Source organism: Sporosarcina sp. P29, from assembly GCF_002743265.1.
GTDB lineage: Bacteria > Bacillota > Bacilli > Bacillales_A > Planococcaceae > Sporosarcina.
The window spans coordinates 115,343-230,685 of record NZ_PDYX01000002.1; the positions used below are offsets into that span (position 1 = coordinate 115,343).

A 115,343-nucleotide genomic window follows, 5' to 3' on the forward strand; every position below is an offset into this window, starting at 1 on the left:
TCTTTAAATGAGACATTAAATTTAGCAATGGACTATCCTTTTGATTTGATCACGCCTTTAATGTGGAAAGACAAGGCGGAAGTTTGGGAAATGGCGGATCAAATGGGTCGGTTGGAATATATAAGAAAGAACACGTTAACTTGCTATAACGGTGTAATGGCAGATGGTTGCCAAGAATGCCCTGCATGCAAGCTAAGAAATGATGGACTGGCGAAATACTTACAAGGACAACACGTCTCATGATCCGAATTACGATTTATTTATTATCCATCATTCTTGCTAACGTAATTACAGCTCGATTTGCACCATTTGAACTTGGTCCACTAATTATTCCTTATGGTACCTTATTCATTGGATTAACACTTGTCATGAGAGATATGGTCCAAAATCGATTCGGTAGACATCAAACATACATTTTGATTGGAGTCGCCCTCTTATTATCAGCTCTTACAAGTTATTCTTTAGGGGATCAACTATGGGTCGTCTTTGCAAGTACACTTAGTTTCATTATTTCAGAAACAGCAGATACTGAAATTTACACGCGCTTTAAATTACCTTTTGTAAAAAGAGTATTATTCTCTGGTGCTGTAGCGGGGTTTTTAGACTCTAGTTTATTTGTCATCATCGGTATCAGTCCACTGGGTCTTAACTTTGTCCCATGGGAATTAGTTCCTTATGCCATACTTGGACAATGGGTAGCGAAAGTGTTAATGCAGTTAATTGTTGCAGGCGGTATTAGACAAGTTGTCATTAAACTAAATATATATGAACCTAATATTTCAGAAGTACATTAAAAGGAGAATGGAATATGCCCGAAAACGGTGTGAACAATCTTACATTACTCGGAAATCAAGAAACAAAATATAACTATGAATATGATCCAGACGTTTTAGAAACGTTTGAGAATCAACATCAAAGCAATGATTACTTTGTTAAATTTAATATTCCTGAATTTACAAGCCTTTGTCCAATCACTGGACAACCGGACTTTGCTACCATATACATATCATATATTCCTGATGTGAAAATGGTAGAAAGTAAATCATTAAAGCTCTATATGTTCAGTTTCAGAAACCATCCAGGTTTTCATGAAGATTGTGCAAATCTTATTATGAAAGACTTAATTAAATTAATGGAGCCAAGATATATAGAAGTGTGGGCCAAATTCACCCCGCGTGGTGGTATTTCTATAGATCCGTATTGCAATTACGGAAAACCTGGAACATACTTTGAACAAATGGCTAAGGAAAGACTATTTCAACATGATATATACCCAGAGAAGATAGATAATAGATAATTTTTACTGCCAGGCCCGATGACAATCCAGAATTGTCTTCGGGCCTGGCATTTTTTAAATCACTTTTACTTCAAGTGAGCTGGATACTATACGTCAGCTCCTAGTCTTTTCATTAGAACGTATGTAGCCTATTTCGCCACACATAAACCTTTGGGCTATTTAACAAAGCTTATACATACAGTATGGATGAGGAGTATCATATTAATCATAATTTTACTAGTAATGGAGGAGATTTCGTGAAAGACAAATCCACAAATGAAGCTAGCCGCAGAATCAAGAATCGAAAAAGTCAGCAATTGGATCAATTCAAGGTAGATAATAAAGGTAAATCGTTTACGACCAATCAAGGGGTTAAAGTGTCAAATGATGAAGAATCATTAAAAGCTGGCGTTCGTGGACCAACATTAATGGAAGGAATACACCTAAAAGAAAAACTAATGCACTTTGACCGAGAACGGATTCCTGAACGAGTCGTTCATGCCAGAGGATATGCAGCACACGGTGAGTTTGAGGTATATGAATCAATGAAAGACTATACTACAGCCGACTTTCTCCAAGTGCCGGGACAGAAAACACCTGTATTCACACGTTTTTCTAATGTGGCAGGAAATTTAGGATCTGTTGATACAGCAAGAGACGTCAGAGGTTTTGCGGTAAAGTTTTACACGGAAGAAGGAAACTATGATTTGGTAGGAAACAATCTACCTGTGTTTTTCATCCAGGATAGCATGAAGTTCCCCGATCTCGTTCACGCAGTCAAACCTGAACCCGATACAGATATGCCACAAGCCGCTTCTGCTCATGATACGTTTTGGGATTTCGTAGCAAACAATCAAGAATCTGCCCATATGGTGATGTGGCAAATGTCGGATCGCACCATTCCTAGAAGTTGGCGGATGATGGAAGGCTTTGGTGTGCATACATTCCGGTTTGTTAATAGTGAAGGTAAAGCTACTTTTGTAAAGTTTCATTGGAAGCCGATATTGGGCGTGCATTCCTTAGTCTGGGATGAAGCACAGAAAATCGCCGGAAAAAATGCAGACTTCCAACGCAGAGATCTATGGGATTGTATTGATAATGGATATTTTGCTGAATATGAATTTGGTGTGCAGATGATTGCAGAAGAAGATGAATTCATGTTTGACTTTGATATTCTTGACGCGACAAAACTGTGGCCAGAAGAAATCGTCCCAGTTAAAATCATTGGGAAAATGACGTTAAATCAAAACGTCACCAACGTCTTTGCTGAAACCGAGCAAGCCGCTTTCCATCCCGGTAATGTCGTACCAGGAATAGATTTCACTAATGACCCGCTTTTACAAGGGAGGCTTTTATCTTATCTCGATACCCAACTATATCGCCTCGGTGGACCCAACTTCACAGAAATTCCGATTAACCGTGCAGTTTGTCCATTCCATAACAATCAGCGAAACGGATTCAATCGTCAACGGATTGATGTTGGCAAAGTAAGTTATCATAAAAATTCCTTAGCTAACAATACCCCCTCCACTTCTACAGCAAAAGAAGGCGGATTCGTTCATTATGCTGAAAAAGTGGAAGGTCGAATTATTCAAGCCCGAAGCGAATCATTCAATGACCACTTTTCTCAAGCCCGACTTTTCTGGAATAGTATGTCACTACCAGAAAAACAACATATTATTAACGCGTTCAGCTTTGAAGTCGGAAAAGTAAATAGTATGAGTGTCAGGCAGCAAGTTGTCGATATGTTCGCACACGTCGATCAAGAAATGGCCACTCTCATCGCAAACAATGTAGGAGTGAATAAACCGACCGGTGAACAAGTCAATGTTACCGAATCGTCCCCTGCGCTGAGCCAGGAAAACACCCCTCGCTACCCATACAGTTTAAAAGTCGGCATTCTGATTGGCGATGGATTCGCTGATGAAGAAGTGAAGACAACAATTGAACATCTAGCGAAATACGGTGTATGGGCGTACACAATCGGTGAAAAACTAGGTACGGTAACAGGTAAGAATGGACTGGAGATTCATGTGAATGAAACGTTTTTGACTACTGCTCCCGTTTTATTCGATTCTCTTTATGTAGTAGGTGGTAAGGCAGCGAATCAACCGAAGTTCAATTCGGATAGCGTCTATTTTATCAATGAGGCGTTTAGACACTATAAACCGATTAGCGTTGCCAAAACCGGAAACGCCCTTTTCACAGCGTCTGACGCAAAAAAAGGACCCGGTATTGTATTCGCTAAAAATAACGCCGCGTTTAACGACGACTTTGTACTCGCTATTACCCAACAACGATTTTGGGAACGAGATATTTACTAATTGTTCATAGCAAGAAGCGTCACTCTTCATATGAAGAGTGACGCTTCTTTATTTTCCAACTATACTCATAGTACTTTACGAAAGTCTTCGTGAAACGTTGTGAATAATCTTGCCACGCCTATAAGACTGCGCTGCGCCCTACCTTTTTTTCATTACCTGGGAAATTTAAAAACCCAACAAACCATGTTTCAGCTCGTTGGGTCTTCATTATTATAGTCCAATTGAAAACAGAATAACCGCGACTGCTGCACCGAGTATAGGTACAACCACAGACAATGCGCCAAACGCCGGATACGCGTCTTTATGCGTTTCACCAGCAATGGATCGGATCGTCGTTACAACGTATCCTCCTTGAGGAAGTGAATCCAATGAGCCTGAAGAGATGGATACCGTTCTATGCAACGCTTCAGGATCTACGCCTAGATCTAAGTAGTGTGGAGCCAATAATGGTAAGGCAATCGCTTGTCCACCTGACGATGATCCCGTCAATCCAGCAATGACCGCTACCGCAAGCGCTCCACCAATTAATGGGCTTCCCGGAATATCTGTCATGACATTTACTGCAGCATCAAAAGCCGGTGTCGCCTTAACTACTCCCCCAAAACCAACGACTGCAGCTGTATTGGCGATGGCGATCACTGCACCCATCGCACCTTCCCCTACTGCATGACCAAAGTTTTGGAAGTACTTTTTATTCAAAATAAATGTGGCCAATATACCGCCACTTAAGGAAATAATTAATGCAGAGGTTCCAAGATAGTTATGTAACAGCAATGTAATTCCAAGAACTACAACTAATGGAATCATACTCAGTATCGGGTTCGGTAGAGATCTTTGCATATCTACTTCCTTATCTGTATCCCTTGCAACAAACCTCTCCCCTTTAGCGACAGCTTTTGAAATCATTCGTTTCAGCCACCAATAGCCGAACAAGAACATGAAGAGTGCTACGAAAATACTGACTTCCCACCCTGCATACGGACTCGTTCCAAGAAACTCAATTGGAATCCAGTTTTGAATTTCAGGTGATCCTGCTGACGTCATCGTAAATGTGGTAGAACCAAATGCTAGTGCAGCCGGAATGAATCTTCTTGGCAAGTCGGCTTGTTTGAAGAGACTTAACGCCATCGGATATACCGAGAATGCTACAACAAACAAACTTACACCGCCATATGTTAACACTGCACAAGCAATGACGACCGCTAAGGCTGCTCTTTTCATACCAATTTTACTGACAATCCATTTTGAAATACTATCGGCGCCACCACTGTCTTCCATAACTTTACCGAATATCGCACCCGTTAAAAACATTAAATACCACGAGGCGATAAATCCTGTAAATCCACCCATATAGTTCGTTAAGAAGTTGACCGCGCCTTCTTCTACTAACTGTGGGAAAAGCGGGATGCCATTCATAATTGCGATAAACAATGCGGTTATTGGTGCCGCAATGAGAAGGTTCATCCCTTTCATTGTTAAAAATATTAAGATCGCAAGTCCCGCAAAAAGGCCGATCATTCCTAACATAGTCATTCCTCCTAATTACCTTGCTCCTTTAAAAACCAGTTTTATTTTTTGCCATATCGATCTACACGAAGTTGTGCTTGTCTAGCATGTCCTTCAAAGTTTTCTAATAAGCAAAGTCTTGCTGCGTATTCGCCGATATAGGCTGAAGCTTCTGGTGTTGTAATCTTCTGATAGGTAACTGTTTTGATGAATTTACCAACCCATAATCCACCTGTGTAACGAGCTGCCCCTTTAGTCGGCAATGTATGGTTTGTACCAATTACTTTATCTCCGTATGCTACATTCGTCTCTGGTCCCAAAAACAGGCAACCGTAGTTCGTCATATTCTCGAGGAAGTAATCGGGATTCTCTGTTAAAATCTCTACATGTTCAAATGCTAAGCGATCCGCTTCAATCCGTGCTTCTTCAATCGAATCCACGACTACTATTTGACCATAATCTTCCCAAGATACACTAGCTACATCTGCGGTTGGAAGAGTTTCCAACTGACGCGCAATTTCCTTAATCGTTTCGTGTGCAAGCTCTTCCGAAGTCGTAATCAACGCGCCAGGAGACGTCGGTCCATGTTCACCTTGACCAAGAAGATCAATCGCAATCATTTCTGCATCCGCTGTATGATCTGCTACAACTAATGTTTCTGTTGGCCCTGCAAATAAATCAATTCCTACACGACCGTATAATTGACGTTTCGCTTCGGCAACAAATGCATTACCAGGTCCAACAATCATATCGACAGATTCAATGGTTTCTGTTCCGATAGCCATCGCCCCCATCGCTTGAATGCCGCCAAGTAAATAAATTTCGTCTGCTCCTGCTAAATACATGGCCGCAATAGTCGCTTTTGGAATCTCCCCATTAATTGGTGGTGTACAGGCTATAACCCGTTTCACTCCCGCAACCTTTGCAGTCATCACACTCATATGTGCAGATGCAACCATCGGATACCGTCCACCCGGTATATAACAACCTACGCTGTTTACTGGAATGTTTTTATGTCCAAGAATCACACCAGGAATATCCTCTACTTCTACATCATGCAATGAAGCAAGCTGTGCTTCTGCAAACGCTTTAATATTAGTTTGGGCAAATTTAATGTCTTCGATGACACTATCGGGCACTTGCGCAACAATTTCTTTAATTTCTGATTCACTTAGTCTGAAGGACTTCGGAGTCCATTTGTCAAATTTCTCAGAAAGCTCACGTACCGCTTGATCTCCACGACTTTCTACGTCTTTTAACGCTGCAGAGACAATTTCAGAGACCTTCGTGTCGTTAGCTACTACTTCTTCTTTAGATTTACCTGCTTTAATTACTTTTACCATGATGTCGCCTCCTATTTTTAACCGCTTACATTCTGTTTTAACTAATTACTAATTTGAGCATTGTATAGAATGCCTGAGTAAAATACATTCTGCATACGTATGCATTTAACTCTACGTCAAAATAATAGTCTAATTATTCGTCAAAGTCAACAACTTTATGTCGTTTTTCTTTCAATCAACTTTCCATCAACTTCTATCGTTTGTACAAATCCTGTATAAGATGTCACTTCTTCCATCAAATACGTTACCGTTGCTTCAATCATTTCTTCAATCGGCTGCTCCCATGTCGTTAAGTCGTAAGCCGGCCAAGAAGCCATGCCGATATTATCAAATCCAACGACCCTAGTATGTTCCGGTATTTGGATTTCATGCTTGCGAAGTGCATCTAATACCCCAAGTGCCATAATATCGTTCGCAACAAAAATTGCAGACGGTAATTTATTTTCTTCAAGCAAAGAAATTGCTGTATCATATCCACCTTCATACGTATAGTCTGAATTGTATGTGCGATACGTAATACTCTGCTGATCAAGGACCTCACAAAAACCTTTTTCACGTTCAATACTTGTAGAGGTATCTTCATTACCCGTAACCAGTACTAATTGATTGGACCCTGTAGAAACCAAAAAATGTGCAATAGAGCGGCCGGCTTCTAAATTATTACAACTCACTGAATGGAACACGTCAGTACTAGGCTTTCTATTAAAGAAAACGAGAGGGATTTGATTCTTTTTGAACTCCTCCCCAACAGTTTCTGACATCGTAGCATCGGTTACAATTACACCCGCTACATGATAGTTGAGTAATGTTTCAACATCCTCATCTTGAATTTCATCGTTATTGGTGGAGACAAATAAGATGCTGTATCCTCGCTGTTTGAAGATTGAACTAAATCGTTTTAATACATGTGCATAGAATGGATTTTGAACACTTTTCATTACAAGACCAATAATTTTGGACTGATTTGTTATGAGGCTTCTCGCGTATACGTTAGGACGATAGCCGAGCTCTGCAGCTGCCTCCAGAACCCGTTTCCTAGTTTTATCGGAAACAGATGCACCTTCAAAATATACTCTTGAAACAGACGATTGTGATACGCCCGCCAACTTAGCGACATCCATCGCTGTTACCGTTTCTCTCATTTCCATTCATTCCTTTACAATGTTTTTCAATTCTATGTATGATTTTCACTAGTACGTTTTTGTTCAATCTAATGAATTATATAATATGCAGCTAAAGATTTGAAATGAAGTCTCCTTAGAAGTTTACCCACTATTATATTCCCTTTACAAACTTATAGAAATCAATTGACGTTTAATAAGGGATTTATCCGATGTATATTTTTCAGTGACCTGGATGTTTATCAATAGAACAATTGAATGAAGCAAAAAAACTGCCAGGTACCAACACAGTCATCATGTGCTCGTACCTGGCAGCTTTATGTGTAATTAACAATTTTACTAAAGCACTTCAGCCAAAGTGATTCTACTCGTTAACGTAGCGCACCTTCAGCTTCCGGAATGTTATTCATATCAATAGCATTTAATTTACAGAAATAGTTCATAAACTCTTCTGCTTCTTTAATCTGCTCTTCGTCCGTCTTTAATGCAATAATATCTTTTAAAATTTGGGCAGTCCAAATATTATCAAAGTAACGGAATGTACCAGAATTCCACGAAGTACGATCAGGATAGTTTTTATTTCTGTAGTAATTCCAGAAAAGCATTTTCTCTGCTTCTTCTTCTGAAAGTTGAATTCTGTATTCAGGGTGAGCAGGAACCAATCCATCCTCGCCTATACTACCAATAAATGTATCACCAACCATGAAGAGTCCAATAATAGTTCTTTCTGTTTCTGCTTGATCAGAAGTTCTCACTGTTAGAACACCTGCACTGTTCGGGCGTAAACGAGTTACTGGGTTGGGTAACCCTTTATTCTTACCGCTTTGAATGCTTCCAGTCGATATTTCCCAGTCGTTAAACACTTCTGACTGTCGTTCTTTCTCTAACCAGAAAACAATTTGTGAACTTTCATGAATTTTATGGTTTTTTAATATTTCTCTACGTTGCTGTTCAAGCACTTGGATAGCTTTTTCTTCCTTACGCTTCTTTTCCATTATTTTTTCTTCTGCTTTTCGTTCCACAAAGACCTTCTCTAAAGACTCTGCCATACTTCGATTGTTTAAAGTAATAAAATTCTCGAATGCATCGGGATAGACGAATCTTTTAAGATCCTTATTGAAATCAACGGTAATGAATGACTCCTCATGTTCCACAATATTTCCTTCACCAAACACGTTATGAGTAATTTCTTCATTAATTAAATTCACTAGACAATCTCCTCCTATAAATTCTTTGATAACTACTTTACAGTTAATCTGATTAAAACAATCTGTGCGTTTACATTTTATTTGATTGAAATATAACAACCCATTTATCAAATTCAAAAAAATGCGCCCTTCATTCCTTACTGGAATAAGTTGCGCAGGATTGTTAAACACCGTCCTGATTACTTGTACATATACAGTATAACACATAATCAGAAATTTCTCAAATTCATGGTTGACATTTCTTATTTGTTTATCGTATAATAGACGATTTTGATTTTACAAGACTGTGTATGTAACTAGTTTCACTCTTAATAGTATGGATATACAGCCCTCATTTACTGCATGTTTGATGAGGTGATTAGCTAACGTCGAATTTTTCTTAGTAGGACTTGCTATATTGAGAGTCTAGTCTACTGCGACTAGAGTTTCCTTATATTCCTTTTAACGTGACGGTACATATCATCAGCAGACCAGCCTAACCGCTGCTGCAATTCATTACAAAAAGCGAGCACTATAAATGGCCCGTCTGAGTTCAATTCAAATTTAATTCCTCGATCCGTCAACTCATCCATCAACGGACGTATTACATCAAAATCTTGATTTTTATATACCGTATCTGCAGCCACTTTTACTTCGTATACGAAATCTATTATTCCTAGCTTCTTAAACTCTTCTTCCTCAGTTGGCGATAAATTATATGCAACATTGAATAACCTATCGATTTCATTATCCATCAGCTTACTAGCGCCAACAAAAAGTCTTTTCACTTCCACTTCTAATATACGCGCTAGACGCATGTCTTTCATAACAGGCTTCAAAGCATTCACAATGCTCATATAATACCAGGATTGTTCACGTTTACCTCTATTGAATCTACTCCATACAGCATCTCCTACACAATCAACATCTTCTTGGATTGAGCGAAGATTATGAAGTTTATCCGCCACAATGACGGCGAGCTGATCAGTGTTTTTTCTGCCTAACTCTTTAATTGTATGACGTTTGCGCTCTTCCCATGATAAAGTTTTATCTTGCTCCGATGCAGCCAACACAAGATCAAGTACCTTGTCGCCAAATTGACTTTGCAACTCATTTTCAGTCGTGTCCGTATCTTCGAGCGTGTCATGCAGCAAACCCGCTGCGACTATATCATCACTATACTGATGGTGCTTTAAAAGCATCGAAACAGCAAAAGGATGAGTGATATATGGAATATCCGTCCCTTTGCGAAACTGTCCTCTATGTTTATATAATGCGAATTGGAAAGCTTTTTCAATAGTATTCAAACTAAGACCCCCATATCGTTTATTCCCCAGAAAATACTTTTATTTAGCTTGTTGATTGCATGCATGAACTAAGAAAATTTAGATACATTTATTTGGTACTCTATCAACTATCCATTCATCCTTACTATGGTATTCTTCAAATATACCATGTATAACGTAAGTAGTACGCAATCGCTCAATTATATACAATTCAAAAAGCACCGCTAACTTGTAGCGGTGCTCCATTCAACCTATTTTATTATTGTACGGTTTCTTCTACTGGTGATTGTTCTTTTATATAACGCAACACAGGCTTACGCGCTGCCTTCGTTTCATCTAGACGACCAATGACTGTTGTGTGCGGTGCTTCTTGAACGATTTCGGGATTTTCTTCTACTTCCTTGGCGATTTGAATCATCGCTTCAATGAAGTTATCCAATGTTTCTTTGGATTCCGTTTCTGTCGGCTCGATCATCATAGCTTCCTCGACATTCAACGGGAAGTAGATTGTAGGCGGATGATATCCGAAATCTAACAAGCGCTTTGCCATATCAAGTGTACGTGCACCAAGCTTCTTCTGACGACGGCCTGATAAGACGAATTCATGTTTACAATGCTGTGTATACGGAAGGTCGAAGTATGGCTCTAGACGACGCATCATATAGTTTGCATTGAGTACTGCATATTCTGTAACAGCTTTCAAGCCATCTGGACCCATTGAGCGGATATACGTGTATGCACGTAAGTAAATACCGAAGTTTCCGTAGTATGGCTTCACGCGACCGATAGATTGCGGTACATCATAGTTTAGTACGAAACGATCATCCACTTTTTCAATGACAGGTTTCGGCAGGAATGCAGCGAGTTCGTCTGTTACCCCAACTGGACCTGAACCTGGACCACCGCCACCGTGAGGACCTGTGAACGTCTTATGCAAGTTCAAATGAACCGCATCGAAGCCCATATCGCCTGGGCGTGCTTTAGACATAACAGCATTCAAGTTTGCTCCATCATAATACAGCTTTCCGCCAACTCCGTGAACTGTTGCCGCCATTTCCAAGATATCTTCCTCGAAAAGACCCAGCGTGTTTGGATTCGTCAACATCAATGCTGCAGTATCGGGACCCACTTTTGATTTCAAGTCTTCAAGATCAACTAAGCCTTTTTCATTCGACTTAACTGTCACTGTGTCAAAGCCTGCAACCGTTGCAGAAGCTGGATTTGTACCGTGAGCAGAGTCAGGAACAAGTACTTTCGTACGCTGTGTATCCCCGTTTGCTTCATGGAAAGCACGGATCATCATCAATGCCGTCCACTCACCATGTGCACCTGCAGCAGGTTGCAATGTGACTTGTGGCATCCCCGTGATTTCAGCTAAGTGCTCTTGCAGATCATACGCTACTTCGAGTGCACCTTGAACCGTAGACTCGTCTTGTAACGGGTGAACGCGTGCGAATCCAGGGAAGCGTGCAACCGCTTCGTTGATTTTCGGATTATACTTCATCGTACAAGAACCTAATGGATAGAATCCTGTATCGACTCCATGGTTACGATTAGACAATGCAGTGTAGTGACGCATGATGTCTAGTTCAGATACTTCCGGCAGTTCTGCGTCTTCTGTGCGAATAACACCCTGAGATAAAATAGACGCAACATCTACTTCAGGTACATCTAATTCAGGTAAGCTATAACCGATTCGTCCAGGTTTGGATACTTCAAAAATGAGTGATTGGTTTTCCTTATGCATGGATAGCCTCCAATTCTTGCACGTATGCATCGATTTCTTCTTTCGTACGTTGTTCTGTTACCGCGATCAGTGCGTGGTTTGCAAGACTTTCGTCCACAAGACTCAAATCGTATCCACCGATAATCCCTTGATCCAGCAAACGTTTGTTAACGTCTTTAATCGGTGATTTGCAATCTACGACTAGTTCATTGAAATGAGCAGCACCGAATTTCACTTCAAAGCCTGCTTTTTCAAATGCTTGTTTCGCGTAAGCTGTTTTCGCGATGTTTTGATACGCGATTTCTTTAATTCCTTCTTTACCAAGGGCTGTCATCGCAACAGATGCTGCAAGAGCATTCAGTGCTTGATTCGAACAGATATTGGATGTCGCTTTATCACGACGAATATGCTGCTCACGCGCTTGCAAAGTCAGAACGTATCCTCTACGACCTTGATCATCATTCGTTTCGCCGACTAGACGACCTGGTACTTTACGCATCAACTTTTTCGATACAGCAAAATATCCACAGTGTGGTCCACCGAATGACTCTGGAATGCCGAATGGTTGTGCGTCTCCAACAGTAATATCCGCTCCAAGCGCTCCAGGTGGTGTTAAGAGTCCTAAAGCAAGTGGATTCGCCGAAACGATCGACAATGCACCGTTTTCATGTGCAATATCACTGATTGCCTGAAGATCCTCTACTTGTCCGTAGAAGTTCGGGTATTGAACAAGCACTGCTGCAGTCTCGTCATCAATCATTTCTTTAAGCTTATCAATATCAGTTACACCGTTATTATGTGGAATCGTTACTACTTCAATGTATTGCCCGTCAGCGTACGACTTCACCACTGCGTGTGATTCGTTATGAACAGTAGCCGATACTAGCAACTTCTTGCGGCGTGTATGGCCTGCAGCAAGTGTTCCCGCTTCCGCAAGTGCTGTTCCGCCGTCATACATCGAAGAGTTCGCTAGCTCCATGCCTGTCAATTCACAGATCATCGTCTGGAATTCAAAAATCGCCTGTAACTCACCTTGTGAAATTTCGGGTTGATATGGCGTGTATGCCGTATAGAACTCAGAACGTGAAATTACATGATCTACGATGATCGGACGATAGTGATCATAGACTCCTGCCCCTAGGAACGAAGCATAGTCTTGAGCGTTGATGTTTTTCGCAGCTAAACGTCCAAGTTCTTTTAAAAGAGATGTTTCGGATTTAGCAGGTTTGATCTTATACTCACCTTTGAATCGTACTTTTTCCGGAATATCCGAAAAGAGTTCATCGATGGAAGAAATTCCGATTGTTTCAAGCATGTCTTTCTGGTCTTGCTCCGTCATAGGTAGATAACGATGCTTCATAATAGTTTACCCCTTTTCACTTATGATCTTTTATAGAAAGGTGTTGCAATAACTTTAGCCTTCAGACGCTTTGTGCGGATTTCCACTTCGACTTCAGTACCAAGCTCCGTGAACTCTGTAGATAGAAGTGCAAAACCGATGTTCTTCTTTAATGTAGGAGACTGCGTACCCGTTGTGACTTCACCGATCTCCTGGTCACCATCAAATACTTTGTAACCAGTGCGAGGTATCCCTTTATCGATCATTTCAAGTCCAACAAGCTTACGTTGCACGCCTTGTTCTTTTTGCTTCACCAGTACATCTTTACCAATGAAATCTTCTTTCTTGTTCACTTTCACGACGAAACCAAGTCCCGCTTCGAGTGGAGAAATATCTTCTCTTAGTTCTTGACCGTATAATGGCAGTCCCGCTTCAAAGCGCAGTGTGTCTCGTGCACCAAGACCTGCAGGGACGACACTACCTTCTTGCAAAATCTTTGACCACAAGTTCTGGATTGCTTCGGGGGTGCCGTAGATCTCAAATCCATCTTCTCCTGTATAACCAGTACGTGAAACAAGTACATCTTCTCCACTTACTTGAACATGTTCTTTAAAACGGAAAAACTTAATTTCTTCGAGCGACTCATCCGTCAGTTTCTGTAATACCGACTCCGCCACAGGACCTTGCAGTGCAAGTAATGCGTAATTGGAGGATTGGTTATCGATGACGACATTGTCAATTTGTTGTTTTTCCATCCAGGCAACATCTTTTTCAATGTTTGATGCATTGACTACTAATAAATAGCGCTGTTCCTCTAATTTATAAATTAAGAAGTCATCAATCGTTCCACCTTGCTCATTACACATCACAGTATACTGCGCTTGGCCGATTTTCAGTTTGGAAACATCATTCGTCACGAGCTTCTGCAAATAATCGAGTGCGCCGCTACCACTGACAAACACTTCTCCCATATGCGAGACATCAAACAAACCCGCTTTTGTACGAACAGCTTCGTGTTCTGCCTTAATACTCGAGAACTGTACAGGCAACTCCCAGCCGCCAAAGTCGATCGTCTTGCCTCCGTACTCTTTATAACTTTCAAATAACGGTGTACGTAATAATGGATTCGTCAAACTGTTTCCTCCTTTTTGTTCTGATCAAGGATCGATCAGTATGTAATTCATCAAAAAAAGGACAGGGGTCTCCTATAAAAGAGAACCCCTGTCCTTTTGCCTGAAAGCTTTACAGTTTCCATACTTTCTTCGGCCGCTGATTACTCAGCACTCTCCAGAGATGCGTCATGTATGCGTTTTGTTACCTGAGAGATTCATAACATTCGTTACTTGCTCCTTCGGCGGCGCCTAATGCGCGCTCTCCCCATACAATCATTCGCATGATTCAATTAATTTTTTCTTCACTGATATCTTAACATTTCATAGAAGTAAGCGCAATCTATTTCTTAAGAGCACATAAAAGCGAATGATAGTTTAACTACAAACTAAATCATTCGCTTTTCTAATGAGTTATTGATATCTTTCGATTTGAAAGATAATATATTCTGCAATATCCGTTAAAGATTTGCCCGTAGTCTCTACAGTGAAATGAGATGACTGTAAATACCTCGACTTGCGTTTTTTATAAAGAGCTTCTAATTCTTGCCGCGAGGATTGTTGTACGATCGGACGATTGACATCAGTTGAGATTCTTCGCCAAATATCGCGGAATGATGCATTGAGGAAAAATACGATACCTGTTTCGCGCATCAGGTGTATATTCTCTTCTCTTACCGCAACACCCCCACCCGTCGCCACAATACAATATTCTTCCGGGAATTTTTCAAGGAATTCTGTCTCCAACTGTCGGAAATATAATTCTCCATACTGATCGAATATTTCCGGAATCGTCATTTGCATTTGTTCTGAAATTTCATGGTCCATATCAAAGAACGGAATGCCTGTTAGCGTATGCAGCCGTTTACCGATTGCACTTTTTCCACATCCCATGAATCCCACTAAATAAATCCTTTTCATTTTCATCCATCCCGTTTCATTAATTCAACTGCTTTATGCTCATAATAGGTTTCGAGCCAGTCGTATATTCTGTAGATACTATCATGCCATGAAACGAGGGAGAAAAGAAAGAGACTTACGAAAAATAATAGAACAATCGCGAAAATAAATGATCCTCCCTTCTCATTTTTGATATAATCCAATGGCAAACGTCCTTTCTTTACGCATACCATCCTTCATTTCGACAACAAGCTTCAATTCGCTATCTTTCAAAGTAAATTTACTGGATTTCACATTCATCAATAATGGAACATGACCTGTTCCATTTACTACCTTACGAAGCATTTCATCGTATTGCTGAATTGTGATAATTCCTCTTTTCGTATGAAACGTCAAGCGAGTAGGTTTTACTTCCTCCACTACAGTTACTACTTCCAATAATTCCTGTAACTCTAATGAAAATAACTCCCACTCCCCTAGTAAATCGCCTTGATAAACTTTCTCCACGGGCGCTTGCCAGTAGAAAAACAGAATGGTAAATTGAATTAACATCGTGAATATAAGTAAATGAACAATACTCTCAACTAATGAATATCCTTTTTCATTCAATCGTTTCATATATTCACACATCTCTGGTTTTCTATTTGTTGAATGTCATATGCAACGCAAATCTGTCTATCACTAACTGTCCAATTATAGTGCAAATCCTCATGTGATCTATGTCCTGTTGTTTGTCCTGATGATTTATATAGAATAGCTGCTTGATAGGCAGTTTGAGTTGCAATCATCGCTTGCTTTTTTTCGGTAACAGATGACGTCAATATGTTAGCCATTGGTAATAAAGATCCAAAAATCACCAGGACTACGAGTAACGACAACATAGCTTCTGGCCACGATTGCCCTTTTTCATTCATTGACAATCATCCTTCCTCTTTCAAATTGGAATGAGACTGATATATTACCTTTACTTTGTGTGGTGATGGTTATTTTACCTGTATTAATCAAATAACCTGTATCAGCAAAATCTAATTGTCTTAGTGGAGAATGTTTCGTCCTGTACATTCCTTCAGGAAATTCTCCACTTAATACTTTAAATAAATCATCTGAAACCGCTTTGTAAGCTCTACCATCTTCTTCAAATTTCAAAGTGACTCTTTGCTGATTTGTGATCGCATATAATTGCGTTTCATGAACCGTCGTCATGAATTGCTTCAGAGCATCTTCTTCGGTTATTCTTTGCAGACGCTTTTCACTAAACGGAAGAATAACGGCTGTTAAAATCATCATAATAGATAGAACAAGCAACAGCTCCACGAAAGTGAACCCTTGCTGACCTTTGACAGCTTGCTTAGCCACCATCTTTTGGCGCCGTCACTTTTCCTTCTCCGTCAACTGATATCGCTTTACCATTAGGACACGCAGGTTCAGCCGGTAAATACCCTTCTGTTGTCAGAGATGAAATCGTCGGAATCGTTTTTTTGTCCATCTTATATGCTTGCACTTGGCCTTCCACCATTTTGACGTACGCTTCGCATCCCTTTTCATCTATCGATTTAGAATGCTTGGTAACATTTGGGATTGCGATTAAGATTAATACGGTGATAATCAGCAATACGATCATCATTTCGATTAATGTAAAACCTTTTTCATTCTTCAGCAAATCTACTCCTCCTTTAGATACTGTCAATCATTTTATAAACAGGCAATAAAATAGATAAATAGGATAATAAAATACAAACTGCCAGGACACCAAATAAGGCAGGCTGTACTATCGTTAACCATTGATTGACTTTCTCCTCCAATTGCTCACTCGTATGTTCGCTATATAGCAAAAGTTCTTTCGGTAAGTATCCGGTATCCGCTCCGTGTTTCGCAAAATCTGCGAGCCGTGGCGATAATCCATCTGTTAAACGGATTGCTTCATGTAAAGATTCACCATAAATGACGTATTCACTAAGTTCGTTAGTGATAACCGATAATATTGGATCCTCTGTCTGCTCGGTTAGAACAGCTAATGCGCGTTGCAAGGAAAGTCCAGATTGCAACAAACTTCCGAGTTCACTGGCGAAATCTCTAGTTTTCATTTCACTGTAGAATGTTTTGACCCCAGGGACTTTTAATACATAGTGTAAAACTTCAGATGGAGACAATCTTTTTAACCATATTCGAACGAAAAGAAAACCAATAGCAAATATAATGGCAACAGCGAGCAAGAGATCCGGTATAGATGAAACGAGTTTCGGTAGTAATTGAACGATCCCTCCATCGTCATTTGCCCGCATTACAGTTAACGCTTCAAAATTCGGCAAGAAAAATTGCCGGAACGCTACCAATAAAATCAATAGGAAAGAAAACAGAACACTAGGATATGCCAATAGTTTTCGTATCTGTTTCTGCTTCTCTGTCTTTCGGTTGACACGATCCGCGACCTCTTTCAACGCACGTATCAAGTTGCCGTCCACTTCTGCAATAACAATCGGCAACATTATACTTTTACCGAAACCTAAACTCTTCAATATATGCGAAACACCATATCCCATTTTCAACTCCTCTTCTACTTGTCGAAGTTTCTCCTCATACTCTTTCGTATGATAGGGCAAGATCAGAATGAGTCCTTCATGAAAGGTATAGCCTTCTTGTAGTAACACTGAAAGTCGCACTAGAAACTCTGCTGGCTTTGTTAATTTTTTATTGGAAGATGAACTGATTAATTTAATCCGATCCATATAGCACCTTTTCATACAAAGCTTGCTGCACTTCAATTTTCTTATGAATAGGTGTCGTAAAACGTATACCATTGACCATTGATTCCGTAGCTATTTGTAGATCTGACTCCTGCAATATTTCAAAAACCGCTGCCGTTTCTCCGGACTGTTGGGTAATCAGTCGCTGAGCGGAGATTGCGATAATGGTCTGTCTAAGTTCTTCTACATGAATACCGAGGTCTAGTAAACGATACAAGCACCCTACAGGATCTTTCGCATGGATTGTGCTGAGAACTAAGTGTCCTGTCAACGCTGCTTCAACTGCAATTTTAGCTGTCTCTGCATCTCGTATTTCACCAATCATGATAACATCAGGAGAATGACGCAAAATCGCTTTCAGCCCAGCAGAATATGTAATACCCGAACGTTCATTCACTTGAATTTGTAGCAGATGACTATGATTATTCTCTACAGGATCTTCAAGTGAAATGACATGACGTCTGAGTTCGGATACACAATGGGAAGTCAAAGAATACAATGTAGTCGTTTTACCAGAGCCAGTAGGTCCGGTGACAAGAAACAGTCCTTGTTTGCTAGCAGCGGCTTCCGCCAATTGTTGCGTCCATTCAGGATCCAGACATAGCTGGTTGAGCGGAACGATTTTATCGTGTTTCTGAATACGGATTGCGACACTCTCCCTCAATTGAATAGAGGGAATGGTCGAGACACGAAAAGAGAAGTTACAGTCTAAGAAAGACCGGTGGAAGGAACCACTTTGAGGGCGACGTTGTTCACTAATATCTAGAGCAGATAAAAATTTATAGAATGAAATTAAGCGACCGCCTAGTGTATGAGGATACTGACCAATTTTTGAAAAATACGAGTGCTTACGAATTGTCACGTCATATCCCTCTGTCGTAGGCACAAAATGAATATCTGTGGCTTCGGACTTAATAGCTTTCTCAAGCAGCTGCAAACAAGTTTTTTCTATAGGGTTCTGTTCAGTTTCCATAGTTCTCCCCTTTCTCCATTCGACAAAAGACCACTTTTCATCTTAGAAGGAAGTATATACGGAATATGAATTGTTTGAAAACGCACTACATTTATGTGAATTCATTTTTCAAGGTCATTATGGAGTCATAATTCATTTCTTTACGTCAATTCGATAGCAAAAATCAATTTTCATATTATTTTCACCATAGGTTCTGTTATACTGTAATCAGCTACTATCTTAATCCGTTCGTACAAGTACACTCTTTTGACACAATGTAAAATCGATTGGAGTTTACTTTTAGGCTTACGTTCTATTATAATGGATAAGAGCTTATTGTAATGTTGTGAAGGAGGGATTCTTAGATGGATAATATGTTTAAACTTTTAGGATTCTGGTCAGGTATTTTTGCGGTAATGTTCTATGTAGGAAATATGATTCCAGCTGCTTTACTTATGGTAGCAGGTACAGTCTTCTTTATTCTACTTGGATACTTGAAGCTATCAGAGCGTATGTATATTTACCTATTCGGAGCATACCTGATGATCTTCATGGTTGGTTTCAGTTACTATTCAATTTTCATTCACGTACCTGGCGGAGGACACTAATCCGTACATACAAAAAACAGCTTCCACAATGGAAAGCTGTTTTTTGTTTGCTTTATTTTTATTAAAATCCGTGTAAGTAGGGATTTTGATCTTTTTCGATTCCTGGTGTTGTCGCGGGTCCGTGCCCAGGATAAATTAACATCTCGTCATCCAGTGACAATAACTGTTCGTGAATCGCTTTGAGCAACGTTTCTGTATTACCTCCAGGCAAGTCCGTACGACCTACGCTACCTTGGAACAGTGTATCCCCTACGATTGCGAACCCTTCATCTTGAAAGATGTAGCAAACGCTTCCTGGAGAGTGTCCTGGCACATGACGCGTCTCCATCTTAAATGGACCTACTTCCAATTGCTTCTCATCATGAAGTAGCACATCTGCAGGATTACAAATGACATCAGGTAATACAGGATATTTAGCTGAACCGTTCAATTCCGGGTTCGCAAGCCATTTCTTTTCTGCCACATGCAAATACACTGGAATATCATAAGCGGTTCGAATCTTTTCCAACGCACCGATATGATCAAAGTGTGCATGTGTCAATAAAATGGCAACAGGCTTCAGCGATAACTTTCGTATTTCCGATAATAATGCCTCTGCATCTTCACCTGGATCGAATATTAAACAATTCTTCTTTTTATCTTACACTATGTAACAATTCGTTTGAATTGGACCTAGTGGATGTATATGTATCCTCATTTAATTCACCTCTTTGTCTAATATTAATGAATCTGGACACAAACTTCAAATAATCGTCATTATTTAATCTCGACAAAACGATTCATTAACAGTACAATAGAGGAGGAATATCGCTTTATGGCATTCATTTTTTCAATGTTGAAAGGAGTGTCTACTCAATGAATTTATTAGTCATCATTTTTGGATTGATTGCAATTTTAGCAGTCTTTGGAACGGTCCAAGCTTTTAAAGAGCGGAATCTGTTAAGTATAGTTTTCAATGTGGTAACGGTTGTAGTTATCGGAGGATTTACGATCGCTACTGTCATATATTCTGGATACCCGCCACAACTACACAAATAAGTTCCAAAAAATAAGGACACCCCTTCATTGGGGATGTCCTTATTTTTTTATTCTACGAATCGATATCAGGGAAGTTCGACACATTGAAGGATACGCTCCAACTAGCATCTCAGTCCCCCTAGATAGGATCTCAGTATTTATAATAGGGTTTATTCAATTGGCTCCACCTCTAACCACTTCACCATCTCGCCAGTTTTAATATCAATCCAAGTATCCAGACTATACCCTGTCAAACACTTATTACCTTTGCAAGCTAGCGATCCGCCTTCTGATAGCTCTTGACGCTTCACTTCCTTGCCTTCTTGTATCTTCACTAGAAAACTGGTTGGCATCATCTCGGTTTGATTGGTAATCGTCATCAACAATGTATGTTCATCTGGAAATACAGCACGATCCATCACGAATGAATCATCTTCAACCAACCAAGAGCTTTTCTCTTCCCCGGTAGTATTTAGAACTGCATATCGTATCTGCTCATCTTCGAATGATTCAATTAATACTTGATCTGTAGCTGAGTAGAATTGGTTGACGTTATTAGCGAGCGTAGTTTCTTCTCCTGTAGACAGTGATTGTTTCAATACATCTGTTTCTCCCATGTACACCAACTCTTCAGTACCTAGCCACCGAGGAAATGGATCAGCGAGATCCACCGCGACCAATGTATCGTCATTTGCGTCGTAGCGCATAATCTCGTAGCTCCAATCATCAGAGAATGCCGTAATTAGTATTTGGGAAGCGTCGATACCATTCCATTGAATTTCAAGTTCAGAGGATTCTACCGATATTTGATTTAGTGGCACACCCGCATGATCGACTATATGTATGATAGCTTCCGTTGAATCTTCTGCTGTTTTGACTAGCAGTTGCGAAGCAGTAGGATGTACTTGCACCTCAGAAATCGTTGCAGTAGCCGTAAATAACGTATGTATGTCTCCTGTCTTCAAATCAAAAGACAGCAGACGGTCTTCATCATCTTTGTGATCGACGAACAAAATCGCTGTTTCATTCAACCAACCTACAACAAAACGCACATCATCTTGCGAAACCGTAAGTTTTTCTAATGACTCAGTTTGATTTTCTACTGGTTGCTCTTCAGCTTCAAGATCCTTAGATTGCGTACATGCTACTAAAAAAAATGTGCATACTACTGGGATAAGTATTTTCTTCACTTTTTCACTTCCCTATCGTTAGTTTATAGTTAAAAAAAGCTGCACGGCATAGGCGCCGCGCAGCTCATCAAGTTATTTACTTTCTTTCATTTCAGGACTGCCATCTGGTCTTTCCTTGAATCGAAGCAAGTCACCATTGATGATAGTATCTGAATAATTCAATTCAGTGTTGGCACGCTCAATATACGGCTTACATTGCGCTTCATCTTGTGATGGTTCACCTGTTTCAATGTCATAGCAAACTTCCTGTGCGTAAATATTTTTGTCTGTGATAAGACGGCCGTCACGGAAAATGACGAATGGTTCATGATCAGGTGAGAATAAATCAGAACCGAATTGCATATCTGCTTTTGTATCAATGCCTAGCAGATGAAGAACGGTAGGACGGATATCTACCTGTCCGCCAAGCTCATGCATTTGCTTACCTTCACCGGATCCTGGCATATGAATGAACAATGGAACCTTTTGAAGTTCTGCATTATCGAATGGTGTAATTTCCTTATCCATATACATACCCATTGCTTTATTGTGGTTTTCGGAAATACCATAGTGGTCTCCGTACATGATGATAATCGAATCTTCATACAAACCACTTTCCTTCAAGTCATCAAAGAACTCCTTAACCGCTTCGTCCATATATCGAACTGTCTGGAAATACTTATTTAACGTGTTGGAATTTGATGTGTATTCAGGAATTAATTTATCCTGTTCATCCAAATCAAATGGGTGATGGTTTGTTAGTGTAATCATTCGTGTAGCAAATGGTTGCTTAATATCTTTCATCAAATCAACAGATTGATGGAAATAAGGAATATCTTTCATTCCCCAGTTAACAGCTTCATCTTCACCAATTGTGTAGCTATCTACGTCATAGAACTTCTGTACATCTAGTGCTTTGTACATAATATCACGGTTCCAGAAGCTCTTGCTGTTAGCATGCATAACACTTGTAGCATACCCATTCTCGCCAAGTCGTTCAGAAAGCGAGTTATATGTGTTACCGCTGTGTGTAAAGAATACTGCACTACCGTTACGTCCATATAATGAGTTCTCCACGATAAACTCGGAGTCGGACGTTTTCCCTAATCCAGTTTGTTGATAAAAATTGTCAAAGTAGAATGTATCTTTATCGTTTGTTAATTCATTTAAGAATGGAGTGATTTCATGTCCATCCATATCATTATTAATAACAAAGTTTTGTAACGATTCAAGTGAAACGAGAATGACATTTTTGCCTTTTGCAGAACCAAACATTTTTGGATCTGGTTGTGCGTGGTTGGCTTTGACGTAGTTTTCTATTTCCGTCAATTCCGTACCATCAGCAAATGTACGCTGTGCATGGGATTTCGATTGTACGAATAAATCATATAGATGATAATTATACGTACCGATATTTTTAACTAGCAATTCTCGGTCAAAACTTCTTGTCAATAACTGTGGGCGCTGAGCTTCTGCAAGCGCCAAGTTGAACATCATCAACGTAGCAGCTGCTGCGAAATATACTTTGCGTCCCATTTTACGGCTAGATTCTTGAACGGGTCCTTGCTTAAAGAATCGCATAGCCACTATAATAATCAAGACATCTGAGAAAAAGAATAGGTCAAGAAGTCGTAAGTTCTCAGTAATAGAGGAACTTAAATCTGCAAAGTTACTTGTCTGGAACAATAGAGGCAGTGTAATAAAGTCCGTAAAGAAACGATAGAACACAGCATTGGCAAACATGACAAATGATGTGATAAAACTAACCGCTAAAATATATCGGTTACGTGTTTTCGTCTTTTTAATAAATAAAGCAACCCCATAAATAAACATTAGAAATGCTAAGGGATTAATTAGTAAGATAAATTGTTGCATAGCATTATCGATCTTCATATTGAAACTGGTGAAATACCCGATATAGGTAGTCAACCAAGTTGCGATTACTGCGATAATGAGTACGGAATGCTTAGGCCATGAAAATTTTCTCATTCCATCTCTTCCTTTCGTTTCGTTTAGATACTGTTTTATAGTCATCATATATATAGACGTTTGACTGAGTGAAAAGTTTCACATAAGACGAGGAATGAGTAGTTCGTATAATATCAACTAGCTACTAGCTAGTTTGCTCTCTTCTCAAAACAAGCAATGCTTGAATATATGTTTGTTGATCAATGAATTGATGGTCATACAGTTCTTTGACCTCGGACTCCATGATCATGCTATCCTGTCTTTTATTGCCTGTATAGATGATTACACCAAAACGTTTAAGCAATTTCATCACGTCATAAAATTCATTCATTTGCTTCACGAGCTTTCTGACAATCTATAATATGTTCATCTGTGTAAATATAGGACACCGGAACATCGTGCGGCTCCCTAACTATATTATGGCTGATTTGACAGTCAAATGCCAGTGAAAATGTTTCAAATGGGAAATTTATCAAATAGCGATCGTAGTAACCGCCACCGAATCCAATACGGTAACCTGTTTCTGAATATACGACACCTGGCACAATTTGCAAATCAATTTCTTCCGGTCTTACAGGCTCTGTCAAATCTATTTTCGGTTCTTTTAAGTCCATGTACACTACTTCTGTTTGATCAAATGAATCAATCAAACGAAAATCCATTTCTCTCGTAGAAGAAATACATCGTGGAATAGCAATTCGCTTCCCGACTTGCCAGGCGGTTTCTATCAAACGATGCGTGTTCACTTCCGGAAACCTTGATAATGTGATTCCGATTGTCTCTGCATACTTAAATTCATCCGAAGCAAGAACTTTATCTGTAATAATGGATGATTTCCGTTCGTGATCAGATGGAGTTAATTGATGTAATTGCTGTATAACCTGTTTTCGAAGATGCTGCTTTTCCACTGTACTACCTCCCGTAAGAAAAAACCAAAACCGAAGCAGGTTTTGGTTTTAATGATTATTTCGTTTCACGGTGCAAAGTTTGCTTTTTTTCACGTGAGCAATATTTCATCATTTCAATACGTTCTGGATTGTTACGCTTGTTTTTCTTAGTAATATAATTACGCTCTGCACATTCTGTACAAGCGAGTGTTACGTTTACGCGCATTACTGTCCCTCCCACTCAATAGCTATAGATATAAGTAAAACATGAGCATGATCTATACGACTAATATATTATACCATAGAATCAATCGTTGTACAGCAAAAAGTTTCAAATATCATTCAGCATGTGCTTATGGTATTATGAAGGAAATTCTAGTTATTTGGGAGGGAACAGTATGGATATCCCCTTACTATTACTCAGCATCGGTGTATTGGCTGTCATTCTCTCGTTTTTCGTGGGCAATAAGGCTCGCGCAATAGATGATGAGTTGGAAAATGTATCGATCAGCTTGCATCAAGAAACGAGTAATCTAAAAAAGAGAGTACGTTTGCTGGAAGAAGAATTAATGGTCGCATCCCCAGCTCCAGAGCCCATTGCACCAGCACCTCAAAAAACAATACACGCAATTATCGTCAATCAAATCACATCACTTCACAAACAAGGCTACACAATCCCTGAGATTGCCAAACGCGCTTCACTTAGTGAAAAGGAAGTAACGGAAGTGCTACATTCTAAAGGAGTGCGGTTGTCATGATCAAGGAAATATTGCGCGCCATAGGGATTGGTTGTTTGATAGCTGGTGGTATTCTGTATTTCGTACAGCAACAAACATCAGAAGGTTCGTTGCAAAAACAATTGGCCGATTCCAAAGAAGATGTAGCTATTCTAAAAAAAGAACTTGCTATATCACAAACCCTTTCTGGAAAAGAATCTATTCGTAAACCAGAAGCTGAGCAAGAAACGATTCCAGATGAAAATGAAGCGGATGAAATCATCACAAAGAGTTTTACCGTAAAAGCAGGTATTACACCCGCCGAGCTATCGCGCGAATTAGAAAACGAGAAGTTAATAAAGAATGCTGAAGAATTTGAACTGTATATAATTGAAAATGAATATACACGAAAAATTAAAACCGGTACATATGAATTACGCTCTGATATGCGCTTCCCTGAAATCGCCAGAATCTTTTTGCGCTTATAATATAAAAGACGAAAACCAAGAGGTTTTCGTCTTTTTTGTATTGATTGATATTGTTTATTTCTGTATTCTCATATCCGGAGATGCGTCGTCAGCCTTCGAGTTTCTCTGTCTTTTTTGTTCAAAATATACATCAAGTGCTTCTTTGGCGATTTCACTAGCTGTGGCGGATGGATAGCGTTTCGTATTCGTGGAAATATACGGAATGATAACGGAATACGCAACTTCAGGTTTGTCTGCAGGGGCATACCCTACATGAGACAGGTTAATCGTCGGAATAACTGGGTTGGATTTATTACCTGTGTAATAAAAGGATTCCGCGGTACCCGTCTTTCCTGCTCCTGTATAGGGTGCACCCGCGAGTAAGCCAGAAGCTGTACCGTTCGCGCCATAGTATACATAATTCATACCTTTCTTCACTTGATCGATTTCCTCTTGAGAGTTTTTCAAGTGATTCAACACTTTCACAGGAGTTTCCTCAACCAACTCGCCAAGCACTTCCCCATCCGGAGATGGTTCACGAATTTCTTTCAAAATCTTCGGTGCTATTCGATTGCCGTCAGAAGCAATAGTTGCAACATATTGCGCCATTTGCAGAGGAGTATACGTATCAAACTGTCCGATTGAGAAGTCAAGCAGTTTCCCAGGGACTGTTTCAGTACCGGTTACCCCTGTATATTCTCCAGGTAAATCGATTCCTGTTTTGACGCCTAAGCCAAATGCCGCAAAGTTCTCGCGGAATGTATCAAAGGCTTTCTTGTCGATTGGTAATCCTTGTCCTGGTCGGTATGTCGCTTTTCCTAAGCCCATCGCTATACGGAACATATATACGTTGGAAGAACGACCAATAGCGGAAATGTCGTTTAATGCCACTCGACCATTCGGATTAAACAAAGATCGTTTGTATCTGCCGCCAATATTGATTGGTTGGTCAATTTTAACTTCACCAATTTTTGCAGCACCTTCATTATAACCTGTAAGCATCGTCGCCAATTTCACCGTTGATCCGACTTCATACGCTGAAGTAAACGTACCATATGTGTAATCCTGTATCGCCCACCGTCCTGTCGATTCATCCTTTAGTACTTTCTTACCGACAAGCGACAAGATTTCTCCGTTATTCGGATCTAGCATGACAAGGAATGCCGAGTCCAACGCACCTGTATTCGGACCTTGTTTTAAACGCAATAATTTATTGGATACGACATCTTCCAGCGCCTTCTGTAAATCAGTATCTGTAGTCAGGATTAAATCTTTACCTGGCTTTCCTTCTTTCACCGTTTTTGTTTCAACGACTTTTCCTGTGCGGTCTTTGACATTTTTCACAATCGTCTTTTGACCTTTCAGTAAGTCTTCGTAATACGCTTCCAAATAACTTCTTCCTACGCGATCATTACGGGAATAGTCTCTCGCTAGGAAATAGTCTAAGTGAGAACGCGGAATCCCTTCTACCGGACTTGTTGTGGAACCGAGAATCGCACTGTCGGATTTCTTCACCCGATCCCAGTCCGTAGTCGTATTGACGCCCGGCAGTTGATCCAATCTTTCAGAAACAACAGCTAGTTCTTTATCGGTCACACCATCGCTTTTAATAATTTGTGGTGAATAGGCATAACCTGCCATCATTTCTCGATAAATAGCGAGTACTTCTAAATCTTCCGCAGACAAAGTAGCTAATTCTTCATCTGTGATTCGGTCGCGTGTCAGCTGATTTATTTCCCGTTGGACATCTTTCTGAGATTTATTGTCATCTTTACTGAGCTCAGTTTGCTCTTTCTTAGGTACTTTATCAGCTGCTTTTACAGGATTTAATAATATCCAGAAATCTCGTTTATCGCCTATTGTGACACGGTGAGTATCTTGGTCGATCAACTTCGCGATTTTTCTTGCCAGCGCAAGCATTTCTTTCGTCGTCGTGGAGGATGTTTTCGTATACGTGATAGCATTTTTCGCTTCATTGTCTATGAGTACTTTTCCCGAGCGATCGAAAATTCTTCCACGCGGCGTGCTCGTGTTGACCGCAATCTCCTCGGTTCGTTCAAGACTGCGTGCATAATCTTCCCCCTTGACGATTTGCATATAACCTAAACGGAATATGAGTAAGGAAAAAAGGACAAAAATCGCTACAAATAAAAAATTCATTCGAAATGCAATATGTTGACGTTGACCCGTTTTGGGCGGCTCCGTCTTTTTCTGGTTTCTCTTCAACAGGAATCTCCTTTCTCAGGAAGTTTATGTATAAGAATTATAGCATGAAAACAATAAAGAACACACATCTAGACGAACTAGATGTGTGTCAGGTTTCAATTACTTATTGTCTTGGTAACGCTTTTCTACTTCATCCCAGTTTACTACGTTCCAGAATGCTGAAATATAGTCAGGACGACGGTTTTGATAGTTTAAGTAGTATGCATGCTCCCAAACGTCCAAACCTAGTAATGGTGTTTTACCATCCATGTAAGGTGAGTCTTGGTTAGGAGTTGATGTTACTTCAATTTCACCGTTGTTTACAACAAGCCAAGCCCAACCTGAACCGAAGCGAGTTGTTGCAGCTTTAGCAAACTCTTCTTTGAAAGCGTCAAAGCTACCGAACTTCTTGTCGATTGCTTTTGCAACTTCTCCAGTTGGGTTGCCGCCACCGTTTGGTGAAAGGATTGTCCAGAACAATGAGTGGTTAGAGTGCCCACCACCGTTATTGCGGACTGCTGTACGCTTGTCCTCTGGAACTTTGTCCAAGTTTGCAACTAATTCGTCAACAGGCATGTTAAGAAGTTCTTCGTGACCTTCAAGTGCATTGTTCACGTTCGTTACATACGTGTTGTGGTGTTTCGTGTGATGGATGTTCATCGTTTCTTTGTCGATGTGTGGCTCCAACGCATCGTATGCGTATGGTAGTTCTGGTAATGTATAAGCCATTTTCCATTCCTCCTCTAAATTATCTCTGTTTTGCCCTACCTCTTCACATTATCAAAATATGAGTCAGCATTCAAAGAAAATGGACTGTTAACGGAGAAAAAATAGAAAAATGACAATCATGACCACCATAATGGTGCCTTTTACAGCAACTGATGTCAGAAAACCAATGACAGAGCCGACTCCTGAACGGAAAGCTTGTTTAATCCCTACACGAGAGAAAATGAGTTCTGCAATGATTGCACCAATAAAAGGTCCAGCTAGAATACCCACCACTGGAATGACGAATGGGCCAATAAGCAGACCAATCGTACTTCCCCACATTCCCGCTTTGCTGCCACCGAAGCGTTTAACACCGACGAGATTGGCGATCATATCCGCTCCGAACAATAACAAAACGAACAATACTTGGATTACCCAAAATAACCAAGTTAACTCCTCAAATGAAACAAACGCGCCATAAAGTAGGAAGCCTGCCAGTAAAAACACAACAGATGGAATGACAGGGTAGATCAATCCGACAAACGCGATCGCGAACATGATAATTGCTAATGTCCAACCGATCCATAACATAGCTGTCACTCCTTATTTTATTATGCGTGCTTACCTAAAATCGCTTCCGCAATGTTTACTGCGTGGTCACCAATTCGCTCAAGATTCGAAACGATATCGACGAACACCATGCCAGCTTGTGCACTACAATGTCCTTCATTTAAACGGACGATATGATTTTTACGGAATCGACGTTCCATATTATCGATTAAATCTTCTTTCTCTGAAACGATACGTGCTAGATCTGTATCGTCTGAATCTAATGATTCAATCGCTTTTTGAACGGTTTCGATTGTCAATGTGAACATTTCAGTTAGATCTTCCATTGCGTCATCTGTCAGCTTCAATTTATTAGTTTCACGTAAATCGATTAGCTCAATGATGTTTTCGAAATGATCACCTATTCGCTCGATATCACGGACAGTATCCATTAATAAGACGTGACGACCAGATTCAGCTGGCGACACGATAACTACGGATACTTCTACTAAGTAGTCTGTGATTTTGCGATCGAGATTGTTGATAGCATCTTCAATTTGATACGCTGTTTCTGCATATTTTTTCTGACCTGTCTTCAAATATTCAAATGATTCCTGAAGACCCCGGACACTAAAATCACCCATCCGGACAATTTCTTCTTTGGCTTGTCCAATTGCGACGGCCGGTGATTGTGTGATGAAGCGACGGTCAAGATGTTTCGGTTTATACTCAATCGTGACATCCTCGCCCGGTATCATCTTAGTGACCAGATAAGCCCAAGCACCAATGAATGGAAATTGTAGAACCGTGTTGGCGATGTTAAACGAACCGTGTGCAAATGCGATTTGCATTTTACTTTCAAGATTCAAGGCACTCGCCATCCATTCAACGTAAGCCGTAAACGGTATGAGCAGGATCATAAATACGATGGTACCGACGATATTGAATAGTACGTGTACAGCTGCTGCTCGTCTTGCTGCAACAGATGCACCGAGTGCCGCAAGTACTGCAGTAATTGTCGTCCCGATGTTATCGCCAAAGAGAATCGGCAGTGCGGCTTTCATTGTAACCAAGTCTTCAGCGAAGAGACCTTGCAAGATTCCGACAGTCGCACTGGAGCTTTGTACGACCAGTGTGAAAATCGTTCCCGCTACTACGCCGAGCAGTGAATGTTCACTCATTGCTAGTGTGAAATCAGCAAATGCTTCTAATGAACGTAAAGGCTTCATTCCGTCACTCATTAATTCAAGTCCTAAGAATAATCCCCCGAAGCCGAAGATGACTTCTCCTAGGTTCTTGATTTTAGCTTTACGGACGAAGAAAATCAGGAAGGCACCAAATGCCATGATCGGTAATGCATATGCGCCGACATCTAAACCAATAATAAACGCAGTCACTGTCGTACCGATATTGGCGCCCATGATGACGCCGATTGCCTGACGGAGTGTCATAAATCCGGCACTTACCAGACCTACTGTAATAACAGTTGTTCCAGAACTAGATTGAATTAACACTGTTACGATAATACCGACAAGAACTCCCATAAATGGATTGGTAGTAAAACGGTCTAAGATTGCGCGAAGTCTGTCCCCTGCAGCCTTTTGCAATCCATCCCCCATGTACTTAATTGCGAATAGGAAAATTCCTAAGCCCCCAAGAAATTGGAACACCACTTCTTGCCAGTTCACTTCCATTTAATTGTCAACCTCCATCAAACGTTTTATGTATGATTTCTAACTGCCCTTCACTCGTTACAATCGTCGTGAAGTTTCAACCTATTATGAGAGTTATATACGTCAATTGTAAAGCATCCTACTGCAATCTTTACATCACCTTAACAATGCAGCAATGAATTGTCATAAGAATGTCGAAATTTCTGCAAAGCAGTATGTTTTAAATAAATGGTAGACTATATGTAGAAAGGGAGGCCGGCTCAGTGAAATTCCATCAAATTTTTAAAGCTTCTTTACATGAACCCAAAAAACTTGCAGCATTCCGCTTGTTATCGATCGGTAAAGTCATTCAATACATATTTGTGTTTATCTTTCTTTACACCGGCGTATCATTTTTGCAATTTGTAGTAGGCGATCATACACTGTTCCAGTCATCTCCTGAATTAGCGGAAATCGGCGAAACGATCGGCTTTTTGATCTATGCAATCGCATTTGTGCTGCAATTGGTCATTATTACGTCGTATTTATTTATTCGCATCAGTATTTTTGCTATCATAGGGGTAGTGCTATTGAAACTATTGCATCGCCGTGGCGAATTTCGTTTTATGTGGCGAACAGCAGCGATTGCTGCAACATTACCAATCTTGCTGACGATGGCATTTGAATTTGTTCCGCCTATGCAACCTTATAGCTTGTGGATCGCGTCGGTAGTCCATCTACTCTACGTTTGGAGAGCAGCAGTCTATTATCCAAAACAACCAAGATGAATAGACTTCCCCTATTCTGCATAGTGTAGTGCAGGAGGGATGCATGATGAGAATTCTACTAATCGCACTTGCTGTATTTTGCACAGTTCATTTTGTTCGAATGGATTTAACAGAAGGGACAATCCCTCTTGCAGCCTTTTTTGAAGATGAATCGTCCTGTATAGAGGAAACGCCGAATCATTCAATTGCCATTCGAGTGGTTGAAGGTGATACAATAGAATCGTTATTCGCATTATACCCAGATTCAACACAAAACTTTCTTGAGAGGTTGGAGCAATTTTATTCCATGAACCCTCATCTTGAACGCCAACAGTTTGTAGCAGGCGAAAAAATCAAGCTGCCGATCGGTGAACAAGTAGAATCTGTTTGCGAAGAAGGCGACAAAGGATAATTTTATATTCCATCTTTTTATGATGGTATTTACTCATTTGAAGGAGAGAGACATAATGACTGAAATGATTCATCGTTCCAATACTCGTCCCGTAAAAGTTGGTAATTTGACTATCGGGGGAAGCAATGAGCTGTTTATGCAAAGCATGACAACGACAAAAACACATGATGTCGAAGCAACAGTTGCAGAAATTAAACGTTTGGAAGATGCAGGCTGCCAAATCGTACGTGTAGCATGTCCCGATGAGCGCGCTGCGTATTCGATTGGAGAAATCAAAAAGCAAATCAATATTCCGCTAGTAGTGGATATTCATTTTGACTATAAATTAGCATTGATTGCAATTGAACAAGGTGCAGATAAAATTCGTATCAATCCAGGTAATATTGGCCGTAAAGAGAAAGTTGAAGCTGTTGTTAATGCAGCAAAAGCGAAGGGTATTCCAATTCGTATCGGTGTCAACGCAGGTTCACTTGAGAGAAAAATTCTTGAGAAGTACGGCTACCCTACTGCAGAAGGTATGGTTGAAAGTGCATTGCATCATATCAAAATCCTTGAAGACTTGGATTTCCATGATATTATCGTGTCACTTAAAGCATCTGACGTTAACTTGGCGATCGAAGCATACAAGCTTGCGGCTGCGGCATTCGATTATCCATTGCACTTAGGTATTACAGAATCCGGTACACTATTCGCAGGTTCAATCAAGAGTGCGGCAGGTCTTGGTTCCCTTCTATCATCAGGTATCGGTAACACGATGCGCGTATCGTTAAGTGCGGATCCGGTTCAAGAAATCAAAGTAGCGAAAGAGTTACTGAAAGTATTCGGTTTATCTTCCAACTCGGCAACATTAATTTCTTGCCCAACATGCGGCCGTATCGAAATCGACTTAATTTCCATTGCTAATGAAGTAGAAGAATATATCTCGAATATTAAAGCACCGTTGAAGGTAGCAGTTCTTGGCTGTGCGGTAAACGGTCCAGGTGAAGCCCGTGAAGCAGATATCGGTATTGCTGGTGCTCGTGGTGAAGGATTGCTCTTCATGCATGGTAAAACGGTCCGAAAAGTTCCAGAAGAGACAATGGTCGAAGAATTGAAAAAGGAAATCGACATTTTAGCCGAGGAATATTTCGAGAAGAAAAGACAAGAAGAAGCACTTGCAGCACAAGGTAGCGTTTCTGAATGAGGGATATACGTTTCGGGATCGACATTGACGGGACGGTAACTACACCCACTGCTCTGCTTCCCCATATCAACAAGCGTTTCGGTTCTAATCTGACACTCGCGGATATTAAAGAGTATGATTTGACGAAAGCGTTTGATGTGGACCCTGAACAGTTTGGGCAATGGTACAAAGAAACGGAAGAACTGATCTATCAGACTTCCCCTGCTCAAGAATTCGCAAAAGAAGTATTGACCAATTGGCAGAAGCAGTTCGAGTTGTATTATATTTCAGCCCGTGGACCGAATGTACTCGAGTCTACAACGAACTGGTTTCACGAGCAGCAAATACCTTATGACCACGTAGAGTTGATTGGCACGCATCATAAAATTGAGACGGCCAAGCAATTCAACGTAGATGTATTCTTCGAAGACAAGCATGACAATGCAGTAGGTATCCACGAGGAGTTGGATATTCCGGTGTTCTTATTTGATACTCCTTATAACCAGGATCCGATTCCTGAAGGTGTCATACGAGTAGCCAATTGGAAACAAGCTGATCAGTACGTTAGACAGTTATTTCATACAACCGAAATGATAAAGAGTAAATGATGGCTGGAGCACCGCATATTGCGGTGCTCTTTTTTATAGTCTTCTTGTATATTCGCATCTTACTTTTAACTTCACATGTATAATAAAACCTAGTACATTATTAGTACGAAATATAGTAGATTGAGGTTTTTAATGCATGTCTTTCCATCTAATTGTATTAGTAATCATTGCCGTATTTATTGGTGCTTTATCGCGTGCTACATTCGGTTTTGGTGAAGCAGTTGTCAGTATGCCCTTGCTCGCATTACTATCAGTAGATTTACATACTTCTATCGCTTTAATAGGTTTGGTGGGACTCACGGTGGCATTATTTACCGTAGTTTCGGAATGGCGTCATGCGGACCGTCCAGCTTTACTTCGCCTAGTCATAGGTGCTTTAGCAGGAATTCCCGTTGGTATCGTATTGGTCGTCAAACTTCCCGATACGCTAATAACTATTGCACTTGGGATCTTTTTAATTCTTTATGGTTCGTATTCATTTGGCAAGAGTCTATTACAACATACTTTTGCTACAGAAAGACTGAAGGCGAAGTTTTGGTCATGGCCAGTTGGATTTGTATCCGGTGTGCTTGGAAGCGCTTATAATACTCACGGTGTGCCCGTAGTCGTGTATGGTACGTTAAGACGTTGGGAACCAAAGCGCTTTCGCGGAACCTTGCAAGCCCATTTTCTTATTACAGGGACATTTATAGTTGCTGGACAGGCTTTAGGGGGACTATGGTCAAAAGATGTATTTATATTATACGGTTACTCTTTCCCCACTGTCATACTCGCAACATGGCTCGGTATTTCTATACAACGTCGTATGCCAAATGAAAAATTTATACGCTATGTATTTCTTCTACTAGCATTCCTAGGAGCGATTTTATTACTTACTTCCATTTGAATACTATTCAATAAAAAAGGCAGCACATCATAAAAAATGATGCGTTGCCTTTTTCTATTCAAACTATCCCACTTTACACTTCGGACATCTGCCATAAATCTCAAACTTATGCCCTTCTATTACATACTCTGACAAATTTACCGTTACACTATCCATCGGGCAAATTGGAATGGATTTCGTGCCACCACACGCTGTACAAATGAAATGGTGGTGATGATGATCCGTCGCACACTGCATACGAAAAAGTCGCTCGCCATTCAGTTCTGTTTCATCTAAAATACCAAGCTTCGAGAACATGGCAAGATTCCGGTAGATTGTATCAAAACTAATACCCGGATTATCCCGTTCTACCGCTACGCGAACTTCCATAGCCGTGACATAGCGATCCGCATCATCAAAAAATCGCAATAGTATTTCTCGGTTCTTTGTTCGTTTATAATCATATTTCAATAGAATATCCCATGCTTCATCTATCGACATATCGTAACGCCACCTTTCCTGCTGCCTATGACCGTACTTTTTTCCATAAAAGTACTAACAGTAAAATGAACACTGACGTAACTACAATGGTCCCGCCAGGCGCGATATCTAAGTAAAACGCAGATATCAGCCCAATGATCACAGCGATTTCCCCGAATACTACCGAGTATACTAGTGCACCCCTATAGCTTTTAGCCACTTGAATAGCAGCTGCCACAGGCAATGTCATCAACGAAGAAACTAGCAAAATTCCAACGATTCGCATTGATGCACCAATGACTAGCGCTGTGATAATCATAAACGCCGCTTGAATAACGCGTTCATTAATCCCAGACACTCTCGCATACTCTGGATCAAATGCCAATGAAAATAACTCTTTATATAAGAAATAGATAAAGGCAATCACAATAATAGCAATAAAAATAACAATGTATAAATCTTGCCGACTCACAGCGGACACTGAACCAAATAAATAACCGACTAAATCTGTACCAAAACCTTTGGCAAGGGATATAAATATTGCCCCAAAACCAATACCTGCAGATAAAATGATCGGAATCGCCAGTTCTTCAAAGCTTTTATACACTCTACGCAATCGCTCAATCAACAAAGAGCCGATTACAGCTGCCCCCATCCCTAAATACACTGGGTTAAGCGCCGCGAAGAACAATACTTGCTGACTCAAATAGAGACTGCCTGCAATCCCTGCGAGTGCTACGTGACTAAGTGCATCTGAAATCATCGCCATACGACGCACTACGATAAACAATCCTAGCATCGGGGCGATCAAGCCAATAATTAGCCCAGATAATACAGCATTTTGTAAAAACTCATATGTGAAAATAGCTTCAATCATCTAACCGGCTCCGTTTCTTTTTGATGGAGCCGACGAATAGGATGACCGTACCAGCCGGACAATTCCGCCTCACTCATTTTTTCATAGTCTGCATGGACACCATGGAAATGGATAGATCGATTCAAGCACGCAATATGTGTTGCAAGCTTTGTCACGACATCGATTTCATGTGTCACGAGTAAAATCGCTATTCCGTACTCACGATTCAATTCGCTAAGCATAGAATAGAAGGATTCTACATTTTGTCTGTCAATTCCGACTGTCGGCTCATCCATGATCAGTAAATCCGGATGACTTACGAGGGCTCTCGCAATGAAGACACGCTGCTGCTGACCTCCTGAGAGATCACCTATACTTTCATCTTTACGATCAGCCATTTTCACTACATGTAGCGCATCAAGAGCTTGCTGTTCATCTTCTTTATCGAACCGCTTGAAAAGTCCCTTTTTACTCGTTAAACCGCTCTTCACGACTTCCAATACCGTTGCTGGGAACTGCGTCGTAAATGCATTGGATTTTTGAGAGACGTAACCAATTCTTTGTTGTTGGTTAAACGAATCAATCGGCCCACCAAACAGTTCAATCGTGCCTTGTGACGGTTTCAACAACCCTAGTATGATCTTTAATAATGTAGATTTACCCGAACCGTTTGGACCAATTAACGCCCAAAACTCCCCTTGTTTCACTTCTAGACTGACATCAGAAAGCGCAACAGAGTGATTAAATTTATGCGATATATGCTCTAAGTTAATAATGGAATTTGTCATATACATATCCCTTCCTTTAATTCGGAATCATTCCGATTACTTTATGAATTATATAGTAAGACGCGGAGGGATACAACCAATTGAAAGGAAATGATGAAGATGGATTTACTTCAGTTAATTCAGGAAATTAAACAGTTGCCCGATCAGGAAGCAGTACATTACGCGGCAAGTTATGGTGTGGAGTTGTCTACGAAGGAGGTACAGCAGCTACGACCTTTGCTGGATGAAGTTTCATTCACTTGGTTGTTTACAGGTATTCCGTCCGTATTCATCGAAAAAATCACTTCGATCATTGGCTATGAGAAGACCATGCTGTATTTGGAACAATATAAACTACAATAGAAAAAAGCGTTGCGGGTACGCAACGCTTAAAGTCTTCAGTTATGCAATTCTTCTAATCGAGCAGGAGTGAATTGATGATTTTTCAACATGTCAATCTCCACTGCATAAGGGGCTTTTTTATTTGCTTTATCTGTTCCGATAAATGGCGTTTCCAAGATTTTTGGGACGTCTTTAAATGCTGGATGATGAACGATATACACCAACGGTTCGAAGCCGATATGTCCCATGCCAATATTTTCGTGACGGTCTTTTCCAGCACCACAAATATTCTTGCTGTCGTTAACATGAATGACGGAAATCCGGTCCAGTCCAACAATATTGTTAAATTGATCTAAGACACCTGAGAAATCATTGACAATATCATAGCCTGCATCATGAACGTGACATGTATCAAAACAAACGGATAGACGTTCGTTATGCTTCACACCGTCGATGATCTTGGCGATCTCATCAAAACTTCTACCACATTCTGTTCCTTTACCAGCCATCGTTTCAAGTGCGATGCGAACATTCGCGTCTTCAGATAACACTTCATTCAAGCCTTCAATTATTTTCTCGATACCTACTTCCGCCCCTGCGCCCACGTGGGCACCTGGATGGAGGACAATTTGGTTAGCACCAAGCGCTTCAGTGCGCTGGATTTCCTGTTGCAAAAAGTCTACGCCTAAGCGGAACGTTTCAGGCTTCGTAGTGTTCGCGAGATTAATAATGTACGGCGCATGGATGACGAGATTTGATTGGCCATTTTCTTCCATACTCTGTGTACCGCTTTCGATATTCAATTCTTCAATTGGTTTACGTCTCGTGTTCTGAGGCGCTCCCGTATAGATCATGAATGTATTAGCTCCATAGCTTAGAGCTTCTTCACTTGAGCCAAGTAGCATCTTTTTACCACTCATGGATACGTGAGAACCTAGAAGGATATCGTGTTGTGTCATGATTTCTTCTTTATTCTCCTTTGTCTCTTTTTAAAGTTCTCTTTTTGTTCTGCCATCTTCTTCTTGTAGCCTGGCTTCACTTTATCTGGCTTACGAATATAGGAATCTGCTTTTTTATCAAGTTCATCTACCTCACGTACGCGTTTCTTACGTGCTTGACGCTCTTTCACTTCAATCCATTCACCATTTTTGACATCTTCGTGAACAAAAGGAATGCCAAGCTTCTCAATTTGATTAATTGCATCTTCATCGGACGGCTCATACAACGTAATCGCATGACCTTGCATTCCTGCACGTGCAGTACGTCCTACACGGTGAACAAAGAATTCCAGATCATCTGGTAATTCAAAGTTAATGACGTGACTGACACCTGGAATATCGATTCCTCTCGCTGCCAGATCAGTCGCCACGATGTATTGATACTCTAGATCCCGAACTTGCTTCATAACACGTGTACGTTCGCGTGGCGTCAAATCACCGTGGATTTTTCCAGGCTTATGCCCGTGCTCCGCTAAATAGGTAGCCAGACGATCAGCGTTTTGCTTTGTGTTCATGAAAATAATCGCTAGATACGGCTGAAGGGCATCCATCACGTGTAGTAGTTTCTTGTTTTTATCCATACTTCTTACAGGAACTAATGAATAATGCATATTCTCAGTCAACGGTTTCTTATCATCCATCCGCACATGAACGGGTGAGTTCATATACTTCGACAAGAATGGCTTCAGTTTTTCAGGAATCGTTGCAGAGAATACATACATGCTAATCTTCTCCGGCATTCTTGAAGCAAACTTATCAATATCTTCAATGAAGCCCATATCAAATGCAAGATCTGCTTCATCAATGACTAGCTGAGTGGCTGTGTGGATCGATAATGCGCCGGTTTCCGACATATCTTGGATACGTCCTGGTGTACCGACGATGATGTGCGGTGTGCTCTTTAATCGTTCAGCAGAGCGTTTTTTATCTGTACCGCCAATCAAGATTGCACTTTTGATATCCGTTCCTTCGATTAGCTTTTTCAGTTCATTATGAAGTTGAACCGCTAACTCACGTGTCGGTGCTGTAATGACCGTTTGCAGTTCGTCCTGCTCCGGCTTAAGTTTTTCAACAAGTGGAATTAGGAAACTATGGGATTTCCCTGTTCCTGTATGGGCTTGTCCAATTGCACTTGTGTTTTTCATGATCAATGGAATGATTTCTTTTTGGATCGGTGTTGGTTCTTCAAACCCTAATTTTTGAATGGCTTCCCTCAAAAACGGTTTGAATTGGTAATCAGTAAATTTAGACATATCGTTCCTCCTCTAGATAATTCTTATTGTACCATGATTCGGTGCCATCAGTGGTTTTTTTCGCATAGGATATAGGGGAAACAACTAAAAAATTAGAAAGGAGTTCGTGATGAGATATCAATCATTTTATCCGTTCAGCAATCAGCCGCCTCAGCCTAGGATGACACCCGCCACTCCGCCTATTCAACAAAGAGCGCCCATGCCTTTCCCTCAACAAGGCATGGGAAATTCCAGGAACCCGAGGGAAATGCGTGGCGGTGCTCCACAACAGCAGGCAGGTATGCAAGAAACCGGTCCTTCACGGGCTGATCAATACATGCAAACAGCAAATCGTTTTTTCAATACCGCTCAACAATTCGCACCATTAGTCCAGCAGTTTGCGCCACTTGTCCAAAATTTACCTGCTATGTGGAGGTTATATAAAGGGGTACAATCTATGCCGGACGCACCGACAGCCTCTTCTGCACCACGTCCAAGCAGTCCGCAAACGCCCAATTCTAGACCTTCCCAAGCCACTAATCAGCCATCTATTCCGAGGATTTTTCAACCGCCCTTCTGAACTCTTTGAATCGTTCACGAATCTCCGCTATAATGAAAGAGAAGTTAGTAGAGGAGTGGAGTGGATTAAATGAAAGTACTCAAGATATCACCAAGAGGTTATTGTTATGGTGTAGTTGATGCGATGGTCATTGCGAGGAATGCTGCGCTAGATCCTACCCTGCCGAGACCCATTTATATATTAGGCATGATCGTCCACAACAAACACGTCACAGATGCTTTTGAAGAAGACGGGATCATTACGTTGGACGGGGAAAATCGCCTAGAGATTTTACGTAAAGTGGATAAGGGAACTGTAATCTACACGGCACACGGTGTTTCTCCTGAAGTTCGCCAATTAGCGAAAGAAAAAGGATTAGTTGCCATTGATGCAACATGTCCAGACGTTTCTGTAACACACTATTTAATTGAAGAGAAAGTAGCAGAAGGCTATGACATCCTTTATATCGGCAAGAAGCATCACCCAGAACCTGAAGGCGCAATTGGTGTTGCCCCGGATTCTGTCCATTTGATTGAGCGTCTTGAAGACATTGAAAATCTAGACATTAGCAATGACAAATTATTGGTTACAAATCAAACTACGATGAGTCAATGGGACGTTGCACATCTCATGGAAGAGTTGGAACGTAAATTCCCTCACATCGAAGTACACCAAGAAATTTGTCTGGCTACACAAGTTCGCCAAGAAGCTGTAGCAGAACAAGCCGGTGAAGCAGAGTTGCTGATTGTCGTTGGAGATCCGAAAAGTAATAACTCCAACCGTTTAACGCAAGTATCTGTAGAAATCGCAAACACACCTTCATACCGCGTCTCAGACGTTTCAGAAATCGACCCTGCATGGCTTATGGGCATTGAGACAGTAGCGGTCACGGCAGGTGCTTCGACACCTACCATAATTGTTAGAGAAGTTATTGCGTTCTTGAATGAATTTAATCAAGATGATCCTACAACACATCATCCGGAAAGAAAGTTCAAGCTTGAGAAAATCTTGCCAAAAGTCAAGAATCCAACGCCTGTAATCCGGATCGAACCATAAGTATAAGAAAAACCGTCGAGTACGCTCGACGGTTTTGTTTATGATAGGAATTGAAAAGGCTCAGTAATGACGTTAGATTCAATAAATTCAACAGCTAATTTATTTTTTTGACAAAGGTCTGTCATTTTATTCGCAACGCCAGCAATCATAATTTTTTCGATATTATGACCAGGGTCTACAATGGCAAGATCAAGCGCTTGCGCATCTTGCGCCACATGATAATACATATCTCCTGTCACGAGTACATCGGCCCCTTTTCTCTTGGCAGCTGCAATATATTTATTTCCATCCCCGCCAAGAACCGCCACTTTATGAATTTTCGTCTGTGGATCACCTACGAAACGTAATGCCGGAACTCCAAATACATCTTTCACATGTTGTGCAAATTCCTTCAACGTCAACTCTTCTGCAAGTTGTCCGATACGCCCAATTCCTTGCTCATTCGTTTTCTGCTGCATCTTGACTAAATCAAATGCCGGTTCTTCATAGGGATGCGCAGCAAACATTGCTTTGATGACTGTAGCCTGCTGACTCTCCGCGAACACGACTTCAATTCGCTCTTCGTCCACTTGTGTCGGTTCCCCAACTTCTCCAATCGTCGGATTTGCTCCAACAACCGGTGTGAATCGACCAGTGCCTTGCGAGCTAAAACTGCATGCCTGGTAATCACCAATCGCACCCGCTCCTGCACTTGCCAATTTCTGACGCAATACATCCGCATTTTCCAACGGACAGAATACTGCCAGTTTCATTAAGTACTCAGAGTCTGTAATATCAATCGGTTCCGTCTGCTGTATACCAAGACGTTCCGCTAACATATCATTGACACCACCTGCGGCAATATCAAGATTGGTATGCGCAGCGTAGACCGCAATATTATGTTTAATACATTTCTCAATCATTTTCCCTTGAGGTGTATCTGTCAGAATGGATTTTACAGGACGGAACAATGGGGGGTGGTGTGCAATCACAAGAGTGGCCCCATTTTCAATTGCTTCATCAATCACTTGTTCGTTGACATCAAGCGTAACAAGAACTTTATCTACAGGACGATTCAATTGGCCGATGTGCAGTCCAACCGGATCCCCTTCAAATGCAAGCCGCTTCGGTGACCACTTTTCAAATAGTTCAATGATCTGATGTCCATTACTTTTCTTCATGTGCTAACACCTTCCTGACTAATTCTATATTTTCTTGTAATTTTGCTTTTTTGCTCTTAATTTCTTCCGTTTGTTCTGCGTGATCAAGAGCTTTTATGACCCGCTGCCATTCAAGCATCTCCCGCTCCCACTTCGCTCGGAATACGTTAGATTGTTTACGGCGTAAAACCGGCCCGACAAGTAAATCGGTTGTTGAGTAATCAGCCGCTCCTCTTTCAAGCACAAGGACTTCATAAATTTTACTGTCTTCTAGCAAAATCTCTTCATCTACAATGCAAAATCCATTCGCTACAGCCCATTCCCGAATCGCGATCGCGTGCAGATTGGGTTGTACGATAATTCGTTGTACATGCGTTAAACGGTCCTTACCCGCTTCGAGGATCGATGTAATCAATGTCCCACCCATTCCTGCGATTGTCACTGTCTCGACGTTGTCAGTGTCTTCTATCGCCTGCAAACCATTTGCTAAGCGCACGTCAATATGGTCCGCAAAACCATTCAGATCTACATTGCGCGTCGCCGCTTCAAAGGGACCTGTCACTACTTCTCCTGCAACGGCTTTACGTATCTTTCCTTTATTCATTAAATAGCACGGTAGATAGGCATGATCACTACCAATATCCGCAAGCACAGTATCTTTCGGAACAAAACTGGCTACCATTGCCAGACGTTCCGATAATTGATTGGTATTCATGGTTCCCCGCCTTTCATTCTCCTCTATTGTATAATCGCTACTCATTTCATGCAATGCAAAAGAGCCAGTAAACCAAGAGTTACCCTGGTTTACTGGCTCTTTAAATTAAGTAGACAATCAGTCTAATGATAAAATGTAATCAACCATTTCATCTATGTTCTCATCTGGAACTAGTCCAGCTGGCATTGCAGTTCCAGCAACACCGTTTTTGATTGCATCATGTACTTCATCTGCATCAAGTGAGCTATTTAGAGCTGGCCCCATTCCGCCAGTTAAGCCATCACCATGACAACTAATACACTTTTGTTGAGCAACAGCTTCTGCGTCAAATTCGCCAGTGTTTGCACTTTCTTCTTCAGTTCCTTGCTCTGTGCCTTCTTCATTAGCTCCAGCAATTTCTTTTTTCTGATCTAGACCATAAAGCGACATGAAGAATACAAGTCCAATTCCTAGTGCGAAAATCAAAAGAAATGGTACAACAGGATTTTTATTCATTGGATTACCCTCCTTCATCAGAATCTATTCTGTAAAAGATACAGTATACACTTAACATTGTACTGTATCTATAAGAAAACTGAAAGTGTTATCGAGTGACTTTTCGTTTTTTGTGACAGAATCGCCATAATTCGCGAATCAACAACCCAGTTGTCTAGCAATGACCATTCGCTGGACTTCTGAAGTGCCTTCTCCAATTTCAAGTAGCTTGGCATCACGTAAATAACGCTCGACCTCATATTCACGCATATAGCCATAGCCACCGTGTATTTGAATCGCTTCATTGGCAACTTCCATCGCTATTTCTGAAGCATATAATTTACACATCGATGCTTCTTTTGTAAACTTTCTGCCTTGATCTTTTAGCCATGCCGCTTTATACACCATAGTCCGTGCGAGTTCGATCTTCATCGCCATATCAGCCAGTTTGAATTGAGTAATTTGGAAAAAAGATAAGGTTTTTCCGAATTGCTTGCGTTCCTTTGAATACTTTAAAGCTCGCTCGTAAGCCGCCTGTGCAATACCTACTGCCATAGCACCGATACCTATACGACCGCCATCAAGTGTTACCAGGAACTGCTGAAACCCTTTACCCGTCACGCCAAGTAGATTCTCTTCTGGAACTACTACATCTTCAAGCAATAATTCTGTAGTATTGGAAGCATGCAAGCCCATTTTTTCATAGTTATCGATTATTTTAAAACCTTTTGAAGTGGTCGGTACGATAATTGCGCTAATTTCTTTCTTGCCGTCTTCACGACCCGTCACAGCAGTCATTGCTAGGTGTTTAGCATAGCTTGCATTGGTGATATAGACCTTTGAGCCATTGATTGTATACTGACCTTCAGAAAGGATGGCAGACGTCTCTGTTCCACCAGCGTCAGATCCAGCATTAGGCTCCGTCAAACCGAAAGCACCAAATGATTCGCCAGTACAGATCGGTGTAAGATACTTCTGTTTTTGCTCTTCTGTTCCAAATAAGTTTAGAGGCGCTCCACCTAGTGATATATGAGCGGAATAGGTAATTCCCGTTGACGCACATGCACGACTCAATTCTTCTGTCACTATGGCAAAACTAATCGTATCTGCTCCACCCCCACCGTATTTCTCGGGAAATGGTAAGCCCATCATACCCATTTCTGAAAGCTTTTTAAAAATCTCCACTGGGAACTCCCCCGAGCGATCACGATCTACTGCACCTGGTGCTACTTCTTCATTTGCAAAGTCTCTCATCAGTTTTTTCACCATTTGCTGTTCTTGAGTTAAATCAAAGTTCATCATGATCATCCTCTCTCCACTTATACGATTCTATTTCAGATAAAATTGTAAGCCCTTACATTATAGTATATAGAAAACGGACGGAATATAGCAATACATCCATTGCATTCCGTCCGATTATATAGATAATAGTAAAAATGCGACTACTGTCAATAGACCTAGTGAGCCTGAAATAGTGAAGTATAATAACTTTAATATTCTTCCAGTAAATAACCATAAACCGCAGTTTAATACGAGGAGTCCGATCAATAATGTCATGTCCCCATCAAAAAATGCAGTCCAAATCTTCAATGACATCATTAATAAAAGAAATGCCATCGATATGTATAGAAATGGTGCAAAACCTTTCTTGATGAACGTTTTTCCAAATACGAGCGTTAGGAAAATTATGGCCAATACAGCAGCAACAGTCAATGTGGCAATAGGATATTCTGTCAGCACGAACATAGCAATTGATGCTACACCTGCAAGCAACAAGCTGATGAGCAAAATCATAAATTGTTTGATTCGTAACTTTTTGCGTTCAATTTGAAGTGTGGAAGATTCTTTCTCGGCCACTTCATCCGGATCTTCTCCTTGCGCATACAACGTAATCAGGAAATCGCAATAATGTTCAGGAAGTAGTTTATTGGCTTTCCAATACCGGATTTCAGAAATGATGATCTGTTTCTTATCTATAGCCATCCTTTCTCCTCCAATAGTATCAATCTTCTATTTTTTACTAAAGAATAAAAAGCATCGGCTATATCAAGCCGATGCACTTATTATTCTAAGAAATCCTTAAGTCGTTTGCTGCGTGATGGGTGGCGTAACTTTCTAAGAGCTTTTGCTTCGATCTGACGAATACGCTCACGCGTAACACCGAATACTTTGCCTACTTCTTCAAGCGTACGCGTACGACCATCATCAAGACCAAAACGTAAACGCAATACATTTTCTTCACGATCTGTTAACGTATCTAAAACATCTTCAAGCTGTTCCTTCAACAATTCATAGGCTGCATGGTCTGAAGGAGACTGCGCTTCCGAGTCTTCGATGAAATCGCCTAAATGGGAGTCATCTTCTTCACCAATTGGCGTTTCCAACGATACAGGCTCTTGGGCGATCTTCAAGATTTCACGAACTTTTTCCGGAGTTAAATCCATTTCTTCTCCGATTTCTTCAGGAGAAGGCTCACGTCCTAAATCCTGTAGCAATTGACGCTGGACACGAATTAATTTATTGATCGTCTCCACCATATGCACAGGAATACGAATTGTACGTGCCTGGTCCGCAATTGCACGTGTGATTGCCTGACGGATCCACCAAGTTGCGTACGTACTGAATTTAAAGCCTTTCGTATGGTCAAATTTCTCAACCGCTTTAATTAAGCCCATATTTCCTTCTTGAATCAAATCTAAGAATAACATACCGCGACCGACATAGCGTTTTGCGATACTGACAACTAAACGCAAGTTCGCTTCAGCCAATTTCTTTTTGGCATTCTCCCCACGAATAATAGTTGCATCTATTTTAGGAGTCATTTTTCCTGTTTCCTCAAGCTCGGCTTCAGCAGCCAAACCATCAATAATCCGAATCGCCAAGTCTACCTCTTCTTTACCTGTCAATAAATCTACTCGTCCTATTTCTTTCAAATACATACGGACCGGATCGTTGATTCTGACGCCAGGTGGTACACTTAAATCATTTAAATCAAATTGCTCTTCTTTTTCAGCTTTGGGATCAGCTTCTTCTTTTCTATCCATTTCGATCTCTTGCGCTTCGATCTGATCAAGAAATTCTTCAAATTGTTCAGGTTCCATTTCGAAGGATGCTAGTTTTTCTGTTACATCCTCTAGTGTTAGTTCACCTGTTTTTTTACCTGCTTCAATAATAGCCGCTTTTGCTTCTTCAAGAGTCATTTCTACTTCTCCCGTTTGTTCTTCTTTTGTCATAGTGACTATACCTCCTTACAGAACCTTTAACGATCTCACAAGCTGGATTACTTCCGAGGCCAACTCCATTGCTTTAAGTAGGTCGTTCCTTTTTTCTGCTTCATTAGATTCGTGCCTTTTTTGATCAATTAGACGTTTAATTTGATTTCTTTTTAAATGACGGATACAGTCATTTACTTCTTGTGTGGTATGCTCCTGTGAACGTTCAGTTAAGATGGCTTCCATGACGACTTTCTTCAGTTGCCGGTCTTCTAACGTTTCTGCAAACCGCTGATAGTTTGGCAAATCATATTGCTCATAAAACGCTGCTAACTTAAAGAAAATTTTAATGACGTCATCTCTTACAAATAAATCTTGGAGTTCCAGTCGTTTTTCCTCGAATAGATCTGCGTCCATCAGTAGGTGCGCAAGAAGTAATTGTTCCGCACGATCTGTTTCTGCACGATTCGCCGGAGCTTTCGTAACATGTACGGTTCTGCTTTCATCAGGACTTGTATCTCGCGATTGTTTCGCCTTTTTTGCAATCGACTTGGTGAATTCTTGACCAAGTGATTCTTTTGAAGCATGTGTTTCATTGTGGAGTTGCTGGATCAATAAATCTTTCTCGATAGGAGAACAACGGTGAGCCAGTTCGTCAAATACTTCGTGTACGTATTGCTTGATGTCATGATCAACGGATAAATTCTTATCTCTTCTATAGTAGGCCGCTACGAAAGAAATATAGGATAACGCTGGATCAAGCACCTTTTCTGAAAATACTTCTGAACCATGTTGACCGATATAGTCATCAGGATCCATTTTATCAGGCAATGTGGCAACCAGTACATCCATTCCGCTATCCATTAGTTGGTCGGCAAATCGTTTGGCAGCCCCCCAGCCAGCTGAGTCACCATCACAGCAAATGACTATCTTTTTTGCCATTCGCTTCAATTTCACGATATGATGCGCGGATAATGCAGTACCCATAACAGCCACCGTATTTCCTATTCCGCCACGATCTGCTGCAATCGTGTCCATGAAACCTTCGAATAGTACTACTTTACCCGTTTTTCGAACATTAAGACGCGCACGGTGAAAATTAAACAAAACCTTACTCTTTTCAAAGACGGGTGTTTCCGGACTATTGATATATTTAGCGTCAGAAGAAGAATCCTCCAACCTTCTGCCGGAGAATGCGATGGTTGCACCATTATCATCCTGAATCGGAAACATGATCCTTCCCCTGAAACGGTCAAAATAACCTGAGCCATCTTCTTTATGGAAACAAAGTCCTGCCGTTTCCATTTCCTTCATATCAAAACCTTGTCTCTTTAGTAGTGCCGATAAGGCATCTGACTGAACGGGAGACCATCCTATTTCATACTGTTCTATCTCGTCACGCGTAAATCCTCTTTTTTCTAGATATTCTAATGCTTTTTCGCCTTCTATGGTGTTTAAGAGCAGATGGCTATAAAAGTTAGCTGCCAGTGTATAGGCTTTCAGCATCTTTTGATTAGATGAGGATTTTGACGATTGGTTGTCTGTCTGGGAACTTTCCAACTCCAATCCCATTCGACTGCCCAATTTGACGATTGAGTCGATGAATGACCGGTTTTCCATATCCATCATAAACGTGATGGCATTACCGCTTGCGCCGCAACCAAAACAATGGAACAGCTGCTTGTCTTCGGAAACAGAGAAAGACGGACTACCTTCTTCATGGAATGGGCAAAGTCCAAACCAGTTTTTACCTCTTTTTGCTAATTGGACATATTCGCTGATCAAATCAACAATGTCGGTTCCTGAACGAATTTCCTCAATTGTATCGTCAGATATTCTTGTCATTCTATCACCATTTCCACTCTATATACATAAATTCTAGACGTTTTACAAAAACCCTTCTTTATCGACAATTTTCGCTATAATTATTTTCAGTATCTGCATTTTTGTCACATTTATGACATCTTAGCCGAGTGGAGACACACAGAAAAAAGAAGACCCAACTAGTTCGTTCAGTTGGCCTTCCTTGCTAAAAATGCTTTAAGAATCGTATTGGCTGTCTCTTCTACTGCACGATTCGTCACATCAATGACGTCACAACCGACACGCGTTGTAATTTCATTGAAATAGTCTATCTCTTGTTGAATACGTGCTATTTTCGCATAGTTTGCATCATCTTTCAAGCCTAATGTCTCCAAGCGGGATTTCCGGATCGAATTCAATTGCTCAACGGATATACATAGGCCGAAGCACTTTGCAGGATCAATGGAAAAAAGTTCTGACGGTGGGTCTACTTCTGGCATGAGCGGTACGTTGGCCACTTTATAACCTTTATTCGCAAGGAATTGTGATAACGGTGTTTTAGATGTTCGAGAAACACCTATTAACACCATGTCCGCTTCCAATATGCCACGTGTATCTCTTCCATCATCATAGCGAACTGCAAACTCGATTGCTTCAATTTTCTTAAAATAGTCGTCATCTAATTTCCTGACAAGACCAGGTTCTTCAAATGGTTGTTGTTTTAATTGGTCTCCCATCTTCTCAATCACTGGCCCGAGTAAGTCTACGGAAGGTACACTCAATTCTTCACAAAGTAGAAGTAATTGCTCTCTCATTTGGCTTTTGACCAATGTAAAAACAATCAGTGCTTGCTGTTGCTTTGCCAAGAACACAATTTCCTCTAATTGCGAATTCTCTTCTATATAGGAAAACCTTTTTATCGAAACGGTCTCTAAATCGTGACGAAACTGACTTGCGGCTGCTTTCGTCACAAGACCTGCAGTTTCTCCGACAGAATCCGAGACAATGAATAATGTGAATTTTGTCATGCAGTCACTCCTTATACATCTTGATCTTCCACTAATGAAAGAAAAGCGGCAGTAATATTTGTTTTCGTCACCCGCCCCATTACTTCAAGTCCATTTTCACGCTCTTGAACGATAGGTAATGAATCGATTTGGCTATCCATCATTTTTTTGGCAACAGAAATGAGTGTATCTTCTTTTTTGCAATATGTGACATTCGGCATTCTTGTCATAATGACATGCACGGGTATCTTTTCTAATTCTGTTCTTCCGATGCTCGTTCTCAGCAAATCCTTACGTGACACAACACCTGTCAATAATGACTGCTGGTCCACTACGAATAGTGTACCTACATCTTCTAAAAACAGCTGGCAAATCGCGTCATATACAGATAGATTTTCAGTGATGACGACTGGTCTTGATTGATAATTGCCTACAATCATGTCCACCATGCCATCCGCGACGGATTTGATAGGTTTCTTGCCAGAATAGAAATAACCTACACGCGGTCGTGCATCTAAAAACCCAGCCATCGTCAAGATTGCTAGATCCGGCCTTATCGTAGCGCGCGCCAAATGCAAACGTTCAGCAATTTGCTCTCCTGTAATCGGACCGTTTCCTTTGACGATGTCGAGGATTTCATTCTGACGTGTATTTAATTCCAAACATGTCACCGCCTTCAGACTTCAAAGTTGTATTTACTTACTAATTATATATCAACACGCTCGCTATTGCGAAGAAAGGAGAAGCATGCTAAACTAATTTTGAATGAAGTAAACGTAGAACGGTCAATAAGTAGTGTATATTATGAGCGAACAGGGATAGTGAAAGCCTGTACTTACACGAAAACGGCAGCCGGGAGTTGAAACGTTCATTATGAAAGTGGGTTGAAAAACCAATCGGGGTGGAACCGCGGGTTATCATGCACTCGTCCCCGGACATGATTTTATGTCCGGAGACGTGTGCTTATTTTAATTGGAGGCGTTTAGAATGTTATCTATGGAACAAGTAGTCAATCTTTCAAAACAACGGGGATTTGTATTCCCAGGATCTGATATTTATGGTGGTTTGGCGAACACTTGGGATTACGGTCCATTAGGTGTCGAACTAAAAAACAACATCAAGCGCGCTTGGTGGCAGAAATTCATTCAGGAATCACCTTATAACGTAGGTCTTGATTCCGCTATTCTGATGAACCCGAAAGTTTGGGAAGCATCCGGTCATATTGGAAACTTCAATGATCCGATGATCGACTGTAAAAAATGTAATACCCGTCACCGTGCTGATAAATTAATTGAAGAAGCATTGGATGCAAAAGGAATCGAAATGGTCGTTGATGGCCTACCGTTTGATAAAATGTTCGATTTGATTCAAGAACATGAAATCAAATGTCCAACATGTGGCGCATTGGATTATACAGAAATCCGTCAATTCAACTTGATGTTCAAAACAAGTCAAGGTGTAACAGATTCATCAGCAAACGAAATCTTCCTTCGTCCGGAAACGGCACAAGGGATCTTCGTGAACTTCAAAAATGTTCAACGCTCTATGAGAAAGAAAGTACCTTTTGGTATTGCACAAGTAGGGAAAAGTTTCCGTAATGAAATCACACCGGGTAACTTCACATTCCGTACGCGTGAATTCGAACAAATGGAACTTGAATTCTTCTGTAAGCCTGGCGAAGATGAGCAATGGTATAAGTACTGGATTGACCAGTCTGAAGGATTGCTATTGAACCTTGGTTTGAAGAAAGATAATATCCGTCTTCGCGAGCACAATGAAGATGAACTATCCCACTATTCTAAAGGAACTGTGGATATCGAATACAAATTCCCATTTGGTTGGGGAGAGCTATGGGGGATCGCGAACCGTACGGACTTCGATTTGAAGCGTCATATGGAGTATTCAGGCGAAGACTTCCACTACCAAGATCCAATCACGAATGAGAAATACGTACCGTACTGTATCGAACCTTCCGTTGGTGCGGACCGCGTAACGTTGGCATTCTTGTGTGATGCATTCGATACGGAAGAACTTGAAGACGGCGATACACGTACTGTTCTTCGTTTCCACCCAGCACTTGCGCCTATCAAAGCAGCTGTACTTCCATTATCTAAAAAACTAGCGGATGATGCACAGAAAGTATATGCAGAGCTTTCAAAGCACTTCCCAGTACAATATGATGATTCCCAATCCATCGGTCGTCGTTACCGTCGTCAAGATGAAATCGGAACACCATTCTGTATTACATTTGACTTCGATTCACTGGAAGACCAACAAGTAACTGTTCGTCACCGTGATTCCATGGAGCAAGAACGTATGCCAATTGCAGACGTTACAGCATATATCCAAAAGCACTTACAATTTTAATTATAGAAAAGCCCAGAAGAAGTTGGCATCAGCCATCTTCTTCTGGGCTTTCTTTAGTTTGCTCTTTTGGTTTTTGCAATTCAGGTGTACGTTCCAGTTGTTCAATGAACTTCCTGGATTTCAGAAAAATCCCAGTTTGCTCTTGATAAATCGTTGACACAAGCTTCGCCATAAATGTCTTCGTTGGTTTCTTCAACGTCAGCTTACCAATCTGATCGAGCGGAACATTGTAAAACATTCGGATCAATTTAATTTGTGTAGGCGACAGACGAATGATGTACGGATCCACGTGAAAGCAGCGATGACAGAGAAAACCTATCTGTTGGAAAGAAAAAGCAAATTCGCCTTCCGTAGCGCCGCAACTTGCACACTCATGGAGTATAGGATGTATGCCCGCAACCGGTAGCATCTTCCACTGAACGAACAGCGAAATGGCTTCTGCATCATAACCTTCTTCCATAGCGTTAAATGACTCATCAAGCAATCGAAATATGCTTGCATTCGGCTGTTCCGAATCTGTTAGGCGATCAAGCAATTCTACAATCAAACCAGCGTACGCCGTTGTCTCTAGATCAGAGCGAATGTGACGTACACTGCTGATGAGTTCACCTTGCTCCAGCGACCCCATGCCTCTACTTGCACGAACAAGAAAATAGCCGTGAGTGAAGGTTTGTGTAATAGCAGCTAAGCGACTCGCAGGTTTTTTCGCACCTCTCGCCATCGTCGTGATCTTCCCCGCTTCTTTCGTATAAATCGTCACGATTTTATTGGATTCTCCGTAAGGGATACTTTTGATAATAAAGCCTTCCAACTTATTCAGCAACGCGCTCTCCCCTTCAGCAGGACAGACAGCTTAGTAGTCTTCCTCGTTAAATCCAAATTCTTTCAAACGGCTTGGACGGTTACGCCAATCTTTTTGGACTTTCACCCATAGCTCTAAATAGACTTTCTCACCAAGTAGCATTTCGATGTCTTTTCTCGCTTTCACGCCGACTTCCTTCAGCAACTTGCCGCCTTTGCCGATGACGATGCCTTTTTGCGAATCGCGTTCTACGATGATAGTCGCGCGGATATGCATTTTATGTGTTTCAGGATCTTGCTCCATACTTTCAATCGCTACCGCAATGGAGTGAGGTATTTCTTCACGTGTCGTATGCAATACTTTTTCACGGATCATTTCAGAAACGATGAAACGCTCTGGGTGATCCGTCACTTGTTCCGCATCATAAAACTGCGGTCCTTCATTCAAATAACTTTCAATCACTTCCACTAGACGTTCGATATTATTACCGTTCAGTGCAGAAATAGGAATCACTTCGGTGAACTTCATTTCGTTTGTATACGACGTAATAATCTCAAATAACGTGTCGGGATGCACAAGGTCTATTTTATTGATGACTAAAAATACAGGTGTCTCGGATTTAGCGAGCCATTCCATAATGAAACGATCTCCTGTACCGATTTTCTCATCCGCATTGACCATGAACATGATGACGTCGACTTCGCTTAACGTGCTGCGTGTCACTTTCAACATGAAGTCGCCCAGACGGTGTTTCGGTTTGTGGACTCCCGGTGTATCAATGAAAATCATCTGAGATGAATCAGTTGTGACGATTCCCTGCACTTTGTTTCGTGTTGTTTGCGGCTTATCGCTCATAATCGCGATTTTTTGACCGACCATACGGTTGATGAATGTAGATTTCCCCACATTCGGACGTCCGATGATGGAAATAAAGCCTGACTTAAAGTTGTTCTTCTGCATAATCTAAATCCTCCTTGGAAAAAGCACCCGGCAATAGCTGGTCTACTGTTGTTTCTTGTATTTGACCTTTTAAGTTCGTCAAGTACACAGGCATGTCCGGTGCACAAAATTCCGCGATGACTTGGCGGCAAGAACCGCATGGCGCGATTGGGCCGTCTGTATCACCAATTACTGTGATCGACTTGAACGACGTGACACCTTCAGATACAGCTTTGAAAATAGCTGTTCTCTCTGCGCAATTGGTTAATCCATACGCGGAGTTTTCAATATTGCATCCACGATAAATAGTACCGTCTACGGCTTCTAATGCAGCACCTACCGGAAATTTCGAATAGGGTACATAAGCCTTCTTCATTGCTTGCTTTGCTTCATTCATTAATTGTTCTACTTGCATTTAATTACCACCTCTTCATTTGATCTTATTATCCAAACCATTTTGGAAAGAAAATTATACAGCCGATGATCGCACTTGCTATGGCGAAAACGAAAACTGATCCGGCTGCAATATCTTTTGCTTTTTTAGCAAGCGGGTGAAATTCCGCTGTGACAAGATCCACAACGTATTCCACTGCTGTATTCATTAATTCGAGCGCGATCACACCTGCAATGACGATAAAAATAATCATCCATTCTATTTGGGAAAGACCGGTGAGCCAGCCTGCAATCAACACGATGATCGCTGATAAACCGTGAGACTTCATATTCCGACCTTGCCTAAAGCCGTCCTTAATACCTTCCCAAGCATTGATGAATGACTTCAAGAACATCTTCATAGACTCACTGCCGATCCAGACCGAATGCAGTTAAAATCTCTGTCTGTCTGCCGAACATCTCGCGTTCTTCTTCTTCATCGAGATGATCATATCCGAGTAAATGTAAGAAGCCGTGCAATGCAAGAAACCCGAGCTCTCGCTCAAATGAGTGGTTGTATTCAATAGCCTGACGTTTTGCAGTGTCAATGGAAATAACGATATCCCCTAGAACAATTGGCATATCGCTTTCATGAACAATCGCCACTTCTCCTTCAGATAATTCTTCTAGCGCAAATGAAATAACATCAGTTGGACGGTCTTTGCCTCTGTACTCAGCATTCACTGCTTGGATGGATTCATCATCCATAAACGTAATAGACAACTCATACAAACCTTCCATTTTCTCCATTATAGACGCATGAGTCAGCAAATCCTTGATCAATGTCTCCGAACTCGGTTCCACGATTTCAGTTTCATCTTCGAAATAAAAGTCTATCATAGTAGCTCTACTCCTTTACTTATCGGGATATTCGATACGATTATGGAAGATCCCATTTAACGTTTCATTAATTGCTTGTTTCACTAGTTTTATTTCTTTTAAGGACAAATCACATTCATCAAATTGATTGTCCTCTACTTTTCCACGTACAATCGCATTGACGAGTGTAGCAATTTTTCCAGGTGTCGGTTCTTTCATCGCACGCACAGCCGCTTCCACACTGTCTGCAATCATGATCACTGCATTTTCTTTCGTTTGCGGTTTCGGGCCAGGATAGCGGAAATCGTCTTCATTCACATCAGGATTCGTTTCTTTCGCTTTCAGATAAAAGAATCTGACGCTACTCGTTCCATGGTGTTGTCTAGCAATGGCTATTAGTTCTTTGGGCATACGGTGTTTCTCCAAAATTTTCGCTCCGTCTTCCGCGTGGGCTATAATCATATCACGACTTTTCTCGGGTGTCAGTGCATCATGCAGATTACGGCCATTATGTTGATTTTCAATAAAGAAACCTGGATGTATAGTCTTCCCGATATCATGATAATAACTACCGACACGCGCTAGTAATCCGTTGGCTCCGATTGTTTCACACGCCGCATCTGCTAGATTCGCAACCATAATGCTGTGATGATAAGTACCTGGTGTCTCCACTAATATTTTCTTTAGTAACGGATGATTAGGGTTCGAAAGTTCCACTAAACGCATATTGGAAAGTAAGTGAAAACTCGACTCGAAGAACGGCAATAATCCCATCGTCAAAGCTCCAGACAACAAGCCTGATGAGGTGGCCGCCACGGCATAGAAGATCAACTCTGGCGTTGTATAACTAGTCTGTGTCATTAATAAATAAAATATGATGAACATAATGTTCGATCCTGCAACGCCAAGACTCGTCTGCAGAATGGTTGAGCGTCTTCCATGTTCACTCAGTAAATAAACACTAACAATCCCACCGAATAAAATATACAGCGCTACTTCCATTTGCATGATGGCAGCCAAGCCTTCTTGCAACATGATGCCAGCTGTTGCAGAAGTAATAATCGTCGCCAGTACTGCTGATCGCTCATTGATCAATAACTTTATCAGCATCGGTACAAGAGCCGTCGGAAATAAAAATGCAATGAGGACATCAAACTCATGATCAATGTAGCTGACGATTTTCATTAATATGACAGCTAACAATAAAATGATATAGAAAATAACAAGTGCTTTCTTTTTGAACGTCTCATCTCTCTTGGACTTGCCGAAGTGTATAGCAATCAGACCGGATACGAACAAAATAAACAGAATAATGCCGAGCGTCGGTTTAAATGAAGATTGATTATTGAGGACCCCAGAAAGCTTCAGTTGATGATACACATCACGATCGATTAACTGTCCTTCACGCACGATGACTTGTCCTTGTAAAATACGGATTGCTTCAACTGAAGCTCGCGCATCCGTCTGATTTTTGACAGTCAATTCTTCATCGATTACTTCCGTTTCCACTACTGCCATTCGCCCGAGTGATAGTCCCACTTCAAGCAAATCTCTTGGCAATGTATTTGTTTCCCGAATTCTGCGCTCCACCTCATAGCGATGCATCGGCACCTGCTCAGCTTTAAACGGCTTCGACAATTCTCTTCCCACTACAAGCGTCAGTAATTCATGCAAATTATTCAGATCACCTTGTTCAGCCGAAAGTAACTGTTGAAGTTGATCATCTGTAACAGGTAAAAACGTCTGCTCTTTTTCAAGACCTTCCAACTTCTTTTGAAGTAACTTCATTTTATCACCCGAAGTCATGTCAGGATCTTCTTTCGCTTCGACTTTGACATCACTTACAGCAGTAAAGATTGAACTGAGGATAGCTTGGCGGTTTTTCATAATATCCTCTGAGAAACGATAAGAATTAGGTACCGCCTGTTCCGCCCGTACACGTTCAAGTTCAGTTTTCTCTATATCTTCTATTGTTTTAGGAGATCGTATGGTTTTCGGCGAAATTTCAAAAGCCGAAATTTCGTACGTTTCGTTTTGCGTACTACCATGCATCAGAAAAAACAATAGGATACTAGAAAGAGAGACGACAAGAAGCAAAAGAAATGTAAATTTCACTTTTCTTAGCTGTGAAAATAGTTCCTTTAAAGCTATCATGCAGTTGCCTCCTTTACAGCAAATGTTCTTCACATGATGGATTAACTATGTATATTCCTCATTCAAAAAAAAGCAGTCAATTAATTAGTTGACTGCTCTTTCTCATATGCATCAATGATCTTCGCTACTATCGGATGTCGGACTACATCACCTTGTTCCAAATACATGAATTGGATATCCTGTACGTTCTTCAAAATGTGTTCCGCAACATTTAGACCAGAATCCACACCGCGAGGTAAATCAATTTGCGTTTTATCACCTGTGATGACCATTTTCGATCCAAAACCGAGACGAGTCAGAAACATTTTCATCTGAGCTTTCGTTGTATTTTGAGCTTCATCCAAAATAACGAATGCATCATCAAGTGTTCTACCGCGCATATACGCAAGTGGTGCAATTTCGATGACGCCACGCTCCATAAGACGCTCTGTATGTTCGGCTCCTAGCACGTCGTGTAGCGCGTCGTAAAGAGGTCGAAGGTAAGGGTCAACTTTTTCTTTCAAGTCGCCTGGAAGGAACCCTAAGCTCTCTCCAGCTTCAACAGCAGGTCGAGTCAACACAATTCGCTTTACTGAACCTGTTTTCATTGCCTGCACCGCCATCACGACAGCGAGATACGTCTTTCCTGTACCGGCAGGTCCGATACAAAATACTAAATCTCTTGAACGAATTGCCTGGACGTATTCTCTTTGTCCGATTGTCTTGGCACGAATAACTTTCCCTTTTGTATTGCGTGCGATTTCCTCTTCGTATAAAGAAGAAAAATATTCAATCGTGCCGTTTTTCGCCATTTCAATCGCCGTTGCTACATCGCGTAAATTGATATTAATGCCTTTACGTATAACTTTCAGTAACTGCTCGAGCAAATTTTTCGCTACCTCTGCTTGTTCTTCTGCTCCACTGATCGAGATATTTTCTCCTCTAGTGTGGATTGAAACTTTCAATTCTTCTTCGATCAAATTCATGTTCTGATCGGAAATGCCAAGAAGCATTATCGCTTCGTTCGGTTCTTCAATATGAAGTTGAAGTAAATGTTCGCTCAATGTTTTCAGTCTCCTTGAGTTATAGGTCGTTTTTCAGCAATATTTTCATTAAGTAAAAATAGTATAGTCCCACTCACTTTATCATTAGTGAAGGATACATGTAAAATGTTTTCTTCTTTAATTATGCGCTCATTTGTTTTCTTTGACAATAAATCATACTTAATCAGTGGCAAGATGATCGTCTCTTCCATTCCTTTTTTCAAAAACACTTCCTGAATGTGATTTTCTTTCGTTCTATCCATAATAATAGGATTTCTAAAACCCATATTTTTTTTCTGGTTACCTATCCACGGCTTTTGCCAACTGATATGGAGATTTTCTTCTCCCTGAATCGAATAACTAATTGTCCGCGGTAATTCAAAATGACATTCTAACCAATAATCAGCAAATACTTCTCCATCCGCCCCTACCACTGTCGTTTTTTCACCTTGTTCAAGGATACCCGTTGCTAGCATATCACCTTTCTTTACCGTTTGATGAATAATACTCGCTCTTTCCCCTCTGGTTAATGCAAAGCGTGTGATCACTCCCCCAGTTTTCGCTACTAGATGAGATGGCTTCTCTTTCACTTCTTCCTCCACTTCGGTCGACAATGGCGCAAGCATCGGTGAAACTTTTAACGAAGTACCTGTCTTTGAGAACCGGATCCAGGAAAGAGAAGGTTCATCTTGCATAAGTAGCCGACGAATTTCATCCTCTTCCGGTAATTTGGATAATAAAGAGGGCGCAGTAATTTGTGCTTTCTGCATCTTTGTTTCCATTCGTTGCGTAATTTCTGGAATATCACTTTCCACTGTGATGTTCCACAGAAACAGCGAAGCCACTAGTGGAATGAAACAGACGATTAAAAATAACAAAGATGCGAATAGTCGATGCTGAACAGTGTCCATGCCTCTACGCCTGATTTGTACTTTCACACGGTATTTTCTTCTGTAACGGCGGATAACTTTAATTCCCTTTGTGTCTGTTTCAAAAAACATAGCACTTCCAGAGACATACAAGCTGCTGATCTTGACATGCTCTCTCTGTAATCTGCTTAGAAAAACAGAACCGTTACGAACATCTTTCACCTGTACTTCAAATCGTTTAGGACTCATAACTATTTCCATCTTCAGGCGTAAAACGCACCGTCACTTCCTGTAGTTCATCAATCGATATATGGGCGTGTTGTTCAGTCAGCATTAGAACCGTTACATCTTCTCCTTTAACAGTCATGACATAGTCATTCGTTTGAAAAGATACGGATTGTTCGCTTAATGCGAGCAAGCGATAGTTGCCAGTAATCCGCAATGAGTTGAATTCATCTAGAATAATGGATGGATGAAGTGCGAATAATTTTTTCATGAAAAAACCCCCTGTCTCATCCTATGAAAAGACAGGGGGCGGCATGATTACCGTTTTGATTTTGGTGGACCTAAAATTTCTGCATAGACAATCCCTTGCATGATTTGCTGAGGAGTTCTTGGAATCAAGTCTTCCTGCAAGATTTTTTCATCTTCTTGCAAAATGGACTGTTCCTCCCCACGAAGCCTGCCTCTGCCCATTTGGCGCTCCGGACGTGGCGTAGAAACGGGCTTAACCGGTTTCTTCGGCTCTGCATAGAAGACTTCAGACTGAGGCGCCTGTGCCTTGACAGGTTGTTCAGGTTCTTTCCCCTCTTGCTGGAGATCCTGGAATTCTTTTTGAATATCCTCAAAAAGATTTCTCGATAATTCCTTCAACGAACGCGGCTTCTCTACAGGCGCTGCATTCGTGCGCTGAGGTTCTCTTTGTTTCATTTCACTTTGAGTGGGTTGGGCAGGCCATTGCTGGCTGGGCGGACGTTTCGGTTGTTGTTTTTGCTGATTCTGTTGATCTTTATCTTTCTTCTTACCGAATAACGATCCCAGCGCCAACATGATACCCAAAATAATCAGTTGTTCCATTATGCATCCCCTTCCCGGGAATTCATCTTGTTATAGTTAGTCTTTTGTTTGTTGATCTGTTCCTGTTTTACTAATTGAATCACGCATGCTTGTATCGGCTTGGATATTTTTGTAGTTCATGTAATCCATGATGCCAATATTCCCAGAACGCAAAGCTTCTGCCATAGCCAAAGGTACTTCAGCTTCTGCTTCCACAACTTTCGAGCGCATTTCCTGAGTTTTCGCCTTCATCTCTTGCTCGCTTGCAACAGCCATAGCGCGACGTTCTTCCGCTTTAGCTTGTGCAATGTTTTTATCTGCCATTGCTTGTTCTGTCTGAAGTTCTGCACCGATGTTTTTACCGATATCAACATCAGCAATATCAATGGATAAAATTTCAAACGCCGTACCTGAGTCCAAACCTTTTTTCAAAACAGTTTGAGAAATCAAATCTGGGTTTTCCAATACTTTCGCGTGGCTGATTGAAGAACCGATTGTTGATACGATACCTTCACCAACACGAGCAACGACTGTCTCTTCACCCGCACCACCGACTAGACGGTCGATGTTTGCACGAACTGTAATACGAGCTTTTGCTTTTACTTCGATACCGTTCATCGCAACACCCGCGATAAATGGTGTTTCGATAACTTTCGGGTTAACGGACATTTGAACTGCTTCCAGTACGTCACGTCCTGCCAAGTCGATCGCTTGCGCTCTTTCAAACGGTAAATCAATGTTCGCACGTTGCGCGGCGATTAATGCGTTCACTACGCGGTCTACGTTACCACCAGCTAAGTAATGACTTTCCAACTGATTGATTGATACTGTCAAACCTGCTTTATGTGCTTTGATCAATGGGTTAACTACTCTACTCGGAATAACCCGACGTAAACGCATACCGATTAATGTGAAGATACTTACTCGAACGCCTGCCGCAATGGCGGAAATCCATAGCGTTACTGGAACGAATGTAAAGAATATCGCCAGTACGATGATGATAATAAAGACTGCTGCTACCAGCCCGATTGTTCCTAGTCCCATCATAAGCCTTGTTCCTCCTCTTTCTTCTCTCTTACTACGATTCTAAAACCTTCTACTGCTACAATCACTACTTTTTTACCACTTTCGATGTAACGACCTTCTGATACTACATCGATGCGTTCGCCATCTACTTCAGCGACGCCAGATGGATAAAGTGGAGTAATCGTTGTTGCCACCTTCTGCAATAACTCATTACGATTTTTGTTGGAAACGTAACCGCTTTCCGTATCCATCGTATCCATTAAAATGATTTTATTCAATAGATGAAGTTTTTTACCGAAGAATTTCATAATAACCACTGCTCCTATCAACGCTACGGCTATCGCAATTAGCACCGAAACTGCCATGAATGCCAAGTTTGTGCCTGCCAATAAAATACTTCCTATGATAGCCAAGACCCCGAAGATACCAGCTATCCCTCCTGCAACAAAGAATTCGGCAATAATAAGTGCTACACCGAGCAGGAATAATAACAATGTCTCATAACCTGCTAGACCTGCTACTGTGTGTCCGTAGAAGAATAAGAATAGAGCTGTAAGGCCCATGCTTCCCGGTACACCAAAGCCTGGTGAATATAATTCTACAATCAGTCCAAGACTTGCAACGGAAAGTAAAATCGGTACAACGACTGGGTTGGTAATGAATCGAGCCATTTTCTCTGTAAACGTTTCCGCTGTAGAGATGACTTGTGCATCTTCCAAGTCCAGCTTCTTCAGTAACTCGTCAAATGAAGCTACTGTCCCTTCACTGTACCCTACCTTTTCGGCTTCGTCAGCAGTGAGTGTCAGAAGTTCTCCTTTTTGTGCACGTAAGTCCGGCAGATCAATTTCTGGATTAGCCATCGCCAATGCATATTGCGGATCACGGCCATTGTGCTTTGCGGCATTTTTCATTTGTGCCAACCAGTAACTATTGGCTTTCGTCTCTGCTGCATTTCCAGATCCATCGATGACTTGTGCAGCTCCAATAGAACCGTTTGGTGTCATGTAGATTTCATCTGCATAAAGTGCAAGGAATGCCCCAGCAGATAGCGCACGATCATTGATGAATGCGACGATTTTGACATCGTCAGTTGTTTTCATCAGCTTTGCGATTTGATCAGCAGCGTCCACAAAGCCTCCAGGAGTGTCTATATCCAACACAATCGTCTCTGCGCCTTCAGCTTTAGCTTCTTTAAATGAACGCTGTAGGAAGGCATGCAGCCCCTTTTCTACTTCTTGATGAAGGGGTACTTGATATACTTTTGTTTCAGCTGCGTCTGAGTGTATAAAAGGCAATGCGATTGTACCGATGAATAAAATGAGCAGAAAAACGGACCTAATCATTTTAGACATTATGTTCTCACCTCTCTCTACTGCCTATTATACTTACTATTTACGTTTGAAGAAGCATTTGGTTTCATTTAATTGCAATTAAATAAAAGTTTTTCTTTCGTTGCGTCATGGCTTGTTAGTATATGGATTATATATGGACATTCATGAGCATAATTATTGAAGTTGTGTTGAAAGTTATGAAAGCCCGGAGGTGAATTAGTGTTTGTGAGGGGATGGAAGCTCCAGTTGGGGGACGCTTTCCCACGGGCCCGCGGGAAGAGCCGTAACGAAGAACGGCTTTAGCGAGTAAAAGCGAAACGTTAGGAGCACAGCTTAGCACTTCGCCGCCAGCTTACATCCTGCATATTGAGTAAAGATACTTAGAATATTCATTGGAGCCAGTGTGTGAATTATTTTTGTTCCTAAACTTATTCAAGTTCAAAATAGATGATAAACACAACTTTAATACACAACAAAAAGTATCATCCATTTACATTGCAAGGGATTGGCACGTAGGAGGGGCCACTCCAGAGGATCAGTTCGACAGGCGAGACCTCAGGATAAGCGTTCCACCCGAAATGCCAATCCCTCTTGGCCTTCGCCAACTACTTTTATAAATAGCTTAGTATATTCCAGACAATAAAATAAACCGAAAATCCAGTGAAGGATTTTCGGTTTATAAGAAATTACATTAGTAGGTAATATCAAAATTCAATGTAGGCAGAAATTAGAACTTGCGCTTACGTGCAGCTTCTGATTTCTTTTTACGTTTAACACTTGGCTTATCATAGAATTCACGCTTTCTACTCTCTTGTATTGTACCACTCTTGGATACAGTACGTTTGAAGCGGCGAAGAGCGTCTTCAAGTGATTCATTTTTGCGAACGACTGTCTTAGTCATATCTCTTGTCCCTCCCTCCAAACACACACTTCGAAACATAGCACTTTGCTATGTACTATAAAATTATAACGTATATATTCGGTTTGGTCAATAAAAACTATTAGAATATCATGATAAATTTTATGAATTACTTTTTAAAAAGTGATCAATAATCAGATGACGATGAGAGACCTTGCATAATTGCAACACCTGAACTCGCACCGATACGTGTTGCACCCGATTCAATCATGCGATCTACGTCTTCAGCACTGCGAACACCACCACTTGCCTTCACTCCAATTGCTGGACCTACTACCGCACGCATAAGCTTTACATCTTCCGCAGTAGCACCGCCAGTGGAGAATCCAGTCGATGTTTTGACGAAGTCCGCTCCTGCAAGTACCGCCAGTTCACATGCTGTACGTTTTTGAATATTATCGAGCAATGATGTTTCGATGATCACTTTTACTAAAGCTTGATCTTTTGCTGCTTCTACTACGGCTTCGATATCATTTTGCACTTGTTCAAGCAACCCACTTTGTAATGCGCCAATATTGATAACCATATCTAGTTCAGTTGCACCGTTCGCAATCGGATCTTTGGCCTCGAAAGCTTTAACTTCGGATGTACTTGCACCTAGAGGGAAGCCAATTACAGTGCATACTTTTACTTCCGTGCCTTGTAAAGCTTCTGCCGCTGTTTTAACCCAGATTGGATTAATACAGACTGAGGCGAAAGAATATTTTTTTGCCTCTTTACATAATTCGAGTACCTGCTGTTTAGTTGCTTCTGCCTTTAACAACGTATGATCAATATAAGCGGCATAGTTTGTAGTCAATGAAAGCGCTCCTTTTTACATATCGTTTTTTTCAGTATACCAAAGCCTGCATTTTGTTGCACGAAAAAGACCACCCATTATAGGTGGTCCATGTTATATCATGACTTTTTCTTCTGTCAGTACACGGACAGGTTGGCCTTCATTGTAAGGATAGCCCGCTTTAGTAATTTTCACTTTCACAATTTGACCGATCATCGTTTCATCTGCAGGTAAGACTACTTTTAAATAATTATCTGTATAGCCTACATAGAGATTTTGATCCGTATCTTGCTTAAAGCTTTCTTCAGGAATAACTTCGAGTACTTCGCCTTCAAATCGAGCAGCATAATTTTTTGCTAATTGATCGTTCAGCGTTAATAAACGGTGCACGCGTTCGTTTTTTACACTTTCGTCGACTTGGTCTTCCATTCGAGCAGCAGGTGTACCCGTTCTCTTCGAATAAGGGAATACATGGAGCTCAGAAAACTTATGGTCACGAATAAAGTTATACGTTTCCATGAATTCTTCTTCCGTTTCACCAGGGAAACCTACGATGACATCGGATGTGATAGCAAGATCAGGTAACGCTTCATTCAGACGAGTTAATCGATCAGAGAAGAATTCCATTGTGTATTTGCGACGCATCCGTTTGAGTACGGTATCTGAACCCGATTGAATGGGGATATGCAAATGGCGTACGACAATATTAGAGTCACGCAATACATCGATCACTTCATCTGTTAATTGGCTTGCTTCGATTGAACTAATACGGAGACGTTTCAATCCTTTTACTTGTTGTTCCAAGTCACGTAATAGACGAGCTAGGTTATAGCCTTTTAAATCTTCACCATAACCACCTGTATGAATACCTGTTAAGACGATTTCAAGATAGCCCGCGTCGACAAGTTGTTGTGCTTGATGAATAACTTCTTCGGGATCACGTGAGCGCATCAATCCTCTAGCCCACGGAATGATACAGAACGTACAGAAGTTATTACACCCTTCTTGTATTTTTAACGAAGCACGTGTGCGATCTGTAAATGACGGCACGTCAAGTTCTTCATAAACACGGTTTTTCATAATGTTGCGCACCGCATTAATCGGCTCGCGCTCTTCACGGAATTGTTCGATCAGCCCAAGCAATTTTGAACGATCTTGTGTGCCGACGACAATATCCACACCAGGAATCGCCATAATTTCTGCCGGTGATGTTTGTGCATAACAACCCGTTACACAGATTACTGCATCTGGATTTTTACGAATAGCACGACGGATTACTTGTCGGCTCTTTTTATCACCGGTGTTCGTTACGGTACATGTATTAATAACATAGACATCAGAATTCTTATCAAACTCTACTCTTTCATAGTCTGCTTCTTGAAACAATTGCCAAATAGCTTCTGTTTCATAATGATTCACTTTGCAGCCCAGTGTATGAAAAGCAACTGAAGACATAAGTTGTTCACTTCTTTCATTCAAATTCATAAGACATAGCGGACAATACATATAAAGGTGCTGTTTCCGTGCGCAGGATTCTAGGTCCTAACGACACTGGAAGGAAACCGGCCTCTTGAAGTAAAGCGGCTTCTTCGCGCGCTAATCCGCCTTCCGGTCCAAAAACAACTACTATTGATTGTCCATGATACACGTTTTTCAGACGGTCCGCAATCTTATGCGGAACATCACTTTTCGCATCTTCTTCATCCGCAAACAATTTGACATCAAAGGAATCTGTATACATGATCAGTTGCTTGACGCTTTGAACGGATAAAATCTCAGGCACTTGGTTACGATGACATTGTTCAGCAGCTTCCTTGGCAATCTTTTGCAAACGTTCTATGCGTTTATCACCTTTTTTAGCATCCCATTTTACGATCGATCGACTCGCAGCAAAAGGAATCAATCGAGTCATACCGAGTTCTGTACTTTTTTGGGTAATCAAATCGAGTTTATCACCTTTAGGCAATCCGCAGGCAATCGTAACAGAAATCGGTAGTTCATTATATTGGTCCAGTTGTTTCTGCTGTGAAACGGTAACGGAGTCTTCAGAAATGCTGTCGATCACCGCTACCGAAGCGACGCCATCATACACCGTCAGGATTTCCTGACCCGGCGTCATACGCATCACTTTGACAATATGCTTATAATCATCCCCGCTGATTGCTACTTCGTGCTGCTCATTAAATGGTTGATTTAGAAAATAACGTTGCATGATTATTCACTGCCCTTACGCGCAATGATCGCTACCCAATCTTCCATAAGAACCGTTTCCACAATTTCAAAACCTTGTGCCGTTAGGTCATTACGCACTTCTTCCCGTTTCGCTCCAATGATACCCGATGTAATGAAAAGGCCGCCTGGTTTAACGAGTTGATAAGCATCTTTTGAAAACGACATAATAACTTCCGCCAAGATATTCGCAATGATCATGTCAGGTGGTTCTTCAATCGAATCAAGAAGATTACCTTTCAAGACGGTGATGCGATCATCTGCGTGGTTATACGTGACATTTTCCTGTGCAGCGCGTACAGCTACTTCATCTAGATCAAGCGCGGTAATATGTTTGGCACCAAGTAAAGCAGCACCTATTGCTAGCACACCTGAACCTGTGCCTACATCAACGATCGTTTGACCAGGTTCTAGGTACTTCTCCAGCGCTTGTAAACAGAGGACCGTCGTAGGGTGTGTACCTGTACCGAAAGCCATTCCGGGATCTAATTCAATGATCAATTCATCAGATTCCACTGGCGTATACTCTTCCCATGTTGGAACAATGGTAAAACGCTTCGAGATTTTCACCGGATGGAAGTATTGTTTCCATGAGTTAGCCCAATCTTCCTCATCCACCTCTGTGATGCCTATAGTAAAGCGTCCTGGATTTAATGAAAATTGACGGAGGCCTTCAATTTCTAATTCGAGATTTTCAACTGTTTCGTTGATGAAACTATTGACAGGCAAGTAAGCTTTAATAATGACACCTTCACTTGGGAAGTCATCCTTATCTAATGCATATATTTCGCCATATTGGTCTACTCGTTCTTTACCAGGTTCTTCGGAGTCTTCAATAACGACTCCGCTAGCGCCTGCTTCATGCAAGATGTTCGCTACCGCCTCAGTTGCTTCATGTGTCGTGTGCACGGAAACTTCAGACCATTTCACAGTTCGTCAATCCTTTCATTCGCCTTTAAAAGTGCGTTTGATTTTATCGAAGAATGAGCTAGAATACTCATCTGGTGATTCTCCTTCAATTGATGCAAACTCACGCAGTAATTCCTTTTGTCGCTCCGTCATCTTTTTCGGTGTAGTCACTTTAACGATGACATGCTGATCGCCTGTTCCGTGACCATGTACGTTTGGAACCCCTTTGCCGCGAAGTCGGAAAGTTGTGCCGTTTTGTGTACCAGCTGGAATCTTCAACTTCACTTTTCCGTGCACCGTTTGGACTTCGAGTTCATCACCTAATGATGCTTGTGGGAACGTCAAGTTCAATTCCAAAATGATATCGTCTTCTTCACGAATGAAACGTTTATGTGGACGCACATTAAAGACGATGTACAAGTCTCCAGGAGGTCCTCCATTAATTCCCGCTTCACCTTGACCGCCTACTCGTAGACGTTGCCCTTGGTCTACTCCAGCCGGAATCGTAATTTTAATGACCTTGTTTTTCGTTACGCGACCTTTACCTCGACATGTATCACATTTTTCAGGAATAATTTTACCTGTCCCCTGACATGTAGGACAAGTTCTACGGTTCACTACTTGACCAAATGGCGTGTTTTGAGCGAAAGAAATCTCACCCGAACCATTACATTCCGTACATGTTTTGACGCTCGTGCCCTTTTTAGCACCTGAGCCGTCACATGTATCACATTCTTCTTCACGAGGAATATCGATTTCCGTTTCTTTTCCGAAAATAGCATCCATGAAGTCGACTGTCATTGTATATTGTAAGTCGTTCCCTTTTTGTGGGGCATTTGGATCTCTTCTTCTGCCACTACCACCGAAGAATGTGCTGAAAATATCCTCGAAACCGAAGCCATCAGCACCTCCTCCGCCACCAAAACCTCCGAAGCCTGCACCTGGTCCGTTATGACCGTATTGATCATATTCAGCTCTTTTGTTCTCATCGCTCAACACTTCAAATGCTTCTGTCACTTCTTTAAATTTTAATTCTGCATCGGCTTCTTTGTTCAAGTCCGGATGGAACTTCTTAGAAAGTGTACGGTATGCTTTGCGGATCTCTTCCTTCGTAGCGGACTTAGATACGCCTAGCACCTCATAGTAATCTCGTTTACTCATCATTGCACCCCTTATCGCATTTTACCTGTTGTCCATTGTAACACGTTGATATCGAATTTTGTTAAGTTAACAAACGAAAAAGTCAAAGCCGGAATTTCGGACTTTGACTTTTCCGTCAATAGCTATTTCGACTTACTTATTTAGTGTCTTTGTTATCTTGATCGTCTTCTACTTCTTCGAAATCTGCGTCCACTACACTGTCGTCTTCTTGACCAGGTTGTGCATCACCTTGAGCGGCTTGTGCTTCTGCAGCAGCTTGCTCATATAGTTTTACAGATAGAGCTTGTACTAATTCGTCAAGTTTTTCTTTCTTCGTACGAATTTCTTCAAGGTCTCCAGATTCATTAGCAGCTTTCAATTCTTCTAATGCTGCTTCCGCTTCTTTAACTTCCGCTTCATCCACTTTACCTTCAATATCTTTAAGTGTCTTTTCAGCCATAAATACTAACTGATCTGCTTCGTTGCGAAGTTCTGCTTCTTCTTTACGTTTTTTATCTTCTTCAGCGTGCGCTTCTGCATCTTTAACCATTTGATCGATCTCTTCATCAGAAAGGCCTGAACTAGATTGGATTGTGATGTTCTGTTCTTTCTGTGTACCCATATCTTTCGCTTTAACATTGACGATACCGTTTTTGTCGATATCGAATGTTACTTCGATTTGTGGAACGCCACGTGGTGCTGGTGGAATATCCGTCAATTGGAAACGGCCTAATGTTTTATTGTCAGTCGCCATCGGACGCTCACCTTGCAATACATGGATATCTACTGCCGGCTGATTGTCAGCTGCTGTAGAGAATACCTGTGATTTGCTTGTAGGGATTGTCGTGTTGCGGTCGATTAGCTTTGTGAAAACAGATCCCATTGTTTCAATACCTAGTGATAGAGGTGTTACGTCAAGAAGTACAACGTCTTTTACGTCTCCAGTTAGGATTGAACCTTGAACTGCCGCACCCATTGCTACTACTTCGTCTGGGTTTACGCCTTTGAATGGCTCTTTACCTGTTACATTTTTGATTGCTTCTTGTACTGCTGGAATACGTGTAGAACCACCAACCAAGATGACACGGTCGATTTCAGATGCTGTAAGATCTGCGTCTTTAAGTGCTTGACGCGTTGGAATCATAGAACGTTCTACTAGGTCCGCTGTCAACTCATCGAATTTACCGCGAGTTAATGTGATTTCCATGTGTAGTGGTCCTGCTTCTCCAGCTGTGATGAACGGAAGAGAAATTGAAGTGGATGTTACACCAGACAAATCTTTCTTCGCTTTTTCAGCTGCATCTTTCAGACGTTGCATAGCCATTTTATCTTTAGAAAGATCAATGGAGTTTTCTTTACGGAATTCTTGTACCAAGTAATCCATGATAATATCATCAAAGTCGTCTCCACCCAGTTTGTTATCTCCTGCAGTTGAACGTACTTGGAATACTCCATCACCTAGCTCAAGAATGGATACGTCAAACGTACCGCCACCTAAGTCATATACGAGGATAGTTTGATCTTCATCTGTTTTATCTAAACCGTAAGCAAGTGCTGCTGCTGTTGGCTCGTTGATGATACGCTCTACTTCAAGACCAGCAATTTTACCAGCATCTTTTGTTGCTTGACGCTGTGCATCGTTAAAGTACGCAGGAACTGTAACAACAGCCTTCGTTACTTTTTCGCCTAAGTATTCTTCTGCATAGCCCTTCATGTATTGAAGAATCATTGCAGAAACTTCTTGTGGAGAATATTCTTGGCCATCCACTTCTACTTTAAAGTCCGTACCCATATGTCTTTTAACAGACATGATCGTGTTAGGGTTTGTGATAGATTGACGTTTTGCTACTTCCCCTACTTGTCGTTCGCCATTTTTGAATGCGACAACGGATGGTGAAGTTCTGTTACCTTCAGGGTTCGGAATTACTTTCGCTTCTCCGCCTTCATATACTGCTACTACTGAGTTTGTTGTTCCTAAGTCAATACCGATAATTTTACTCATTTGTGATTTTCCTCCTATAATGTGAATGCTTTAGTTTTTTATTCGTTTACTTTAACCATGGATGGTCGTAGTACACGCTCTTTAAGTTTATATCCTTTTTGCAGTTCTTCCAAAACAATTCCAGAATCTTTCTCTTCTTCATTGCCTGTCATCACTGCCTGATGGAAGTTCGGATCGAATTCTTGATCAAGTGCTTCGATTTCTTCGAGTCCGTCAGATTTTAAAGCTTCTACTAATGAACGGTAGACCATTTCCATCCCTGTTAAGAGGGCTTTCGTCTCTTCCTCTTTTGCTTCAACAGCAAGTGCACGTTCGAAGTTATCCAGTACAGGCAAAATATTCACCATAACGTTTTGTGCACGGTATGTTTGTAACGTTTGATAGTCGAGTGAAGCTCGTCTTTTGACGTTTTCCATATCTGCTAATACGCGTAATCTTTTACCCTCTTCTTCTTCAAGAGCTTTCGTTAATTCATCTATTTTTTTCTCAAGTTCTTGTTCTGTAGTGAGCTCTTCGACGACTTCAACATCTAGCTGATCTGTCGCTTCGGTTTGCTCTTGCTCATTTTCGGAAAGATTTTCATCTAGTTGCTCTTCGAACTCTTGGTTTTCTTTCACGTGTCTTGCCTCCCGTTCCCGTCTTTTCCGATCGTTAATCGATGAAGTGCAGAAGATAAATCATTGCTTAATATATCAAGCAATGTAATGACCCTTCCGTAATCCATTCGCTTCGGACCGATAATTGCGATGGAACCTTCCATATTCTCTCCTGCCGAGTACGTGGAAGTAATCACGCTGTAGTCTTCCATTTCAATCACATTGTTTTCAGAACCTATACGAACTTGAATACCTTGTTCGTTTTTTTGGAAAAGCCCCATGGCAGGATTGCCTTTCTCTATTAGTTCAAAAAATGATTGCATCTTTTGGAAGTCGTGAAATTCCGGTTGTTTCCACATATTCAATTTCCCGCCAAAATACAATCGCTCTTCCGGCTCCACTGCCATTGCTTGCTGCAAGGAGCTGAATAGTTGTTCAGCTTGGTGAATATGCTGTTCAAATACATGTTTCGCTTCGAGTTGCAATTTTTGCTGCAACTGCACAAGCGATGTGCCGATTAGGCGTTCATTTAAAATATTTACCGTCTTCTCAATTTCCGAAGCAGTGAGACCAGGTGGTACATCGAAAATCCGATTTTCCACATGTCCGTTATCGGTTACGATAATCGCCACTGCCCGTTGTTGATCGAGTGGAACAATAGAGAATTTCTTGACGGCATGCGTTGATGTGTCAGGTCCAAGTAGGATCGACGTATAATTCGTCAAGTCAGAAAGAATGGTTGCGGATTTCCGAATTAATTCTTCCGACTCTCCCACTCTCTCCTGAAACACCGTACGCAACTGCAAGCTGTCCTCCAGGCCTAGAGCTTGTGGTTGCAATAAATGGTCCACAAAGAACCGATAGCCTTTTTCGGAAGGCACTCTTCCAGATGATGTGTGAGTTTTTTCTAAATAACCCATATCTTCCAGATCCGCCATGTCATTCCGAATGGTTGCCGAACTAAATGGCGCTTCCGGCTTTTTCGACAGTTGTCTGGAACCAACCGGTTGAGCAGACTCGATGAAATCTTTCACTGTCAATTGTAGTATGAGCAATTGTCTGTTTGTCAACATGATCATCACTCCTGTTAGCACTCATTAACCCCGAGTGCTAATACTACTCATAATTTATCAAATTCTATTTTATATGTCAACGAATCAAACTCAATCTCCTAATAAAAATTCCTGAAATACTGTATTCCCTTGAAATACACCTTTTCTAGTCAAACGAAGATGGTCCCCATCGATTTGTAGAAGCCCTTGCTGCTGCAATTTTTCTATCGGGGTGCCAAAAACTGTATGAATCGGCCGCTCGAATTTCCGCTCGAATTCTTTCATCGAAACCCCTTCGATGATTCGTAAGCCGAGAAACATTTCTTCTTCCATCGATTCAGCCAGAGTTACGTCATGTACTTCTTTACGAGGTAACTTCCCTTCCTCCAATAGATTAATGTAATGTGTCAACGGCCCGACATTCGCATAACGCTCTTTGCCGATATAACCGTGGGCACCTGCACCTATGCCTGCATAATGAGAGTTTTCCCAATAAATCAGGTTATGAAACGAAGGATAACCAGGTTTAGCAAAATTACTAATTTCATATTGATCGCGACCTGCCGCATTCATGCGATCGATTACCATCGAGAACATTTCTGCTTCAATGTCTTCTCCAGGCAATGGCAACTTTCCTTTGACCATTCGATTATAAAAGACGGTTTTCGGTTCCACAATCAATGAATAAGCCGAGTAATGGGGGAGATCAAGCGCTAATGCCCGATTGATGGTCTCTTCCCATTCTCTTACTGTCTGAGTAGGTAAGCTGTACATTAAATCGATGCTAATGTTTTCGAAGCCGACTTTACGCGCAGCCTTAATGACGTTCTCCACGTCTTCATTGGAATGCGTACGCCCAATTTGTTTCAGTAGACGTTCGTTGAAAGTCTGCACGCCAATTGACAAGCGATTAACGCCTTTTTCCTTCAATATAGAAAGTTGTCCTTCCGATAAATCATCAGGGTTCGCTTCTGTCGTGAATTCCTTTAATGCTGTGACATCGATATACTCTGAAACAATTGTCAACAACCGGTCAAGCTGAAGAACATTGAGTGCTGTAGGTGTACCACCACCTAAAAACACAGTTTCCATTTCATCAAATGAATAACCGGCTTCTTTCATATAATAAAACTCTTTGCCGATCGATTCGATGTATTGATCGACAGGTTGATTTTTAAGAAATACTTTATTGAAATCACAATAATGACAAATTTGCTGGCAAAACGGTATATGGATATACACTCCCCGCATGCTGTCACATCCTTTTTAAGTATGTAAACGGCAAAAAGAGGGCGGTTTGCCCCCTTTTCACTGAATTTAATTAATCTTCATCCATCTTCAAAACAGCCATGAATGCTTCTTGTGGAACTTCCACCGAACCAACTTGCTTCATCTTTTTCTTACCTTCTTTTTGTTTCTCAAGCAATTTACGTTTACGGGAAATATCTCCGCCGTAACATTTTGCTAAAACGTTTTTACCCATTGATTTAATAGTAGACCGTGCAACGATTTTTTGACCGATTGCCGCTTGGACAGGAACCTCAAACTGTTGTCTTGGAATTAACGATTTCAGTTTTTCAACGATTGCCTTGCCGCGTTCATAGCTAAAGTCATTGTGCACGATAAAGCTCAGCGCATCCACATTTTCGCCGTTTAGCAAAATGTCCATTTTTACGAGTTTCGAGCGCTTATAGCCAATCAATTCATAATCCAGTGACGCGTATCCTTTTGTACTGGACTTCAATTGGTCAAAGAAGTCATAGACGATTTCAGCTAACGGCAGTTCATAGATGATATTGACACGTGATGCGTCCATATAATCCATTGTCATAAAGTCTCCACGTTTACGCTGACAAAGCTCCATGACAGATCCAACGTAATCATTCGGTACCATGATGGAAGCCTTAACATATGGCTCTTCCACAAAGTCTACTTTTTGCGCACTAGGCATCATCGATGGATTATCTACACTCATCGTTGAACCATCCGTTAAGTTTACTTTATAAATAACACTCGGTGCTGTCGTGATCAAGTCAATATTGAACTCACGTTCGATCCGCTCCTGAATGATTTCCATATGCAACAGGCCTAGGAAGCCACAACGGTAACCAAAGCCAAGCGCTTGGGATGTCTCTGGCTCATATTCAAGTGCGGAGTCATTCAATTCCAGCTTTTCAAGTGCTTCACGCAAATCGTTGTATTTAGATGTATCGATTGGATACAATCCGCAGAACACCATCGGATTCATACGACGGTAACCTGGTAAAGCTTCCTCTGCAGGATCATTGACAAGTGTTATCGTATCCCCTACTTGTGTATCGCCTACCGTTTTAATGGAAGCAGATAAGAATCCTACATCGCCTACAGTCAATTCGTCACGTGGAGAAATACCTGGAGTGAAGACACCTATTTCTAGTACTTCAAATTCTTTACCCGTTGCCATCATGCGAATCATATCGCCAGGCTTTACTTTTCCTTCTACGATACGGATATTGACAATAACCCCTTTATATTGATCATAATGGGAGTCAAAGATCAGCGCTTTTAGTGGCGCTTCCGGATCTCCTTGAGGTGCCGGAACTTTTTCTACGATCTGTTCCAAGATTTCATCAATCCCAATTCCAGATTTCGCAGAAGCTAAAACTGCTTCAGATGCATCTAATCCGATGACATCTTCAATTTCTTTTTTCACACGATCTGGATCTGCTGCTGGAAGATCGATTTTATTAATAACAGGTAATATTTCCAAATCATTGTCTAGCGCCAGATAGACGTTTGCTAATGTTTGCGCTTCGATGCCTTGCGCCGAATCCACGACAAGAATAGCACCTTCACAAGCCGCTAAACTTCTCGATACTTCATATGTGAAATCGACGTGTCCTGGTGTATCAATCAAGTGTAATGTGTAGTCTTCACCATTTTTTGCCGTATATACTAATTGAACGGCATTCAGTTTAATGGTGATCCCGCGTTCACGTTCTAGGTCCATCGAATCCAATGATTGTGATTTCATATTACGTGTTTTCACTATTTCCGTCTTTTCTAAAATTCGATCAGCCAGCGTTGATTTACCGTGGTCGATATGGGCAATGATAGAAAAATTTCGGATGTTTTTTTGACGTGCTGCTCTCTGCTCTTGATTCATCACTGTTCACTCCTACATGTACGTACCTATTTAAGCTACTTGAATTATAGCAGTGAACGGTTCAGACTTCAATATTTGAAAGATTATTGCACGATCATCATTGCGGAAATAGATTCACCAACGACAGATATCGTTTGATTGATCTCCATTTCCGTATTACCCACCCCACCCATTTCGATTAATATGATGCTCGTATTTAAATCTTGATTGTATTTCCCATCTACTCCACGGCCACCTTTGATAATGATTTCCCGTGTAATCCCAGGCACTAATTTTTCCATCTCATTTTTCAATTGCTTTGCTTTGGCCAGATTCCGTTCGTAATACGGATGGTCTCTTCCAATGACGAATGCCACTTTTGCATAGCGTTGACCCGCATGTGTAATCGTCGTTTTGGAAGGACCTAGCGAATCTCTGTGCATGTCGATGACTAAATCATAAGACTGCTCATTAACCTTTTTTTCTACATACGGCCTGATCGCAGCATACGAGCGATGATACGGTATCTTCTGTTGTTGCATGATTTTCACAATATCGATATCGAGCTGTTCTGCCGCAAGGCCATGTGAAATTAAATTCTCCTTTAGCCGCTCGCCCACTTTTAAAATATTCTCTGAATGGTGAGATACCGCTACTTTTCCGTTCGCTGCTTTCGTAATAGGTTCATACGCTTCATGTGAGTGAGTCGAATAAATCAACACACTCCCTTCTGTTTTCGGACGAATATCTTCTTCCAATACATTGGATGCGTAGACTATTGTGCTTGGTTCCTTTAACGAGAGGGCAGTGGGGATGGTCGGCTGTTTGGGAATATACTGCAGAACGACAGGAAAGATGAACAATACAAAGATTACGCTCATCCAGATTTGCATAGTTTTTTTCATAGTAATCCCTCCATCTTCCACACTATGCGGAAGAAAAAAGGTCAATGACTAGTTCATGTATTTACTTTATGAATCCAGCTAATTAATGAAGTCGACAATGCAGTTGCGTAGTTCGCTACCCATGAATCAATTTCTTTTGGAGATATAAATGTCGACAATTCTTGATTGGTCAGTACTTCTTCAAATAATTGGATTCTTTCTTCATGCGTCCAGGATGACCAATCGCCGAATATAGGGCCCAGCGCTGTGCGATCCGCATCTTTAGTTATGCGTTGTGGAAAACGTCCCGTTGAAAGTTTAGACGAAGGCATACCCTCTTCCTCTATTTTCGCTGCGATATAGCCGAACATCGTGTCAATAGCATCCGCCACCAGTACAGGACCGTCCACAACCGTTGGCACACCTATTGCAATGACCGGGATACCGAGACTTTTCTCCGATAACTCTTTGCGGCTGTTCCCTACACCTGAGCCTGGATGAATGCCTGTATCTGTCAGCTGAACCGTGCGGCAAAGCCTTGCACTACTCCTCGCGGCAAGCGCATCAACGACGAGCAATAGATCGGGCTTACTTTGATCGACGATTGCTTTGACGAAGGAAGCCGTTTCCAAGCCGGTCTGAATAGTTACACCCGGTGCATAAACCATCACACCACTCTCATCCGCTTCGTAATAATCCGGTATTACCTCTTTCACGTAATCCATCACGGCGGGTCCAACAGCGTCTGGCGTAATCTCTCGGTTACCGAGACCAACGCATAATACTTTTTTTACGCCGCCCGGTAAATTCTCTTTTATTAATGTGTCCATTTTTTCGACGACAAGTTCACATAACGCTTGAAGCTCTTCGATTTCGTGAACAGCAAGTGTCGGAATCGTTAGCGTAATATATGTACCTTTCGCTTTTCCGATTTCTTCTTCACCTTCTGCCGTTACTTTTACAGTTGTCGCCTTAATTCGACCAATTGTTTGTTCTTCGACACGTATTCCGGACATTTTTTTCAATTTCTTTTCTTCTGACTCTGTCTGATGCCTGACAAATTCGTCACTTTCATCGATTAAATCCGTACGAAAGTAGTTGATTTCGCTCATTTTCTTCACCTCTACTAGCAAGTTTGTGCATTTTACCGGCGTTTATTCTGGAATTGTTTGCTGTAAAGTTGAATCGCTTTACTTTTTTTCTTGCAATCTGTCTGTAGCTTTGTTAAAATTATGCTTGTTGTAAAGAGATGTCCGGATGATTGTGGAAACACTCTTGCCTTACCTGAAAGCTGGAGGTGAATGAAATGCCAAACATTAAAGGTGCTATCAAACGCGTGAAACAAAGTGCTGCTGCGAACGAGCAAAACTCTAACGTAAAAGCTTCTATGCGTACTGCTATCCGTAAAGCGGATGCGGCTCTTATGAATAACGAAGAGAACGCTGAAGAACTTTTGAGAAATGCTGTGAAACAATTGGATACTGCTGCCCGTAAAGGTCTTATCCCAAGAAACACTGCTGCTCGCCAAAAATCACGTCTAACTAAAAAAGCTCAATAATGATATGTTAAAAGACTGCCTCCTCGTGACGGCAGTCTTTTTTTGCGTTCTTATAGACCATTCATTAAAAATAATTCCAATTTACGCTGGCGATTACCACTCGTAGTTTTAAGTTGCAGATCAATCGTTGCCAAATCATCCAATGCTTTTAGCAACACTTGCAAAGGCGGAAGCTGTCGCTGCATCATCAATTTAACACGATATGGATGGATTCGTAGCGTTGTGGCAATTTGTTGTTGTTGATAGCCTTTTTTCCGTAAATTTGTCACGTGTATCATTAAACGGACTTGACTCGCTATGAGTGACGCTAGCATGATCGGCTCTTCTCCATTGCGTAATAAATCATGGTAGACAGTGATTGATTCCGCCCGTTTATTATTGACGAATGAATCCGTTAGGCGGAATACATCCATCTCAGGTGTCCTGGTCACCAGTTGCTCAATAACAGCAGTATCCACAATGCCATTAAACGCTAAGTAGCCAGCGAGCTTGTCCACTTCCGTAGCCAATGTGAGTAAGTCGGTTCCAGATATCTCCATAAGAAATTCGGCGGTCTTTTTATCAAACTCAATTCCTTTATCCTTACCTTGCTGCATTATCCACGTAGATACATCTTGCCCTTGCAAAGCAACGGCTTCTACAACGACTGCATGCTTTTTTATTTTCTTCGTTATTTTCTTCCGCGCATCTAATTTTTCATATGGGGCCACAAATACTACGGTAGCAGTAGGCGATGGGTTTTCCAGCCATTGTTCCAACATTTCTAGTTGATGGTTCTGCTTTTCCTTTGAATGATCCGTCGCTTTCAAGAATGAACAATTTTTTGCGACGATTAATTTATGGTCGACTAAAAATGGAAATTCATTCGCCACTTCGAGTACAGCCTGAATTGGAATTTCTTCTAAATCAAAACGATTCACTTCTGATGATGTCATACCAGGGATTGCTTTGATTAATTTTTTGATCGTTTCATCAAGTAAGTGTTGCTCTGTGCCTGTTAGTAGATAAACTGGCTGCACATCACCTTTTTCAATTTGACTCCAAATTTTTGTAACCATTTTCTCCACCTCAATTACCGATTGCTTGCTATTAAAAACCTGTGATAACTATACATGAAAATCAATCATTTCTCCATACTAGCAAGTAAAGGAGGTTTTTATTGATGAAAAAATCTAATCGTTTGGACGTAAATTCACGTAAAAAATTGAAATCTGAGGAGAAAGAAGAAATATCACTAGAGTTAACAGAGCTTGATCATTTAGCACCGAAGCAGGAACCGATGACACCGAACCATCGAGAGACGGCGGAAAAGGACAAATACTATTAATTCTACACGACGAGGCGGAATTTGCGATGCGCAACTCCGCTCGTATAACTTATAAGGCACGGACTCTATGAACAAATTGTGTCAACGTATGTGACAACTCCTAAAAACTGCGATTTTAATGGATTTTTCTTTCACTTTCATCTATACTTAGTATGGAATTAGGAGGTGTAGCAATGAATGAATTTGAACATGATGTCCAGTCCAAACGTAATGATGCGATTGACAGCGGCATCGGCTTTATAGTAGCGTTTATCGGTTTTTCTGCAATTTTTGTTGTTGCTACGATCATCGATATCGTCGCTCTCTAATCAACTGTTGTATAAAATAGACACATCCACCACATTGGTGGATGTGTCTATTTGTTTTTCTAACGACTCGAAGTGGCGGTGTACACTCCGTCTTTCACACGCAATTCAATCGTTCCTCTTTCGGCTGTCGACCAAAACGGTATACTGTGTTCATCAAAGCGCTCGATTACTTCTGCATGCGGATGCCCGTAGCGACTATTCCTTCCCGCTGATACAATAATAAAATCTGGCTTAAGAAAATTAATAAACGGCTCTGTACTCGATGTTTTGCTTCCATGATGGCCAGCTTTTAGTACAACGCGTTGAAAATCAGCAGTTAGATATCTCTGCAAAAACCGCTGCTCTCCCTCTTTTTCGAGATCTCCAGGAAAGATGAAATGAAGATCTTCTTTCTTCATCACAAGTACCAATGAACTATCATTTCCATCATATTTACGTTCTTCTGGCGCTACATACTGGAATTGATAGTCTGCCACTCTCCAATTCATCCCTTCCTTAACTAGTTGCACTGAAATGTTCTGCTCCTTTGCCAACTGCAACACTTCATCCATCGCCTTCTCCTGTTCACTGCCAGGCGACAAATGAATTTCCTTTACCTTCAACTCGTCTAATACTTCATCGGCACCCTCCATGTGATCCATATCGGCATGAGATATTATCAGCCGATCTATTTTCGTGATTCCTTTTGCTTTTAAGTACGGCACGACGATATTTCGCCCGATTTCAAAAGGTTGCTCAGGTGTTTTCCAGTCAGTTTCGCCAAAATGGACAACTCCACCTGTATCTATTACATACACTGCTTTCCGATACGGCATTTCGATTATCGTGCTATCCCCTTGCCCGACGTCTACATACGAAATGATTACGTCACGATGCAGTATCGGTTTAATTTCTAGATAGAGCGCTGGGAGAAGCAAGCAGATCAGACCGATGAGGATGAACTTCTTTCTTTCCAGACAGACGAGAAAGATGAGGATACCGACAACAGCAAGTGCTGAGCCGACGCCCCCCGGTTGTCCGGGCGTCCACATTTGATAAGGAAAGGAAGCAAACCAAGTCGTTACACTACCAATCCATAGTCTCACTGGCTCATAGATGAGAAAGAGAATGCTTGCTAGCGGTGGCGCGATGTAGGTGCAGATCAATAACAATAAATTGACAGGTAGGATAAATAATGAATACAACGGAACGTAGAACAAATTCGCGATAAAAGAAGAAATCGATAACTCGAAGAAGTGATAGAGCAAAATAGGATAAAGTGCAACTTGTGTAATGACGGTGACGAGAAATGAAACGACCAATCCATTTTTCGCTTGATTAAGAATAGCTGACGAGTACAACAAAGAAAACGCAGCTAAATAGGATAACTGAAATCCCGGCTGGAACACGATAAAAGGTTGCATTATGATGAAGAATAATGCGCTTAAAGCAAGAGCATCATCAAGGCGCAACTTTAAATTACCTGAAACAGCAAGTAATACAATCATGGTCACCGTGGCTGCACGCCAGACAGACGGTGCTCCACCAGCAATACATGCGTAGATTGGCAAAAAAATGAGTAATCCGTATGTCACCCACTCTTTACGAAAGCTGATACGCAGCAATATCGCTCGAATGAAAAACGTCAATAAACCGACGTGCAAGCCAGAAATCGCAAATAGATGCGTAATACCTAGCGTCTGATACTCATTTTGCAAGATGCGATCCATACCCGAACGGTCACCGATCAATAACGCTTCTGCTTCTGTAACGAGTGAAGGTGGAAATTGATTATGAATATGTTGTTTAATCGCAGAACGATAGTGAGAGAGTCGTGAACGCGGTGTAGTAAGTCGTTCGCTCGATGTGATACGAGTGGCTTCTAGTATGCCTGCGGCTCCATTCATTCGTAAATAACGCAGCATATCGAATGAATACTCATGGGCAGCTGGTTCCATTTCTTTTGGCTCTACTTCCGCCGTGAACTGATACGTCGCTAATCGCGCAGACTGAAATCGGATTTTTTCTTGTTCGGAATGTAACGGATACATCATATAGACAACGGTGCCGTCGGATAAGGTAGCGAAACCTTTTACTTTAGCCCCGTCGATTTTCACTTGATCTTTCCAATGAAAAGTCACGACTGAATCGTCAGGAAGAGTTGTAAAATGGCTAGAGAAATAGAAAAAAGAGAGACTTGCAAGAAGTGTGCAAAGAAGGAGGTGTAGATAATCTTTGCGTAAGAAGTAGAACGGTATGAGGAATAAAGCATTCAAAAATAAAAGCGATCCTGAAAGCTCAGCTGCAAACGCAGAAATCGCAACAGGAATCGCTATATACATCCATCGTATCGATCGGATTAATTGCCAAATAAATGATTCACCCTTTGCAAAAGGGCATCCAGTTCTTCAGGTTCAGCGCCAAGTTCCTGCATTTTCGTCAACATCTCGTTGAATAATGAAAATTTCTCTTCACTGGCGAAATCAATTGAACGCGCGTCAAACGGTACTTTTTCAATCTTTACGCCTGCTTGCGCAAATAGCTCGAGTGCATACTCACTATTACGATAATCTTCGGCATATTTAATGCGTTCTATCCCTGCCTGAATCAATGCTTTACTACACTGTAAACACGGGAAATGCGTGACATAAATGGTCGCCTTGGCAACCGGTATGCCATATTTGGCACATTGTAGTAATGCATTCATTTCTGAGTGTATCGTTCGAACGCAATGATTGTCCACGACATAACAGCCGTGTTCAATACAATGATCTCCACCCGATATCGAACCATTATAGCCGCCAGCAATAATGCGTTGGTCTCGTACTAAAATGGACCCTACCGAGAGTCGCGTACATGTGCTGCGCATCGCCAGCAAATGACTTTGCGCCATGAAGAACTGATCCCAAGTAATTCGCTCCATACGGTTGCCTCCATCAGTTAAGAATTATATGTGGTTCTAATTTTTCAAATGTTTTGTCACCAATACCTGACACATTTTTAATTTCGTCCAATTGCGAAAAAGCTCCATGCTCTTCACGGTATTGAACAATCGCCAGAGCTTTTGCTGGGCCTATGCCAGGAAGTGTCTGGAAATCATTTTCATTCGCAGTATTGATATTTACTTTTGAAGTGGAACTGTCAGAAGATGATGACGCTGAAGCCGGTTGCTCATATACCGGTGGCTCTTCTCCTGCGACCGGTACATAGACGACAGATTCATCCTGTAGTCTTTGCGCATGATTCAACAACCTGGTGTCAGCGGCATCTGTGTAGCCTCCTGCTTTGTCGATTGCATCAAGTAATCGATCACCATCTTGCATCGAATAAAGTCCAGGATGTTTCACTGCACCTTTAACGTCCACTAGAATTGCAACAGTAATAGCTTCCGCGACCAATTCGACAGGCGCTTCCACTTCTTTATTTTGTTCAGCTGTTTCAATTGGTTCAAATAGGGATTGTCCATGTTCTTCGGAAAGTTGATCCGGTTGTTCTTGGGGAAAGAACAAAACAGTGGAAAGTACAGCGAACGCTGCAATAGGAATGATCAATGTACGCCATTTTTCGGTAAAGAATGAACGGATAAGCAACAATCCTTTCTTTCAGCACCGTATGGAGTCTCATTAACTATACCCGATTCCGAAATACTATGGTAGTCCTATTTTCGAACTTGGAAGAATATTCTCTCACTTTCTTCCTCAGGTGCTTCATCTTCCCAGTCTGCAAAAATTCGTTCAATCTGAAATCCAACCTCTTCAAGCATTTGAACATATTCCGGTACTGCAAACGATCGTTGCATATGTACTTCGTCAAAACGTTGATACGAATTATCTCGTTGTTTTACGAAAAACACCAACTCGGAGTAAATTGAATGATTCTCGTCTCCAGGGCTAGTTTGCCAAATATATGCAATACGTTGATTATCAAAAACAAAAGGTCCTTCAAGGAAGATCTCATCCATTTTGTATAATGAATGCACATCAAAGAGCAACACGCCACCCGTAGCAAGCGCTCCATAAATCCGGCGGAACGTTTCTATGACGTCTTGCTGCTTTATTACATAGTTCAATGAATCGATTGAGATGATTGCAGCATCAAATGTATCTTCTACATCCAGTTGCTGCATAGGTTGCTCGATAAACTGAATATCCAGAGAAAATGACTGTGCACGGTGCGAAGCAACCTCGAGCATATCTGAAGAAAGATCAATACCGGTGACATGTGCCCCTTTTTTCGCAAGCATTGCAGAAAGCAAGCCAGTTCCACAACCTATATCTAATACTTTTTTCCCTGAAACGCCAGCAGACGCCAAATCGAGTAACTCGACATAGGCGTCATACGGGATATCATTCATTAGTTCGTCATAAATGGATGCGAACGCTGAATAGGAAGAACTCATATTTCTTCCTCAACGTTTAGTAACTGTGCGTCTCCCCATAGCTTTTCCAAGTTATAGAATCCGCGTTCGTCTCTGTGGAATACATGGACGACTACGTCTAGAAGATCGACTAAAATCCAACGACCTGCGTCAAACCCTTCCAAACGTTTCACCGTGTATCCTTCTTTAGAAGCCGCATCCGCTACTTCGCGCGCGATGGCTTGCACTTGTCTTTCAGAGTTAGCATGACAAATGATGAATTGATCAGCAATTAGTGAGATGCCCTCCATGTTTAATACTACGATGTCTTCTGCTTTCTTACTATCTACTGCTTCATAAGCTAATTCTAATAATGTTGGCATATTTCACTGTTCCTTTCTTCTACGTACATGTTCATTATAGCAATCAAATGAATGTGGAAAAATGACTGCGTATCGCTGAACTAAAAATTTAAATGTATGTTGAATGCATTCTGTCATTTGATCTTCCAGTGGTTCTCCGTTAATACGTTGGCGCAACTCTTCGATACCCGGAAACTTTCTTCCTGGTTCGATTAAATCAGCGATATAGATTACTTTCTCTAACTCGCTCATTTCTGCACGGCCCGTCGTATGAAAACGGATAGCTTGCAAGATATCTTGATCTTCTACTCCATAACGTTCTTTCGCGAGCATCGCTCCAACTGGCGCATGCCATAATTCGGAGTGATACTGAGCATAGAGCTCATACTCTTCGTCACGTTTTAGTAATTCGAGTAATTCATCTTTATCCATAAACTTGGCGTAATCATGAAATAGGCCAGCAATTTCAGCCTTTTCCACCGACACACCCACTTCCTCAGCTAATTTCTTCGCTGTTTCCGTGACTCTCAGTACGTGTTCATAACGCGCTTTTGGTAAGCGTTGTTCTAGGTCATTTCGAACTTGTTGAAGATCCATATAATCTCTCCTCTCGAATGTAAGCTTCGACAGCCTGGGGAATCAAAAGTTGCACGGTTCCACCTTCTACAAAACGCTGGCGGATCAATGTGGATGACAAATCAAGTTGTGGTGTTTCTACTAATTGTACCGGGATTGCAGAAGCGTTATCAGCACCTGGACGTTTGACACCGATAAACGTAACGATATCGAGTAAATCCTCAATCCGGTACCATGTCGGTAACTGATCGATCATATCTCCGCCAATAATGAAATGAAAATGTACACCTGCTTCATCTTGTATTAATTGCGACATCGTATCATATGTAAAGGATACTCCGCCTCGCTCAATTTCAAACGATGATGCACGCAAGCCATCCACTTCATCTACCGCCAGTTTCACCATTTGCAGGCGTTGCTCTGCTGTCGCGTCACCTGTCGCAATCTTATGCGGAGGGACTGCAGCAGGCATTAACCATACTTCATCTAACTGTAGTGCATAACGCACTTCATTGGCGATCAATAAATGTCCAGTGTGTGGCGGATTGAAAGTTCCGCCCAATATGCCGATTCGTTTCATCTGATTCTCCTTACGGTAATTGTATACGTTTTTTCTCTGTCGATTCTCTGTATAAAACAATTATGTTACCGATGACTTGGACTACGTGAATGCCTTTATACGCGCCAATCTTTTCAGCAATTTCCTTTTTATCTTCGTCGCAATTTTGAAGAACGCTCACTTTAAGTAGTTCACGTGCTTCAAGTGCTTCGTCGATTTGCACGAGGATTGCGTCAGTTAAACCGCTTTTCCCTATTTGGAATAGTGCATCCAAATGATGTGCTTCGCTACGTAAAAATCTTTTTTGTTTACCTGTTAACATGTTTACCCGCCAACTTTCATTGTAATCATATCGATCATCTTTTTTGTGTCAGGATAGACTCCTGTCCACTTTTCAAAAGCAAGAGCTCCTTGATGGACGAACATTCCAACCCCATTCATCGTCTTGGCCCCTGCTTGTTTTGCTTGTTTTAAAAATTCCGTTTCAAGCGGATTGTAAATTATGTCCGCTACTACTGCACCGTTTGCCACGTTCTTTGGATCGAGCGGTATTCCTTCTTGTGCAAAATTCATACCGACTGACGTGGTTTGTACTACAAGACCAAACTCACCGAGTCGATCTTCAGCGTCCTCAATAGAGAGCGCGTGACCACCATTCATATCTGCCGCCAGTTCTGCGGCTCTAGAAGCAGTTCGATTCGTAAAATAGAGAGGTCCATAGCCAGCTGACTGCAACGCAAAGGCGATGCCTCTAGCCGCGCCACCAGCTCCAATAAGTAATACCGAGCCTTTCACTGAGTCCGAAAACTCTTCCAACGATTTAACGAACCCCGCTCCGTCCGTATTGGCACCGATTAGTTTACCATCATCTGTTTGATAAACTGTGTTAACCGCATCCATGACTGTTGCTGATTCATCCACTTCATCGAGAAAAGGAAGAATCGCCTGCTTGTGGGGTACCGTCACATTGAAGCCACTGCATCCAAGTGAACGCAAGCTTCTTATTGTCTCTTGCAAGCTTCCCGCAGTTGCATGAATCGGTATATACGTTGAGTCCAAAGCGTTATCTTTAAACCACTGATCATGCATGACCGGTGACATTGATTGCGCGATTGGATCACCTATTACCGCATACCATTTTTTCATCTGGTCTTTCCTCCTGTCCCTGTTAAATCAATGAAGGTCTGATTTCGACATTGACACCTTTTGGTGCATGTACAGCCACTGTGACATTGGCATGCTGAATCGTAATCCAGCCAAGCCCTGAAATCACTAAATCCGTCTTCGCTTCCTTAATTGAAAACTCATGACGTATAAGTGCCGGCAACTTCTCAAGTGATGCAGGTCCTGGTGGCGATAGCATGTCACCAAGATGGTTTTTGTACAATTCATCGGCATTTTCCAACTTCGTCCGGTGAACTGGCAAACCATTTGCTGCATAAATGTTGAAAGAAGAGCGACCCCCTTGAATAAAGTCAAAACGGGCAAGTCCGCCGATGAATAATGTTTGTTCAGCATTCAGCTGATAAACTTTCGGTTTCAGCTCTTTCTTCGGCGTTATCAATTTCAAATCATGAGGATCCAAGTGATGAGCCATTTGATGATCGTTAATAATCCCTGGTGTATCCATTAGCATTTTACCGTCGTCTAATGGAATTTCTACTACATCAAGAGTTGTCCCTGGGAAGTACGATGTCGTAATCACATCTTCCATACCGGTCGCATCTTTAATGATTCGATTAATAAAAGTAGATTTCCCTACATTCGTACAACCGACTACGTAGACGTCCTTACCCTTACGGTATTTCTCAATCGCGTCAAGTGCTTCACTCATACCGTTGCCTTTTACAGCGGAAACTAGTAACACATCGATTGGTTTCAAACCTAGCTTTGCAGCTTCCGTCTTCATCCAATTTTTCACTCGCTGCGGATTAATCGCTTTCGGCAGGATATCTGCCTTGTTTCCGATTAACAAAATATCTTTCTTGCCTACAAAGCGATGCAGACCATTGATCCAACTACCGTTGAAGTCAAAAATATCCACAACTTTCACGATCAAGCCTTGTTTTTCACCGATTCCATTTAAAATCGCTAAAAAATCGTCTCCTGATAAGGATACCGGCTGTAATTCGTTATAGTTTCGTAATTTAAAACAGCGTTGGCATATGACATCTTCTTTTTCTAATGAAGCTGGCGGCGCATATCCTTCCATTGTCTTATCCGTCGTTTGGATCGTAATACCGCATCCAATACACTTGATCAATTCCAAATTTAGTCCTCCCACGTAAGTAATCCTTTTCTTTTAAACCTTGCCATAATCCTTCGTTCAATCGCACGGTTGAACTTCGTAATCGTCGCATCGGAACTTGCTACAGGGACGACTAATATCGTCTGCAGCCCCACACGATTCGCACCCAAGACATCCGTTAACAATTGATCGCCAATCATGACGACTTCTTTTTTTGGCAAGCCTAATGTAGCAAGTGCCTGATAAAACGACCTTTTCAGCGGCTTGCGTGCTTCACAAATATACGGGATGCCTAATGGATCACAAAAGTGACTGACGCGTTCTATATGGTTATTGGAAACAACTGTAATTTGCAAACCAGCATCGCGCATGGACTTGAACCACGCCATAATATCTTGCGTAGCATCCGCACGATCCCATTCAACGAGTGTGTTATCTAAATCTGTAATGATACCCTTAATACCATTCTCAAGAAGGTCTTCTGGTTTAATCAAAAACACGGATTTTACATAAGCACTCGGTAAAAAATGATTTAACACATTATCCTCTCCGCCCTACAACAAATTCTTGTCTGATTATAACATAGTTGTGTAGCCTGCACGCACAACTATGTCTGATTTTATCGCTTTTCTTGTCAGTGATAGACCATCCGTCGTTTGCATAGAGTAAACTACTAATAATCGGAGGTGGTCACATGAGCGGTTTTTTCCTAGCCGTCATGCAATTATGGTTAGAGATCCCCGCGCTAATCGGTTATATCCGAGGGCAAGCTTTCCTTCGTCCATTGTCCAAGAAAGAAGAAGCAGAGTGCCTGAGACGATTAGCTGAAGGAGATGTAAGTGCACGTGATGAACTCATTGAACACAATATGCGTTTAGTCGCCCATATCGTCAAGAAGTTCCAGCCAAAGCACGAACTACTTGATGATTATATTTCCATAGGTGCGATTGGTCTGATGAAAGCCGTCAACAGTTTTACGCCAGACCGTAAAACTAAACTCGCGACGTATGCTGCACGCTGTATTGAAAATGAAATACTTATGTATTTACGAACTCAAAAAAAGGTGCAAAAAGATGTCTCCCTCTACGAACCAATCGGCATGGATAAAGATGGCCAATCCCTAGAAATCGCAGACCTCCTTCAAACAAACGACATACCTCCACAAACAACCGTAGAACAAAATGAACAAAAAGAGCGTCTCTACCGTCATTTGGATAAACTTGATTCACGCGAGTTGGAAATCATTCAAAGACGTTACGGCTTGCTGGATGATCAGCCGATGACACAAAAAGAAATTGCTGAGCAACTGAATATTTCCAGGAGTTATGTTTCACGTATCGAGAAACGGGCGATCGTCAAATTATATCAATCGTTTAAGCATGAATACCAATAATGCAAAAAGCGTTTCCGATCGTGCAACAGAGGGCGACAGCCCCCGCACACCGGAAACGCTTTGTTTCTTTTCTCAGTCAGCTTTAACCTCGCGTAAAATAATTGCTGCCAATAGTGCTGTGACGATAAATACTCCACCCATTAAGAATTCCATTGAATGTCCCTCCTCTCAACCAAACGAACTGCTAATCTGTCTACTAAGACATTTTATCATAGAACGATCAAAGTTTCGAGATGACGCGCAAAACAATCTGTGACGAGTGTTTGGCTGCCAGTGGTAAAAATTCATCAAAACTGACTGTCGATTCCTTACCGGCTATATCAGATAGCGCGCGGATGACAACGCATCGCGTGTTGAACTGATAACAGACTTGCGCGACGGCCGCCGCTTCCATTTCTACGGCGATGACGCGTGGGAATCTTTTTTTAACTTGTAGGACTTTTTCAGGATCATCCATGAAAGTATCAGCTGATGCGATAGTTCCTACAGCATGTTCATATGTATCTAACTCAATTACTGCTTCTCTAGCAAAATCGATCAGTTTAGAATCTGAAGGAAAGCTTGCAGGAAGTTGAGGAACTTGGCCCAGCTCGTAGCCGAATGCAGTGACATCGACATCATGATGCAGGACATAATCAGATATTACAACCGTTCCCACTTCGAGCTCTGGATTAGTTCCACCTGCAGAACCTGTATTCAAGACTACGTCAGGTTTGTAGTTTTGCAAAAGGATTGTTGTTGCCATGGCAGCGTTTACTTTTCCGATGCCACTTTTCGTTACAATCACTTGATGCTTGCCTACTTTGCCTTCAATAAACTCACAATTTCCCACGGTTGTGATTTTCCCAAGACCAATTTCTCTGCGTAATATTTCGACTTCTTCCTCCATGGCACCTACGATTGCTATTTTCATTTATGCCTTCTCCCCTTTTCACTTACTAGAATGTGCTGCCCAATAGGCAGCACATCGGTAGGTTAATTCACTTACTTCAAAACTTCCATTTTGACAGGTTTCCAACCTTGGCCGTCCACCCACTGAAGATATACTTTGAATTTTTTGGAATTGTCTTTACTTCTCACAATGCCTTCTGATTTTTGAGGACTGCCGCCATTCTGAATCCGATCAAAATACAATTGATCTTCAGACATGCCAGTTGCATAGGATATGGCTTTCTTTTTCTCATGCCAGTCATCGGACTGACCATCATACTTTGAAACGTGCTCGCCTGATTGCTTTGTTCCAACAGGTTTCCAGTCAGGATTCACAACCACTTTCTTACCAGAATCCGATGAAGTTTCTTTCTTTGGCTTGTCCTGTTTTGGTTGTTCCTTTTTAGGTTCCACTTTTTGGGTTTGTTGTTTTTTCGGTTCGTCTACTTTAGGCGCTTCTACTACTGGTGCTTCCGGTTCTTCAACCACTTCATTTACCACTTCGTTATTTTCTTCAGGAGCCTGAACTTCTGGTTCATCTGGTTCATCTGCTTCTTCCGGCTCGGCGTCTTCCGTTTCAGGCTTGTCCTCATCGTTCTCATCGTCTAAAACGATAGGTTCCATTGGGGCTGTATCTGATTGTGTAGATTGTTCAGGCTTGTCAATTGCCACTTCTTTTTCATCGTCACCAGTAAGAAAGATGATAGCAACAACCGCAATAAGGAAAATCACAACACCTATTGAAATATTTAATACTCTATTCACTTTGCTTGCTTTACTGCCTTGTTTTCTTGACGTTCTCGAATACTTCGGACCTTGATCTGCCATTTCAGACATCTCCTTTACTTAAAATGAAACGCGTATACTTCGGCGAATTGAATTAAAAATCACAATACCGTCTTCTACTAGTGAGAAGACGGTACGTGTGTCATTTTATCTCGAGTATCTCTACTGACATTTCACCGCCGGGAGTCTGGATCCTTACTTTGTCATCCTTTTTTCGGCCAATTAACGCTTTCGCAATTGGCGAGTCGTTTGAGATCATACCTTCCAATGGATTGGCTTCAGCAGAACCAACAATTGTGTACGTCTCTTTTTCACCATCAGGAATTTCTTTAAAAGTAACTGTCTTGCCTAATTGCACTTCATCCGTATTCAATTCATCTTCAGTTATAATGACCGCATTACGAATCATTCCTTCAATAGAAGAAATCTTACCTTCTACAAATGCCTGATCTTCTTTCGCTGAATCGTACTCGGAGTTTTCCGATAAATCACCATAGCTACGTGCAATTTTAATGCGTTCTACTACTTCCACACGTTTAACCGTTTTCAATTGTTCTAGTTCGTCTTCTAACTTTGCTTTACCTGCAGCCGTCATTGGAAATTTCTTTTCTGAAACCATGTAATAACACTCCTCATATGTCTGTTCATAAAAAATACTATGTCGCACAAACTTCAATTATGTGACATAGCGGAACTATTTTAGTTTTAACTATACTTTTTTCCGTTCCTCATTCTAAACTGGACGAAAAAAAGCCCTTGCTTGTCTTGCATGCATCCTATTTATACTATACAAACACTGGCAGATGCTGAATTAATTTAAAATTATGTCATCATCATATTATACTTCGTCAACAGAAGCAAGAATTGTTTTTATCTTCGTTACCATCAAATCGATTGCGACCGCATTCTCGCCGCCTTCAGGAATGATTATATTAGCATACTTTTTTGTCGGCTCAATAAATTGATTATGCATCGGACGCACAACCGTAACGTATTGCTCGACGACAGAATCTACTGTACGTCCACGGTCATGAATATCCCGTAAAATCCGACGAATAATACGTATATCAGAATCCGTATCAACAAATAGCTTGATATCCATTAGATCCCGCAATCGTTCATCTTCCAACACTAAGATACCTTCAAGAATGATGACATCTTGTGAATCTACAGTTACTTTTTCAGCTGAACGAGTATGCAATGTGTAATCATATGTCGGCTTTTCGATTGCTTGTCTATTGATCAACTGGTGGATATGCTGAATTAGTAGGTCAGTATCGAATGCTAATGGGTGATCATAGTTCGTTTTTAATCTTTCTTCAAGTGCTAAATGCGATTGGTCTTTATAGTAATCATCTTGTTCAATGACGACGACAGAATGACCTTGAAATACTTCATGTATCTTTTTGGTGACACTAGTCTTACCGGAACCAGAACCACCGGTAATACCAATTACGACAGGTTTTTTCTTCACAGTGATTCCCCTTTGTTTCCTACTGTTTATTCTTTTTTCACAGCTATTAAGATGCCGTCACCTATAGGTACTAGTGACGTTTCATAGTGATTGTTTTGCATTGCCCAGCTCGTGAATTGTTGCAAATTTCGGATCATTGTCCGGTTGCGTTTTGGTATGTCTCCATCTTCCAACAGCACCATACCATGCATAAACATATTATCACAATAGATAACACCTGCGGGACCGACGAGCGGGCTATATTTGTCGAAAAACTTTCGATATTGCCCTTTGGCTGCATCAATGAACAGTGTGTCAAATGGTTCTTGTGGTAACTCGGCCTCATCTAACTCGAGTGCGTCACCCTGAATGATTGTAATACGCTCTTGCAGTCCACTGCGCTCAATATGTTCGACCGCTTTCTCATACCGTTCTGCATCGCGCTCAATCGTATAAATTACAGCATCGGGAAAAGCTTTCGCCAATCGAATAGCCGAATAGCCGATCGCGCTTCCGATTTCGAGAATACGTTTCGGCTGCTGGATTTGCAGCAGCCCAATTAATGTATATAAGCCTGTATCATCCATGATTGGCACACGATTCTCTGCGGCGTAGTGCTCCATTTCTAGGACGAGTGGCTCTTTTACTTCCGCAAAGCGGCTAATATACGCATTGTAGTCCGTCATATCTAGTTCCCCTTTACGACGTATTATTTATATTGGCTGTCGATATACTTTGCTTTGTTCTTAAGATGTTCTTCATACGTTTTAGCAAAGTAATTCTTGCCATTTTTATCTGCCAAGAAGAACAAGTATCCCGTCTTGGATGGTTCTACTGTTGCCTGGAGCGAAGCAGTTCCGGCATTCGCAATAGGTCCTGGCGGCAATCCTTTATTCTTATACGTATTATAGATATTATCCACTTTCAGGTCCTCATTCATGACGCGGGCTTTGTGTTCTCCTAATGCATATAAAACGGTTGGATCTGTCTGTAACGGCATCCCTTGCTCAATACGATTATTGAAGACGCTCGCAATCGTTTCGCGATCCGTTTGACCAGTTGCTTCTTTTTCTAACAGCGAGGCAAACGTTAGCATTTTATGCACTGAACGGTTTTTGCCTTCCTCCGCCCAATACGCTTTATACGGTATCACGTTCTGTACGGTGGCATCCACCATCGTATCGACCACTTCTTTCACTGTAGGCTTTTCCTCAAAGAACGGATAAGTGGCAGGGAATAGATAACCTTCAAGTGCATAACGTATATTCTCATTCAGAATTTCTTTTGTTATGACTTCTGGATATTTCTCCATATATTCTTGAATGACTTGTTCATTCGTTACATACTCCATAAACTGCTCTTTAGTAATCGTCGTCTTTTTGCTTGTTCTTTCTGCAATTTGATCTATCGTTAACCCTTCCGGAATCGTAAGTGTAAATGCCGGTGTGCGGTAGACCACGCCTGTTTTCAGGCTCTTAATCAATTCATCTGGTGTCATAGACTGTGTTAATCCATACGTGCCAGCCTGAAAATCTGCTTCATTGTTTACTTTTGCATAGTATTTGAAGATCCGAGCATTTTTAATAATCCCGGACTCTTCCAGTTTTTCTGAAATCATATCCAAACCTGAACCTATCGGAATTTCTACTTCAACAATTTTTTCCGAATCTGGATCAACAGGTTCTAACGCACTTTTTATGTATGTATAGACCGAAAAACCTCCAACTATCCCTACAACCAATACGACTGCCACAATCCAAAGCACTATTTTTCTAACGGTTCTCACTTCTTCCTTCTGTTCTAACATACGTTCAAACATGACATCTTTTTTTCTCTGGGGCTCTTTTTCCACAAGCCTCACCTCTTCTTCCGCTATAGATAAATCCATTAAAAAAGACGGAACGGTCAGCACCATTCCGCCCGTCACATGATATTATCGCTTACTCGTCTTCTTCTTCTAGGAATGTGTTCAATACTTCTTCGATCATATCCCATTCTTCATCAGATTCGATTTCAAGAAGTGATCCGCCATCTTGTCCTTCTTCAGTTGGAATGAAAGCAGAAGCATGGATTTCAACTTCCTCGTCATCGTCTCTCTCTTCGCCATCTAAAACATGATAAAGTACATATGATCTTTCATATTCTTTTGAATCAAATGTTAAAATTACCTCACATACGTGTTCTTCGCCGTTCTCATCTACGATTGTCATTGTTTCTTGTCCGTGTTCCATTGTTTAATCACCTCTAGTTTTTTTGTGAATCCAAATAACCTTGTAAAATCATGACAGCTGCCATTTTATCTATGACCGACTTACGTTTTTTACGACTGACATCCGCTTCAATTAAGACGCGTTCAGCAGCCATAGTAGTTAATCGTTCATCCCATAAAACGACAGGTAAACCGAATTTTTCGCGTAATTTCTCCGCATATTGTTCGGATGCTTCTCCACGGGGCCCAATCGTATTATTCATATTCTTAGGATACCCGACGACAAACTCCGTCACTTCGTATTCTTCTGTCAATTGTTTGACACGTTTCATCCCGAAAGAACCTACCGCTTCATCAATTTTGATAGTTTCGATTCCTTGGGCTGTCCAACCGAGGCTATCGCTTATCGCAACCCCAACGGTCTTCGTGCCAACATCCAATCCCATAGTTCTCATTCTGTTTTACCTCTATTTTCTCGGATATAGAACTTCACTAATTCTTCTAGAATCTCGTCCCGTTCCAGTTTCCGAATCAGACTACGCGCATCTTCGTGGCGTGGAATGTAGGCTGGATCACCAGATAGTAAGTAACCAACCATCTGGTTAATTGGATTGTAACCTTTTTCTTCTAATGATTTGTAAACGTGGAGCATGACTGTTTTGACTTCTTCCTCCATTGATTCTTCAGGAAAGTTAAACTTCATCGTTTCATCGGACGAATTCATACTCGACACCCCGCTTTCCGATTTCCATTTATGTCTATAACGATCTACCGTCAAAATATACATAGTAAATAGATTTGTGGATCAACCACCGTTCAAATTCGTTCTAGTCTGGCTCTTTCCTATAGGCATGTACTTTATTCACCCGAATGGAAATTAACTAGTTACATGTATCTACATTTTATGATTCATCGCTCTACATAATGGTTAAACAGATTTTACATAATCATACACGGATTGAAGCGCATCATCAAGTTTTGACGCATCTTTCGCCCCGGCCATCGCCATGTCCGGACGTCCGCCGCCTTTTCCGCCACAAAGTGACGCAACATGATTGACGATTTTACCTGCGTGGTAGTTACCACCTTTTAAATCATCGGTAACGCCAGCGGCCAGCATAACTTTCCCATCTGTTACTGTACCAAGTACAATGACGCCTTTGGAAGTTTTTTGTTTCATTTCATCAATCAATTGACGTAAACCGTTATTGTCTTTCACTTCTACATTTGCAGAAATGACTGTAATATCTTCGATCTGCTGAGCTGTTTCCAGGACACTCGCCAATTGGCTGTTGCCCATCTTCGCTTGCAGTGATTCATTTTCACGTTGAAGTTCTTTAAAGTCAGCAAGAATCGACTCGACTTTCGTGATGACTGTTTTCGGTGTAGCTTTTGCAGTTGCTGCTACTTGATCGATGACCGCTTGATCTTCTTTAAATGAACGGAATGCTTGTCCACCTGTGAAAGCCTCAATACGTCGTGTGCCTGCTCCAATGCCGCCTTCAGAAACGATTTTGAATACGTTGATGTCTGACGTGTTACGAACATGACATCCTCCACATAGCTCAACTGAGTAGTCACCGACTTTGACAACACGAACAATGTCGCCATACTTTTCACCGAACAATGCCATCGCACCCATTTCTTTTGCTTCTGCTATCGGTGAAATGATGGTATTGACAGGAGTACCTGCCCAAATTTGTTCATTGACCTGGAATTCGATACGCTCGAGTTCTTCTTTTGTGACTTGTCCAAAATGGGAGAAGTCAAAACGAAGACGATCCGGACCAACATATGAACCTGCTTGATTGACATGTTCACCGAGAACATCTTTCAATGCGCGGTGCAATAAGTGTGTAGCCGTATGGTTCTTGACTGTTAGATTGCGTGAGAACCCGTCCACTTTTGCACTAACGGATACGCCTTCATTCAATTCACCTGAACTGATGAAGACCGTATGTAAGTTTTGTCCATTAGGCGCTTTTTTGACGTCGCGAACTTCCGCTGTGAACGATTCGTTTGAGATCGTTCCTTTATCAGCCACTTGACCGCCACTTTCTGCATAGAACGGAGTTTGATCCAAAATGATTTGTACTGTTTCTCCTTCAGATGCATGTGCGATACGTTGTCCATCTTGAATAAGGACACTGACGATTGCAGTGGTTTCTAGTTGGCCATAGCCAATGAATTCACTCGCTTCATGTACTTCACCAAGGATACCGGATTGAACATGCATAGAGTCCGATGTTGCGCGCGCAGCACGTGCACGATTTCGTTGTGCAGCCATTTCTTCGTCAAACCCGATACGATCGACTGCCACATCTTCTTCGAGAGCGAATTCCTCTGTTAGTTCAAACGGGAATCCGTATGTGTCATAGAGTTTGAACGCGTCGCTGCCTGAAACGATTGGCAAGCCTGAAGCTTTTGCCTTTTCAATGATCGTTGTAAGAATCGCCATACCGTCATGCAAGGTTTCGTGGAAACGATCTTCTTCGTTTTTCACGACTTTCATAATGAAGGCTTGTTTATCATGAACTTCAGGGTAGAAGTCTTTCATGATATCCCCAACAATTGGCACTAGCATGTACATAAACGGCTTATCAATGCCTAGTTGTTTCGCAAAACGAACTGCTCTTCTTAATAGACGGCGCAGAACATAGCCACGGCCTTCATTGGAAGGAAGTGCTCCGTCTCCAATAGCGAATGCTACTGTGCGAATATGATCCGAAATTACTTTAAACGCTGTGTCTGCTTGAGTCGTTTCTCCGTACTTTCTGCCTGAGACATTTTCTACCGCTTCAATGATCGGTAAGAACAAGTCCGTATCGAAGTTCGTAGGCACGTCTTGGATAACTGATGCCATGCGCTCAAGACCCATTCCTGTATCAATGTTTTTCTTCGGAAGCGGTGTATACGTGTGATCAGGATTGTGATTGAACTCAGAGAATACTAAGTTCCAGATTTCCAAATAGCGTTCGTTTTCTCCACCTGGATATAATTCAGGATCTGAGAAATCGTCACCGTAACTTGGTCCGCGATCGTAGAAGATTTCGGAGTTCGGACCACTTGGACCTTCACCGATATCCCAGAAGTTCCCTTCGAGACGAATAATACGTTCTACCGGAATACCAATCTGATCTTTCCAGATTGCGTACGCTTCTTCATCTTCCGGATGGATGGTAACTGACAAGCGTTCCGGATCAAAACCGATCCATTGTTCATTTGTCAGGAAATCCCACGCACGAATAATGGCTTCTTCTTTGAAATAATCACCAATAGAAAAGTTGCCGAGCATTTCAAAGAACGTATGATGACGTGCTGTATAGCCGACATTTTCAATATCGTTTGTGCGGATCGATTTTTGTGCATTAGCAATCCGCGGGTTTTCAGGAATCACTCGTCCATCAAAGTATTTCTTCAATGTAGCAACTCCACTGTTGATCCATAGCAGTGATGCGTCATCAACTGGCACTAATGCAGCTGATGGTTCTACATTATGCCCGTACTCTTGAAAATAGTCTAAAAACATTTGGCGAATTTCAGATGCCGTAAGTTTTCTCATCGTTTTGCTCCTCCTAAAATTAAAAAAACTCCACCCCTTGTATAAAGGGGCGAAGGTTTCATTGATCGCGGTACCACCCTAATTACCGCATGACGCGGTATCTCGAGTTGCCTTAACGCGGCAAGACGGCAGGGATTAGCCTGCAACTTCGGAATAGCGTTCGCTGTAAATCTGAGAGAGCTTTTTCAGCCAAGAAGCTCTTTTCTATGACACAGAATAAACAGGTACTTGTTCCTTCAACGTTTTTCATTATTTCTAAACGAATTATAGGAAAGTTCTCTCGCTTTGTCAATCAGTCACTTCAAGAAAGTCGAATGGTGACACATTGTTCATGCCAATAAGCGGATCAATTGCAGTAAAATTGTCCATCGTTAGCTTCGCTTGCGACATGTCTTGTGGTTCAACCGTCACTTTTACTGGTGCTGCACCGAGTGAGATAGTTTCCACCGTTTGTAGTGTCTGAGCTTCTTGTGTTTCCCCAGTTATGCGTTCTTGTAACGTCGTCTGCCGCTCAGTTTCGTCGGTGCGCGCAATACCCGCTTTAAATTCTTCTGCTTCACCGCACAGGATTAAGAAGTTCTTCGCACGCGTAATCCCTGTATAAAGCAGATTACGACGCAACATTTTACGCTGACTTCTGACAATTGGCATGACGACAATCGGAAATTCACTACCTTGGGATTTATGGATCGAACAACAATACGCAAGTGTTAACTGATTTAAATCACTTCGCTCGTACTGCACTTCATTGCCGTCATAGGAGACCACCATGATCGCTTTTTTGTCCGTAGTTTCTTTCGCTAACATTATGGCAACGACTTCCCCCATATCCCCGTTAAAGACGTTGCTTTCCGGTTGGTTGACGAGTTGCAGCACTTTATCTCCGATGCGATACGTCGTTTCACCGAAGACCATTTCTTTTCTACCCTCTGCAGGTGGATTCGTCACTTCTTGTATCATTTTATTCAAACCATCTATGCCTGCTGGACCTTTGTACATCGGTGCCAACACTTGAATGTCTTTAATGGAATGCCCTTTGGATGTGGCGTTTTGGATAATTTGTTTGACCGCAGGCAAAATTTGATCACTTGACGCTCTAATAAATGAGCGATCCGACGTCTTCTTCGTGACATCCATCGTCCATTCTTTTTGCTTGATCATATGGGCCATTTCGATGATGGTTGAGCCTTCACTTTGTCGGAAAATATCGGTCAGTTCAACAACCGGAATTTTTCCTGACTGCATGAAATCATGTAACACTTGTCCAGGTCCTACAGAAGGTAGTTGGTCTTGGTCCCCAACGAATAATAACTGTGCATCGTTGCGAACAGCTTTTAACAGCTGATGCATGAGCCACGTATCGACCATGGAAGTTTCATCAATGATGATGAGATTTCCATCTACTTCCCGCTCCATCTCTTCTTCCGCGTCCTGACCCGTAAATCCGAGTAGACGATGGATCGTCATAGCAGGTAATCCGGTTGATTCGGACATGCGCTTCGCCGCGCGTCCGGTAGGGGCTGCCAAAATGATCGGAAACGGTTCTTTTTTACGTGCATACTCTTCGAGGTCAAGTGAGATGCCATGCAGCTCTGCATACGCCTCAACTAAGCCTCTTATGACGGTTGTTTTCCCTGTTCCTGGTCCACCTGTTAAAACGAGCAATGAAGAATGAAGGGCTCGTTCTATTGCCTCGACTTGCGTTTCGGCATACTGCACTTCCAAACGTTCCTCTATTTCACCAATAGCTTTTCTAATTTCAGAAGCAGGAAATTGTTCTGCGACTTCATTTTCAAGAATTTTATTGACCTTAGCGGCAATACCAATTTCTGAAAAATAAAGAGAGGGTAAGTAGAGACGCTGCATTTCAGCAGACAGAGTGCCTTCTTCGACAAGTTCAATTACGGCTTGAGTGATCGAGTCGTACGAGATGATATGTGCCTGACTCGATTCAAGTAGCTGCTTCGCTTGAGGTAAGATTAGCTCTGACTCTACGTAGACATGTCCTGCTGACTGTACTTCACTATGTACGCTGTAATAAACAGCTGCCTTAATACGGGCAGGATGATCTCCTACGAGCCCGAGTTGCTTGGCGAGATCGTCTGCACGTTGAAAGCCGATCCCTTCAATTTCTTTAATTAAACGATATGGATTTTCCGTTAGAATCGTGATGGCCTCATCTTGATATGCTTGATATATACGCATAGCTATTTGCGGACCGAAGCCCCATTCATTTAGTTGCACCATTGTACGCTCAAGTCCTAAATTTTCCTGTAGGACGGAAACGAGCGTGTCTTTCCGCTCGTCACTTAAACGCGGGATTTGATCCAGAACACTGCGATCTTCAAGAATTTTCTGGATGACGTTATTGCCGAGTGTCTTGACAATATCACTAGCTGTTTTCTTTCCGATTCCAGGAAATAAATCACCAGATAGATACAGGATTAAACCTGCTTCTGTCGCAGGCAACTCTTTCGAAAACGTCTGCACGTCGAACTGCTGTCCATGCACCGGATGATTGACAAGTCGACCCGTAAATTTATAATCTTCTTCCGCAACTAAAGGAGGGAATGACCCTTTGATCACTATTTCACTGTCGCGGTAATCGGTATTGGTGGAAGTGACTTTTAGCTTGACGATGGAAAATAGATTCGTCGTATTATGGAAAATCGTCACGACCGGCCTGCCGATTAGATATGGTTCTGTTTCATTCATCGAAGGGGCTCCCTCCTTTTCTGCTAATGTATTACTCGCCTTGTTCTCCAAGCTTGATCATATCGAATAAGTAACGCGCCTGTGTATGGTCAGGTTCTGCAGTGAATGCTTGTTTTAAGTGTGACAGTGCACTTGCTTTGTCTTCTGTTGATACTGCATATAAAACACCCAAATTATAATGGCTATCCGCATGTTCTGGAGCTACTGCCAAAATGGATTCAAATACAGGCTTCGCCTCTTTAAATAGCTCGAGCTTAGCTAGTAAAATCCCATAGGACAATGCAATTTCCTGATCATCAGAATTCAATTCAACGGCACGCTGCAAATAGGGCAAAGCCAAACGGTCATTACCTGCTTGTTCCATACTTTTACCGAGCATGAAATACGCATCTGCAGAGTCTAAACCTGTATTGATCGCTTTTTCATATAATTTTGCTGCCTCTTCAAAGCGTTCTTGGTTGTAATATAGATTTGCCAGTCCATAAAAAGCGGTTCCGGCATTTTCGTCAAGCGTTAATGCTTTTTGGAAAAACGGTTCCGCCTGCTCAGCATCTCCAAGTGACGCAAAAATATTTCCGATATTGATATAGCCTGTAGGCTCTTGTGGATTTTCTTCTACTGCTTTCATGAAAAGCTCGATCGCTTTCTCATAATTGCCTTCTTGCATTTCTTTAATCGCATTTTGATGAATCGACATGCTATTGCCTCCTTATCCTACGTATGTCAGTTTCTTGCCGTCTTTAAATACTTCGTTGATTGTTCCGCCACCTAGGCACTCATCACCGTCATACAGCACGACAGCTTGTCCAGGCGTGACCGCACGAACAGGTTCATCAAAAGTCACAATCGCTTCGTTACCAGACAACTGCACAGTTACTTTAGTATCCGGCTGACGATAACGGAATTTAGCTGTACAAGTGAATGTCTCCGGTAATTCTTTCGGTGAACAAATATTCATATCCGTTGCTTGTAAACTCGTTGAGAATAGTGTGTCGTGGTAGAAGCCTTGTTCAACTAGCAACACATTGCGCTCCAAGTCTTTACCGACCGCAAACCAAGGTTCTCCAGCTCCGCCAATTCCTAGACCATGACGTTGCCCAATTGTGTGGTACATGAGTCCGTCGTGCTTGCCCATCTTCACTCCGTCCATCGTCTGCATCTCGCCTGGACGGGCAGGTAAGTACTCCCCAAGGAATTCTTTGAAATTGCGCTCACCGATGAAACAGATTCCTGTTGAATCTTTTTTCTTCGCTGTTGCGAGTCCTGCTTGTTCTGCGATTTCACGAACTTCACTTTTCTCCATATGACCTAGAGGGAACATTACTTGCTGAAGTTGTTCCTGTGTCAATTGATTCAAGAAGTATGTTTGGTCTTTATTATTGTCTACACCACGGAGCATCGCTACACCGTTTTCGCGTTCTACGACTTGTGCATAATGTCCAGTTGCCAAATAATCGGCACCTAGACTTTTTGCGTGTTCGAGGAATGCTTTGAATTTGATTTCTTTATTACACATGACGTCGGGATTCGGTGTGCGACCTTTTTTATATTCATCCAAGAAATACGTAAATACTTTATCCCAATATTGCTTTTCAAAATTCACAGAGTAATACGGAATGCCGATCTGATCACAAACACTGCGTACGTCTTCAAAATCTTCTGTCGCGGTACAATGTCCAGATTCGTCGGTATCATCCCAGTTTTTCATAAAGATTCCGATCACTTCATAGCCTTGCTGTTTTAAGAGTAATGCCGCAACCGAAGAGTCCACTCCGCCTGACATTCCAATGACTACACGTGTATCGGCAGGTGCTTTTTTCGTTGTCATATTGTTCATCCTTTACTGAATTCATTTCACTAGTCGTTTGACTACTTTTGCGATTCGATTAGCTGCTTCTTCTATAATAAATTCATCCAAGTCGTAGCCGAAACTGATGCGGATCGAGTTTCTAGCTTTATCTGATTCCGTACCAAACATCGCCGTTACGACATGTGATGGTTCAAATGACCCTGCAGTACAAGCAGAACCACTAGAGACAGCTACCCCTTCTAAATCCAAGCTCATCAAAAATGTCTCCACATCGGTACCTGGAAACGATACATGATAAATATGTGGTAAGGATTCTACTGCGTGGGGAACAGTCGGTCGGAAATCGATTTGATTTTCTTCAAAGACATCCGCCATTTTTTGTTTATACGTAGAATAAGCTGTTTGCTTTTCTAATTTGGTTTGCTCGGCAATCGAGACCGCTTCTGCAAATGCAATTACAGCTGGCACATTTTCAGTACCTGCGCGTCGTTTTTTCTCTTGTGAACCACCGAGTACTTGGCTCGACAGCAACTTGCCATTTCGCTGATACAGGAAACCGACCCCTTTAGGTCCATTCACTTTATGAGCTGAAACCGATAAGAAATCGACTTGCAGTTCTTCGACGTCCAGTTGGCATGTACCATAAGCTTGCACCGCATCTGTGTGAAAAGCAGACTGATGTGTAGAGAGCAACTGGCCGATTTCTGCAATCGGTTGAATCGTCCCTACTTCATTGTTACCGTACATGATGGACACTAAAATGGTTTCATCTGTTAACGCATTCTGAACTTGTTCTGCGGTAATGACTCCATTATCGTCAGGTGATAGATACGTCACTTTATAGCCTTGTGACTCCAGTTGTTTACACGGGTTTAACACCGCGTGATGTTCAATTTTCGTTGTAATGATATGTTTTCCTTCTACATTCAACGACTGGACGTATCCAAAAATCGCCAAGTTATCCGCTTCCGTTCCTCCAGAAGTAACAATAATTTCATTGGGTGACGCATTGATCGAGGATGCGAGCGTTTTACGCGCATCTTCTAGCTCTTTCTTTGCGTGACGACCAAACTGATGCGTACTCGAAGGATTACCATATGTATCACGTAGCGCAGTGGTGAATCGCTCCAATACGGCTGGATGCATCGGTGTCGTAGCGGCATAGTCTAAATATATAGCTGGTTTCATAACTAAACTCCTTTAAATATAGAACATGTATTCATCAGCAGTAGACGTATCTTCAAATTCAATTAAGTCTTTGATTGTCGTATGATCTAATACCCCTCGGATTGCGTCTCCGATTCGTTTCCATAGTTCTCGTTGCGGAATATCGTCGTCATCAAGTCCTTCGACTAATTGGATCGGCCCTTCAAGCAAACGAATGACGTCTCCTGCCATAATTTCAGAAGGATCTTTTGCGAGTTTATAGCCACCGTAGGCACCGCGAACACTTTTCACCATTCCGCTGTTGCGTAAAGGTGGTATTAGTTGTTCCAGATATGCTTCAGAGAGATTTTGCTCTTCTGCGATTTTACGCAAAGGCACAGGACCCTCTCCATATTTTCGTCCTAGTTCTACTATTACTGTAAGTCCGTATCGTCCTTTAGTGGATATTTTCATTGGGCATCGTCCTTTACTAAAATTGCTGAAATCAGTATAGCATAATTGTATCACTGGTTCTTGCAAATGACTTCACTAATGTTTTACGGTATAATGAAAGAACAAACGTACGCTAGGAGGATGTACATGCATAATGAACCTTTGGCTTTTCGTATGCGGCCTGAGACGATTGATGAAGTGATCGGACAAGACCACGTCATCGGCAAAAATACTCCCTTATATCGGATGATCAAGAACGGGCATGTCCCATCTCTTTTATTATATGGTGAACCAGGTATCGGAAAAACGTCGTTAGCCTACGCAATTGCGGGTACGTCAAAACTGCCTTTCATTGCGTTGAATGCGACCGTGGCAGGTAAGAAAGATGTAGAAGATGTAGTGAAAGAAGCCCGAATGACAGGTAAAGTATTGTTATTCTTAGATGAAATCCATCGTTTCAATAAATTGCAGCAAGATACACTGCTTCCTCACGTAGAAAGCGGTTCGATCGTCTTGATTGGCGCGACAACGGAAAATCCATTCCACGACGTCAATCCCGCTATTCGTTCACGTTGTGGGGAAATCGTCCAGTTGAAACGATTGCAGCCAAAAGATTTACTGGAATTACTTGAGCGCACGTTGAAGGACGAGAAAAAAGGACTCGGTAAGGAAACGATCGAAATCACTACAGAACAACTCGAGAAAATTTCAGAAGGCGTAAATGGTGATGCACGAAAAGCTTTAACGTTCTTAGAATCATTACTTGCTGCAAGTGACGAAGAAGACGGTAAGATTATTATAGAAGATGCATTGCTCACTCAATTACTAACTAGGATTAGTTTACTAGGTGATAAAAAGGGATCGCATCATTTTAATTTATTATCCGCTTTACAAAAAAGTGTACGCGGAAGTGATGTCGATGCAGCGCTTTATTATTTAGCACAATTACTCGAAATCGGCGACTTAACTGCTGTTACTAGACGCATGCTCGTCATGAGTTATGAAGATATTGGATTGGCGGCGCCTGATGTCGGGAGCCGAGTTCTCGCGGCTACAGATGCCGCACAGCGTCTTGGCATGCCAGAAGCACGTATTCCACTTGCTACAGCCATTATAGAGATGTGCTTAGCATCCAAATCAAACTCTGCTTACAAAGCGATCGATGCCGCTACAAAAACATTGCATGAAAAACCAACAGGCGAAATTCCGATGCATTTACGTGACACACACTACAGCGGATCCGCTGCACTCGGTCATGGTGGCTACGTCTATCCACACGCAACACCGGTAGGTACATTCGGTGGTTGGACAGACCAGCAATACTTACCAGACAGCCTAGTACACTCTAAGTTTTACACTCCTGTAGAAGCAGGAGAGGAAACAAGAATGGCCGCCATTCACCAACGGCTTCAATCATTCAAAGGAAAAAAGAGTCCACGGTAGAAATATAGTTAGAAACCATAAAAAATCCACGCCCCCTCTAGTAGGTCAGCGTGGATATTTTTATATTACTCGAACATCTCTGCATCTTTTGGTGTGGAAATCGTATCGATATCATTAAAATAACTATACTTTGCATCGAGTTTTTGTTTATAACGGATATAATCCCGCCCAAAATAACTCGTGACATTCGCAGACATCTTCATGCCTGTCACAAACATTGTCTTTTCATTTACCGTCAGCTCTACATCCAGCTTCTCCACTACAGGAAACCCGCCATGCTTATGGACAAATTTCTCTGGTTGTGGACTATTCACCGATACAGCCTCCATCAACTGACGATAATCAGCAGGTGATAAAGAAAACTGCACGGCATAGCCGTAATCAATCTTTTCTATTTCTGCATCATGCACAAAAGGTTCTAACAGCGACAAGTCCATTACAGGAGAGGCAAACGGCACCCACACACCGAGCAATTCCGTGCGTTGCTCTTCTGTTAGCTCTTGCCATTCACTCTTGTTTTCTTCCAATGTCTCTTGCATAGCCAATTGATTGCCTTGGCGGAATAATTCAATGTTTTTCGCACCTTGTTTTGGAATTTTCCAGACGACTTCCTCTGAACTTTTCAGTGGATTCTGTTCAATATCCGCCTGAACTTGTACATTTTTGCTTGTACGTTTTGCAGGATCGGATGTGACGCTACTTTCGTCATACGCAATATTGGCATGGACCGATTCCAATTCATCCATCGCTTGTTCCGCTTTCTTCAATAAATCTTCCGCACTCGACGGGGCAGAAGACGTTTTTCCGCATCCTGTCACTGTAAATAGCAGTACTGCCAGGAATAGAACGATCAAACTTTTGTTCATCAGGAAACTCCCCTTCAATCAAAACTATTAACAGTGTACTTCACAGCAACGCAGTTGTCACGGTCCATTCCACCTTAATTGTGAGGAAAATTAGTCTACTGGCACGACCCAGTTAAACGGATCTTCCACTTTACCTGTCTGGATACCTGTAATCGTCTCGTATAACTTCAATGAAAGCTCACCGATTTCATTATGATTGATCTCGCATTTTTCACCTTCAAAGAACAGTTCACCTATTGGAGAAATAACAGCGGCCGTTCCTGTACCGAATGCTTCTTCCAATGTGCCTGCTCGATTAGCTTCCATAATTTCCTCGATCGACACTTTGCGTTCTGTTACTGGAATATCCCAATCTATCAATAATTCGATAACTGACTTGCGCGTGATGCCTTCTAAAATACTACCGTTAAGGCTTGGCGTGATGATTTCTCCATTGATTTTGAAGAATACATTCATCGCTCCTACTTCTTCGATATAGCGATGTTCTTTTGCATCAAGCCATAGAACTTGGGAATATCCTTCAGCTTCCGCCACTTCTTGGGCTTTCATCGCGCCTGCATAGTTACCAGCTGTTTTCGCAGAGCCTGTACCACCCACTGCTGCACGGACATACTGTGACTCCACTGCAATTTTAACAGGGTTGACTCCTTCTTTATAGTACGGACCTACCGGGGATAAAATAATCATGAGACGGTATGTTTTAGACGGTGCTACCCCTAAATAAGGCTGCGTCGCGAAAATGAATGGCCGCACATAAAGTGATGTTCCTGGTCTGTCCGGAATCCAGTCTTTATCAAGAGAAATCAACTCTTTCAGTGCACTTAACACAAATTTCTCATCGAACATCGGCATGCATAATCTATCATTTGAACGATTCAAACGTTTCATATTTTCCTCTGGACGGAATAAAACTACTTCTTTGTCTTCATTCAAATAAGCTTTCAATCCTTCGAAAACAGTTTGTCCATAATGCAAGACGATTGCAGCTGGATCTAGAAGAAACGGCTTGTACGGCTCAATACGGGGATCATGCCATCCCGTTCCATCTGTATAATCCATCACAAACATGTGATCAGTAAAAATCGTTCCGAAAGCAAGTGGATCATCTCCTGCCGGCTTGTCTTTTGGGGCGGTAGTTTCATAGTGTAAAATGTTTTTTTCAGTTGACATAAATAAACCCTCCTACATATTATCTAATTTGTCCGGTTCCTCGAATTACAAATTTGGAAGAAGTCAATGCTTCTAATCCCATGGGACCTCTTGCGTGAAGCTTTTGTGTACTAATACCGATTTCTGCACCATAACCGAATTCAAAACCATCCGTAAAGCGAGTGGAGGCATTGACGTAAACAGCTGCCGCATCTACGCTATTCAAAAACTGCTCAGCATGTGCATCCGTCTGTGTAATAATGCATTCTGAATGCTTTGTACTGTATGTGGCAATATGATCTAGTGCTTGCTGTACATTTTCCACGCTCTTTACGCGTACTGTCAAGTCCAAGTATTCACTTGACCAATCATTTTGTTCAACAGCTACGACATCTGGATGAAATGCCTGTAGCTGATCATCACCTTGTATTTGAACATCTTGGTCTTGCAATGCGTTGATCAAACTCTTCCCATGTTGCGCTAACCAGTTGGAATCAATCAATACCGTTTCGATCGCGTTACAAACCGAAGGACGTTGCGTTTTAGCATTAACGACTATATCAATGGCCATTTTCGCGTCGGCGGATTTGTCGATGAATACATGGCAATTCCCTGCACCCGTTTCAATTACAGGTACTGTAGATTCACGGATCACAGTTTGAATTAACTTCGCACCACCACGTGGGATTAAAACATCTAAATAGTCATTGAGTGTGAATAATTCTTTCGCCGTTTCTCGGCTTGTATCTTCAATTAATTGAACAGAATCCACTGGCAATGAACTTTTTTCAAGTCCGCGTTGAATGACACGCCATAGTGCTAAATTGGAATGTTTAGCAGAAGAGCTTCCGCGCAAGACGACCGCGTTTCCTGTTTTCAATGCTAGGGACGCTGCATCAATCGTCACATTCGGACGCGCTTCATAAATCATGGCGATGACACCGATCGGCACGCGCTTCTTGATAATATGTAAACCGTTTTCCTTATGGATTTCTTCCAGTGTTTCTCCAATTGGATCTTTAAGGTCAACTAGTAAACGAACACCTTCCGCCATCGCTTCAATGCGCTCAGGCGTCAATAAAATACGATCGAGTACCGCATCATCGATTCCTTTTTCACGTCCTTCCTCAATATCTTTTTTATTCTCCGCTAGTAATTGATCTTGTTCTACCAATAGTTGATCGGCAATCAATTGCAATGCTTGGTTTTTCTCTTCGGTTGTAGCCACGTTTAGTATAATACTCGCTTCTTTTGCAGCCTTACCTTTATCTCTAATTTCACTCATCATAAATCCTCCCCTATGATTATACTTGTACCCAGCGGTCACGGTGAATGACTTCTAACATCGGCTTGAATTCTTCCAGCTTATCCTTATCGGAAATCGTTAGTTTTAATTGTTCAGACGAATAAGTGACTTCACCTTTCCCGATCAATCCATTTAAACCGAACACTTCCACTACTTCCCCAACCTCAAAGTTCCCCTGTACTTTAAACACGCCAGCTGGTAATAAACTGCGTCCATTATGCACGATAGCCTCTTCGGCACCTTTATCGACGTATAGACGTCCCGTCGATTCGGAATGAAGGGCAATCCATTGGCGGTTTGTATTGATCGTGTGGGCAACAGGACTGGAAATATACGTACCGTCTCCGTGACCTTTTAAAATATCTAGCAATTTTGATGGACCGCGGCCTGTTCCAATGAAGACGGGAACGGCCAATGTGTGAGCAGTTCTTGCCGCCAGTAACTTCGAACGCATACCGCCCGTACCGACTTTTGAGCCCGTATCATCAGCGCCACCAAGCAATTCGTCTGTGACTTCCTCCAATTTAGTTAATCGTACAGCGTCCGGATCTGTTCGAGGGTTACTCGTATAGATCCCGTTGACATCCGTTAAAATAATCAACTGATCCGCGTGTAGAAAACCACTGACTAATGCAGATAACATATCATTATCACCGAACGTTAACTCGTCAATGGATACCGTATCGTTTTCGTTAATGATTGGCATAATGCCACGGTCAAGTAGTTCAGACATCGCCGCAAATGCGTTACGGTATCGATCACGATCCGCAAAGTCATGACGCGTCAATAAGATCTGTGCCGGTATGACGTTATGCACGCTAAACCTTTCGATATAGGATTGTATTAATAAGCTCTGTCCTACTGCCGCAGCGGCTTGTTTACCTTTAATCGTCTGCGGACGGGAGGAATAGCCTAGACGCGCAAAGCCTGCCGCCACCGCTCCTGACGAGACGACAATGACTTCATGCCCGATGTTTTTCAGCATCGCCAACGCGTCGACATGATCATTGAATTTCACCTGATCGATTTCTCCATTATCATTTGTTAACGAACTGCTACCGATTTTCACAACGATTCGTTGTCTTTTCATATGGATTCGCCTACCGTTTCTACATATCATTTGCTTTTATACAATAAAAAAGCCCAATCGTCCCGATAAAATCAGGACGAAAGGACGTAACTTCCGCGGTGCCACCATCATTGGATTCATTTTCACAAATCCCGCTTTCCTTCTAACGCCAAGGTGCGCGCCTGTATTTTCACAGGACTCAAAAGGCAGGTTCGACAAGGCATTGCGACGGAAACTTCCAGCCGATGGATTCCGCTCTCTAACACATGCTATTTATCTACTGGTCCTTCTTCAACGTTCCATATCATTTCCCCAATCATACAATATTCAGAGTAATTGTCAAGCACTGCTTCGTTACTTTCGCTGTAGCATACGGTCTAGCGCGTCAATCGCATCTGCAGAAGTAGTTGCATCCACTTTGATGATATTTTGCTCTTTACCTTCCACAATACTTTCAAGACTCCATAATAAATGCGGTAGATCGATACGGTTCATTGTCAAACAAGGACACATTAACGGATTTAGTGAAATAATATCTTGATCAGGATGATTTTCCATCAACCGGTTGACTAAATTCATTTCCGTGCCGATCGCCCATTTCGTTCCAGGAGCCGCGGCTTGAATTTGATCAATAATATACTTTGTGGAACCGTCGTCATCAGATTTCATCACGACTTCATGTGAACACTCGGGATGAACGATAATTCGGCGCTCGGGATCATTTTCACGTAACTGACGAATATTTTCTACCGTGAAGTTTTCATGAACGGAGCAATGTCCTTTCCATAAAATCACTCGACACTCTTCGTTTTCTCCAGCGTATTCTAAAGTATCTGTAATGGGGTTCCATACCCCCATATGGTCGAGTGGCACGCCAAGTCCGTATGCAGTGTTGCGCCCTAGATGTTGGTCAGGTAAGAATAGTATCCGTTTTTTCTGCGTGAAAGCCCATTGGACGATTTCTTTAGCGTTTGACGAAGTCACTGTTGCACCACCATGACGACCAACAAATGCTTTGATCGCTGCCGTCGAATTCACGTATGTCAGTGGAAGAATCGTATCACCAAAACGCGCATGCAAGTCTTGCCATGCTCTTTCCGTCTGGTAGATATCGGCCATATCGGCCATTGAACAACCCGCACGCATATCGGGTAAATAGACTTTTTGATTTTCCATTGTTAAAATATCTGCCGTTTCTGCCATGAAGTGCACGCCACAAAAGACAATATGTTCCGCTTGCTCGTTTGCTGCGCAAATTTGTGCTAATTGCAAAGAATCTCCTGTCGCATCCGCAAATTGAATCACTTCATTTTTCTGGTAGTGATGGCCAGGGATAAACAATTTGTCACCTAGCGTCTGCTTAATCGAGCGAATCTTTTCTTCCATTTCAGTCACCGTGTAGTGTTTATACCGTTCGGGCAACATAGCGTTTGCCTGTTCTTTTACAAGATCCATCATCGACATATTCTTCAGTCCTCCTGCGTAGTAAGTTGTATAGTCGCGCTAATATCCGCCGCCATAACGGAATGCGTTAGCGCGCCAACCGATATGTAATCAATCCCTGTCTTACCATAAGAAGCAATCGTGTCTTCTGTAATCATGCCCGAAACTTCGGTTACGATATGTGGAGGTACGAGTGGTAACCAGTCCGTAATTTCTTTCGGTGTGCGGTTATCAAACATAATAATATCCGCATTGGCTTCAACAGCTTCTTGTAGTTGTGCTAGCGATTCGATTTCTACTTCTATTTTTACCGTATGGCCTAATCGTGATCTTAATAGTTGCACGGCATGTGTAATAGAACCTGCATACGCCAAATGATTATCCTTAAGCATCACTGCGTCATATAAGCCGTTACGATGATTAAATCCACCGCCTGTTCGAACTGCATATTTATCTAGCATACGAAGTCCTGGCGCTGTCTTTCGTGTATCACAAACTCTTGTCTTCGTTCCGGATAATAATGCCGTTAGGTCCGCGGTTTTCGTCGCAATCGCAGTCATTCGCTGAATACAATTTAGAACTACTCGCTCCGCAGTCAACAGACTTCTAACAGAACCTTTTACAATCGCGAGTATTTGCCTGTCTGTTATTCTTTCGCCATCTTCCACTAGACATGTGACTTCTATTGAAGGATTCATCACGTGAAAACCTGTCGTAATGACATCTACCCCGCAAAACACTCCTGAAGATTTAGAAATGATTTGCATTTCACCTATCGCATCTGCAGGAAATAATGAATTAGCCGACAGATCACCATCTCCCACGTCTTCTATGAAAAACTGTTCGAGCATTGAGACCAATTTGATTTTATTCATCTACGTTCCTACAACCTTTCTCTTTTTCGAGTGTCTTTACATCTATCTTTACATATATACAGTTGTATGACAAGATGAATATATTATTTATTGCAGGAGGTCATTCATTTGCATTACTTTGATTACGCTGCCACAACGCCTCTTCGTGAAGAAGCCGCTTCCGTCTATGTATCCGTATCACAACAACAATTTGGCAATACGACGAGCCTGCACGATGCAGGAGGGGCTGCACAAAACGTATTGACCCATAGCAGAAAACAGCTATCTACACTTCTTGGCGTGCGTTCTGAAGGGATATACTTCACTTCAGGCGGTACAGAAAGTAACACGCTCGCCTTAGTATCTTTGGCTGAGTCGGCAAAGAACAAAGGACGGCATATTATTCTTTCTGCAGCTGAACACCCTTCCCTCCATTCAGCTGCAGCGTATCTTGAAGGACAAGGCTACCAAATTACAATGATCCCTTTTACATCAAAAGGCATAATCGATTTACAGGCACTAGAAGAGGCTATTACAGAACAAACGACTGTCGTATCAGTGCAGCATTGTAATCCGGAAATTGGGACCATTCAACCCATCCGATTCATATCGGAATTAGTAAAACCGAAGGGCGTTTATTTGCATAGTGACTGTGTACAATCATTTGGTAAATTATCTGTGCTTGACATCTCTCCATATGTAGACAGCTTGTCGATATCTAGCCATAAAGTGCACGGCCCAAAAGGTGTTGGCGCAGTCTATATCGATCCACGCATACGCGCTGTCCCACTCTTTCCAAGCGCTACACAAGAGAAAGGATTCAGAGGTGGAACGGTGAACGTACCAGGAATTGCAGCATTCGTTACAGCGGCTGAACTGGCAAATATCAATGAAGCAAAGTATCGCGCATTACGCTCACTCTTCATGAATATACTTTCTATACATCAAGATTTGTTCACTATCTATACTAGTCCCCGATCATCTGAACAACTTCCGCAAATTATTGGTCTATGCGCCAAACACTCGGAAGGACAGCTCATTATGTTAGAATTAAATAGAAGAGGATTTGCGGTGTCGACAGGTAGTGCTTGTCAGGTCGGTCAGCAACAGTCATCTATGACAATGAGCGCGATGAATATACCCGCCCACGCAGCGAAAGGGTTTGTTCGGATTTCATTTGGTGAGACATCGACTAGTGAAAACGTCACTCTATTAGCAAAAGCGTTGCTCGAAGTGGCGGCATTGACACATACTGCATAAACCCCGATAGATATTTTATAGATAGCAGGTGAGAGTTTTGCGAAAGAAAACAAAAGTGGCAGGAGAACAGCGCCGCGATTTGATTCTCCAGACGTTGAAAGATGCAAATCATCCCGTAACGGGTGCAGAACTAGGTGATTTGACAAAAGTCAGCAGGCAAGTAATCGTCAGTGATATTAATTTATTGAAAGCAAAAGACGAACCTATCATGGCGACGAATCAAGGATACTTATACACGCAGTCAACTACAAAAGTAAAAGATGTGGAAAAAATCATCGTCTGCAAACATACGCCTAATCAAACAGAAGAAGAGTTGCATATTTTAGTCGATCACGGAGTAACCGTCAGAGATGTCCGTGTAGAACATCCTGTTTATGGTGATGTGCGCGCATCCATCATGGTATCGAACCGACAAGAAGTGAAGACATTCATCGAACAGATCCAACAGGCACAAGCCCCTTATCTATTGAATTTGGATGAGAGTGGCATTCATTTACACGCTATTTCGGCACCACGAGCAGAACAACTACATGATGCAGAAGAAGCATTAAAAAAAGCGGGATTCCTAATTGAATAGGAATTCCGCTTTTCTATGGAAATAACCAAATGCCGAATAAAGGCCCCGCAAGTGCACCGATAATCGCGGATAATGTCATGGCAACCGAACTCATAGAAGCCGTTTGTTCTCCGTATTCTAGTGCTTTAGAAGTTCCAATTGCGTGCGCACCCACTCCGAGACCAATACCTTGACCAATCGCTGTATCAATCTTGAACCAGCGATTGATCCATGGACCCATCAGGATCCCAGCGAGTCCTGCGATAATGACTAATACCGTCGCTAGCGAAGGTATGCCACCAAGTTCTTCTGCTATTTGCATCGCGATGGGTGAAGTAATAGATTTCGGTAAAATACTCGCTAAAAGTTCAGTTGAAAATCCAACAAGTCTCGCCGCTAAGACACCTGTCAACATCCCGACAATTCCGCCCACGACGACTCCACCGAAGATTGGCAACAGATTTTTCTTGATGATATCTCGCTGCTTATAAAGGGGAATACAAAGTGAGACAATGGCAGGGCCAAGTAAGGCATCGATCCACTTGCCTCCTACCATATATGTTTCATAGGACACATGGAATAACGATAACACGACAATCACTACAATAGTCGTTGTCAGAATAGGTACGAGAAATGGCGAACGCAACCTAACGTAGACAGCATTCATCAAAAAGTAAAGCATAACCGTTAACCATATCATCGTGAAGGCAAGTACTATAGTATTCATGAAAGAGTTCCCTCCTCTTTCACATTACGCTTAGCCATAGATTGACTGACCAAACTTGCGACGACCATCGTGATAAATGTGCTGACGATTGTGATCAGGATCAGCAGACTACCTTTGCCAACAAAAACATGCCCATAATCCATGACGCCAACCGTAGCTGGAATCAAATAAAGCGGCAACGTCGATAGAAATACATACGCCCCTTTTTCCACCCAGCGAAGCGGGATAACTTTGATCGATAACAATCCCCATAACAATAGCAAACCGATAATGCTTCCAGGCAAAGGAATGGATAGTTTCGCCTGTAAAAACTCTCCTGCTAGAAATAGTATGTATAAAAACCCGACCTGCAAAAGTGCGATAACAATTTTCACTCCAACACTTCCTTACCTAATCTTATATGTAAAAAATGAATACTACTTCATTATAGGGAATAGTCAGATAAAAACCAATACTTTCCTAGCTATTATTGAATAGTAATCAGAATATTCATCCTAGCATTGACACTTTCGTCCCACCCATGTATAGTGTAAGAAGCCGTATTGGGCAAGTTTTTAATAATAGACTTGCACGTTACGTGTGGAGATGGATTTCTAATTGCCGAGGAGGAATTATTATGCACCAAGGTAAAGTGAAGTGGTTCAGCAGTGACAAAGGATATGGGTTTATCGAAGCAGATGATGGTGAAGACGTATTTGTACATTTCACTGGAATTGCTACCGATGGATTTAAGACACTGGCTGAAGGTCAAACAGTTTCTTTTGAAGTAATTGAAGGAAATCGTGGTCCACAGGCGGCTAACGTATCGACTCTTGAGGATGAAGTGTAACCTCATCTCGGCGCAAACAGCTGAATTTATAACATAAACAAAGCATCCACGCAGTTGCGGGATGCTTTTTCATTATTTATTTGGAGGCCGTACTGATCTTGTTGATTTCTCTTCCAAGGAATTGTAGCTGGTCTCCTACAGTACAGTCGGAAATACAAAATTGATGTGCGCCTGTTTTACCTCGTTCGCTTGTTAGTTGTTTTTTAACGTAACAACCTTCACAATATATATCGAGCAATTGATTAATTTCTTTCATGACAACTACTTTATCCATTAGAAAAGAACTCCCACCTTTCTTCCTTCTATTTTAGGTTGGCTGACAGGATGTTGCAAGTGTTTCTATGTTTTTTACAATTCATTACCAGATTGGAGCGAGAAATCTTATGTTGGAAGTGTACATAGATGGTGCTAGCGCAGGGAATCCTGGGTTAAGCGGAATTGGTGTGT

Annotated in this window: 125 protein-coding genes, 1 pseudogene, 1 riboswitch and 1 other annotated feature (2 of these 128 running past the window's edge); of the genes and pseudogenes, 26 read left to right on the forward strand and 100 right to left on the reverse strand. The window is 41.7% G+C overall.

Features of this window, described 5'->3' with window-relative positions:
* From queC to CSV68_RS02430, 4 genes are all read left to right on the forward strand, one after another.
* A protein-coding gene (queC, locus tag CSV68_RS02415) for a 7-cyano-7-deazaguanine synthase QueC (protein WP_099661390.1) crosses the window boundary here: on the forward strand, positions 1–243 show its end. Its footprint begins 423 nt before the window's first position; only the last 243 of its 666 coding nucleotides appear in the window; its start codon lies off the left edge, out of view; the stop codon is at positions 241–243.
* The gene (locus CSV68_RS02420; protein WP_099633609.1) at positions 243–794 is read left to right on the forward strand and encodes a VUT family protein; all 552 of its coding nucleotides are present in this window, start codon (positions 243–245) and stop codon (positions 792–794) included. The genes queC and CSV68_RS02420 overlap by 1 nt, the downstream gene beginning before the upstream one ends.
* A 14-nt stretch (positions 795–808) precedes the next feature.
* Positions 809–1,297 (forward strand): preQ(1) synthase, encoded by a 489-nt coding sequence (queF, locus tag CSV68_RS02425; RefSeq protein WP_099633569.1) that lies wholly within the window; start codon positions 809–811, stop codon positions 1,295–1,297.
* Between the two features lie 182 nt (positions 1,298–1,479).
* Positions 1,480–3,600 carry a catalase gene (locus tag CSV68_RS02430; protein ID WP_099661391.1) on the forward strand — a complete coding sequence of 707 codons (2,121 nt, stop codon included), beginning with the start codon at positions 1,480–1,482 and terminating at the stop codon, positions 3,598–3,600.
* Between the two features lie 210 nt (positions 3,601–3,810).
* Here the strand turns inward: CSV68_RS02430 and CSV68_RS02435 are convergent, their stop codons facing one another.
* The 15 genes from CSV68_RS02435 to comGA all read right to left on the reverse strand — a co-directional run bounded on the left by CSV68_RS02435 (position 3,811) and on the right by comGA (position 18,834).
* Positions 3,811–5,127: a GntP family permease gene (locus CSV68_RS02435; RefSeq protein WP_099633571.1), complete on the reverse strand. Its 1,317-nt coding sequence runs from the start codon at positions 5,125–5,127 to the stop codon at positions 3,811–3,813.
* 41 nt (positions 5,128–5,168) lie between these two features.
* Positions 5,169–6,449 (reverse strand): histidinol dehydrogenase, encoded by a 1,281-nt coding sequence (gene hisD / locus CSV68_RS02440; protein ID WP_099661392.1) that lies wholly within the window; start codon positions 6,447–6,449, stop codon positions 5,169–5,171.
* Positions 6,450–6,604: 155 nt separating this feature from the next.
* Positions 6,605–7,591 carry a LacI family DNA-binding transcriptional regulator gene (locus CSV68_RS02445; protein WP_158233001.1) on the reverse strand — a complete coding sequence of 329 codons (987 nt, stop codon included), beginning with the start codon at positions 7,589–7,591 and terminating at the stop codon, positions 6,605–6,607.
* Positions 7,592–7,941: 350 nt separating this feature from the next.
* The gene (locus tag CSV68_RS02450) at positions 7,942–8,778 is read right to left on the reverse strand and encodes a malate synthase (protein ID WP_099633574.1); all 837 of its coding nucleotides are present in this window, start codon (positions 8,776–8,778) and stop codon (positions 7,942–7,944) included.
* Between the two features lie 419 nt (positions 8,779–9,197).
* Positions 9,198–10,064 carry an HD domain-containing protein gene (locus CSV68_RS02455; RefSeq protein WP_099633575.1) on the reverse strand — a complete coding sequence of 289 codons (867 nt, stop codon included), beginning with the start codon at positions 10,062–10,064 and terminating at the stop codon, positions 9,198–9,200.
* Positions 10,065–10,302: 238 nt separating this feature from the next.
* Entirely contained in the window at positions 10,303–11,790 is a 1,488-nt protein-coding gene (gcvPB, locus tag CSV68_RS02460) for an aminomethyl-transferring glycine dehydrogenase subunit GcvPB (RefSeq protein WP_099661393.1), read from the reverse strand.
* A complete protein-coding gene (gene gcvPA, locus CSV68_RS02465; RefSeq protein WP_099633577.1) occupies positions 11,783–13,129 on the reverse strand; it encodes an aminomethyl-transferring glycine dehydrogenase subunit GcvPA in 1,347 nt (448 codons plus the stop codon). The genes gcvPB and gcvPA overlap by 8 nt, the downstream gene beginning before the upstream one ends.
* A 20-nt stretch (positions 13,130–13,149) precedes the next feature.
* Positions 13,150–14,241: a glycine cleavage system aminomethyltransferase GcvT gene (gene gcvT / locus CSV68_RS02470; RefSeq protein ID WP_099633578.1), complete on the reverse strand. Its 1,092-nt coding sequence runs from the start codon at positions 14,239–14,241 to the stop codon at positions 13,150–13,152.
* A 163-nt stretch (positions 14,242–14,404) separates the two neighbouring features.
* A riboswitch (glycine riboswitch) is annotated at positions 14,405–14,497 on the reverse strand.
* Positions 14,498–14,631: 134 nt separating this feature from the next.
* A complete protein-coding gene (locus CSV68_RS02475; RefSeq protein WP_099633579.1) occupies positions 14,632–15,138 on the reverse strand; it encodes a shikimate kinase in 507 nt (168 codons plus the stop codon).
* A gap of 162 nt (positions 15,139–15,300) precedes the next feature.
* A complete protein-coding gene (gene comGF, locus CSV68_RS02485) occupies positions 15,301–15,735 on the reverse strand; it encodes a competence type IV pilus minor pilin ComGF (RefSeq protein ID WP_158233478.1) in 435 nt (144 codons plus the stop codon).
* Entirely contained in the window at positions 15,732–16,031 is a 300-nt protein-coding gene (locus CSV68_RS02490; RefSeq protein ID WP_099661395.1) for a hypothetical protein, read from the reverse strand. The genes comGF and CSV68_RS02490 overlap by 4 nt, the downstream gene beginning before the upstream one ends.
* Positions 16,024–16,476, reverse strand: a complete 453-nt coding sequence (comGD, locus tag CSV68_RS02495; protein WP_099633583.1) for a competence type IV pilus minor pilin ComGD — start codon at positions 16,474–16,476, stop codon at positions 16,024–16,026. The genes CSV68_RS02490 and comGD overlap by 8 nt, the downstream gene beginning before the upstream one ends.
* Positions 16,466–16,777 (reverse strand): competence type IV pilus major pilin ComGC, encoded by a 312-nt coding sequence (gene comGC / locus CSV68_RS02500; RefSeq protein WP_099661396.1) that lies wholly within the window; start codon positions 16,775–16,777, stop codon positions 16,466–16,468. The genes comGD and comGC overlap by 11 nt, the downstream gene beginning before the upstream one ends.
* Before the next feature lie 13 nt (positions 16,778–16,790).
* The gene (gene comGB / locus CSV68_RS02505; protein WP_158233479.1) at positions 16,791–17,843 is read right to left on the reverse strand and encodes a competence type IV pilus assembly protein ComGB; all 1,053 of its coding nucleotides are present in this window, start codon (positions 17,841–17,843) and stop codon (positions 16,791–16,793) included.
* A complete protein-coding gene (gene comGA / locus CSV68_RS02510) occupies positions 17,830–18,834 on the reverse strand; it encodes a competence type IV pilus ATPase ComGA (protein ID WP_099633586.1) in 1,005 nt (334 codons plus the stop codon). Before comGA ends, comGB begins: the two co-directional genes overlap by 14 nt.
* A 344-nt stretch (positions 18,835–19,178) precedes the next feature.
* On the opposite strand from comGA, the gene CSV68_RS02515 reads away from it, so the two are divergent.
* Positions 19,179–19,421 carry a DUF2626 domain-containing protein gene (locus CSV68_RS02515; RefSeq protein WP_099633587.1) on the forward strand — a complete coding sequence of 81 codons (243 nt, stop codon included), beginning with the start codon at positions 19,179–19,181 and terminating at the stop codon, positions 19,419–19,421.
* 61 nt (positions 19,422–19,482) lie between these two features.
* Here CSV68_RS02515 and CSV68_RS02520 read toward each other — a convergent pair.
* Positions 19,483–20,043, reverse strand: a pseudogene (locus tag CSV68_RS02520) (MBL fold metallo-hydrolase); the annotation flags it as partial.
* Between the two features lie 233 nt (positions 20,044–20,276).
* On the opposite strand from CSV68_RS02520, the gene CSV68_RS02525 reads away from it, so the two are divergent.
* Positions 20,277–20,459, forward strand: a complete 183-nt coding sequence (locus tag CSV68_RS02525) for a DUF2759 family protein (RefSeq protein WP_029054522.1) — start codon at positions 20,277–20,279, stop codon at positions 20,457–20,459.
* Positions 20,460–20,608: 149 nt separating this feature from the next.
* Here the strand turns inward: CSV68_RS02525 and CSV68_RS02530 are convergent, their stop codons facing one another.
* The 5 genes from CSV68_RS02530 to rpmG all read right to left on the reverse strand — a co-directional run bounded on the left by CSV68_RS02530 (position 20,609) and on the right by rpmG (position 24,688).
* Positions 20,609–21,628, reverse strand: coding sequence for a YqgU-like beta propeller domain-containing protein (locus CSV68_RS02530; protein WP_099661398.1), 1,020 nt, complete (start codon positions 21,626–21,628; stop codon positions 20,609–20,611).
* 72 nt (positions 21,629–21,700) lie between these two features.
* Positions 21,701–23,596, reverse strand: coding sequence for an LTA synthase family protein (locus CSV68_RS02535; RefSeq protein ID WP_099661399.1), 1,896 nt, complete (start codon positions 23,594–23,596; stop codon positions 21,701–21,703).
* A 124-nt stretch (positions 23,597–23,720) separates the two neighbouring features.
* Positions 23,721–23,906, reverse strand: coding sequence for a YqgQ family protein (locus CSV68_RS02540; RefSeq protein WP_099634130.1), 186 nt, complete (start codon positions 23,904–23,906; stop codon positions 23,721–23,723).
* Positions 23,899–24,483: a 5-formyltetrahydrofolate cyclo-ligase gene (locus CSV68_RS02545; RefSeq protein WP_099661400.1), complete on the reverse strand. Its 585-nt coding sequence runs from the start codon at positions 24,481–24,483 to the stop codon at positions 23,899–23,901. Before CSV68_RS02545 ends, CSV68_RS02540 begins: the two co-directional genes overlap by 8 nt.
* A gap of 55 nt (positions 24,484–24,538) precedes the next feature.
* Positions 24,539–24,688: a 50S ribosomal protein L33 gene (rpmG, locus tag CSV68_RS02550; protein ID WP_029054517.1), complete on the reverse strand. Its 150-nt coding sequence runs from the start codon at positions 24,686–24,688 to the stop codon at positions 24,539–24,541.
* Between the two features lie 172 nt (positions 24,689–24,860).
* Here rpmG and CSV68_RS02555 point away from each other — a divergent pair, with 172 nt between their 5' ends.
* Positions 24,861–25,220: a hypothetical protein gene (locus CSV68_RS02555; RefSeq protein WP_099661401.1), complete on the forward strand. Its 360-nt coding sequence runs from the start codon at positions 24,861–24,863 to the stop codon at positions 25,218–25,220.
* Complete coding sequence (locus CSV68_RS02560) at positions 25,217–25,666, forward strand: hypothetical protein (RefSeq protein ID WP_099634133.1); 450 nt, start codon at positions 25,217–25,219, stop codon at positions 25,664–25,666. The genes CSV68_RS02555 and CSV68_RS02560 overlap by 4 nt, the downstream gene beginning before the upstream one ends.
* Before the next feature lie 54 nt (positions 25,667–25,720).
* Here CSV68_RS02560 and CSV68_RS02565 read toward each other — a convergent pair whose 3' ends face one another.
* The 4 genes from CSV68_RS02565 to CSV68_RS02580 form a co-directional block, all read right to left on the reverse strand.
* A complete protein-coding gene (locus tag CSV68_RS02565) occupies positions 25,721–27,871 on the reverse strand; it encodes a peptidoglycan D,D-transpeptidase FtsI family protein (protein WP_233190425.1) in 2,151 nt (716 codons plus the stop codon).
* A gap of 99 nt (positions 27,872–27,970) precedes the next feature.
* The gene (locus CSV68_RS02570) at positions 27,971–28,579 is read right to left on the reverse strand and encodes a superoxide dismutase (RefSeq protein WP_099634134.1); all 609 of its coding nucleotides are present in this window, start codon (positions 28,577–28,579) and stop codon (positions 27,971–27,973) included.
* 87 nt (positions 28,580–28,666) lie between these two features.
* Positions 28,667–29,149, reverse strand: coding sequence for a DUF456 domain-containing protein (locus CSV68_RS02575; RefSeq protein ID WP_099634135.1), 483 nt, complete (start codon positions 29,147–29,149; stop codon positions 28,667–28,669).
* A gap of 20 nt (positions 29,150–29,169) precedes the next feature.
* Complete coding sequence (locus CSV68_RS02580; RefSeq protein WP_099634136.1) at positions 29,170–30,801, reverse strand: Na/Pi cotransporter family protein; 1,632 nt, start codon at positions 30,799–30,801, stop codon at positions 29,170–29,172.
* Positions 30,802–31,043: 242 nt separating this feature from the next.
* Between CSV68_RS02580 and CSV68_RS02585 the strand changes: the two genes are divergently transcribed.
* From CSV68_RS02585 to CSV68_RS02605, 5 genes are all read left to right on the forward strand, one after another.
* The gene (locus CSV68_RS02585; protein ID WP_158233480.1) at positions 31,044–31,547 is read left to right on the forward strand and encodes a DUF1189 family protein; all 504 of its coding nucleotides are present in this window, start codon (positions 31,044–31,046) and stop codon (positions 31,545–31,547) included.
* A gap of 46 nt (positions 31,548–31,593) precedes the next feature.
* Positions 31,594–31,938 carry a hypothetical protein gene (locus CSV68_RS02590; protein WP_099634138.1) on the forward strand — a complete coding sequence of 115 codons (345 nt, stop codon included), beginning with the start codon at positions 31,594–31,596 and terminating at the stop codon, positions 31,936–31,938.
* 55 nt (positions 31,939–31,993) lie between these two features.
* Entirely contained in the window at positions 31,994–33,121 is a 1,128-nt protein-coding gene (gene ispG / locus CSV68_RS02595; RefSeq protein ID WP_099634139.1) for a flavodoxin-dependent (E)-4-hydroxy-3-methylbut-2-enyl-diphosphate synthase, read from the forward strand.
* Positions 33,118–33,708 (forward strand): 5' nucleotidase, NT5C type, encoded by a 591-nt coding sequence (locus CSV68_RS02600; protein WP_099634140.1) that lies wholly within the window; start codon positions 33,118–33,120, stop codon positions 33,706–33,708. The genes ispG and CSV68_RS02600 overlap by 4 nt, the downstream gene beginning before the upstream one ends.
* A gap of 136 nt (positions 33,709–33,844) precedes the next feature.
* Positions 33,845–34,594, forward strand: coding sequence for a sulfite exporter TauE/SafE family protein (locus tag CSV68_RS02605; RefSeq protein ID WP_099634141.1), 750 nt, complete (start codon positions 33,845–33,847; stop codon positions 34,592–34,594).
* A 63-nt stretch (positions 34,595–34,657) separates the two neighbouring features.
* Here the strand turns inward: CSV68_RS02605 and CSV68_RS02610 are convergent, their stop codons facing one another.
* From CSV68_RS02610 to CSV68_RS02620, 3 genes are read right to left on the reverse strand one after another with little or no spacing between them, the layout of a single operon-like run.
* Positions 34,658–35,074, reverse strand: coding sequence for a Fur family transcriptional regulator (locus CSV68_RS02610; RefSeq protein WP_099634142.1), 417 nt, complete (start codon positions 35,072–35,074; stop codon positions 34,658–34,660).
* A 25-nt stretch (positions 35,075–35,099) separates the two neighbouring features.
* On the reverse strand, positions 35,100–35,930 hold the full coding sequence (locus CSV68_RS02615; protein ID WP_099634143.1) for a metal ABC transporter permease: 831 nt from the start codon (positions 35,928–35,930) through the stop codon (positions 35,100–35,102).
* Positions 35,927–36,697, reverse strand: a complete 771-nt coding sequence (locus CSV68_RS02620) for a metal ABC transporter ATP-binding protein (protein WP_099634144.1) — start codon at positions 36,695–36,697, stop codon at positions 35,927–35,929. Before CSV68_RS02620 ends, CSV68_RS02615 begins: the two co-directional genes overlap by 4 nt.
* Positions 36,698–36,796: 99 nt before the next feature.
* Here CSV68_RS02620 and CSV68_RS02625 point away from each other — a divergent pair, with 99 nt between their 5' ends.
* The gene (locus tag CSV68_RS02625) at positions 36,797–37,039 is read left to right on the forward strand and encodes a hypothetical protein (protein ID WP_099634145.1); all 243 of its coding nucleotides are present in this window, start codon (positions 36,797–36,799) and stop codon (positions 37,037–37,039) included.
* Between the two features lie 35 nt (positions 37,040–37,074).
* On the opposite strand, the gene CSV68_RS02630 is transcribed toward CSV68_RS02625, so the two are convergent.
* Together CSV68_RS02630 and CSV68_RS02635 are read right to left on the reverse strand one after the other, a co-directional pair.
* Positions 37,075–37,977 (reverse strand): deoxyribonuclease IV, encoded by a 903-nt coding sequence (locus CSV68_RS02630; RefSeq protein ID WP_099634146.1) that lies wholly within the window; start codon positions 37,975–37,977, stop codon positions 37,075–37,077.
* Positions 37,974–39,269, reverse strand: a complete 1,296-nt coding sequence (locus tag CSV68_RS02635) for a DEAD/DEAH box helicase (RefSeq protein WP_099634147.1) — start codon at positions 39,267–39,269, stop codon at positions 37,974–37,976. The genes CSV68_RS02630 and CSV68_RS02635 overlap by 4 nt, the downstream gene beginning before the upstream one ends.
* 109 nt (positions 39,270–39,378) lie before the next feature.
* Here CSV68_RS02635 and vrrA point away from each other — a divergent pair, with 109 nt between their 5' ends.
* Entirely contained in the window at positions 39,379–39,828 is a 450-nt protein-coding gene (gene vrrA / locus CSV68_RS02640) for a VrrA/YqfQ family protein (protein WP_099634148.1), read from the forward strand.
* Between the two features lie 69 nt (positions 39,829–39,897).
* Positions 39,898–40,863: a 4-hydroxy-3-methylbut-2-enyl diphosphate reductase gene (locus CSV68_RS02645; protein WP_099634149.1), complete on the forward strand. Its 966-nt coding sequence runs from the start codon at positions 39,898–39,900 to the stop codon at positions 40,861–40,863.
* Positions 40,864–40,901: 38 nt separating this feature from the next.
* Here CSV68_RS02645 and CSV68_RS02650 read toward each other — a convergent pair whose 3' ends face one another.
* The 9 genes from CSV68_RS02650 to ccpN form a co-directional block, all read right to left on the reverse strand.
* Positions 40,902–42,023 carry a Nif3-like dinuclear metal center hexameric protein gene (locus tag CSV68_RS02650; RefSeq protein ID WP_099634150.1) on the reverse strand — a complete coding sequence of 374 codons (1,122 nt, stop codon included), beginning with the start codon at positions 42,021–42,023 and terminating at the stop codon, positions 40,902–40,904.
* Positions 42,010–42,717: a tRNA (adenine(22)-N(1))-methyltransferase gene (locus tag CSV68_RS02655; protein WP_099634151.1), complete on the reverse strand. Its 708-nt coding sequence runs from the start codon at positions 42,715–42,717 to the stop codon at positions 42,010–42,012. Before CSV68_RS02655 ends, CSV68_RS02650 begins: the two co-directional genes overlap by 14 nt.
* 117 nt (positions 42,718–42,834) lie before the next feature.
* Complete coding sequence (cccA, locus tag CSV68_RS02660; protein ID WP_198166190.1) at positions 42,835–43,212, reverse strand: cytochrome c550; 378 nt, start codon at positions 43,210–43,212, stop codon at positions 42,835–42,837.
* A 138-nt stretch (positions 43,213–43,350) separates the two neighbouring features.
* Positions 43,351–44,490 carry an acyl-CoA dehydrogenase family protein gene (locus CSV68_RS02665; protein ID WP_099661480.1) on the reverse strand — a complete coding sequence of 380 codons (1,140 nt, stop codon included), beginning with the start codon at positions 44,488–44,490 and terminating at the stop codon, positions 43,351–43,353.
* A 117-nt stretch (positions 44,491–44,607) separates the two neighbouring features.
* Positions 44,608–45,174, reverse strand: coding sequence for a hypothetical protein (locus CSV68_RS02670; protein ID WP_099634152.1), 567 nt, complete (start codon positions 45,172–45,174; stop codon positions 44,608–44,610).
* A gap of 80 nt (positions 45,175–45,254) precedes the next feature.
* Positions 45,255–46,424: an RNA polymerase sigma factor RpoD gene (gene rpoD, locus CSV68_RS02675; RefSeq protein ID WP_099634153.1), complete on the reverse strand. Its 1,170-nt coding sequence runs from the start codon at positions 46,422–46,424 to the stop codon at positions 45,255–45,257.
* A gap of 15 nt (positions 46,425–46,439) precedes the next feature.
* Entirely contained in the window at positions 46,440–48,248 is a 1,809-nt protein-coding gene (dnaG, locus tag CSV68_RS02680) for a DNA primase (protein ID WP_099634154.1), read from the reverse strand.
* 167 nt (positions 48,249–48,415) lie between these two features.
* A complete protein-coding gene (locus CSV68_RS02685) occupies positions 48,416–49,234 on the reverse strand; it encodes a pyruvate, water dikinase regulatory protein (RefSeq protein ID WP_099634155.1) in 819 nt (272 codons plus the stop codon).
* An 11-nt stretch (positions 49,235–49,245) separates the two neighbouring features.
* A complete protein-coding gene (gene ccpN / locus CSV68_RS02690; RefSeq protein ID WP_099634156.1) occupies positions 49,246–49,884 on the reverse strand; it encodes a transcriptional regulator CcpN in 639 nt (212 codons plus the stop codon).
* A 316-nt stretch (positions 49,885–50,200) separates the two neighbouring features.
* Here ccpN and CSV68_RS02695 point away from each other — a divergent pair, with 316 nt between their 5' ends.
* On the forward strand, positions 50,201–51,580 hold the full coding sequence (locus CSV68_RS02695) for a glycine--tRNA ligase (protein ID WP_099634157.1): 1,380 nt from the start codon (positions 50,201–50,203) through the stop codon (positions 51,578–51,580).
* Positions 51,581–51,608: 28 nt separating this feature from the next.
* Here the strand turns inward: CSV68_RS02695 and recO are convergent, their stop codons facing one another.
* The 25 genes from recO to gpr all read right to left on the reverse strand — a co-directional run bounded on the left by recO (position 51,609) and on the right by gpr (position 76,775).
* Complete coding sequence (recO, locus tag CSV68_RS02700) at positions 51,609–52,403, reverse strand: DNA repair protein RecO (protein ID WP_099634158.1); 795 nt, start codon at positions 52,401–52,403, stop codon at positions 51,609–51,611.
* Between the two features lie 30 nt (positions 52,404–52,433).
* Positions 52,434–53,342, reverse strand: coding sequence for a GTPase Era (era, locus tag CSV68_RS02705; RefSeq protein ID WP_099634159.1), 909 nt, complete (start codon positions 53,340–53,342; stop codon positions 52,434–52,436).
* A complete protein-coding gene (locus tag CSV68_RS02710; protein WP_099661403.1) occupies positions 53,323–53,736 on the reverse strand; it encodes a cytidine deaminase in 414 nt (137 codons plus the stop codon). The genes era and CSV68_RS02710 overlap by 20 nt, the downstream gene beginning before the upstream one ends.
* Positions 53,737–53,764: 28 nt before the next feature.
* Positions 53,765–54,115, reverse strand: coding sequence for a diacylglycerol kinase family protein (locus CSV68_RS02715; RefSeq protein WP_099661404.1), 351 nt, complete (start codon positions 54,113–54,115; stop codon positions 53,765–53,767).
* 4 nt (positions 54,116–54,119) lie between these two features.
* Positions 54,120–54,593: an rRNA maturation RNase YbeY gene (gene ybeY / locus CSV68_RS02720; RefSeq protein WP_099634162.1), complete on the reverse strand. Its 474-nt coding sequence runs from the start codon at positions 54,591–54,593 to the stop codon at positions 54,120–54,122.
* 15 nt (positions 54,594–54,608) lie between these two features.
* On the reverse strand, positions 54,609–56,726 hold the full coding sequence (locus CSV68_RS02725) for an HD family phosphohydrolase (RefSeq protein ID WP_099661405.1): 2,118 nt from the start codon (positions 56,724–56,726) through the stop codon (positions 54,609–54,611).
* Between the two features lie 80 nt (positions 56,727–56,806).
* Positions 56,807–57,769 carry a PhoH family protein gene (locus CSV68_RS02730; protein WP_199175001.1) on the reverse strand — a complete coding sequence of 321 codons (963 nt, stop codon included), beginning with the start codon at positions 57,767–57,769 and terminating at the stop codon, positions 56,807–56,809.
* A 5-nt stretch (positions 57,770–57,774) separates the two neighbouring features.
* A complete protein-coding gene (locus CSV68_RS02735) occupies positions 57,775–58,866 on the reverse strand; it encodes a sporulation protein YqfD (RefSeq protein WP_158233481.1) in 1,092 nt (363 codons plus the stop codon).
* Positions 58,856–59,113 (reverse strand): YabP/YqfC family sporulation protein, encoded by a 258-nt coding sequence (locus CSV68_RS02740; RefSeq protein WP_099634165.1) that lies wholly within the window; start codon positions 59,111–59,113, stop codon positions 58,856–58,858. The genes CSV68_RS02735 and CSV68_RS02740 overlap by 11 nt, the downstream gene beginning before the upstream one ends.
* 47 nt (positions 59,114–59,160) lie before the next feature.
* A complete protein-coding gene (locus tag CSV68_RS02745; RefSeq protein WP_099634166.1) occupies positions 59,161–59,694 on the reverse strand; it encodes a hypothetical protein in 534 nt (177 codons plus the stop codon).
* A gap of 36 nt (positions 59,695–59,730) precedes the next feature.
* Complete coding sequence (gene floA / locus CSV68_RS02750) at positions 59,731–60,717, reverse strand: flotillin-like protein FloA (protein ID WP_099634227.1); 987 nt, start codon at positions 60,715–60,717, stop codon at positions 59,731–59,733.
* Positions 60,717–62,051, reverse strand: a complete 1,335-nt coding sequence (locus CSV68_RS02755; protein WP_099634167.1) for an NfeD family protein — start codon at positions 62,049–62,051, stop codon at positions 60,717–60,719. The genes floA and CSV68_RS02755 overlap by 1 nt, the downstream gene beginning before the upstream one ends.
* Positions 62,052–62,757: 706 nt before the next feature.
* Positions 62,758–62,931, reverse strand: coding sequence for a 30S ribosomal protein S21 (gene rpsU, locus CSV68_RS02760; protein ID WP_029054680.1), 174 nt, complete (start codon positions 62,929–62,931; stop codon positions 62,758–62,760).
* A gap of 145 nt (positions 62,932–63,076) precedes the next feature.
* Complete coding sequence (gene deoC, locus CSV68_RS02765) at positions 63,077–63,748, reverse strand: deoxyribose-phosphate aldolase (RefSeq protein ID WP_099661407.1); 672 nt, start codon at positions 63,746–63,748, stop codon at positions 63,077–63,079.
* A gap of 93 nt (positions 63,749–63,841) precedes the next feature.
* Positions 63,842–65,182, reverse strand: coding sequence for a tRNA (N(6)-L-threonylcarbamoyladenosine(37)-C(2))-methylthiotransferase MtaB (gene mtaB, locus CSV68_RS02770; RefSeq protein WP_099634169.1), 1,341 nt, complete (start codon positions 65,180–65,182; stop codon positions 63,842–63,844).
* Between the two features lie 16 nt (positions 65,183–65,198).
* Positions 65,199–65,939, reverse strand: coding sequence for a 16S rRNA (uracil(1498)-N(3))-methyltransferase (locus CSV68_RS02775; RefSeq protein ID WP_099661408.1), 741 nt, complete (start codon positions 65,937–65,939; stop codon positions 65,199–65,201).
* A gap of 2 nt (positions 65,940–65,941) precedes the next feature.
* Complete coding sequence (gene prmA / locus CSV68_RS02780) at positions 65,942–66,886, reverse strand: 50S ribosomal protein L11 methyltransferase (RefSeq protein WP_099661409.1); 945 nt, start codon at positions 66,884–66,886, stop codon at positions 65,942–65,944.
* 15 nt (positions 66,887–66,901) lie between these two features.
* Positions 66,902–68,026 (reverse strand): molecular chaperone DnaJ, encoded by a 1,125-nt coding sequence (dnaJ, locus tag CSV68_RS02785; protein WP_099634172.1) that lies wholly within the window; start codon positions 68,024–68,026, stop codon positions 66,902–66,904.
* Between the two features lie 136 nt (positions 68,027–68,162).
* Positions 68,163–70,007 (reverse strand): molecular chaperone DnaK, encoded by a 1,845-nt coding sequence (gene dnaK / locus CSV68_RS02790; protein ID WP_099634173.1) that lies wholly within the window; start codon positions 70,005–70,007, stop codon positions 68,163–68,165.
* 38 nt (positions 70,008–70,045) lie between these two features.
* The gene (grpE, locus tag CSV68_RS02795; RefSeq protein WP_099634174.1) at positions 70,046–70,624 is read right to left on the reverse strand and encodes a nucleotide exchange factor GrpE; all 579 of its coding nucleotides are present in this window, start codon (positions 70,622–70,624) and stop codon (positions 70,046–70,048) included.
* Positions 70,621–71,676 (reverse strand): heat-inducible transcriptional repressor HrcA, encoded by a 1,056-nt coding sequence (hrcA, locus tag CSV68_RS02800; RefSeq protein ID WP_099634175.1) that lies wholly within the window; start codon positions 71,674–71,676, stop codon positions 70,621–70,623. The genes grpE and hrcA overlap by 4 nt, the downstream gene beginning before the upstream one ends.
* A gap of 90 nt (positions 71,677–71,766) precedes the next feature.
* Entirely contained in the window at positions 71,767–72,906 is a 1,140-nt protein-coding gene (gene hemW, locus CSV68_RS02805; RefSeq protein ID WP_099661410.1) for a radical SAM family heme chaperone HemW, read from the reverse strand.
* A 70-nt stretch (positions 72,907–72,976) separates the two neighbouring features.
* Positions 72,977–74,800, reverse strand: a complete 1,824-nt coding sequence (gene lepA / locus CSV68_RS02810; protein ID WP_099661411.1) for a translation elongation factor 4 — start codon at positions 74,798–74,800, stop codon at positions 72,977–72,979.
* 83 nt (positions 74,801–74,883) lie between these two features.
* Complete coding sequence (gene spoIIP, locus CSV68_RS02815; RefSeq protein WP_233190426.1) at positions 74,884–75,684, reverse strand: stage II sporulation protein P; 801 nt, start codon at positions 75,682–75,684, stop codon at positions 74,884–74,886.
* A gap of 53 nt (positions 75,685–75,737) precedes the next feature.
* Positions 75,738–76,775, reverse strand: coding sequence for a GPR endopeptidase (gene gpr / locus CSV68_RS02820; protein WP_099634178.1), 1,038 nt, complete (start codon positions 76,773–76,775; stop codon positions 75,738–75,740).
* A gap of 194 nt (positions 76,776–76,969) precedes the next feature.
* Between gpr and rpsT the strand changes: the two genes are divergently transcribed.
* Positions 76,970–77,221, forward strand: coding sequence for a 30S ribosomal protein S20 (gene rpsT, locus CSV68_RS02825; protein WP_099634179.1), 252 nt, complete (start codon positions 76,970–76,972; stop codon positions 77,219–77,221).
* Positions 77,222–77,271: 50 nt separating this feature from the next.
* Here rpsT and holA read toward each other — a convergent pair whose 3' ends face one another.
* Positions 77,272–78,279, reverse strand: a complete 1,008-nt coding sequence (holA, locus tag CSV68_RS02830) for a DNA polymerase III subunit delta (protein ID WP_099634180.1) — start codon at positions 78,277–78,279, stop codon at positions 77,272–77,274.
* Positions 78,280–78,383: 104 nt separating this feature from the next.
* Here holA and CSV68_RS17125 point away from each other — a divergent pair, with 104 nt between their 5' ends.
* Both CSV68_RS17125 and CSV68_RS02835 read left to right on the forward strand, forming a co-directional pair.
* Positions 78,384–78,548: a hypothetical protein gene (locus CSV68_RS17125; protein ID WP_158233022.1), complete on the forward strand. Its 165-nt coding sequence runs from the start codon at positions 78,384–78,386 to the stop codon at positions 78,546–78,548.
* Between the two features lie 173 nt (positions 78,549–78,721).
* A complete protein-coding gene (locus tag CSV68_RS02835; protein WP_029054667.1) occupies positions 78,722–78,856 on the forward strand; it encodes a YqzM family protein in 135 nt (44 codons plus the stop codon).
* A gap of 59 nt (positions 78,857–78,915) precedes the next feature.
* On the opposite strand, the gene CSV68_RS02840 is transcribed toward CSV68_RS02835, so the two are convergent.
* The 11 genes from CSV68_RS02840 to CSV68_RS02890 all read right to left on the reverse strand — a co-directional run bounded on the left by CSV68_RS02840 (position 78,916) and on the right by CSV68_RS02890 (position 87,476).
* Positions 78,916–81,177: a DNA internalization-related competence protein ComEC/Rec2 gene (locus tag CSV68_RS02840; protein WP_099661412.1), complete on the reverse strand. Its 2,262-nt coding sequence runs from the start codon at positions 81,175–81,177 to the stop codon at positions 78,916–78,918.
* Positions 81,178–81,194: 17 nt separating this feature from the next.
* The gene (locus tag CSV68_RS02845; RefSeq protein ID WP_099634182.1) at positions 81,195–81,758 is read right to left on the reverse strand and encodes a ComE operon protein 2; all 564 of its coding nucleotides are present in this window, start codon (positions 81,756–81,758) and stop codon (positions 81,195–81,197) included.
* A gap of 13 nt (positions 81,759–81,771) precedes the next feature.
* Positions 81,772–82,425 carry a helix-hairpin-helix domain-containing protein gene (locus tag CSV68_RS02850; RefSeq protein WP_233190427.1) on the reverse strand — a complete coding sequence of 218 codons (654 nt, stop codon included), beginning with the start codon at positions 82,423–82,425 and terminating at the stop codon, positions 81,772–81,774.
* 68 nt (positions 82,426–82,493) lie between these two features.
* The gene (locus CSV68_RS02855; RefSeq protein ID WP_099661413.1) at positions 82,494–83,234 is read right to left on the reverse strand and encodes a class I SAM-dependent DNA methyltransferase; all 741 of its coding nucleotides are present in this window, start codon (positions 83,232–83,234) and stop codon (positions 82,494–82,496) included.
* Positions 83,231–83,575 (reverse strand): ribosome silencing factor, encoded by a 345-nt coding sequence (gene rsfS, locus CSV68_RS02860; protein ID WP_099634184.1) that lies wholly within the window; start codon positions 83,573–83,575, stop codon positions 83,231–83,233. The genes CSV68_RS02855 and rsfS overlap by 4 nt, the downstream gene beginning before the upstream one ends.
* Before the next feature lie 3 nt (positions 83,576–83,578).
* Positions 83,579–84,151, reverse strand: coding sequence for a bis(5'-nucleosyl)-tetraphosphatase (symmetrical) YqeK (gene yqeK / locus CSV68_RS02865; protein ID WP_099634185.1), 573 nt, complete (start codon positions 84,149–84,151; stop codon positions 83,579–83,581).
* Positions 84,126–84,710, reverse strand: a complete 585-nt coding sequence (locus tag CSV68_RS02870) for a nicotinate-nucleotide adenylyltransferase (protein ID WP_099634186.1) — start codon at positions 84,708–84,710, stop codon at positions 84,126–84,128. Before CSV68_RS02870 ends, yqeK begins: the two co-directional genes overlap by 26 nt.
* A gap of 10 nt (positions 84,711–84,720) precedes the next feature.
* Positions 84,721–85,011: a ribosome assembly RNA-binding protein YhbY gene (gene yhbY / locus CSV68_RS02875; RefSeq protein ID WP_099634187.1), complete on the reverse strand. Its 291-nt coding sequence runs from the start codon at positions 85,009–85,011 to the stop codon at positions 84,721–84,723.
* A 2-nt stretch (positions 85,012–85,013) separates the two neighbouring features.
* Positions 85,014–85,835, reverse strand: a complete 822-nt coding sequence (gene aroE / locus CSV68_RS02880; RefSeq protein WP_099661414.1) for a shikimate dehydrogenase — start codon at positions 85,833–85,835, stop codon at positions 85,014–85,016.
* Positions 85,836–85,857: 22 nt separating this feature from the next.
* Entirely contained in the window at positions 85,858–86,958 is a 1,101-nt protein-coding gene (yqeH, locus tag CSV68_RS02885; RefSeq protein ID WP_199168478.1) for a ribosome biogenesis GTPase YqeH, read from the reverse strand.
* A 2-nt stretch (positions 86,959–86,960) separates the two neighbouring features.
* A complete protein-coding gene (locus CSV68_RS02890; RefSeq protein WP_099661415.1) occupies positions 86,961–87,476 on the reverse strand; it encodes a YqeG family HAD IIIA-type phosphatase in 516 nt (171 codons plus the stop codon).
* Positions 87,477–87,631: 155 nt separating this feature from the next.
* On the opposite strand from CSV68_RS02890, the gene sigK reads away from it, so the two are divergent.
* Positions 87,632–88,330 carry an RNA polymerase sporulation sigma factor SigK gene (gene sigK, locus CSV68_RS02895; protein ID WP_099634191.1) on the forward strand — a complete coding sequence of 233 codons (699 nt, stop codon included), beginning with the start codon at positions 87,632–87,634 and terminating at the stop codon, positions 88,328–88,330.
* 220 nt (positions 88,331–88,550) lie between these two features.
* On the opposite strand, the gene mtnN is transcribed toward sigK, so the two are convergent.
* The 15 genes from mtnN to cymR all read right to left on the reverse strand — a co-directional run bounded on the left by mtnN (position 88,551) and on the right by cymR (position 103,415).
* Positions 88,551–89,243 (reverse strand): 5'-methylthioadenosine/S-adenosylhomocysteine nucleosidase, encoded by a 693-nt coding sequence (gene mtnN, locus CSV68_RS02900; protein ID WP_099661416.1) that lies wholly within the window; start codon positions 89,241–89,243, stop codon positions 88,551–88,553.
* Between the two features lie 71 nt (positions 89,244–89,314).
* Positions 89,315–90,088 (reverse strand): DUF1510 family protein, encoded by a 774-nt coding sequence (locus CSV68_RS02905; RefSeq protein WP_158233023.1) that lies wholly within the window; start codon positions 90,086–90,088, stop codon positions 89,315–89,317.
* Between the two features lie 100 nt (positions 90,089–90,188).
* Positions 90,189–90,665 (reverse strand): transcription elongation factor GreA, encoded by a 477-nt coding sequence (greA, locus tag CSV68_RS02910; RefSeq protein ID WP_099634194.1) that lies wholly within the window; start codon positions 90,663–90,665, stop codon positions 90,189–90,191.
* A gap of 219 nt (positions 90,666–90,884) precedes the next feature.
* Positions 90,885–91,526 carry a uridine kinase gene (gene udk / locus CSV68_RS02915; RefSeq protein WP_158233024.1) on the reverse strand — a complete coding sequence of 214 codons (642 nt, stop codon included), beginning with the start codon at positions 91,524–91,526 and terminating at the stop codon, positions 90,885–90,887.
* 20 nt (positions 91,527–91,546) lie between these two features.
* Positions 91,547–92,185 carry an O-methyltransferase gene (locus tag CSV68_RS02920; RefSeq protein WP_099634196.1) on the reverse strand — a complete coding sequence of 213 codons (639 nt, stop codon included), beginning with the start codon at positions 92,183–92,185 and terminating at the stop codon, positions 91,547–91,549.
* A gap of 23 nt (positions 92,186–92,208) precedes the next feature.
* Entirely contained in the window at positions 92,209–93,318 is a 1,110-nt protein-coding gene (mltG, locus tag CSV68_RS02925; RefSeq protein ID WP_233192853.1) for an endolytic transglycosylase MltG, read from the reverse strand.
* A 121-nt stretch (positions 93,319–93,439) separates the two neighbouring features.
* Positions 93,440–93,730, reverse strand: coding sequence for a DUF1292 domain-containing protein (locus CSV68_RS02930; RefSeq protein WP_099634197.1), 291 nt, complete (start codon positions 93,728–93,730; stop codon positions 93,440–93,442).
* Between the two features lie 13 nt (positions 93,731–93,743).
* Positions 93,744–94,163: a Holliday junction resolvase RuvX gene (ruvX, locus tag CSV68_RS02935; RefSeq protein WP_099661417.1), complete on the reverse strand. Its 420-nt coding sequence runs from the start codon at positions 94,161–94,163 to the stop codon at positions 93,744–93,746.
* On the reverse strand, positions 94,160–94,432 hold the full coding sequence (locus tag CSV68_RS02940; RefSeq protein ID WP_029054646.1) for an IreB family regulatory phosphoprotein: 273 nt from the start codon (positions 94,430–94,432) through the stop codon (positions 94,160–94,162). Before CSV68_RS02940 ends, ruvX begins: the two co-directional genes overlap by 4 nt.
* Before the next feature lie 204 nt (positions 94,433–94,636).
* Positions 94,637–97,270, reverse strand: coding sequence for an alanine--tRNA ligase (gene alaS, locus CSV68_RS02945; protein ID WP_099661418.1), 2,634 nt, complete (start codon positions 97,268–97,270; stop codon positions 94,637–94,639).
* Positions 97,271–97,312: 42 nt separating this feature from the next.
* Positions 97,313–97,519: a binding site (T-box leader), on the reverse strand.
* A gap of 39 nt (positions 97,520–97,558) precedes the next feature.
* Entirely contained in the window at positions 97,559–99,985 is a 2,427-nt protein-coding gene (recD2, locus tag CSV68_RS02950) for an SF1B family DNA helicase RecD2 (RefSeq protein ID WP_099661419.1), read from the reverse strand.
* A gap of 31 nt (positions 99,986–100,016) precedes the next feature.
* A complete protein-coding gene (locus CSV68_RS02955) occupies positions 100,017–100,682 on the reverse strand; it encodes a tetratricopeptide repeat protein (RefSeq protein ID WP_099661420.1) in 666 nt (221 codons plus the stop codon).
* Between the two features lie 12 nt (positions 100,683–100,694).
* A complete protein-coding gene (gene mnmA, locus CSV68_RS02960) occupies positions 100,695–101,813 on the reverse strand; it encodes a tRNA 2-thiouridine(34) synthase MnmA (protein ID WP_099634202.1) in 1,119 nt (372 codons plus the stop codon).
* A 21-nt stretch (positions 101,814–101,834) separates the two neighbouring features.
* Positions 101,835–102,983, reverse strand: coding sequence for a cysteine desulfurase family protein (locus tag CSV68_RS02965; protein WP_099661421.1), 1,149 nt, complete (start codon positions 102,981–102,983; stop codon positions 101,835–101,837).
* A gap of 12 nt (positions 102,984–102,995) precedes the next feature.
* Entirely contained in the window at positions 102,996–103,415 is a 420-nt protein-coding gene (gene cymR, locus CSV68_RS02970) for a cysteine metabolism transcriptional regulator CymR (RefSeq protein WP_029054640.1), read from the reverse strand.
* Positions 103,416–103,541: 126 nt separating this feature from the next.
* On the opposite strand from cymR, the gene CSV68_RS02975 reads away from it, so the two are divergent.
* The gene (locus CSV68_RS02975) at positions 103,542–104,837 is read left to right on the forward strand and encodes a replication-associated recombination protein A (protein WP_099661422.1); all 1,296 of its coding nucleotides are present in this window, start codon (positions 103,542–103,544) and stop codon (positions 104,835–104,837) included.
* A gap of 65 nt (positions 104,838–104,902) precedes the next feature.
* Here CSV68_RS02975 and CSV68_RS02980 read toward each other — a convergent pair whose 3' ends face one another.
* The 6 genes from CSV68_RS02980 to nadC form a co-directional block, all read right to left on the reverse strand.
* Positions 104,903–105,703, reverse strand: a complete 801-nt coding sequence (locus CSV68_RS02980) for a DUF6612 family protein (RefSeq protein ID WP_099661423.1) — start codon at positions 105,701–105,703, stop codon at positions 104,903–104,905.
* Positions 105,704–105,793: 90 nt separating this feature from the next.
* Positions 105,794–106,873, reverse strand: a complete 1,080-nt coding sequence (locus tag CSV68_RS02985) for a branched-chain amino acid aminotransferase (protein ID WP_099634206.1) — start codon at positions 106,871–106,873, stop codon at positions 105,794–105,796.
* Positions 106,874–106,892: 19 nt separating this feature from the next.
* Entirely contained in the window at positions 106,893–108,137 is a 1,245-nt protein-coding gene (locus CSV68_RS02990; RefSeq protein ID WP_099661424.1) for a glutamate-5-semialdehyde dehydrogenase, read from the reverse strand.
* Between the two features lie 19 nt (positions 108,138–108,156).
* Positions 108,157–109,248 (reverse strand): glutamate 5-kinase, encoded by a 1,092-nt coding sequence (gene proB, locus CSV68_RS02995; RefSeq protein ID WP_099661425.1) that lies wholly within the window; start codon positions 109,246–109,248, stop codon positions 108,157–108,159.
* Between the two features lie 333 nt (positions 109,249–109,581).
* Positions 109,582–110,691 carry a quinolinate synthase NadA gene (gene nadA, locus CSV68_RS03000; RefSeq protein ID WP_099634209.1) on the reverse strand — a complete coding sequence of 370 codons (1,110 nt, stop codon included), beginning with the start codon at positions 110,689–110,691 and terminating at the stop codon, positions 109,582–109,584.
* A gap of 5 nt (positions 110,692–110,696) precedes the next feature.
* Positions 110,697–111,545, reverse strand: a complete 849-nt coding sequence (gene nadC / locus CSV68_RS03005) for a carboxylating nicotinate-nucleotide diphosphorylase (protein ID WP_099661426.1) — start codon at positions 111,543–111,545, stop codon at positions 110,697–110,699.
* Positions 111,546–111,653: 108 nt separating this feature from the next.
* Here nadC and CSV68_RS03010 point away from each other — a divergent pair, with 108 nt between their 5' ends.
* Both CSV68_RS03010 and CSV68_RS03015 read left to right on the forward strand, forming a co-directional pair.
* Positions 111,654–112,784: an IscS subfamily cysteine desulfurase gene (locus CSV68_RS03010; protein ID WP_099661427.1), complete on the forward strand. Its 1,131-nt coding sequence runs from the start codon at positions 111,654–111,656 to the stop codon at positions 112,782–112,784.
* 37 nt (positions 112,785–112,821) lie between these two features.
* Positions 112,822–113,361: a transcription repressor NadR gene (locus CSV68_RS03015; protein WP_099634212.1), complete on the forward strand. Its 540-nt coding sequence runs from the start codon at positions 112,822–112,824 to the stop codon at positions 113,359–113,361.
* Between the two features lie 13 nt (positions 113,362–113,374).
* Here CSV68_RS03015 and CSV68_RS03020 read toward each other — a convergent pair whose 3' ends face one another.
* Entirely contained in the window at positions 113,375–114,067 is a 693-nt protein-coding gene (locus CSV68_RS03020; protein WP_099661428.1) for an LrgB family protein, read from the reverse strand.
* Positions 114,064–114,441: a CidA/LrgA family holin-like protein gene (locus tag CSV68_RS03025; RefSeq protein WP_099634214.1), complete on the reverse strand. Its 378-nt coding sequence runs from the start codon at positions 114,439–114,441 to the stop codon at positions 114,064–114,066. The genes CSV68_RS03020 and CSV68_RS03025 overlap by 4 nt, the downstream gene beginning before the upstream one ends.
* Before the next feature lie 242 nt (positions 114,442–114,683).
* Between CSV68_RS03025 and CSV68_RS03030 the strand changes: the two genes are divergently transcribed.
* Positions 114,684–114,896 (forward strand): cold-shock protein, encoded by a 213-nt coding sequence (locus CSV68_RS03030; protein ID WP_083035681.1) that lies wholly within the window; start codon positions 114,684–114,686, stop codon positions 114,894–114,896.
* A 76-nt stretch (positions 114,897–114,972) separates the two neighbouring features.
* Here CSV68_RS03030 and CSV68_RS03035 read toward each other — a convergent pair whose 3' ends face one another.
* Positions 114,973–115,170, reverse strand: coding sequence for a zinc-finger domain-containing protein (locus CSV68_RS03035; RefSeq protein WP_099634215.1), 198 nt, complete (start codon positions 115,168–115,170; stop codon positions 114,973–114,975).
* Positions 115,171–115,279: 109 nt separating this feature from the next.
* Between CSV68_RS03035 and CSV68_RS03040 the strand changes: the two genes are divergently transcribed.
* Positions 115,280–115,343: the start of a ribonuclease HI family protein gene (locus tag CSV68_RS03040; RefSeq protein WP_099634231.1), read on the forward strand. The gene runs 338 nt beyond the window's last position; 64 of the gene's 402 nt are visible here — the first part of the coding sequence; its start codon is at positions 115,280–115,282; its stop codon lies beyond the right edge, outside the window.

Coding starts and splice junctions, on each gene's coding strand:
- CSV68_RS02670 (WP_099634152.1), bottom strand. CDS start 45,174: ATGGCTATAGATAAGAAACAGATCATCATTTCTGAAATCCGGTATTGG.
- CSV68_RS02685 (WP_099634155.1), bottom strand. CDS start 49,234: ATGACAAAATTCACATTATTCATTGTCTCGGATTCTGTCGGAGAAACT.
- CSV68_RS02735 (WP_158233481.1), bottom strand. CDS start 58,866: ATGAGTCCTAAACGATTTGAAGTACAGGTGAAAGATGTTCGTAACGGT.
- queF (WP_099633569.1), top strand. CDS start 809: ATGCCCGAAAACGGTGTGAACAATCTTACATTACTCGGAAATCAAGAA.
- CSV68_RS02940 (WP_029054646.1), bottom strand. CDS start 94,432: ATGAATTCGTCCGATGAAACGATGAAGTTTAACTTTCCTGAAGAATCA.
- ispG (WP_099634139.1), top strand. CDS start 31,994: ATGACTGAAATGATTCATCGTTCCAATACTCGTCCCGTAAAAGTTGGT.
- comGA (WP_099633586.1), bottom strand. CDS start 18,834: ATGGAAACTGAACAGAACCCTATAGAAAAAACTTGTTTGCAGCTGCTT.
- dnaJ (WP_099634172.1), bottom strand. CDS start 68,026: ATGAGTAAACGAGATTACTATGAGGTGCTAGGCGTATCTAAGTCCGCT.
- CSV68_RS02540 (WP_099634130.1), bottom strand. CDS start 23,906: ATGAATGAATTTTATGACGTGATGAAATTGCTTAAACGTTTTGGTGTA.
- cymR (WP_029054640.1), bottom strand. CDS start 103,415: ATGAAAATATCCACTAAAGGACGATACGGACTTACAGTAATAGTAGAA.
- CSV68_RS02590 (WP_099634138.1), top strand. CDS start 31,594: ATGAGAATTCTACTAATCGCACTTGCTGTATTTTGCACAGTTCATTTT.
- dnaG (WP_099634154.1), bottom strand. CDS start 48,248: ATGACAAGAATATCTGACGATACAATTGAGGAAATTCGTTCAGGAACC.
- CSV68_RS02445 (WP_158233001.1), bottom strand. CDS start 7,591: ATGAGAGAAACGGTAACAGCGATGGATGTCGCTAAGTTGGCGGGCGTA.
- CSV68_RS02525 (WP_029054522.1), top strand. CDS start 20,277: ATGAATTTATTAGTCATCATTTTTGGATTGATTGCAATTTTAGCAGTC.
- dnaK (WP_099634173.1), bottom strand. CDS start 70,007: ATGAGTAAAATTATCGGTATTGACTTAGGAACAACAAACTCAGTAGTA.
- CSV68_RS02515 (WP_099633587.1), top strand. CDS start 19,179: ATGGATAATATGTTTAAACTTTTAGGATTCTGGTCAGGTATTTTTGCG.
- CSV68_RS02725 (WP_099661405.1), bottom strand. CDS start 56,726: ATGATAGCTTTAAAGGAACTATTTTCACAGCTAAGAAAAGTGAAATTT.
- CSV68_RS03030 (WP_083035681.1), top strand. CDS start 114,684: ATGCACCAAGGTAAAGTGAAGTGGTTCAGCAGTGACAAAGGATATGGG.
- gcvPB (WP_099661393.1), bottom strand. CDS start 11,790: ATGCATAAGGAAAACCAATCACTCATTTTTGAAGTATCCAAACCTGGA.
- CSV68_RS03035 (WP_099634215.1), bottom strand. CDS start 115,170: ATGGATAAAGTAGTTGTCATGAAAGAAATTAATCAATTGCTCGATATA.
- CSV68_RS02645 (WP_099634149.1), top strand. CDS start 39,898: ATGAAAGTACTCAAGATATCACCAAGAGGTTATTGTTATGGTGTAGTT.
- comGD (WP_099633583.1), bottom strand. CDS start 16,476: ATGGTGGCTAAGCAAGCTGTCAAAGGTCAGCAAGGGTTCACTTTCGTG.
- mtnN (WP_099661416.1), bottom strand. CDS start 89,243: ATGAAAATAGCAATCGTAGGTGCCATGGAGGAAGAAGTCGAAATATTA.
- rpsU (WP_029054680.1), bottom strand. CDS start 62,931: ATGACTAAGACAGTCGTTCGCAAAAATGAATCACTTGAAGACGCTCTT.
- holA (WP_099634180.1), bottom strand. CDS start 78,279: ATGGTTACAAAAATTTGGAGTCAAATTGAAAAAGGTGATGTGCAGCCA.
- CSV68_RS02560 (WP_099634133.1), top strand. CDS start 25,217: ATGATCAAGGAAATATTGCGCGCCATAGGGATTGGTTGTTTGATAGCT.
- rpsT (WP_099634179.1), top strand. CDS start 76,970: ATGCCAAACATTAAAGGTGCTATCAAACGCGTGAAACAAAGTGCTGCT.
- CSV68_RS02965 (WP_099661421.1), bottom strand. CDS start 102,983: ATGAAACCAGCTATATATTTAGACTATGCCGCTACGACACCGATGCAT.
- CSV68_RS02715 (WP_099661404.1), bottom strand. CDS start 54,115: ATGAAGATGTTCTTGAAGTCATTCATCAATGCTTGGGAAGGTATTAAG.
- rpmG (WP_029054517.1), bottom strand. CDS start 24,688: ATGCGCGTAAACGTAACACTCGCTTGTACAGAATGTGCAGAGCGTAAT.
- CSV68_RS02990 (WP_099661424.1), bottom strand. CDS start 108,137: ATGAGTGAAATTAGAGATAAAGGTAAGGCTGCAAAAGAAGCGAGTATT.
- aroE (WP_099661414.1), bottom strand. CDS start 85,835: ATGAAAAAATGGTATGCGGTAATAGGTGATCCAATCGCGCAATCAATG.
- CSV68_RS02635 (WP_099634147.1), bottom strand. CDS start 39,269: ATGTCTAAATTTACTGATTACCAATTCAAACCGTTTTTGAGGGAAGCC.
- alaS (WP_099661418.1), bottom strand. CDS start 97,270: ATGAGAAAACTTACGGCATCTGAAATTCGCCAAATGTTTTTAGACTAT.
- CSV68_RS02620 (WP_099634144.1), bottom strand. CDS start 36,697: ATGACAAATTCCATTATTAACTTAGAGCATATATCGCATAAATTTAAT.
- CSV68_RS02855 (WP_099661413.1), bottom strand. CDS start 83,234: ATGAGTTCTTCCTATTCAGCGTTCGCATCCATTTATGACGAACTAATG.
- CSV68_RS02665 (WP_099661480.1), bottom strand. CDS start 44,490: ATGAACTTTGATTTAACTCAAGAACAGCAAATGGTGAAAAAACTGATG.
- CSV68_RS02435 (WP_099633571.1), bottom strand. CDS start 5,127: ATGTTAGGAATGATCGGCCTTTTTGCGGGACTTGCGATCTTAATATTT.
- CSV68_RS02630 (WP_099634146.1), bottom strand. CDS start 37,977: ATGACACAACACGATATCCTTCTAGGTTCTCACGTATCCATGAGTGGT.
- era (WP_099634159.1), bottom strand. CDS start 53,342: ATGCAGAAGAACAACTTTAAGTCAGGCTTTATTTCCATCATCGGACGT.
- ruvX (WP_099661417.1), bottom strand. CDS start 94,163: ATGAGAACTATGGGATTGGATGTTGGCACGAAGACCGTTGGGGTTGCG.
- floA (WP_099634227.1), bottom strand. CDS start 60,717: ATGGGACTAGGAACAATCGGGCTGGTAGCAGCAGTCTTTATTATCATC.
- CSV68_RS02570 (WP_099634134.1), bottom strand. CDS start 28,579: ATGGCTTATACATTACCAGAACTACCATACGCATACGATGCGTTGGAG.
- CSV68_RS02955 (WP_099661420.1), bottom strand. CDS start 100,682: ATGTCGATTCATCAAAATGCGATTAAAGAAATGCAAGAAGGCAATTAT.
- CSV68_RS02580 (WP_099634136.1), bottom strand. CDS start 30,801: ATGGAAGTGAACTGGCAAGAAGTGGTGTTCCAATTTCTTGGGGGCTTA.
- CSV68_RS02490 (WP_099661395.1), bottom strand. CDS start 16,031: ATGAATGAAAAAGGGCAATCGTGGCCAGAAGCTATGTTGTCGTTACTC.
- cccA (WP_198166190.1), bottom strand. CDS start 43,212: ATGAATAAAAATCCTGTTGTACCATTTCTTTTGATTTTCGCACTAGGA.
- CSV68_RS02975 (WP_099661422.1), top strand. CDS start 103,542: ATGCATAATGAACCTTTGGCTTTTCGTATGCGGCCTGAGACGATTGAT.
- CSV68_RS02745 (WP_099634166.1), bottom strand. CDS start 59,694: ATGGAACAACTGATTATTTTGGGTATCATGTTGGCGCTGGGATCGTTA.
- CSV68_RS02920 (WP_099634196.1), bottom strand. CDS start 92,185: ATGACGGACTACAATGCGTATATTAGCCGCTTTGCGGAAGTAAAAGAG.
- yqeK (WP_099634185.1), bottom strand. CDS start 84,151: ATGGATCTTCAACAAGTTCGAAATGACCTAGAACAACGCTTACCAAAA.
- CSV68_RS02605 (WP_099634141.1), top strand. CDS start 33,845: ATGTCTTTCCATCTAATTGTATTAGTAATCATTGCCGTATTTATTGGT.
- recD2 (WP_099661419.1), bottom strand. CDS start 99,985: ATGAATGAAACAGAACCATATCTAATCGGCAGGCCGGTCGTGACGATT.
- CSV68_RS02695 (WP_099634157.1), top strand. CDS start 50,201: ATGTTATCTATGGAACAAGTAGTCAATCTTTCAAAACAACGGGGATTT.
- CSV68_RS02870 (WP_099634186.1), bottom strand. CDS start 84,710: ATGAAACGAATCGGCATATTGGGCGGAACTTTCAATCCGCCACACACT.
- CSV68_RS02740 (WP_099634165.1), bottom strand. CDS start 59,113: ATGAAAAAATTATTCGCACTTCATCCATCCATTATTCTAGATGAATTC.
- gpr (WP_099634178.1), bottom strand. CDS start 76,775: ATGAGCGAAATCAACTACTTTCGTACGGATTTAATCGATGAAAGTGAC.
- CSV68_RS02980 (WP_099661423.1), bottom strand. CDS start 105,703: ATGAACAAAAGTTTGATCGTTCTATTCCTGGCAGTACTGCTATTTACA.
- CSV68_RS02650 (WP_099634150.1), bottom strand. CDS start 42,023: ATGAAGAAAAGTAATGGACATCAGATCATTGAACTATTTGAAAAGTGG.
- greA (WP_099634194.1), bottom strand. CDS start 90,665: ATGGTTTCAGAAAAGAAATTTCCAATGACGGCTGCAGGTAAAGCAAAG.
- ybeY (WP_099634162.1), bottom strand. CDS start 54,593: ATGATAGACTTTTATTTCGAAGATGAAACTGAAATCGTGGAACCGAGT.
- CSV68_RS02575 (WP_099634135.1), bottom strand. CDS start 29,149: ATGTTATGGATCGGTTGGACATTAGCAATTATCATGTTCGCGATCGCG.
- hisD (WP_099661392.1), bottom strand. CDS start 6,449: ATGGTAAAAGTAATTAAAGCAGGTAAATCTAAAGAAGAAGTAGTAGCT.
- CSV68_RS02840 (WP_099661412.1), bottom strand. CDS start 81,177: ATGTATATAGCGATTCCTGTTGCGATTTCTGCGTTTGCAGCTGAGCTT.
- CSV68_RS17125 (WP_158233022.1), top strand. CDS start 78,384: ATGAAAAAATCTAATCGTTTGGACGTAAATTCACGTAAAAAATTGAAA.
- nadC (WP_099661426.1), bottom strand. CDS start 111,545: ATGAATAAAATCAAATTGGTCTCAATGCTCGAACAGTTTTTCATAGAA.
- CSV68_RS02985 (WP_099634206.1), bottom strand. CDS start 106,873: ATGTCAACTGAAAAAAACATTTTACACTATGAAACTACCGCCCCAAAA.
- CSV68_RS02615 (WP_099634143.1), bottom strand. CDS start 35,930: ATGATTGAAGCTATTTTCACATATGAGTTTTTACAAAATGCTGTATTA.
- mtaB (WP_099634169.1), bottom strand. CDS start 65,182: ATGTCTTCAGTTGCTTTTCATACACTGGGCTGCAAAGTGAATCATTAT.
- CSV68_RS02655 (WP_099634151.1), bottom strand. CDS start 42,717: ATGAATACCAATCAATTATCGGAACGTCTGGCAATGGTAGCCAGTTTT.
- mltG (WP_233192853.1), bottom strand. CDS start 93,318: ATGTTTGAACGTATGTTAGAACAGAAGGAAGAAGTGAGAACCGTTAGA.
- hemW (WP_099661410.1), bottom strand. CDS start 72,906: ATGCGGGGAGTGTATATCCATATACCGTTTTGCCAGCAAATTTGTCAT.
- CSV68_RS03020 (WP_099661428.1), bottom strand. CDS start 114,067: ATGAATACTATAGTACTTGCCTTCACGATGATATGGTTAACGGTTATG.
- CSV68_RS02905 (WP_158233023.1), bottom strand. CDS start 90,088: ATGGCAGATCAAGGTCCGAAGTATTCGAGAACGTCAAGAAAACAAGGC.
- rpoD (WP_099634153.1), bottom strand. CDS start 46,424: ATGACAAAAGAAGAACAAACGGGAGAAGTAGAAATGACTCTTGAAGAA.
- CSV68_RS02555 (WP_099661401.1), top strand. CDS start 24,861: ATGGATATCCCCTTACTATTACTCAGCATCGGTGTATTGGCTGTCATT.
- CSV68_RS02845 (WP_099634182.1), bottom strand. CDS start 81,758: ATGGAGCGAATTACTTGGGATCAGTTCTTCATGGCGCAAAGTCATTTG.
- rsfS (WP_099634184.1), bottom strand. CDS start 83,575: ATGCCAACATTATTAGAATTAGCTTATGAAGCAGTAGATAGTAAGAAA.
- CSV68_RS02535 (WP_099661399.1), bottom strand. CDS start 23,596: ATGAGAAAATTTTCATGGCCTAAGCATTCCGTACTCATTATCGCAGTA.
- yhbY (WP_099634187.1), bottom strand. CDS start 85,011: ATGTTAACAGGTAAACAAAAAAGATTTTTACGTAGCGAAGCACATCAT.
- CSV68_RS02835 (WP_029054667.1), top strand. CDS start 78,722: ATGAATGAATTTGAACATGATGTCCAGTCCAAACGTAATGATGCGATT.
- CSV68_RS02610 (WP_099634142.1), bottom strand. CDS start 35,074: ATGTCGATAGATGAAGCATGGGATATTCTATTGAAATATGATTATAAA.
- CSV68_RS02600 (WP_099634140.1), top strand. CDS start 33,118: ATGAGGGATATACGTTTCGGGATCGACATTGACGGGACGGTAACTACA.
- CSV68_RS02775 (WP_099661408.1), bottom strand. CDS start 65,939: ATGCAACGTTATTTTCTAAATCAACCATTTAATGAGCAGCACGAAGTA.
- vrrA (WP_099634148.1), top strand. CDS start 39,379: ATGAGATATCAATCATTTTATCCGTTCAGCAATCAGCCGCCTCAGCCT.
- mnmA (WP_099634202.1), bottom strand. CDS start 101,813: ATGACAACGAAAAAAGCACCTGCCGATACACGTGTAGTCATTGGAATG.
- nadA (WP_099634209.1), bottom strand. CDS start 110,691: ATGTCGATGATGGATCTTGTAAAAGAACAGGCAAACGCTATGTTGCCC.
- CSV68_RS02475 (WP_099633579.1), bottom strand. CDS start 15,138: ATGAAAAGGATTTATTTAGTGGGATTCATGGGATGTGGAAAAAGTGCA.
- CSV68_RS02930 (WP_099634197.1), bottom strand. CDS start 93,730: ATGGAACACGGACAAGAAACAATGACAATCGTAGATGAGAACGGCGAA.
- lepA (WP_099661411.1), bottom strand. CDS start 74,800: ATGAATCAAGAGCAGAGAGCAGCACGTCAAAAAAACATCCGAAATTTT.
- spoIIP (WP_233190426.1), bottom strand. CDS start 75,684: ATGAAAAAAACTATGCAAATCTGGATGAGCGTAATCTTTGTATTGTTC.
- comGB (WP_158233479.1), bottom strand. CDS start 17,843: ATGGATCGGATTAAATTAATCAGTTCATCTTCCAATAAAAAATTAACA.
- comGF (WP_158233478.1), bottom strand. CDS start 15,735: ATGAAACGATTGAATGAAAAAGGATATTCATTAGTTGAGAGTATTGTT.
- CSV68_RS02430 (WP_099661391.1), top strand. CDS start 1,480: ATGGATGAGGAGTATCATATTAATCATAATTTTACTAGTAATGGAGGA.
- CSV68_RS02625 (WP_099634145.1), top strand. CDS start 36,797: ATGGATTTACTTCAGTTAATTCAGGAAATTAAACAGTTGCCCGATCAG.
- hrcA (WP_099634175.1), bottom strand. CDS start 71,676: ATGTTGACAAACAGACAATTGCTCATACTACAATTGACAGTGAAAGAT.
- gcvPA (WP_099633577.1), bottom strand. CDS start 13,129: ATGAAGCATCGTTATCTACCTATGACGGAGCAAGACCAGAAAGACATG.
- sigK (WP_099634191.1), top strand. CDS start 87,632: ATGAGCGGTTTTTTCCTAGCCGTCATGCAATTATGGTTAGAGATCCCC.
- CSV68_RS02755 (WP_099634167.1), bottom strand. CDS start 62,051: ATGTCTAAAATGATTAGGTCCGTTTTTCTGCTCATTTTATTCATCGGT.
- proB (WP_099661425.1), bottom strand. CDS start 109,248: ATGAAAAGACAACGAATCGTTGTGAAAATCGGTAGCAGTTCGTTAACA.
- CSV68_RS02710 (WP_099661403.1), bottom strand. CDS start 53,736: ATGCAAGTAGAACAATTAATGAATGAAGCAAAGCAAGCAATGAAGAAG.